The sequence below is a fragment of the Pantoea sp. ACRSB genome, from assembly GCF_022346905.1.
In the GTDB taxonomy this organism is placed as follows: Bacteria; Pseudomonadota; Gammaproteobacteria; order Enterobacterales; family Enterobacteriaceae; genus Pantoea; species Pantoea piersonii.
Genome location: NZ_JAKRNL010000004.1, coordinates 168,142 through 281,755, shown reverse-complemented (window position 1 = coordinate 281,755; position 113,614 = coordinate 168,142). Strand labels below are relative to the sequence as shown.

The window sequence follows — 113,614 nt, the reverse complement described above, 5'->3', positions numbered from 1 at the left end:
AGGCTGATGATCTCGTTAAAGGCGGTGGGAATAATGGCGCGCAGCGCCTGCGGCAAAATAATGCGGAAGGTGCGGCGCGTTGCGGAGAGGCCGAGCGCCGAGGCGGCCTCTGTCTGGCCATGATCGACGCCGAGAAAACCGCCGCGAATGATCTCCGCGCTGTAGGCCGCCTGCACCAGCGTCAGGCCGATCACCGCCGCCGGAAATTGCCCCAGCACGTTAATAGTCTGGAAATGCCCCCAGGCCAGCGCGGTAAAAGGGATGCCGAACGACAGCGTGTCGTAGAGATAGGAAAAGTTATAGAGAATAATCAGCACCACAATCAGCGGCAGCGAGCGGAACAGCCAGATGTAGCCCCAGGCCAGGCTGCTGAGCAGCCATGACGAAGAGAGCCGCGCCAGCGCCAGCACGCCGCCGAAAATCAGGCTGAACAGGGTGCCGAGCAGCGTCAGCAGCAGCGTCTGCCCCAGACCATGCAGGATCACCGGGTCGAAGAACCAGCGGCCGAATACGCCCCACTCCCAGCGAGGGTTAAGCGCTACCGACTCGGTTACGCCAGCCAGAATAAACAGGGCGACAAGCGCCCCCAGGGTGCGGGCCGGATAACGCGCCGGCACCACTTTTAACTGTTGATGATCGCCGTTCATTTTGGCTCCTTAACTCGCCTGGGCGACGCCGTTGACGTCGATAACTTTGGTAAAACGCAGACGGCCGTCGTAGGGCGGTTGCCCGTAGCGCTCCAGATCGCCGCTGGGGTCAAACTGAGGCTGGTAGCCGTGTGCGCGATAGAGACGCACCGCTTCCGGCTGACGAAAGCCGGTGGTGAGATAGAGACGCCGGTAGCCCGCGCGCAGCGCGCGCCGCTCCAGCTCCTGTACCACTTGCAGCGCCAGCCCCTGACGGCGCAGATCGCCGCGCGTCCAGATGCGTTTGAGTTCAGCCGTCTCTGCGTCAAAGGGCTTATAGGCGCCCATGGCGATAATCTCGCCGTTGCGCTCCAGCACAATAAACAGGCCATGCGGCGGCAGATACCACTCGGTTTTTTCCACTTCCTGACTACTGCGGAAAAAGTCGCCGTAGCGCGAGGCGTAAAAGGCGAAAAGTCCGCTTAAAATTGGCTGTAACTCAGGCGCTTCCGGCGACACATCGCGAAAAGTTAGCTGGCTCATATTTCACCTCTCAGTCGCCCAGCCCAGGCGGATTGATTTCTGAACGGTCGATCTTCTCCACACCCTCGCCCCAGCGGTTCAGCACCTTGAGATAGTCGCCGTTCTGGATCACGCCGTTAAGCGCGGTGCTGATCGGCTCGGCCAGGCCGCTGCCTTTTTTCACCGTAACGGCAATATGCGCCACCTTCGGCCAGCCGCCGTCGAAACTGCCTACCAGACGCGTTTTGCCGGTCAGCGCCGCCTTCCATGCGCCGATAACGTTTGGTCCGAAATAAGCGTCAGCGCGGCCCGACTGCAGCGCCAGCGTCTGAGAGGCGTCGTCTTTGGTGTAGATCGGAGTGAAAGGCTGCAGTCCCTTCGCCTGATTGGCTTTATCCCATGCGAGCAGTACCGCCTCCTGATTGGTGCCGGAGCCGACGATAATGCGCAGCCCGGCGATATCTTCTGGCTGACTAATCGCCTTGATTTTGCTGTCGGCCTTAACGTAGAAACCAAGCGTATCGCGGCGATAGGTCGCAAAATCGAACTTTTCTTTGCGCGCTTTAGTCACGGTGACATTAGAGATAGCCGCGTCATATTTGCCGGAAGCGACGCCGAGCGGCCAGTCTTCCCAGGAGGTCGGCACCACGTTGAGCTTCAGGCCAAGGCTGTCGGCCACCAGCCGGGCAATATCCACCTCGCTGCCCAGCAGGGTTTTGTTATCGTCCGAGAAAACCGTCAGCGGCGGCGAGTTCTGCGCCGCGACCGCCACGGTAAAGGAGCCCGGCACCACAAAGTGATGGCCAGCGGGCAACTGCGCCACTGCCTGGTCGTTTTTCACGGTATGAACTGGCGCTTTATTGGCTTCGAGGCTGACGCGCTGGCCGTTGTAGGCGACGCTGGTCCCTGCGGCGTAAGCGGAGCCGGCGGCGGTCAGCAGCAGCAGAGCGGCGATGTAAGTTTTATTATTCTGCATAGCGAAGGTGCTCTTATTGTTGTGAGAACTGATTGACCGGTTCCTTCAGGCCAAAGCTGGCGCGCAGGGTGGTGCCGGGATAGTCGCGTCGCGTCAGACCGCGCGCCTGCAGCACCGGCACCACGCGATCGACGAAGCGTTCAAAGGTATCGGGAGTACCGCCCTGAATGATGTAGCCATCAGCGGCGAAGTGTTCGAACCAGTGCTGTAAGCCATCTGCGACCTGCTCTGGCGTGCCGTGAAACAGCGGGCGCGGCGTCGCCGCTTCCAGCGCCGCCTGGCGCAGCGTATGGTGGTGTTCGCGCGCCTTGCGTTTGATCTCGTCGGTTGTGCTGCGGAAACTGTTCTGGCCGATATCGCCGATATCCGGGAAAGGCGCGTCCAGCGGATACTGTGAAAAGTCATGGTGATCGAAGAAGCGGCCCAGATAGTTCAGCGCATCCTGGACCGAGACCAGCGCGGCGGTGGCCTGATACTGCTGCTCCACATCCTCGGCGCTGTCGCCGACAATAACGCTCACGCCCTGAAAGATATGCAGATCTTCCGGCTGGCGACCATTGTCCGCCAGCTGACGCTTCACGTCGTGATAGAACGCCTGCGCCTCCTCCAGCGTCGGCTGATGGGTGAAAATAGCGTCGGCATGGCGCGCCGCCAGCTTTTTGCCATCTTCGGACGCGCCCGCCTGGAAAACGATGGGACGCCCCTGCGGCGTGCGCTGAATATTCAGCGGTCCGGCCACCTGGAAGAAATCGCCATGATGGTCGATGGCGTGCATCTTGCTGGCGTCAAAGAATTTGCCGCTCGCTTTATCGCGTATGAAGGCGTCCTCTTCCCACGAATCCCATAGCCCTTTCACCACGGTGAGATATTCGTCGGCGATGCGATAGCGCAGCGCATGTTCCGGATGCTGCCTGCGCGAAAAGTTTTTCGCCGAGCCTTCCAGCGGCGAGGTCACCACATTCCAGCCCGCCCGGCCGCCGCTCAGGTGGTCGAGGCTGGCGAACTGGCGCGCGGTAATAAAGGGTTCGCTGTAGGAGGTCGATACCGTCCCCACCAGCCCCAGGTGTTCAGTGACGCCCGCCAGCGCCGACAGCAGCGTCAGCGGCTCAAAGCGGTTCAGAAAATGAGGGATCGACTTTTCATTGATATAGAGGCCGTCGGCGACAAACAGAAAATCGAGTTTGCCCTCTTCCGCTTTGCGCGCGATGCGTTTCGCGTAGTCGAAGCTGATACTGGCATCAGCCTGCGCGGCGGGATGCCGCCAGGCGGACATATTGCCTGATGCGCCATGCAGGATGGTGCCCAGTCGAAGTTCTCTCTTCGTCATGATGTTCTCTCTGTTTTTGTGGCAGCGGTGCATCCCGCGCAACGGATCGGGCCGCGCGAATGCCGTTCAGTTCAGGGGATCAGGTCAGAATGGCGTCGCAACATCGCGCGTTAAGCTGTTGCAGCGCGTGCTGCGCCAGCTGCGCGAAGTAGCGCGCGGCGGGCGCGATCAGCGCCTCGTCGGGATTAAAAGAGGAGTGATGCAGGCCGAACGCGCTGGCACTGCCGATGCTGACGAACGCGCCCGGTACCTGTTGCAGGTAGAAAGCAAAGTCTTCGCCGCCAAGATGAAGATCGGCGGTCTGAACGCGATAGCCCGTCTGTTCGGCGACATCGCTGGCGACGCGCGCCCAGTGTGCATCGTTGATCAACACCGGCGGGCCCGCATGCCAGCTCAGGGTCGCTTCCGCGCCTGCCGCCTCGGCGAAATGGGTCACCAGCGCACGCACGCGCGCTTCCAGCCCGGCGCGCACGTTGAGATCGTGAGTGCGCGCGGTGCCGCCGAACTCCGCGCTGCCGGGCAGCACGTTCCAGGTTTTGCCTGCGTCGATACGCGTAATGCTCAGCACCAGGCTGTCGAGAGTATTGAAACTGCGGCTGGTCAGGCTTTGCAGCCCTTGGATAATCTGGCTGGCGGCGACGATAACGTCTGTGCCCTGTTCGGGATGCGCCGCGTGCGCCCCTTTGCCGCGGACGCGGATAATAAATTTATCGGCGTTAGCGTAGAACGCGCCGCCGCGCGTGGCGAAAACGCCAGTCGGCAGGCCCGGCTCGTTATGCATGCCAAAGATCGCCTGTACCCCTTCCAGCACGCCTGCATGAATAAACTGCCGCGCCCCTGCGGCGATCTCTTCTGCGGGCTGAAACAGGATACGTACCCGGCCGTTGAGCTGCGCTTCATGCTGCTTCAGCAGCAGCGCCGCGCCCAGCATCACTGCACTATGCACGTCATGGCCGCAGGCGTGCATTACGCCGGGATGACGCGAATGAAAAGACATGCCGCTCGCTTCATGCACCGGCAGCGCGTCAATATCGGCGCGCAGCGCGATCAGAGCGTCGCCCTGGCCGATCTCCGCGACCAGCCCGGTTTTCAGCGCGTAATCGGGCAGCCTGATATCCGCCGCCTGCAGCCACGCGCGCAAACGCGCGGTGGTCGCCTCTTCTTTGCCGGAAAGCTCCGGCCAGGTATGCAGCTCGCGACGCCACGCAATCAGCTGTGAATCAAAAGTTGTGCTCATAGCTGTCTCCGCCAGGGTCAGGCCGCGACCAGATGGGTGGCCGCCAGCAACTCCAGCGAACGTATGCGCGCTTTCGGCTCGCCGACTGGCGTATCGATAATGAACTCTTCGACGGCATAGCGCTGATGCAGCGCGTCAAGCTGGGCGCGCACCTGCGCGGCGGTGCCTTTGAGCAGCGAAGGCGTACGCGGCTCGATAACATAATCGGTAAAGCCGCCCTGACGCACGTAGCGTTCCGCCTGCTCCAGGCTGCCGACGTTGACTCCCTGTCCGCCGTTGACCTTGACGTGATAGTGACGCAGGCCGTTTACCAGTAAATCCGCTTCAGCCGGAGAGTCAGCCACCACCGCCTGCACCGCGACGAGGGCGCGCTGACCGCTGAGGCGATAGTAGGTGGCGAGGGTATTCTCCATAAGCTGGCTGTCGCCGTTGAGGTGCGCGGCGAATACCAGTTGCCAGCCCTGCTGCGCGGCCAGCGTCGCGCTCTCTTCGCTGGCGCCCAACAGAAAGCGACTGGCCGGGCGCGACGGCAGCGGCGTGGCGTACAGACTCTCTTCGTCGACCGCCTTTTGCGGCGCCGCATCGAGCCACTGGCTTAGCTGTCGCAGCTGATCGGCAAAGCTCCCTTTCGCCTCTGCGTTTACGCCCGCCTGCAGCGCGCGGGTCGACAGCGGCAGCCCGCCCGGCGCTTTGCCGACGCCCAGGTCGATGCGGCCCGGCGCCAGCGACGCCAGCAGGTTGAAGTTTTCCGCCACCTTATAGGGGCTGTAGTGTTGCAGCATTACGCCGCCAGAGCCGACGCGAATGTGCTGCGTCTGCGCGATAATCCAGGCGATCAGCACCTCCGGCGACGGGCTCGCCAGCTGCGCGATATTGTGGTGTTCAGCCAGCCAGAAACGGTGATAGCCCCAGCGTTCTGCCAGCTGCGCCAGCTGCAATGTGCGCTGCAACGCGCTGCTGGCCGACTCATCCGCCAGCACCGGCGATTTATCCAGCAGACTCAGACGATATGACATTCACCTTTCCTCACTCATATTCAGTTGCGGCTCAGTGTGAGGCGAGGTTAATAATTCGTAAAACATGTTATTGTCACATGCATATTTAATTTTTTCATATCGGGCAGATCGGATGCTGGGTTCCACTACCACCCCTTTATAAAACATGCAATTATGTGCGAGTTCCTTTTATGTGTTTATTTACTTTCCCTGGTGGGACATGGCTAACAAACTAAACGGGAATGTTTTGCTGAAACAGGCATATAGACTGACGGTAAGTGATGGTGACAAAACAGAAGAAGTAACGCTTACCAGTAATTATCGACAGAAACGTTTGGGTGAGCAGAGGAAGCAAAAATCTGGCCTTTTGGTGTTAATTGAACCCCGCTTTAAAACCACATTATATAAACATAACAATCAAAAGCGGTGGACTTGATAAGTAACATCCCTTCCTAAATGGGAAGCAATACTTCCAGGAGATATATTTACTAAACAAGCAAACTAATTAATATAAAATAGTTATCCGTTCTGCACTCTCTCAGACAAGCCTTTCATGCTCTGGCTGGCGGTTAATACTTTTTACTGGTTAAAGGAACAAGTAAATGGCTCTACCGGGAATTTTTATTTTAAAGGACGCCGATTTATGGCGGGCTTCAGATTGCATCCTGATACTTTATCAGAAGGATGCATAACCATTGCCCAGGATACTGGTTCGTGCTGGGTTGAGGTAACATCCAATGGTACGAATACTTGCCCGTAAGTTCGCTAAAACAACATTGTTAATAACAATTTTCATTACCTCAGGAAGAACGCTCCCGAATCCAGATAGCTTCATAAGTCATGATTTTGCATGCAAACTGGCTCTTGTTATAAGCGGAGATATAAACGCTGAATCACTCTATGATGCTTATTTTTATACCGATGTAGCTATAGTAACTTTAATCACTGCACTAATTTACTTAGCTATAATGAAAATCTTTCGTAAAATAAGGAAACATTCATATGCCAATCCCTCCCTATATGTGGTTAAAAGATGACGGCGGTGCCGATATTAAAGGCTCTGTAGACGTTCAGGATCGCGAAGGCAGTATAGAAATACTTGGATTAAGTCATGGTATTAATCTGCCTGTAGACAGCGCAACAGGTAAAATCACTGGCACGCGTCAACATTCAGCAATGATGATCGAAAAAGAGGTTGATAGCTCAACGCCTTATCTTTACAAGGCCGCGGCTACTGGCCAGACACTTAAAAGTGCAGAAATCTGTTTTTATCACATCGACGATGCCGGACAGGAAGTTTGCTATTACAGCGTGCTGATGGAAAGTGTCAAAATTACCGGCGTCAATTGTGGCGTTCCTAATGTAAAATTAGCAGGCAATGAAAAAATGAACCACGTAGAAAGCGTAAGTTTACAATATGAAAAAATCAGCTGGAAAATTGTTGATGGTAATATTCAATTCACAGATTCATGGAATGATCGTCGAACAACATGAATGACATACTCATTTTCAAAATAATTTTAACTTGAAATTCCTTTTCCTTACTTACTTACTTTAAAATATTTACAGGAACTTGGAAATTAATTCTATTTTGATTGTTAAAAAAATAAATAATAGCATTTACATTTGAATTTTTATTGTTTTGATAATGATTGCTGGATTGAAAAGCCCGGCAAAACCCTGCCAGAGGAATGCTCTGGTAAAGAATGAGATTAACTTATCAATTACTGGGGGGGGGGTAGGGTTAATAAATATTTTTTGATAAATCTGAATGAATTCACTTAAAATACCAGGAAGCCATTCTTATGAATCAGGATATATAGCATTCCCACCTCCTATTTTCCATGCTGAATATTAATTTCCTCATCATACGTTAATGTGTTATTTCATTCAACTTAGTATTTGTAAAAGTACAATTAAATCCAGTGACTTTTCTGCCCGGCTCTCTATAGGCAAACTTACACCATAACTTAACCCGACTGTTTCAATATGGCCTTAACAATCTTCAATACCTGCAGCGCCTTTGATATCGGCACCGCCATCCTTTTTGATCCGCATATACTAAGGTGCTGGAATTTTATCATCTTATTTTTTTTATGATTATCATTATAAAAACATAAACTGGAGTTGAAACAAGAATCAAAGTAATTACTGAAATATAAGTATAGAGATCAAAAAAATTATCTGCGCCTATTTCACCGGGTCCATAAACTATTTGAGCGATACGATCCGCCAGCTCATGGTCAAACCATAATTCTGGGTTTCCAGTTAAGCGACCCACAATCAGGCAGATGAAGAAGTAAAGCGCAACTTTAGAAACTCTTCGGGCAAATGTTTTTATAGTCATGGGCTATAACCTCAATCCAGCCTCGAGCCTTAAGGGATTCAATGCGAGGAACCTGCATTGGTGTTGTTCTCAGTAAAGCATTTCTTATCAGCGCGTAATCAGAATTATGCACAATCGTTATGTAACCTTCTGAAATTCTCCCAGGGTGCAATCTAAATAGTCCCCGGCTAACCCCATTAATCCAGGTCGTATCGTCAATGCTTCCATCGTCCCTGTATAAGGCAAACCATTCATCACGACCAAATTCCGCGCCATAGAAAATTTTATTTACTAAATCTAGTGATCTAGCTTTAACCCAAGAGCCAATGCCGCCAGCTCCACGTTCTACTATCCAGTATCTGCCTGGTGGTATGGGGCCGTTATTAGGGATTGTCACACAGGCAACATTATTGCGGTAAAAGCCATTTCCTGAGAAAGCCATAAAAACGCCTACCCCGTATAGGTCAAAGGGGGCGTAATTTGCACCGTTTAATACAAAACTCCCTTGTAGAGCCATTTGCTTAATCCTTTAGCGGGTAAAAGAGTATCAACTGCCTGCCGGGCAAGCCATAAACGACTTTTCCGAAATAGAGCATTGCGGCTAATCGTTTTATGCTAATTATTTTTATCATTAAGTAAACATCTGGTCTGAACGTTTTTCTTCCCATTTGGGACTAGATGTAACTTGAAAAAAATGCCGCTTGCAGTTGCTGAGTTATATACACTTTTCCAGGGGTGCTCAGCATGCCGCGTAAAGACCAAACTGGAGAGACGATGCTGGAAAAATCAGATGGGGTAGTCGTGGACGCTGGATCGCGGCAACGAACGAATTCCGTCTGGAGCTTGTAAAGTACGATCACTTTTGGGCTCTCGAACAATGCAATCATTGTGGTGTGCCTAATGTAAAATTAGCAGGCAATGAAAAAATGAACCACGTAAAATAGCGTAAGCTTACAGTATGAAAAAATCAGCTGGAAAATTGTTGATGGTAATATCCAGTATACAGATTCATGGAATGAGTGTCGCACATCCTGAATTACACCACTAAAAAATTTTTTCATCCATAGCCTCCTCTTTAAGCACAGAGGTTAAGAATATACATGCCTCATCAGGGAGATAGCAGAGGGGGCTTATGATAGTGTCGAATATAATAAACAGTAGCGGTAAGCCCATGCTGAACGATCCAGTTATAGGCTGCCAGATCTGAGCCGAACGGGACCGGCGGAGGCCCTCACCGCTGCACATGACATAACATCAGACTGGCGAACAGAACTGCAACGGGATGTCATTACTGATGAGCACAAAGCCGGCCTGATTAAATTGATGGCATATCCAGGAGAGCTTAAAAGTATTAACCTGATACGCTTGAAAGATGAATCAGCTTATAAGCTCATTCCATGGTCGAGCATGCCAAATTAACAAATTATATAACCAGGCTTCTGCCTAGTTCATAACTGTCACACCAGCGTGCCTTATAATCAAAGGTTGGCCTTCCAAACGAAAAACGCATGGCCTTATTTGTTTTAACACACATCTCACTAGCGTGATTTACATTCACCCAGGTAAGAACAGTCCCCAGACTTAAGTTTTTTAATGCTGTATCCAGCCCTATATTAATGTAATCAAAAAATATTGCTCCTTTACACTCGATTTTGGTGATCAACTGCATGGCGCATGGCTTACCATGCATGAAAAGTATCTTACCCACAAATTTTTCAGGAAAACTTTTTATTAATTCAATATTCAGCGATAAGTTAATGGCATGCTTGCCACGCCTTTTATAGAAAAGATCATCAAAGATGTACATTGTCGTTTTCGCGTCAAAGTTTTCTACATCCAAGATCTCGCCGCCCATCTCCATAAATTTCTTTAACTCTCTCTTTCTGGTTTGTCGTGTTTTCGAGGAAAACTCAAGAGGATTGCGAGCAATACAAATTTTGCGCCTGGCATTAAATCTAAAGGTACTATTTAAAATATTTGCACCATGCAGGGAAGATAAAATCTTTGTTTTGAAAGGTAGAATTATTTTTGCATCCTTGCTTATTGGTAAAACCAATTCGTTTGAGGATATAGGGAGTAATTCTGAGCTGGTCAATTCGCTGGTTCTCGGATCGTTTGCCAAATATTTATCATCCCAAACACATATTGCTGCAAGAATATTTCCTTTGTTGTCTACCTTTATCATATAGCGGTGCTTAATATTATAGATTTGATGCTGAAAGTTAAGGAGATCTGGATCGCTAGAAGCATTACCATTTAACTCATAATGGCATTTTCTGTATACATCCAAACCGGTTTCTTCCCAACCAAAAAGAGAGCTTTTAATTCGCATTAAATAAGCCTGATAATTATATTCATTATAAATGATTGCAAAGGTGAGATTAGTGGGTGTCGTGCTATCATCACTAACCAGGGAGTTCATATTGAATGAGAAAATTATGTGACTTCAAAAAGAAACCCAAGCTAAACAAGACGGAATTAAATGCTAATTATCTAATTTGTTTTATGACTGTTTGGCTTTGTCAGTTAAAAGAGCAATGTGTTGTGAACTGATTTCAACATAGTATTAACTTAGGTTGTTTTTTGCCAATTAAATTTAAAAAATCACTGCTGTTTAAAGATTAATCCTGTCCGATTTGTAATAAATTAAATAAAGATATTTTCGCCTGGATATTGCCAAGGAAGACCGACTTGTCCCTCAACAAATATAACCAAAAAATATATCCACCGCCTTCTGTGATAACCGCTGTTCGCCTGTACGAAACACCATTTGTTATTTTCAGATAAGCTTTGCTCAATTCATTGGTTCATTTGCCTTGCGTCGCGTCCGATGATGAATTCCGCCTCTGAGGCAACTGATAACAAAGGAATTCATATGATGCGATTTCATTTTTCGCCGCTGCCGCGCGCACTGGCATTTGCTCTGCTTGCAGGGAGTTTCACGGTTCACGCGGCGGAGACGCCGGTTAAAGGCGGCACGCTTATCTACCTTGAGCAGCAGGCGCACACCACGCTTTATCCGCCCGCCGGCGGTTTCTACCCCAACGGCGGCATACTTAATCAGATCACCGATAAGCTCACCTGGCAAAATCCTGAGACGCTACAGGTCGAGCCGTGGATTGCGGAGAGCTGGAGCAGCAATGCGGATAACACCGAATACACCTTTAAAATTCGCCCTGGCGTGACCTTTTCTGACGGCACGCCGCTGGATGCCAGTGCAGTAGCGAAAAACTTCGACACCTACGGGCTGGGAAATAAAGCGCAACGCCTGCCGGTATCCGAGGTGATTAATAACTATGACCACAGCGAAGTTATCGATCCGCTGACGGTGAAGTTTTATTTTAAAAAGCCGTCGCCCGGTTTTTTACAGGGCACCGCGACCATTGGCTCCGGTCTTGTCTCGCTCAGTACGCTGGCGCGTAATTTCGACCAGCTTGGCGACGCGCGTCATATTATCGGCTCCGGCCCCTTTGTGGTCAGCGACGAAAAGCTTGGCCGCGAGGTCGATCTGGCCGCGCGTAAGGATTATCAGTGGGGGCCGAAACATGCGCAGCAGCAAGGCCCTGCCAACCTTGACGGCATAAAAATTATCGTCACGCCGGAAGACAGCGTGCGCATCGGCGCCTTGCTGGCAGGCCAGGCAGACGTGATCCGCCAGGTGCAGGCTTATGATGAGAAGCAGGCGAAGGACCAGCAGTTTCCTCTCTACGCGGCACCGACGCGCGGCGTGAACGACAGCATCAGCTTCCGCCCCGACAATCCGCTGGTAAGCGATCTGCGCGTGCGACAGGCGCTGCTGCACGCCACCAATGCGAAACAGGTGGTCGATACCCTTTTCTCCCCCGCCTATCCGCAGGCGAAATCGGTCATTGCCGCGAGCGCGGCGGGCTTCGTTGACCTCAGCGATAAATTAACATTCGACCCGGAACAGGCGAAAAAGCTGCTGGACGACGCGGGCTGGAAAACGGGTGCCGACGGCATTCGCGTAAAAGAGGGCAAGCCGCTGGCGCTGACGGTTTATGAATCGCTGCCGCAGCCGCAAAACAAAGAGGTATTGCAGCTAATCGCCCAGCAGTGGCGTCAGGTTGGCGTCGCGCTGACGGTTAAAGCGGGCGACGCCGGCAGCAAAACCCTCGACAGCCTCGATCCGCTGAAGACGCCGCTTACCGTCTCGGAAGTGGGCCGCGCCGATCCGGATGTAGTGAAAAGTCAGTTCTATCCCGCCAACCGCGACGCGCTGCTGCAAAAAGGCGGCTCCAGCGACAAAGTCAGGAGCTTCCGCGACGACAGGCTGAATAACCTGCTGCTGGCTATCTCCGCCGAGGTCGATCCGGCGAAACGCCTGCAGCTGACTGGCGACGTGCAGCGCTACCTGCTGGATAACGCCTACGTCATCCCGATCTTCGAGGAGCCGCAGGTCTTCGCTGGCGCGCCCTGGCTGAAAGGCCTGCGCTTCGAAGCGGTCGGCCGCCCGGCGTTCTACGGCGCCTGGCTGGAAAAACATTAAGGCGGGGTGAACAATGAGACGCTATCTGCTGCATCGGTTGAGTAGCGGCCTGCTGGTGTTATGGGCGGCCTTTACCCTCTCTTTTTTCCTGCTGCAGGTGTTGCCCGGCGACGCGGTGCTGATCAAATTTCAGAACCCCGACCTTGGGCTAAGCCCGCAGCAGATAGCGGAGATGCGCCTCGCCTACGGCGCGGACAGTCCGCTATGGCGGCAATATCTGCACACGCTCTTTGCCATGCTTCACGGCGATTTCGGCTTTTCAGTGCAGGCGGGCGTGGCAGTCAGCGCGCAGCTTGCCGACAGCCTGCCGGGCACGCTGCGTCTGGCGCTGTGCGGTTTTCTGCTGGCGACGCTGCTCGCCTTCGGGCTGGCGGCGCTCTCCCGTCTGCCCGCGCTGCGCAGAGTGCGGTCGCTGTTACAGTCGGTGCCCGCGCTTTTTATCTCGATACCGACTTTCTGGCTCGGCATTGCGCTGATTCAGATCTTCTCTTTCCAGCTGCGCTGGATCCCGGTAATCAATCCTTCGCCCTGGCAGGGCTTGCTGCTGCCGATCGTGACGGTGGCAGTACCGATCTCCGCGCCGCTGGCGCAGATCCTGCTGCGCAGCATCGACGAGGTCTCTACCCAGCCCTTTGTGGCGGTGGCACGCGCTAAAGGCGCAAGCGAAAGCCGCGTGCTGTGGCGTCACGTGCTGCGCAACGCCATGCTGCCGGTGCTGACCATCGCCGGGCTGCTGCTGGGCGAACTGATCGCTGGCGCGCTAATCACCGAAACCGTATTCGGCCTCGGCGGTCTCGGCCAGCTGACGCAGCAGGCGGTCAATAACCAGGATGTCGCGGTTCTTCAGGCCGTGGTGATGATCTCCGCGCTCGGTTTTGTGGCGATCAACCTGCTGGTCGATCTTCTGATGCCGCTGTTCGATCCGCGCCTGCAACCTGTTTCCGGAGGTGCCCTGTGAGCCTTGTTGATTATGCCTCTGCGCGGCGCGCCACGCCGACCGCCGGACGTCGGGCGCTGCGCATTCAGCCGGGCCTGTGGCTGGCATGGCTGGTTTTACTACTGGCGGCAGGCGCGGCGATCGCGCCGACGCTCTTTACCCACTACAGCGCCACTGAAGGCATCCCCGGCACGCAGCGCCTGGCACCGCAGGCGGGACACTGGCTCGGCACCGACCAGCTGGGACGCGATCTCTGGGCGCGTATGGTTTACGGCGCCTCGGCGTCCCTCTCCGCCGCGACCATCGCAGTGGCAATGGGGCTGACGGCGGGCAGTGCGCTCGGCGTGCTGGCAGGCGCGACCGGCGGTAGAACCGAGGCGCTGATCATGCGCGCCGTCGATGTCCTGCTCTCTATTCCTTCGCTGCTGCTGTCGCTCAGCGTATTGATCCTGCTCGGCTTCGGCACGCTGCACGCCGCGCTGGCGGTGGGCGCAGCGTCGATCGCCAGCTTCGCGCGGCTGACGCGCGGCGAAGTCGTGCGTATCCGCCACAGCGATTATGTTGAAGCGGCCTTCGGCAGCGGCGGCACCTTTTTCGCTGTGCTGCGCCGCCATATTGTCCCCAATGCGCTGACGCCCGCCATTGCCTTCGCCGCGCTGCAGTTCGGCCAGGCAATTCTGGCGCTCTCGACGCTCAGTTTTCTCGGCTATGGCACGCCGCCACCCGCGCCTGAATGGGGACTGCTGATCGCCGAAGGGCGTAATTATCTCTCTACCGCGTGGTGGCTGACCACGTTCCCCGGCCTGCTGGTGATCGCCGTGGTGCTCGCCGCCAGTCGCATCAGCGTTCAGATTGCAGGAGGTCGTCGATGAGCACACCCCTACCGCTGCTGGCGGTTAAACATCTCAGCCTGAGCTATCGCAGCGGGCATCAATGGCGTCAGGTGGTACACGACGTCAGCTTCGAACTTCAGGCCGGTGAAATGGTGGCGCTGGTAGGCGAATCAGGCTCCGGTAAAACCACCACCGCGCAGGCGATTATCGGACTGATGGCGGAAAATGCCCGCCGCGACAGCGGAGAGATCCGCCTGAACGGCGAAGATATTGCCGACTGGTCGCAAAAACGCCTCGACCGGCTGCGCGGCGTGCGCATCAGCCTGGTGCCGCAGGATCCCGGCAACTCTCTTAATCCGGTAAAAACCGTTGGCGCGCAGGTTGAGGAGATCCTGCGCCTGCATACTGCGCTCAACGGTGAAGAGCGCCAGCGTCGCGTGGTGGAGCTGCTGACCCGCGTCGGCCTCAGCCATCCCGAACAGCGGGCGCTTCAGTATCCGCACCAGCTATCGGGCGGCATGAAACAGCGCGTGCTGATTGCTATCGCGCTGGCGCTCAGCCCCGATCTTATTATTGCCGACGAACCCACCAGCGCCCTCGACGTCACGGTGCAGAAGCGCATCCTCGATCTGCTCGACGCGCTGCGCCGCGACTCCGGCACCGCCGTGTTGTTCGTCACCCACGATCTGGCGTTAGCCGCCGAGCGCGCAGACCGCATTATGGTGTTCCGCCATGGCGAGATTCAGGAATCGGCGCCTGCCGCGCAGCTGGTTGGCGCGCCGCAGCACGTCTATACCCGCCAGCTGCTGCGGGATGCCGCGCCGCATCGCATTACGCGCCGCGTCCCGGACCGCCTGGCGACGCCCGCTATCAGCGTCAGCGCTATCGGTAAAGCCTTCACCCTGGGCAAAAACCAGCGGTTACAGGCGTTAAATAACGTCAGTTTCCAGGTGGCGCGCGCCTCGACCCATGCGCTGGTCGGCGAATCGGGTTCCGGTAAAACCACCCTGGCGCGCATTCTTCTCGGCTTTGAACAGGCAGACAGCGGCAGCGTCACGCTGGACGGCACGCTGGTCAGCGGGCTGCGCGGCGAAGCGCTGCGCCAGCTGCGGCGCAAAATTCAGTTCGTCTATCAGAACCCCTTCGCCTCGCTCGATCCGCGCCAGACGCTGCGGGAGATTATTGAGGAGCCGCTACGCAATTTCGAACGGCTCAGTGCCGCTGAACGTCGGCAGCGCGCCGAGGCGGTGGCGGAGCGTGTGGCGCTGCCTGCCGAGCTTCTGACGCGCGGGGCGCGCGAGCTTTCCGGCGGCCAGCGCCAGCGCGTCGCCCTTGCCCGCGCGCTCATCCTCAACCCCGATATTCTGGTGCTCGACGAGGCGACCTCGGCGCTCGACGTCACTGTTCAGGCGCAAATTCTGCTGCTGTTGCAACAGCTACAGAACGAGCTGGGCCTCACCTATTTGTTTATTACCCATGACCTGGCGACGGTGCGCCATATGGCTGACAGCATCACGGTACTGCGTGCAGGCGAAGTGGTAGAGAGCGGTGACGTTGTCACGCTGTTTGCCGCTCCCCGTCATGCCTATACCCGCGAACTGATCGCCGCTATTCCCCGGTTTACTCAGCGAATGAGGGCTTCCGCATGACGCGACGCATTGGCTTTTTTACCCGGCTGCTGGATAAGGCATCTGCGCAGCAGCGCTACCGCCTGGCAACCGAACAGATCCAGCACGCCGAACGGCTCGGCTTTGACAGCGCCTGGATTGCGCAGCACCATTTTCACGAGGCGGAGGGTGGCCTGCCCGCTCCGCTGGTCTTTCTGGCGCACGCGGCGGCGCATACCCGCACCATCCGTCTCGGTACGGCGATTATCACCCTGCCGATGGAAAATGCGCTGCGCGTGGCGGAGGATGCGGCGGTACTGGATCTGCTGGCGGAGGGACGTCTGGAAATCGGCCTGGGCTCCGGCGGCACGCCCGACTCCTTTCTGCCCTTCGGCCTGACCTTTGAACAGCGCGCCGCCGCGTTCGCCGATAACCTGCATCAGTTGCTCAGCGCCTGGCGCGGCGATTCGCTGGGTCATCCTGATAATCATCTTTACCCTGCCGCGCCGCAGCTGGCGCAGCGCGTCTGGATCGCCACCTTTTCCGCCGAGGGGGCGGCGCGCGCCGGGGCGGCTGGCCACGGCCTGATGCTGTCGCGCACTCAGCCGCGTCCGGCAGAAGATCCGGCGCGCGCGCTGGATGCGATACAGAACCCGCTTATCGACGCCTACCTTGCCGCGCTGCCTGCGGGCGTTGCGCCGCGTATTCTCGCCTCGCGCACCGCTTTTGTCGCCGATTCTGACGCCTGGGCGCGCCGCGTTGCCGAGCCGGGCATCCGTCATCAGGCGCAGCAGTACCGCGCCGCCGGACATGCGCTGCGCGGCGAGTCGCTGGACGATATTTTCGCGCAGTTCGACGCCCATATCGGCGATCCCGACAGGGTGCGCGCCTCGCTGGCGCAGGACAGCGTGCTGCCGCGCGTTACCGATATCTCGTTTCAGGTGCACTCCGTCGAGCCGTCGCATGCCGATACCTTGCGCTCTATTGAACTTATCGCCGAACAGATCGCGCCCTGGCTGCGCACGCTGACTTCTCAGGAGAAATCATGACTCAATCCCACGATCTGCTGGCCGAACTGGCCGATATCGATCCCGCCAGTGAACTGGCGCAGGCGCGCGCCACGCGCGATGCCGCCACCCGGCATACGCAGGGCAGCTATGAGGTGCTGTTCAGCCAGCAGGAGACCGATTTCCCGCTGGCTGAACGCGTCGCGCTGGCGGCGCAGGTGGCGGAGTGGCATGGCGCTGAACGGCTGCGCGCGCACTATGCCGCGCATCAGGCGTTCCAGCCGCTCGGCGACGCCGCGCGCCAGACGCAGGCGCTGGCCTTTGCCAGACGCCTTACCTTTGAGCCGGTCGCCGCCGCGCCTGAGCATATCCAGGCGCTGCGCGACGCTGGCTGGAGCGCGCGCGGCGTAGTCACGCTGGCGCAGCTGGTGGCCTTTATCAGCTTCCAGAGTCGGTTGCTTGCCGGTTTGCGGCTGCTACAGGGCGAAGAGACGAGCAGCCCGCCGCGCGCCGCCGTCGCAGGCCGCTGGCATACCGCTGAACGCACCGCCAGCGGGCAAACCGCGCCCACCGCCTTTACCCAGGCGGAACTCGGCTGGGAACCCTGGCTGGCGGCGAAGCCGCTGGCGGAGTTTGACGCCGAAGAGCAGGCGATTCTGGCGCGTTTCGGCCACAGCGACTCCGACTATTTCCGCCTGCTGGCGCGCAACCAGCCGGTGCTGGAGCAGCGCACCCTCACTGACAAGGGCATCTTCTATACCGCCGGCGGATTATCGCGCGCCGAACGCGAACTGGCCGCTACGGTAGCCAGCAAGATCAACGGCTGCATCTACTGCGCCTCGGTGCATGCGCGCAAGGCGGCGCAGCTTTCTAAAGATAAGGATGCAGTGCAGAAACTGCTGAATGTCGCGCCCGGCGCGGCGCTGTCGCATGGTCAGTCGCCGCGCTGGGCCGCCGATATTGATTTCGCTGCCTCGCTCTCGGTTACGCCGCCCGTCGCCAGCCAGGCGCAGCTTCAGGCGCTGCGCCAGCAGGGGCTGGATACGCTGGCGCAGCTCGACCTGGTGCAGTCGACCGCTTTCTTCGCCTGGGCGAACCGCCTGATGCTGACGCTCGGCGAGCCCTTTCTGCCCTCTGACGCACAAGGATAAGTATGTTGTCACCTGACCAACTGATCGCCTGGCGACGCGAGCTGCATCAGCATCCAGAATTGTCGAATCATGAATTTCAGACCACGGAACGCATCACGCGCTGGCTGCGGCAGGCCGATATCCGCCTGCTGCCGCTGGCGCTGAAAACCGGCGTGGTAGCCGAGACAGGCCAGGGCGAACCGCTGATTGCGCTGCGCGCCGATATCGACGCTCTGCCCATCGACGAGGCTGTCGACCGGCCGTGGAGGTCGCAGCAGCCTGGCGTTATGCACGCCTGCGGCCACGATCTGCACACCTCGATAATGCTCGGCGTGGCGCACCGCCTGCGGCAGCAGGAGCAGCAGCTGCCAGGGCGCGTGCGCATTCTGTTCCAGCCGGCGGAAGAGACCTTTAACGGCGCGCAGCAGCTGATTGACGCCGGTGCGCTGGAGGGCGTACAGGCGATTTTCGGCATGCATAACGCGCCGGATCTGCCGCTCGGCACGCTGCGCACGCGCGGCGGCGCCTTTTACGCCAACGTTGACCGCTTCACCATTCATATTCACGGCCGGGGCGCGCACGCCGCGCGGCCGCATGAGGGTATCGACGCCATTGTGATCGGCAGTCATATCGTGACCGCGCTGCAAACCCTGCCGAGCCGCGTCTTCAGTTCGCTGGAGTCGGTGGTGCTCAGCGTGACGCGCTTTACCGCGGGCAATACCTGGAATGTGCTGCCGCAAAGCGTGGAACTGGAAGGCACAGTGCGTACCCATAACGATGCGATTCGCACCGCCATCCCGCACAAGATGCGCCAGCTTATCGGCAGCATCGCCGCCGGCTTCGGCGCGCAGGCGGAACTGGAGTGGGTAGCCGGCCCGCCTGCGCTGGTAAATACGCCCGCCTGGGCCGATTTTATGCTGGCGCAGGCGCAGGCGAGCGGCTTCCGCGCCGAACGCGGCACGCCGCAGATGGGCGGCGAAGATTTCGCCTTCTACCTGCACCATGTGCCGGGCGCGTTTGTCAGCATCGGCAGCGCCAGCGAATGCGGGCTGCATCATCCCGGGTTCGATCCCGATGAAGGCATTATCGAACCGGCGGTGAACTACTTTACTCAGCTTGTGCCGCACGCGCTGGATATCCTGGCCAGCGCATGACGAAAAAGAGGAGAAAAGAGATGGCGATCCCCGTTCCTGTACCTGTGCTGGATCACGCGGTTATCAATGTGGCCGATCGACTGGATGAGGCGAGCGCGCTTTATCGTCGGCTCGGCTTTCAGCTCAGCGAGCGCGGCCACCATACGCTCGGCTCCAGCAACCATCTGGCGATTTTCGGCGAAAACTATCTGGAGCTGCTGGGCTACGAGCCAGGACGCGGCGAACGACGCGCTGACCTGTGGCAGGCACCGCTCGGCCTGAGCGGGCTGGTCTGGAAAACGCAGGATGCGGAGAGCACTTTTCTGCACCTGCAGCATCATGATCTGGATGGTGATGCGCCCGCCTCGTTTCACCGCCCGGTGACGCTGCCGGACGGCGAAGCGAGCGAGGCGCACTTTCGTACCGTTCGGCTACGCCCGGCGCTGATCCCCAACGGCCGCAGCTTCTTCTGCCAGCACGACACGCCGCATGTGGTGTGGCAGGCCGCCTGGCAGACGCACCCAAACGGCGTGCAGGGCATCAGCGAGTTTGTCATTGTGGCGCAGGATCCGGCGCGCGCCGCCCAGGTGTACAGCCATTTGTTCGGCGCGGATCGCATTCTGGCCTGTCAGGATGGCGCGTTCGTACTGAAGGCGGGCGAAGCGAAGGTGCGTTTCGCCTCTGCCGCCTATGCGCAGACGCGCTTCGGCTCGCTGCCGGAGGATTATGACGGCTCGCCGCGTATGTCTGCGCTCAGCTTCCGCAGCGACAGCCTGGAAAAGGTCAAGGCGAGCCTGCTGCTGGGCGATATTCCCTTCCATGAAGCGCAGGGTGCCATTGTGGTGACGGCGGAACAGGGCTTTAACCTGGCGCTGCGCTTTCATCAGTAAGCGCGCGGCGGCCTGGCAGTTGACTTGCGCCGTAATAACCTGAGAATGAGGAACCTCAGATAAAGGAACAGCTAAAAAGGAGTTTATCATCAAGGGTTCCCTCGGTTTTTTCTCTACGGCGCGCAAAAAATCCCTGCTTGCCGCCGCGCTGCTGCTGGTCGGCTGCGCCTCCGAGCCGCCAAAGTCGCTGGTGACGCCCTTTCCCGCCAGGACGCCGTCGCAAAAAACGCAGCCTGCCCCGGCGCAGCAGCCAATGCGCGGCGTCTGGCTGGCGACCGTCTCCCGTCTCGACTGGCCGCCGGTTAATTCGGTCAACGTCAGCAGCGCGGCGCTGCGCATCCGCCTGCAACAGCAGGCGCTGACAGATAAGCTCGACAGGCTGAAAAGTCTCGGCATCAACACCGTCTTCTTTCAGGTGAAGCCGGACGGCACCGCGCTCTGGCGCTCAGATATCTTGCCTTGGTCCGATATGCTGACCGGCGCTATCGGCGAAGATCCCGGCTACGATCCGCTGGCGTTTATGCTGGATGAAGCGCACAAGCGCGGCATGAAAGTACACGCCTGGTTTAACCCCTACCGCGTCGCCGTCAATACCCGACCCTCGACGATCGCCGAACTGAACCGCACATTGACGCTTCATCCCGCCAGCGTGTATGTGCTGCACCGCGACTGGATCCGCACCGCTGGTGACCGTCTGGTGCTCGATCCCGGCATTCCGGACGCGCGTGACTGGATTACCAGCATCGTGGCGGAGGTCGTGGCGCGCTATCCCGTCGACGGCGTGCAGTTCGACGACTATTTCTATGCAGAAACCGCCGCCTCGCCGCTTAACGACAGCCAGACCTACCGCGCTTACGGCCAGGGATTCGCCTCGAAGGCGGACTGGCGGCGTCACAATACGCAGCTGCTGATTGAACAGGTTTCGCGCACCATCAAACAGCTTAAGCCACAGGTGCAATTTGGCGTCAGCCCGGCAGGCGTCTGGCGCAATCTGTCGCACGATGCGGCTGGCTCCGACACGCGCGGCGCGGCGGCCTATGACGAAGCCTTCGCCGATACCCGGCGCTGGGTGCAGCAAGGGCTGCTCGACTATATCGCTCCCCAGCTCTACTGGCCTTTTGCGCGGCAGGCGGCGCGCTACGACGTGCTGGCGCACTGGTGGGCGGATGTGGTGAAGCCGACCCATACGCGTCTCTATATTGGCGTAGCGCTCTATAAAGTGGGCGAACCGTCGCGCACCGAGCCGGACTGGACGGTCGGAAATGGCGTGCCGGAGTTAAAAAAACAGCTCGATCTGAACGAGTCCACGCCGGGCATCGACGGCACTATTCTGTTCCGGGAAAACTACCTCGAACAGCCGCAGACACAGCCGGCGGTGCGCTACTTGCAAAGCCGCTGGGGCCGCTGAATTATCCGCAAGCGCGGATAAGCTTTACTTTATCCTCTGGTGGGTATAATTTCATTTTTATCCGCGGGAGGGGATATATCCCCTCCCCGCCTTACCACAGGAGCAGCGATGATCTACAGCCCACAACAGCTGGCCCATCTGATCAGGCTTGAACGACAGAAGCGCGGCTGGACGCAGAGCGACCTGGCGCGCCGGGTCGGCATCAAGCAGGCCACCGTATCAAACTTCGAAAATAATCCTGACAAGACTACGCTGACCACGCTGTTTAAAATCCTGCAGTCGCTGGAGCAGGAGCTGGTGATTCAGAGCAAATCGACGCAGAACGGCAAGGCGCTGGAGTGGTAATGGATCAGCTTAGCGCCTGGATGAACGGCGAACGCGTCGGCACACTGACGCGCCAGAAAAATGGCGCGCATATCTTTCAGTATGAGCCTGGCTGGCTGAGTAATCCGCTGGCGAGGCCGCTGTCGCTCTCGCTGCCGCTGCAGTACCCCGCTATCGCCTCTGCCAGCGTCATCAACTTTTTCGATAACCTGCTGCCTGATAATCCTCGCGTCAGAGAGCGCATTCTTAACCGTTATCGGGCGAAGTCGATGCAGCCGTTCGATCTGCTGCGGGAAGTAGGCCGTGACAGCGTCGGCGCGGTGATGCTGCTGCCCGCTGAGGCCGCCGCGCCCGATCTCTCTGTGCGTTATGAGCCGCTCGACGCCGCGCGGCTGGAAAAAATACTTTCAGCGTATCAGAGCGATATTCCGCTGGGGATGATCCCGGAAGAGCGCGACTTCCGCATTTCCGTGGCGGGCGCGCAGGAGAAAACCGCGCTGCTGAAAACCCCTCAGGGCTGGGCCGTCCCGCGGGGACCGACACCTACGTCACATATCATTAAGCTGCCGATCGGCGAAATTAAGCAGCCTTTCGCGACGCTCGATATGCGCGACAGCGTGGAAAACGAATATGTCTGTCTGGCGCTGGCGCGCGAGCTGGGCTTTCGCGTGCCTGATGCCGCCATTATTACGGCCGGCAAGCTGCGCGCGCTGGCGGTAGAGCGATTCGACCGGCGCTGGAGCGCTGACGGCGTCCGACTGCTGCGCCTGCCGCAGGAGGATATTTGCCAGAGCCTCGGCCTCGCCTCCGCGACAAAATATGAATCTGACGGCGGGCCGGGCATCGCGGCGATCATGTCGCTGCTGATGGGCTCCAGCAATGCGCTGGAGGATCGCGACGATTTTATGAAGTTTCAGGTGTTCCAGTGGCTGATCGGCGCGACCGACGGGCATGCGAAGAACTTTTCGCTCTATATCGAGCGTGGCGGCAGCTACCGGCTGACGCCGTTCTACGACATTCTTTCCGCTTATCCGGTACTGGGCGGCACCGGCCTCAATATTCGCGAACTGAAGCTGGCGATGGGGCTCACCGCGTCGAAAGGCAAAAAGGTGGAAATCGATAAAATCTTTCCGCGCCATTTCCTCGCCACGGCGGCAAGCGTCCGCTTCTCCACCGAGCGGATGACGCAGATCCTCGCTTTCTTCGCGGAGGCGTTTCCGGCCGCCGTAGCGCGCGTCAGGGAGCAGCTGCCCGCCAATATCCCGCCCGCAATTGCCGAGGCTATTTTCACTAACGCGCTGAAAATGGCGGAGCGGCTCAGCCGATAAAGAATGGAATAGCCGCTTTGCGTCACTTGTGCGGTAACAAATAAGCAGCCGAAGAAAGACGCTTTTCATTACCGGCAGGTATACATAAACCTCAGATTTTGAGCTGCGTATTACGCGGCCGAACAAGAGATGCTTATTGAGCGGGGTTTAGGGCGGAATCGGCGGATTAGATGCGCATGCAACATTGCGCTGCTGATTAATTTGGTCAACAGGTGAGGCAAATATTTGTGCCGGATATACCAGGTCGCGTAACGGCTTTAGTCAACAAACAGCACAGCGGATTATTACAGAGTAAGGCCGCTTAAACAGTCGTTAGCATATGCCAGAATGAAAACGCCGCCGCAGATTACCGGCGGCGGCGTTGCTGTATATACCTAATCTCTTATCAAAAGCGATAGGTCGCCGATACCGAGAAGTTGCGCGGCTCGCCGTAAACGTTATAGGCGCCGACCCAGGTGTCATACTCTTTGTCGAACAGGTTATTCAGGTTGGCCTGTAGCGAAAGGTTTTTCGACACATCATAACGCGCGAAAAGATCCACCAGCGCATAGCTGCCCTGACGCGCGCGCCATGTGCCGTTGCCTTCCGGCGCGCCAACATCCTGCCAGGTATGCGTCTGCCAGTCTACGCCGCCGCCCAGCGTCAGCTGCTCCAGCATCGGCAGGCGATAGCTGGTAAAGAGGTTGAAGCGGGTGCGCGGCAGCTGCAAGTTATAGGCGTTGCCGTCGCGATCTTCCGCCAGATAGGTGGTGCCGCCGAAGGTCATCTGCCAGTTATCGGTCAGCGCGCCGTTCAGCTCAAACTCGATACCGCGGCTGACTACGCCATCTTTCGCTACGTACGCGGTCGACTGCGATCCTGAAATGATCTGACCGGTGTCTTCGCCAACGTTGTCCAGCTCGGTACGGAACACCGAGAGCGTGGTGGTCAGACGGCTGTTAAGCCAGTCAGATTTCACGCCCACCTCGTAGTTTTTCCCGATAACCGGCGACAGGAAAGCGCCACTGCTGTCGCGGTAATCCTGCGGCTGGAATACCGAGGTATAACTGGCGTAGGCAGACCAGTTCTCCGCGAAGTCGTAGATCAACCCGCCGTAAGGGGTGATATTGTTCTTTTCCAGCTCCTCGCCGGTGGTCAGCGTCTGACGATTCCAGTTGGTATAACGCGCCCCCAGGATCAGATGCAGCGGATCGGCCAGCGAGATGCGCGTCGCCAGATAGACTGATTTCTGGCGAACCGTGGTGCTGTCGTCGGTCAGCGCACGCGCGCCCCAGCTGGTTTCCGGGAAGTCGCCGTTAAAGGTATTGTAATCGCCCAGCTCGTCCGCCGAGATATTGGCCCAGGCGCTGTAGTACTTATTCTGCTGACGGCTGTAGTTAACGCCCAGCATCATCTCATGCTGACGGCCCAGCAGCTCATAGGGGCCGCTGGCGAAGGCGTCAACCGCATCGACTTTGCGCTTGCCGGTGTTGTAGCCGGTTCCGCCCTCTACCGGATAGTTTGCGTACTGCGAAACGCCAAGGCCGCTGGTTTTATCAAAGTAGCCGTCAAGATAGAGCTGCTTACTGTCGAGGAACATCTCGTTGTGCGTGCCGTTCAGCGTGAGATTCCAGCCGTTGGCGAAATCCTGCTTGAAATTAACGAAAACTTTCTTGTTCTCTTTATCGTTGTAGGCCCATTCCGGCGCGGTGTTATAGCCGCGACGGGAATGGATTTGCGTGCCGTCGGTGTACCAGCGCGGCGTGCCGCTCCACATCGGCGAATCGGTATTGACCTGCGAGAACTCATAGCCCACGGAAAGGGTCGCGGAATCGGTCAGGTCGGCGTCCACCACGCCATAGACAAACTGCTTCTGCGCGCCATAGCGTTCGATAAAACTGTTCTTGTCATCATAGCCAGCGACCAGACGACCGCGGACGCTGCCGTCGCCGTTGAGCGGGGTAGAGAGATCGGCAACATAGCGCTGTTTACCCCAGCTGCCATAGGTAGCAGAGACGCTGCCGGTGAATGTTTTGCTGTCAGCATGTTTCCGCACCATATTGACGGCGGCGGAAGGATTGCCCGGCCCGGTCAGCAAACCGGTCGCGCCGCGCACCACTTCCACACGTTCGTAAAGCGCCATATCGGACTGGGCATCGCCGAGATTCCAGCGCGAGGCGAAGGTGGTCGGAATGCCGTCGACCATAAAATTGTCGATGGGAAAACCGCGAGCGTAGTAAGTCGTGCGATCCATATCGCTGCTCACGCCGGTAATCGCCGTGGTGGTGTGCAGCACGTCATTCAGCGACTGAAGCTGCTGATCTTCCATGCGCTGCTTGCTGACCACGGTAACCGACTGCGGAATATCGCGTGCGGTGAGCGCCATTTTGGTGCCCGCGCGAGTAATCGGCACGCTGTAATCGCGAGCGTCCTGTTGCCCGGTGCTGCTGGCGCTGGCGTCTACGTTAAGCGTCTGTTCGTCTGGTGCAGACGTATCGGCGGCCTGAGCGCTTTGCGCGACGCTGGCGGCGATCAGCATGGCCAGCAGCGAGCGTTGCAGAGGGTGTTTCATGGCGCTGGCGAAATCGCCCTCGCAGAATTCCCTGACGCGGTGAACATCAAAAGACATCGCTGTTCCTCTTTTTTCTTTATTGGGTGTGGCTGCCACTGGTTGCCGAGGCGCATTACCTGCCCGGCTGTAAGACGCTCTACTAACGCGATCCTGTAATAAAGCAAATGAGAAATATACGCATTGCCATTATCATTGCAAGTAATTGTTAAAAAATGCTGCAAAATATCGATAACAGGCTGTGACATGAAAGCGACTGATAGATAAGGGGTTTATTCAGGAAGCAAGGCTGTCAAAAGCCTGAGAACTGGAAGTTACCGGAAAGGGTAGTGGCAGTGGCAGTGGCCCAGCCTGGCTGCACGCATTAACGGGCCAGGAAGACGGCATTCACCCGAACGCAGAGTTATCTTAAGACGCTCTGCTCTTTTCCTGACGCGCCAGCTATAACAGCGCTATTTCTGCCTTTGTAGCCGGAAATAAGCGCGAGTCGCTCCCTTTAATTCTGTGATGAAAGGCGAGCTAATATAGCGATGCGCATCAGCCTGCCTAAAAAAATTATTTCATAACAACCAATACTGGAACGTTGCACGCTAATTTAGCTGCCGTGATGGTTGCGCACGTCACTACCGCCGCGCCATGATATTTACCACCTGACTTTCCCAGCGTGGAAATATTGCGAACGTCAACGATAACGCTGCGCAATGGCCTGCTCTTTTAACAAGCATATAACTCTCTGTTGCTGATCACTTAGGCACTGTTGAATAAGGGAGGCGTAAAATATCGCCGCCAATATAATAGCCGGGGTTACATAAAAGCCTTTTTTTCAAACAGATAACAGAAACCAGATAAAGAGATCGCCCTGGGTTATGGCATTATGCCGATGGTTTTGCAGGCGCTCGCGCTATTCCACGCATGCAGGCAGAGTAGCTGCTTTATATTTGTTCTTGTTTTTTTATGCTAACGCATTAACCCAGACGGGTTAGCCAATCTTCTTTTCTTTTTACGGCTCTATCTGTGCTTTAGCTTATTTCCTTTATCAATTTTTTACCGTAAACTGCGCGCTTTACATATTTTGATTCGTTAAGGGTTATATCCATGAGTGATGCGCTGAAAGCATTGAATAATCTTCGTACGCTGCGCGTTCAGGCACGAGAAATTGAGCTAGACGTGTTAAACGAAATGCTCGAAAAGTTCTCTGTCGTTGTCGCAGAACGCCGTGAAGAAGTGAATGCTGAACAAGCCGCGCAAAAAGAAAAAGCGGAAAAGCTGGCATTGTATAAAGAGATGCTGATGAAAGACGGCATTGATATTTCCGACCTGGCCGATCTGGCGCAGAGCGAAAGCAAACCAAAAGCGAAACGCGCGCCGCGTCCGGCTAAATATAAGTTCACGGATGAAACCGGCGAAACCAAATTCTGGACCGGTCAGGGCCGCACGCCTTCGCCGATTAAAAAAGTGCTGGATGCAGGCGGCTCGCTGGACGAGTTCCTGATCTGATAAAAAAAGGCGCTGAATATCAGCGCTTTTTTTACCGCTTTTTTCGCCCCAACCGCGCGACGGCGGTAAAGCGTCTCAACCATCAGACCGTCGGCAGGCCGAGGTTTTCACGCAGCGTGGCATAGGCATACTCCGTTGGGAACAGGCCGCGACGACGCAGTTCCGGAATAACCAGCTCGACAAACAGATCCAGCTGCTCCGGCATGATGGCTGGCATAATATTGAAGCCGTCCGCGCCGCCCTGCTCCAGCCAGAGCTGGAAGTCGTCGGCGATATCTTCCGCGGTGCCGACGATAACCCGATGGCCGCGCGATCCCGCCGCGATAGCCGCCAGCTCGCGCAGCGTCAGGTTTTCGCGCTTCGCCATATCGGTCATAAGCTTCACGCGGCTCTGGTTGCCTTCACCCAGCGGCACTTCCGGCACCGGGCCGTCCAGCGGGTAAGTAGAGAGATCCATACCAAAGCGCAGCGAGAGCTGTTTCAGCCCGTTGTCGATATCCACCAGCGTATTCAGCTCTTTCCACAGCGCTTTCGCTTCCTCGAGCGTGCGGCCGACAATTGGCATCACGCCCGGCATAATCACCACATGCTCTGGATTGCGGCCCGCCGCTTCGATCTGCGCTTTCTGCGACTGATAAAACGCCTGCGCCTCTTCCAGACTGGCAGCAGCGGTAAAGACCACTTCAGCGGTTTCCGCGGCGAGCTTCTGCCCGTCGGCGGAGGAGCCTGCCTCGATGATCACCGGACGCCCCTGCGGCGAACGCGTGATATTCAGCGGCCCCTGCACCTGAAAATGCTCGCCGACATGGTTGATCGGGTTAATCTTGTCGTTAACAAAATATTGCCCTGACGCCGGGTCTGGCTGTACGGCGCCCTCTTCCCAGCCTTCCCACAGTTTATTTGTGACCTGCAGAAACTCACGCGCACGCGCATAGCGCTCGGCGTGGTTCGGCATATCGTCGCGGCTGAAGTTTTTCGCTACGTCAGCGGAGAAAGAGGTCACCACGTTCCAGGCGGCACGCCCGCGGCTGATATGATCGAGAGAAGAGAAGGTGCGCGCCATGGTAAAGGGATCGCTGAAGGTGGTCGACGCGGTAGCGGCCAGCCCGATACGACGGGTGTTCACCGCAACCGCCGACAGCATGGTGAGCGGCTCAAGGCGTGCCATGGTAGACGGCAGTCGATACATGCTGGTCGCCAGTGCATCGCCGACGAAAAACAGGTCGAAGCGGCCCGCCTCCGCTTTCTGCGCCAGACGGATAAGCCAGTCGATATCGGTGGGTGCGCCCAGCTCTTCGGTCAGGCGCCAGCCGCTGACGTGATGCCCTACCGGCTGAACGAAAAGACCAAGACGCAGACGATTTTTTGCAGATGAACTGTCCATATTATTTCCCTGATTGCGATAAGCGCCCTCTTTGGGCGGCGATAAAAATGGTCGGTGGCGATAAGCGCTTTACCTGCGCCGCGCCCGGCTCGTCAGCGCCATTAAGGACGAGCCCGCAGGCGCCAGAGTAGCGTGCATAGCATTTGCCCGTCCAGCCAACACCCTGACGATATGCCCGCAATGAGAAAAAGCCGTGGCTGCCATTGTCTGCCGACAGCTCAGGCGGGGGTTAGGCGAGGGCTAACACGACGTATCGAGTTGCTGGCTAAAAAAGCCGCTTTAACAAAAAGTTAGCGAAGTTGCGTTTCACGCATGCCGGGAAGACATAGTACGACAACCGCTTATTCAGGCAACCTTATAACTGGCTCTCCTTATTCACAAATTTGCATAAGCTTAGTGATATTTCAGATATAGCCATCCGCGCCTTTGTTGCTACCCTCTGGGTTCTGCTTATTCCCAAGGAGATAGTGATGCGCTTTTTCCGTTATCCGGCGGCAAGGCTATGAGCCTGACCGGGCAGCTCAGCCAGCTTATTCGTCTGGCGCCAGCCGATGCCTCCGCCCGTCAGCACGCGTGTCAAGGGGTACAGGATTTTCTCGCCGTAAGCTGGCCTGTGCTTAACCGGCAGGTGCCGGACAGCGGTCTGCCGCTGTTGCAGGGGCTTTACCGCGACAGCGGACCGGCATCGCGCGCCCTGCTGCTCGGCTATGCCGGGCACGCGCTCGACTACGACGATTTTCACGCCGACTTCCGCGGTCATCCCAGCGTGGTTATCCTGCCAGCGCTGCTGGCGTGGGCGGCGGAAAGCGATTGCTTTGACGTGGCGCTTTTTCTCGATGCATATATCACCGGCGTGGAGATGGCTGGTCGGCTGGGCCTGGCGATGACGCAACAGCACTATACGCTCGGCTATCACAATACCGCTTCGCTCGGCACCCTGGCCGCTGCCGCCGCGCTGGCGCGTTTTACCGGCGCGGACGCGCGTCAGTGTGCGGTGCTGCTCGGCATCGCTGCTACCGAGGCAAGCGGCCTGCGCGCGCAGTTCGGTTCAGCGGTGAAGCCGTTGCACGCGGGTTTCGCGGCAGAGCGCGCGGTGCGTGCCGCACAGCTGGCGCTGGCGGGGTTCGACGGGCAGGCGGAAGGCGTGCTTGAGGCTTTTATCTCGCTGGGAAGCGGCAACCAGGCCCAAAGAGAAAAGCTCACTGAGGACTGGGGTGCGCCCTGGCGTATCGCGGCGCCAGGCCTGGAGTTCAAGCCCTTCGCCACCTGCGCCGGTACGCACAGCGCAGCGGAGGCGACGCGCGAGATCCGCCAGCGCTGGACTGGCTCTGCGGCTGAACTGCTTAGCGCCATCGATCGCATTACCGTCGCATTTCCGCCAGGCGGCGATATTGCCGCCTCGGTGCGGCAGCCGAAAAATGGCATTGAGGCGCGCTTCAGCCTGGAGTATGTCATTGCCGCCATGCTGATTTACGGCGACCTGCGCATGGCTGACTTTGCCGAAGGCGAGGTCAATCCACAGATTATGGCGCTGGCGGCGAAGGTCATGCGCCAGCCTGATGAGCGCGCGCCGCCGGACGCGATTAATCCCGCGCTGCGCTTCCATGAGGTAACGCTGTTCCTCAACGGCGGCGAAGTGTTGCGCCAGCGACGCACCCGTCAGCAGTCGCTGGCGACGCCGGTAGATGTTGCGGGCAAACTGCGCGCGGCGCTGGTCGATCAGCAACAATTGCTGGCCAGCAGCGAGCTACGCGACGATGAGGATCTTCGCCGTCTGGCGCAGACGCTGATCGCCAGGCTGTAGCGCCGCGTATTCGGCTAACAGAGGCGTAAAGGCGGTGGCGCTGACCGCTGCCTGCACGCCGGACGGGTAAACCCTGTTTTTCACGCCTTTCTTTACCGCCTCGGCGATACGCCTCTTGCCATTAAAGCGACACAGTGACGAGCGCATTGATTAACCGGGTTCAGCCTGCCCGGTAACGGATGCGTTAACTAAACAATTTGTTTGCCGCTCCATCATCCCCCTTCTTCCAACCGGCACATGAGCCAAAATGCGTCTCGTTCTGGCTGGCCATTACTTTTGTTTACTAATTAACCCGCAGTGCAGAAATGAAATGTAAAGATATCAACAGCATCTATACAATGATAATCATTCTCATTATCATGCGCATTTGCTTACATTGATAAACATATCAGGGAGAAAGATTAAGTGAATGTAACCTTCAATGTCAGAAAGCGTCCCGGCGCCCTGCTGATTGCCGGTCTGCTGAGCGCCACGGGCGTCAGCGCCGCAGAAGAGACAGAAGCACTGGCGGATGATGAGACGATGCTGGTCACCGCCGAGCAAAAGCTGAAGCAGCAGCCCGGCGTGTCTACTATTACTGCGGAAGATATTAAAAAAAGCCCGCCGGTTAACGATCTCTCCGACATCATCCGTAAAATGCCCGGCGTCAACCTGACCGGCAACAGCGCCAGCGGCAGCCGCGGCAATAACCGCCAGATCGATATCCGCGGCATGGGGCCGGAAAACACCCTCATCATGATAGATGGCGTGCCGGTCTCGTCGCGTAACTCTATACGCTATAGCTGGCGCGGCGAGCGCGACACGCGCGGCGATACGAACTGGGTGCCAGCAGAGATGGTAGAGCGTATTGAGGTCATCCGCGGCCCGGCGGCGGCGCGCTACGGCTCCGGCGCGGCGGGCGGCGTGGTGAATATCATCACCAAACGCCCCACCAATGACTGGCACGGTTCGTTCTCGCTCTTTACCAACCAGCCGGAAGACAGCAAAGAGGGGGCGACTAAGCGCGCCAACTTCAGCCTGAGCGGGCCGCTGGCGGGCGACGCGCTGACCATGCGCATGTATGGCAATATTAATAAAACAGACGCCGACGCCTGGGATATCAACACCGCGCAAAACGGCTCCTATGCGGCAGGCCGCGAAGGCGTGCGCAATAAAGATATCAACAGCGTGCTCTCCTGGAAAATCAATCCAGAGCAGATCCTTGATTTCTCCTGGGGCTACAGCCGCCAGGGCAATATCTACGCGGGGGATACGCAAAACAGCAACGGCAATATAAGTTCCGACGGCCTGGTGGAATCCCTGGTCGGCAGCGAGACTAACCGTCTTTACCGACAGTCTTACGGCCTGGCGCATAACGGCATCTGGGACTGGGGCCAGTCAAAGCTGACCTTTAACTATGAAAAAACTAACAATACGCGTCTTAAAGAGGGAACCACAGGCAAAGTTGAAGGGATGATCAACAGCAATACCTTCGACACCAGCCGACTGGAGAGCTATCGCGGCAACGCGGAAATTAACTTCCCGCTCGACTGGCTGCGCGAACAGACGGTGACGCTGGGCGCGGAGTGGAATCATGACAAGCTCAACGATCCCGCATCAATGCAGGGCACCAATTCGTCGGGGGTCACTATCGGCAGCGTCAGCGGCAACGCGGCGGATCGCAGCAGCACCAACAGCGCGACTCTCAGCTCGCTCTATTTTGAAGATAATATCGCCGCGACCGACACTACCGAAGTTATCCCCGGCATTCGTTTCGACTATCACAACAGTTTCGGTGCCAACTGGAGTCCGAGCCTGAACCTGTCGCAGGGGCTGGGAGACCACTTCAAGCTTAAAGCAGGTATCGCCCGCGCCTTCAAAGCGCCTAATCTCTATCAGTCTACCGAAGGCTATCTGCTCGCGACGCGGGGCAACGGCTGTCCAAAGAATATAACCTCAGGTAGCTGCTATCTGCTGGGTAACGCCGATCTTGAGCCAGAGGTCAGCGTTAATAAAGAGCTGGGTATTGAGTACACCCAGCAAGGCTATGTAGCGGGCATCACCTGGTTCCGTAACGACTACAAAAACAAAATTGTTGCCGGCAGCGAGATAGTTGGCATGGCGTCTAATGGCTATAACATTCTGCGCTGGGAAAACGGCGGTAAAGCGGTAGTTGAAGGGCTGGAGGGCAACCTGACGGTGCCGCTGATCGAAGATACCCTCGAATGGCGCAGCAATGCCACTTACATGATCAAATCGGAAAATAAAGAGACCGGCAATCCGCTGTCTATTATTCCGAAGTACACCATTAACTCGCAGCTTGAATGGCAGATGACTAGCGATCTCTCCGGCAATATCAACTGGACAATGTATGGCCGCCAGAAGCCGCGCCAGTATACAGAAACGCGTCTGGATACCAAAAGCGCGATGTCGCAGCGTGAAATCGGCGCCTATTCGGTGCTGGGCCTTAATTTCAATTACGATCTGACAAAGAGCCTGCGCGCCAATGCAGGGGTCAGCAACCTGCTGGACAAGCGTATCTACCGTGAAAATTCGGGCGCTTCGACCTATAACGAACCCGGCCGCGCCTACTACGCCGGGCTGACGTATAGCTTCTGACGTCGCCCTTGCCGCCGTTGCCTGCTTTTACTGCGCGACGGCGGCTTTCCCGCTTACGAGTCCGGTATTAACTCTTTCTCGCTTCGCTCATCGCCTGCTCGAATGTTGCCTTTCCCGGTGCGCCCCGGTTGATGTTAATCACTCAAAATGGACGTAGCCTGTCCGATCGCCCTGCCTTATTTTTTTCCTGTTTTCATTCTCTGAGGAAGCAGGAAAATGCGTCACAACACCTTTTATTCTCCGGGCGCCGCCGCGCCTCAGCTGGGCGTCAGCCCCCTGTCATGGGTTAATGAAGTGCTCCACCATCTGGGCGCAGGCACGACCGCAGAGCAGTGTCTGCGCGAAGCGGCGCAGGCCGGTTTTCAGGGCGTAGAGCTGAGCCGCCTGTTTCCGCGCGACGCCGACGCGCTCAACCTGCTGCTGGGCCAGCACGATCTGCGGCTGATTTCCGGTTGGTATGACGGCTTTCTTACCGAGCGCAGCCTGGAGGCGGAGCTTGAAGCGGTGCATCAGCACGCGACCCTGCTCAGCCGCTGCGGCGCGAAGGTGATGGTTTACGGCGAATGCGGATGGATGGCGGAAAATGCGCTCGATATCCCGCTGCGGCAGCGCCGCCTGCTGCCCGCAGACCGTCTCGAAACCTATGCTGAGCGGCTGTCGCGCTTCGCCGAGGCGCTGCTGCGCAACTATGGTTTGCAGCTCGCCTTTCACCATCACCTGATGATGACAACGGAAACCTTCGATGAAATCGCGCTTCTGCTTAACACCTGTTCGCCCGATGTCGGCCTGCTGCTCGATACCGGCCATGCCTGTGCGGCGGGCTTCTCTTACCCGCTGCTGATTGACGCCTTTGCCGATCGGATCTGCCATATCCACCTGAAAGATGTGCGCCTTAATCGGCTGCGGCAGGCGCGCGCCAGCGACTGGACTTTTAACCAGGCGGTGCTGAACGGTCTTTTCTGCGTGCCGGGCGACGGCGACGTCGATTTCGCGCCGCTGTCGCGCTTTATCGCCGAGCGCGGCTACAGCGGCTGGCTGGTGGTTGAAGCCGAGCAGGACCCCGCCATCGCGCCGCCGCTTGAAACGGTCACGCGCGCCCAGCGCTATGTCGCCCGTCATATTCTTGCCCAGGAGAGTCTCGCATGAGTAAAAAGCACCTTAACGTCGGCCTGATTGGTTCAGGATTTATGGGTCAGGCGCACGCCGACGCCTGGCGCCGCGCCGCGCTGCTCTACCGCGATCTGCCGCTACAGCCGCTGCTGCATACCCTTGCAGACGCCACGCCTGCGCTGGCGCAGGAAGCGGCACAGCGATTCGGTTTCCGTCAGGGAACCGCGAACTGGCGGGCAATGGTGGAAGATCCCGAGATCGATATCGTGGATATCACTACGCCGAACAGCATGCATGTCGATATGGCGCTGGCCGCGATTCGTGCCGGAAAGCATGTTTATTGTGAAAAACCGCTTACCGTGTCGCTCGCCGATGCGCAGATGCTGGTGGAGGAAGCGGAACGTGCAGGCGTACAAACCTTTGTGGCATTCAATAATATTAAAACGCCCGCCGCGCAGCTGGCGAAACAGCTTATCGCACGCGGCGATATCGGTACGCCGACGCGCTTTCGCGGCTGGTTCGATCAGGGATTTTTTAACGATCCTGAACTGCCCTGGAGCTGGCGCTGTTCACGCGAACAAGCGGGTTCCGGCTCGCTGGGGGATTTAGGCTCGCACGTTATCAGCGTGGCGCAGTATCTGATGGGCCCGGTTGAGAGCGTTGTGGGTCAGGAACAAATCTTTATCGACAGTCGTCCCGCGCCGGACAGCGGTTCTGGCTATGGCGCGCAGGCCGATCGGCACGCCGCGCGCCTGGCGGTAGAGAATGACGATCAGTTTCAGGCGCTGGTGACCTTTGAGAATCGCGCCGGCGGCGTCATCGAGTCCTCACGCATTGCGGCCGGCAAAGTTTTCGGCATCGTCTGGGAGGTTTCCGGTACGGCAGGCACGCTGATGATGGACGGCGAACGCTTTAACGAGCTGAAGATTGCGCGCTACGGCGACGAAAAGCAGGATCGCGGCTTTAAGACGCTCTATGCCGGTTCACAGGTGGACGCCTTTAGCGGCTTTTTCGGCTTCGATTTTGCAGGTGGCGGACTCGGCTACTTCGACGTTAAGGTGATTGAGATTTTCGATCTGATTGGCGTGCTGAGCGGCGAGCGCGCGCCGGTGGCCGATTTTCGTTTCGGTCTTGAGAACCAACGCATTATTGAAGCGATGGTGCGATCCTCTGCGGCGGGCAGTCGGATAAAGATTGCTGATTTATCCTGATGTAAAGCGAAGCGCGTAAGGTTATGATGCAGGCGCTGCGGGTCATGCGTCGTCAATATCCGCCGCGCCTTGCGGGAAAAAGCAGACAGATGCACAGGCGCGGGTTTCGACGCCAGGCTACGCTGAATAAACCCGTAATTCAGGAGAGAAAAGCCCGTGAAATTTGAAAATCAGGATGCGTTTAAACTGGCGGTGGCTTATATGGAGCGAAAAGAGAATGTCACCGGCATTACCGTTTACTTTAAATCCTTTATCGAAACCTATGTGAAGTTCGACCGCTGGCTGAGCGCGGCCGATCCCGTACAGGCTGTCGAGGAGGAGAAAAAAGTGGCTAAAGCCAATCCGGATTCTCTGCTCTGACGCGCCGCCCGGCGGCGTAAGGCTCTCCTTCAGCCTTAATCTGTCGATATGGCTTCCCTCGCCCGGCTCCGTCTGGGCGTTGTCACCTTACCGCAACAACGCTGTGACGCATTCGTCGCTTATCATCACCCTCTGTTTTGTGCTTAACTTTCGCTCTACCTTTCTCAGTACGTGGTAAAAATGCACTATTTTAATGATCTAATGGGCTTTATTGAGGGAAATGTCGCCTTTTCAACCACCTTCAATATTATTATGCTGATCCTCGCCGGCATGATTGCGCATTTTGTCTGCAAGTTCTTCGTAGTCAAAGTTGTTCGCAAGGTCTTTTTCAGCACCCATAAAAGCGACGTCCCGCTGGATAAGGATGTCAGGATATCGGAGAAGCTCTCCAACTTTATTCCCGTCATCACCGTCTACTATCTGTTGCAGTTTATGCCGGAGCTGCCAGAGCATCTGCAAATTGCCATCAGGACGCTATGCGGCATCCTGTTCTTTGTCTATTTATCGCTGTTCTTTAATGAAGTGCTGGAGATCGTTAATAGCTCCTATTCCAAAAAGTCGAAGCGCAAGAATCACTCGATTAAAGGCTATATCCAGATCGGCAAAATTTTTGTGCATATTCTTTCGGCGATAATGATTGTGGCGATTATGTCGAATAAATCGCCGGTGATTATTATTTCAAGTCTGGGCGCGGCCGCGGCAGTATTAATGCTGGTTTTTCAGCATACGCTGCTGTCCCTGGTGGCGAATATTCAGGTCTCCTCTAACGATGTGCTCCAGCTGGGAGACTGGATTGAGATGCCGGATAAGAATCTCAGCGGCGAAGTAACGGATATTGCGCTGCATACCATTACTATCCGCAACTGGGACAATACTATTTCCCGTATTCCCACTAAGAATTTTTTAACGGAAACCTACACCAACTGGCAGGCGATGTTTTCGTCAGGCGCGCGTCGTATTATGCGCAGCTTCTATCTCGATCTGGATTCCGTCACTTTTGTGAATCAGGAGATGCTTCAGTCGATGGTGCAGCTGCGTGGCGTCAGCGAACCGCTCTCCGCGCTGCTCGACGGCCGTGATATTAGCGCCGTGGGCGATCGCTGGTTTATTGAAAACGGCATGACCAACCTTACCGTGTTTCGCCACTACCTGACGGCCTGGCTGGCGCAGCGCGACGATATTCGCAAAGATATGTATATTGTGGTGCGCGCCCTCAAACCCTCGCCCGATGGACTGCCGATTGAGGTTTACTGCTTTACCTCGTCAACGCTGTGGGCTGATTATGAAAACTCGCAGTCGGCGATTTTTGAGTACATCTATGCCATCGTCGGCCTGTTCTCGCTGCGCATCTATCAGCACCCTTCCGGCTCTGATTTCTGGCGTCTTTCGCGCCATCGCGAACGACCATCTGAAGAAAACCGCGCGCCTTACGCTTGATTAAACTGGCGTTTCAGACAATTGAACCTTTGCCCTCCATTATGCCGCTGCGCGCAGCGGCACGCCTGACAGCTTTGTTAAGTTCCCGAAAAACCGCACCTTTTGCTGTGATGTTCGCTTGCGCGAAAAGCGCGCCGGGCTACGCTTAAGGGGTGACTAGCTAGTCCTTTTATCTAATGGAACATTGATAGGAGTTCTGTCTATGACACAACAGAAGTACAGAGGCGGTGCTGGTAATTTTGCTAACGACCCGGAACGTGCAAAAGAAGCAGGCAGCGCAGGAGGCAAAGCCAGCGGAGGCAATTTCAGGAACAATCCTGACAGAGCCAGGGAAGCGGGCCGGAAAGGTGGCCAAAAAAGCCGTCGTCCGCCAGGTAATTCTGAGTAAGGTACCTTCAGGATGTTGTTCGCCATGGAATGGCGATTTTTCTTGATCCTGTCCGTCCTCGCATAAAAAGGGGAACTGAAGTCAGTGATGCGCCCCACCCGGCGCTTATCTCCGGCACTCGCAATGGCTTAGCTCTTGAAGGGGCTTAAGAATAGTCTCATAAAACCCTCTGCTGGCTTTAACCTTTTTTGCGCATGGTATTATTAGCCTGCTAACTTAACACCACGCACGTTAACACCTCTGCCCTCTTTTTCTGGCGCCTCTCTCTGCTTTTATAGCTACACTAAATCAATCACCGGCTTTTTTGCCGCGCTGCTTTTAATGACGAGGTCAAGCTTATGCCGTCCGGACAGTTTTATATACTCGATAAGCCTGAGCTTTCTTTTAGCTGCCACTATCATCTCGACACCGTAGCCGATCGCGCTTTTGAGTCGCGTATGCTGCTTGAGATCCAGAAAGAGAACCAGCCGGTTGAGGCGTTTGCGCCGCTCAGCATTGGTCAGGATGTGGTTTTTGTTTCGCCCAGCGGCGAAGCGAAAAACCTTTATCTGGTCAGTGAAACAGACACCCATTTTATTTTCTCTTCCCGAGCCTGAGGGCACAAAAAGACGTTTATACCGGCCCAACCAGCGTGGACTCCCACTCTACGCCGGGCATCATCTTTTCCAGGCCGTCAGTCAGCAGCCTAATGCTCTGCGTGCGTTAGCTCAGGCAGACTCTCCTTCTTTACAGATAGCGAAGGCTTCCGTATCGTCATTTGGGCGTGGCAGCCTACGCTCCCGGCCATCCGCAGGAAACCACAGAACTGCTTCATGTCACAGCCGGGACGTTATTGCTAACGGTCAATGGCGAAGCTTTTACGCTGGAGGCGGGCTGCTCGGCTGTTGCTATTACGGACACGCCGCACAGCTACGCCTGCGCGAATGATATTCCGCTCGCTTTTACTATGACAGTGCATGAAAAAGCGCGCTGAACCTTCCACTTAACGAGACCAGGAGCCTGCTATGTTTACCGGCCTGAGCGCTTTTCCCCTGACGCCCGTTACAGCATCGGGCGTTGATGAAAAAGGATTTACCCGCATCCTTGCGCGCCTGACGGCGGCAAAAGTAGACGCCATAGGCGCGCTGGGCTCGACGGGCAGTTACGCCTATCTGACGCGACAGCAAAGAGCGCGCGTCGCCGCCCTGGCCGTCGAACATGCCGATAATATTCCAGTAATGATCTGCGTCGGCGCGGTGAGCACAGCTGAAGTGCTGCACCTGGTCGATGATGCTCAACGCGCAGGTGCCAGCGCGCTGCTGTTGCCGCCGGTAAGTTATCAAAAGCTGAACGACAACGAAGTTTTCGGCTTATTCGAAACGGTATCGCGGCACGCTTCAGTTCCGATCTGCGTTTACGACAACCCCTCTACAACGCACATTGACTTCTCCATCGAGCTTTATCAGCGCATCGCTGCGCTTCCCGGCGTGCGCTCAATCAAAATTCCCGGCGTACCGGTCGATACGGATAAGGCGCATGCCCATATCAGGCAGCTGCGCGCGGTACTGCCGCAGCGAGTCAGCCTTGGCGTAAGCGGCGATGCATTCGCAGGGACAGGTCTCAATGCCGGCTGCGATCTCTGGTATTCCGTCTGCGGCGGTCTCTTTCCTTATACGGCGAAAGCGATCGCCGCTGCCGCCGCGCAGGGCGACAGTGCGCGAGTCACGCAGCTATCCTCGCGCCTGGAACCGCTCTGGGCGTTGTATCGCAAACACGGCGGCAGCATCCGCGTCATGGCCGCTGCGGCGGGGATACTCGGCCTGACCGATCTCGACTCTCTTCCTCGTCCGCTTCAGCCGCTTTCGGCTGCGCACAGGCGCGAAGTCGCTGAGGTCATCCAGGCGCTGGAGCTGACCTGATATTTTCCTTTTCTTTGCAGCAGCCCGCTTTTGCCAACGGAAGGCGGGTTGCGTAATTATCCTAATTAACGCTTCGTTCTATTGGTGTAGGCTGCCTTTCTTTTTACGCTTAAAAAGCGGTGTCTAAACACAGGCAATTCATCTATACTTTTGGGGTTATTTTTAGCAGAGAGCAGTTACATGTATAGTGAATTAGAGAGCTTATTGCAGCAGGAGCTGGATCAAATAAACCGTGAAGAAAATCGCAACGATCGCCCCTATTTCGATGTTTCATTTATTAAGCAATACCCGGGTCTGTATGGCCTGATGTGCTTTTTATTCGTTATTACTATGGGCGTGCTGCTTTACTCCTCTTCATTCGGCACCATTGAATATATTGTCTGCTGCGTAATTTTCGCCATCTGTAATTTCTTTTTCTTTTTTCATATCAACCCCGCCTATAAAGTAAAAGATATTGATAAAGGCGCGCTGAAAAACTGCTATACCGGCGACTGGTATATGGAAGTGCACGTACGCGAGGCCTTTATTCAATCGCTGCTTGCAGGTAATGTTCTTAGCGACGAAGAGAAGACGCGCCTGAAGAGTCAGTACGATAAAAAAGGCTACCTCTACTTCGCAGATATTTACCGCCTCAGGCACTAGCGGTCGTTTAGCGCAGAAATCGCCAGCAGCCAGGCTTTCCTGTGCTAAGCTTTTTGCATATTTCAGGCGAGACGAGGAAATATGGGAAATCATTCACAGGACAAGATGACCAATATCGTTATTGGCGAAGCCGTTATGCAGCTAGTGAGCGCTGGCGCAGACATCTCCTGGCGCACCGTGACGGAAACGCTGCAGCGTCAGTTAAAAACAGAACAGGACAGTGAGCGTCTGATGGCTATGCGCCACGCTATTAATAAAGTACATGATGAACTGCGCGCGCATTACGGATCGCATGAATCGCTGTCGGGTCGCCCAGCGGCAGAAAGATTGCTGCACTAATAACAGCGACACTTATTCGGCGATATCCTCTCCAGCCGTTCTCAGAAAAATCCTTTTATCTTTATAAAGACTTTCGCTGACGCGCTCGCGTGCCAGGCTTAAGACGTTTATTGAGAAGAGAACAGGAGAGAGCCATGAAAATCTGGATTGCCGTTTCCCTTGCCGCCGCATTGAGCTGCTCCGTAATGGCATCTCAGGGCCAGTTTGAAACTGCCGCGCCGACGTCTACAGGCCAGACGGCGCATCGCTGATTAAATGCCTTCGTCGTCCGGCGTGCGCCCCACCACGATTTCCAGACAGTGGCGCAGTACGTCGAGCTGCACAACATCACTGGTGCTCTCCAGCTCGGCGATAAGATAGATAATGATCGCTTTGCTGGTCACGCGCTTTCCGTGAATAACGATATCGCGAATAGCGGTATCCAGCACCCGGGATTCCGCCTCAAGGCGATCGCCCGCCTCGCGAAAATGATGGATAATCTCGGCTTCGGCAGAGATGGCGCGCTGAGAATAGGTATGTGTTTGCATGATTTGTTCTTATCGTATGGCCTGCGAAGTTAACGCGCAGCGCCGCTAACAAGGATGTTAAGGTCAGGCGAATCCGTTGAAGCCTGAGCGTTAACCTGAATAAAAAATATCGTCGCGACTCTGAGCGATTAAAAAAGCATACCGATAAGCAGGTGAAGCTGCCGCTCTTCTTCCGGGCCGGAAGCCTGTTCCAGGCGTTGAATAAGGCGCGAGCAGAGCGCTTTTCGGTTAAGATTTTGACCGGCGCGCAGAATCTCCGTCACAACCTGACCCAGAGTTTCCTGCTGCGACGGTTGCGCGGCGTTGCTGATATAGCGAACTGTGTCTGAAATGGCGACGTTATGGCGCATGGTAAATCCTCTGCGTTAACAATTGATTAAATAGTGCTCATCAGAGCCTGCAGTAAAGTTATACAACTCTGGCAAACTTGTACAGCCATTACGAGGTTGTACAGGTCTTATTTTTGTGCAAAAAGTGCTTAATCTGCTATTTCAGGTGCTTAAGCATGCGCTAAAGCGCCCGGAAGAAGGGGTTATAAAGTTGTACAACTTTACAGGCAGGTGACTAAAAGGCGGAAAAAAGGGTGTCTTCCCTGACAACGATCTCCGGCCGGGACGCGTCAGACGCGCCCGATAATGAGGTTATCTTTCATCGTCGTTTTCCGGCCGGAGCCGTATAACGTCTTCGCTGTGTCTTCCATTATCTTCCCGACTTGCCACCGTCAGCCAGTGCAGTTCGGTTCGATCCCGGCTGTCATGATGCTGATAACGCTTTAGCCAGCGTCTGGCCTCCGTGATTTCAGTAAGCCTTGCGGCCTGCGTTTCGTTTTCCGCCATCAGACTAAGCTCAGCGATGAGTGTTTCAACGCTTATTTCCTTCTCACCGAGAGCCAGGCTGATAACTGCTTCGCCGATAATGGCGTGGCCTATCTCATCGTTGCGAAATAACACGTAACCTCCTCCTTTTCCGAATTTTGCATAACCTCATTTGTCAGTTTAGTGACCTGCAACTTGTACAGGTTTATTATTTTTGTAAAGAAGCGGTTTTTACCTTTAAAAGAGACTGGCCTGACGCGCCTTAAAAACAGCAAAATATGTAACTTCACGTAAAGCGAAGCGGCAAAGCGGAAAAAACCTGATAATAAAAAATTAATACACAGTAAATACATGCAGTTGCATTAAATTCTTAGATTCACTTCAACACTCCATCCCGGTTAAAACCTTATGTTTTTCATTTTTTATTTAGCTTTTATCGGCATGACAGGCCGATTTAATCCCGGTAACGCACAAATTAGTCAGCGTTAATTGGCGTTGCCCTGCCTGTAGCTGTTAAGGTGGCGTCGACAATCACGAAACCGGAGCATTTATGCTTACAACAATAATTTATCGCAGCCATATCGCTGACGAGGTTCCAGTCAAATCCCTGCCGGGTATGGTGGAGAAGGCAAGCCTGCTTAACGCCTCACATCAGGTTACGGGTATTCTGCTGTTCAACGGCACCCACTTTTTCCAGATCCTTGAAGGACCGGAAGCGGGCGTGCTGGATATCTATGGCAGAATCTGCAACGACAAACGCCACCATAACGTAGTGGAACTGATGCGCGACTATTCGCCGTCACGCCGTTTCGGCAACGCGGGTATGGAGCTGTTCGATCTGCGTGAACACGATCGCTCAACCGTACTGCAGGCGGTGCTGGATAAAGGCACGTCACGCTATCGTCTTACCTATGACGATCGCGGCTTACAGTTTTTACGCACCTTTGTCGAATCGCGCGAAAAAGAGAACTATTTTGAGGTGCCGCCGGTTGAAAACTGGGATTTTATTGCCGATCAAACGGGCGCATCGGACTCATGGCCAGCCGATCGCGGCGTGATCTTCAAACCGGTTATCGATCCGCTGGGTCGCCAGGTGACGGCGATCGAAGCTGTCGCGACGCTCGGTGATGACGCTGCGCTTGAGGGACTGCCGAAATATCAGGCGAGCCTGAATGCCGCCAGGCAAGCCTTCGCTCAGGCGGGCAGAGCCTGCCCGGAAGGTATGCCGCTTTACGTCAGCCTGCTGCCAATGACGCTGGTGGCGATCCCCGAAGCGGTGCGCACTATTGTGGATGAAATCCGCAGCGCTGGTCTGGTGCCGGAACAGGTTATTATCGGCGTCAGCGAAACTGAGGTGATTTCTCAGCTCGATGCGTTTTCGGTGGCGGTAAGACAGCTTAAGGAAGCGGGCATCAGTCTGTCGATTGATAACTTCGGCGACGGCTCGGCAGGACTCTCCATGTTAACCCGCATACAGCCTGACCGTATTCGTATTGACGCAGGCATTATTCGCGACGTGCATCGCAGCGGCCCGAAACAGGCGGTGGTGCAGGCTATTATCAAATGCTGTTCGGCGCTGGAAATTACCGTTATCGCCGCCGGTATTGAGCGGCCGGAAGAGTGGATGTGGCTGGAAGCCGCAGGCGTGATTAACTTCCAGGGACGCCTGTTCAGCGATACCGGCGTCGCCGTCGCCTGGCCAGAGTTGCGCGAAGCTATTTAACGGACTGTCTGTTGAGCAGGGATGCTCGCCCACTCTCTTTTTTTCCTCCCCTCACTGCAACAACGCCCCCCTTTTTTATCACCTGCAGACTCAGGTATGCTGCTGACTTACTTTCGTTTGACAGGAGTCGCCGTGACTGAGAAACGCTACTACAGCAGCGATGCGCTTGAAGCAGAGTCCAGAGTGATAAGCTGCACGCCTCAGGGTGATGATCGCTTTTGCGTGATCCTCTCCGCAACGCTGTTCCACCCTCAGGGCGGCGGGCAGCCCTCTGACAAAGGCACCATTAACGGCGTAAACATGCTACAGGCGGTGCAGGATGGCGATGAAGTCATCCATATTACCGATGGCGCGCTGGAGACGGGGCCGGCGCATTTAACGGTGGACGCAGAGCTGCGCGCGCTCCATTCCCGCTACCACTCAGCCGGTCACCTTATTGGCCTGGCGGGAGAAAAATATGGCTGGCTGGGGATAAAGGGCAACCATAAGCCGGGCGAAGGACGCATCGTTTTCGAACCCACTGGAACCTTGCTCCCCGTCACGGTTGATGACCTCGCCGCAGAGGTGGCGGCGCTGGTTCAGCGCGGCGACAAACGCGCCATCAGCGAAACAGCAGGCAAACGTCTGGTAACCTGGGGCGACCTCAAGCCTTACGCCTGCGGCGGCACCCACGTGCTGAATACGGCGGAGATCGGCACCATTCGCATCACTAAGGTTAAAGAGAAAAAAGGCCAGCTCTCCGTTCAGTATGAACTGGATCGCTAACCCCAGGAACCTTAACGCGCCTCAGCTGGAACCGGCTGATGCGCGGATGGGGTGTCGATCTTAACCGGCACGCCTTCCCGCGCGGAGCGATAGATCGCCTCCATCAACAGATGATCCTGCAAGCCCTCCTCGCCCGGCGTGTTCGGCGTGCGGTCATGCAGTACGCAGTCGGCGAAGTGGTCGATCTCCAGCGTGAACTGGTTTTTCGGCGAGAGGCGAATTTCGCTCATCTGCTCCTTGCCATCCTGAAGCTGGGCCACATACAGACGCTGCCCCTGGTAGGCAAACGCATTTTCCAGCTCCAGCGACCCTTTTTCGAGACGAATCTCCATATTTTTGCACTCATGTGCGCCGTAGCTGGTCGCACAGTTAGCGATAGCGCCTGAGGGAAAACGCAGCGTAAAGGAGAGGGTTTCCTCCACCTCTTTGTAGCGCTCATCCTCTACCGGATTCACTATCTGCGCGTACACTTCGGTAGGTTCTTCCCCCAGCATGGTGCGTACGCCGTTAAGACAGTAGAGGCCGATATCAGGCAGCGCGCCGCCGCCTGACAGCGCAGCGCGAATGCGCCACTGGTCGCCCGAGCCGTGTACCTGCGTATTGGTCGCATGTATGATGCGCGGCGCACCAAGCTCGCCGGACTGCGCCAGGCGCGCCGTCTCAAGGTTAAACAGCTCATACTGACAGCGGTAGGCGATCATCAGCCTGACGCCTGCCGCCCGGCAGGCTGCGATCATTTCTTGCGCCTCCGCCGAGTTGTTCGCCATCGGTTTTTCGCACAGCACATGTTTGCCCGCTTTCGCCGCCGCCAGCGCATGATCGCGGTGCAGGCCATTGGGCGTCACAATATAGACCGCCTCGATCTCGCTGTTTTCCGCCATGCGCGCCATCTCGTCGTAGCCATAGATGGCGGCCGGATCGATGCCATATTGCTCCGCGACGGCGCGCGCCTTCTCTGGATGACCGGAGACGAGGGCCACCGGACGCGCAAGCTGACTCTGGCGAAAAGCGGGCAGAATCTGATTGAGCGTCAGGCGTCCCAGCCCGACAATCGCCACGCCCAGACGTTTTTCTGGCGCGCGCAGCGTTTGCGGCTGCGGTTCAGGTCGATCGCCCGCACCCTTCCAGTTTTCAAAGGTAATACTCTGCTGCTCTACGCGGCCGACATCTATTGGCTGCGGCGGGAGCAGTTTGCCCGCAACGGGCAACCGTGGCCCGGTTGCCGTTCCTGGGCCAGCAGATGCGAACTTCGGTGATTTATGCGACATAGTGCCTCCTTTTCAGGCGTCCTGAGTGGCGTAGCATCGCTTAACGGCGCTCAGCAGGCTGAACGCAGCCAGCATCAGCGACCAGATGGCGATAACCAGTAAAGCGAATGGGGGAAAACGGGCATCAAGCAGCGCGCCTGCCCAGGCGGATAACAGCCAGACCAGCCAGCGCAGCGCCAGCGGCGCGGCCCTGACAATTTCCCCTTTGGCCAGAGTGCGGCCCAGCCTGACCAGCGTGCCGGTCATAAAGGTCACGCCAGACTCCTGGCTGCAAACCTGATTAAGCGCGCCCATCGCCAGAGCGATAAGCACCACCAGCGAGTAAGGATAGTCAGATGCGCCAGCTGGCCAGGCGACAAAAAAGAGCAGCGCGATCAACGCCAGCAGAACGGGCGCGCGTCGGCTGGCAAGCCGATTACCAAGCCAGGCGGTGAAAGTGGTGCTGATAAAAAAAGCGCATATAATGCCGAGCAATGGCAGTGCCTTAGCAACATCGCCCTGCTGGAGGGAATGCGCCAGTTTGCTGGTATCGCCAGTAATGTAGACCGCCAGCAGCTCTTTACTGTGCTGATAAAGCAGGGCGTCGGTCAGCCCGGCGATGGTGACCAGTAGCAGGACAAAGGCGTGGTACAGCACCTGCGCAGAGGCAGGTTTATTGTCGCGGAGTGACGGCATAACGCTCCAGATTCTGGCAATAACACATAAGGTTAATATCCAGATATAGGCAAAAACGGAGCGTTAAGCCAAACGGAGCGCAAGAAAACTGATGCCTTCAACGGCGCGAATGCCCGCTCAACCGGCAGCTTCCGCCTGGCTTTTGGAGCAAATAAAGCCTTGTTTAAAAAGGAATCGCACAGGCAGTGCAAATGAGTCAGGATCAAGATAAGCCATGACAACAAAGGATAACGAGTCGAGGATGAATAAGGCTCTCTGGTATCGACATTTCGGTGAGCCTGAACAGGTTCTCTCTCTGGAAGCGGCCCCGAAACCGCCTCTTGCCGCTGGCGCTGTCCGGGTCAAAATGCGCCTGGCGCCGGTTAACGCCTCTGATCTCATTCCAATAACCGGCGCTTATCAGCATCGCATCGCGCTGCCGCAAGTCGCCGGCTATGAAGGCACTGGCGTCGTCATCGAAGCGCCCTCTTCGCACGCCTTTCTCCTTGGCAAACGCGTGCTGGCGCTGCGGGGCGAAGGAACCTGGCAACGCTTTACCGACGTGCCTGCCGACAGGGCGATCAGGGTGCCGGAAAGCATAGACGACACTCTGGCCGCGCGCGCTTATATCAATCCCCTTGCGGCCCGACTGATGCTCGACCACTTTTCGCCTGCGGGCAAACACCTGCTGCTTACGGCGGCCGGTAGTGATTGCGCGCTGCTGGCGGGACAGTGGGCGCTAAAGGCGGGCGCGCTCTCCGTAACGGGCATTCACCGTTCACCGGTTCATGCCGCGCGGCTGGAGGCGTGCGGCATAACGCCAGTGCAGCAGGAGGACAGCGCGGCCCTACGCCACTATGCTGCCCGCGCCGCGCTGGTGTATGACGCGACGGGCGGCGTGCTGGCGGAAGAGATACGGGAAAGGATGCCGACATCCGGCCTCTTTATCTCTTACGGCCTGCTCTCCGGTCAGGCGTTCCGTTTGCGCCAGGCTTTACCGCGCGTCCACTGGTTTCATATCAGAAACTACCTTCCGCTGATGGACGCCCAGGCGTGGCAGGATGCCTTTGCCCGCATCTGGCCAGCGCTGGAGCAAAGCATGACCAGCAGCGCAACCTGCTACGCCTTCGACGACTGGCGTGCAGCCATTGCAGAGTGGCGCTCCGCCGGGAGAACCAGCAAGCCGCTGCTCCGTTTTTAATAAGTCAGCGTTGCCCTTCTCTACGCCGCCGTATCGTCATTCTGCGCTTCCCGCGATCGCTCCTGATAGAGCTTATCGGTGCCCAGTCGTTTAACGGCGCGCTCCCAGTGCGAATGCCGACAGTAGCGGCACGCCTCTTCCGGCGCTGAGCGCTGCTCAATAACATAACCGCAGTTGCCGCAGGCGTATCTGTTATCTACTAGGATACGCTGGTCAAACTCTTTGCTTTGACCCGGCAGGATCCACAGTCCGGCGCGCGGCTGACGATAGCGCAGCAGGCTGACGCGTCCAGATGGCTCCAGCCAGGCGCGCCGCACTTCGCCGAGATGCTGAATATCCAGCGCGCGCAGTTCGGAAAAAATGCGCGCGCGGGAAAGCTCTGCGTGACGCAAATGCTCCTGCGCCAGCCTGCCGTCCTGCACCAGCATCGTGGCGTCGCCCTGACTGAGGATCTCCATCTTATGCGAGCGAGAAGTGAGCCAGGAGAGCAGGCGAAAGCAGCCCACCAGCGTTACCAGCAGCACGACCGTCGGCAGAATGCCCTTTTCCGGGGTTTGCAGCGGCGCGCCGATGGCGGCACCGAGCATCACCATAATCGCCAGCTCTACAATGCTGAGCTGACCGGCAAACCGGCGTCCCATAAGCCGCAGCACAATCAGCAGCGCCAGATAGATAATGACAAAACGCAGCAGCACTTCGAAAGCAAAGCTCCAGGGTGCTTCGCCAATCAGCCACTTATGCAGCATCTCCATAAAAGGTCAGTCCTCCAGCGTAATGGATGCGGGCGCCCACTGCCTGGCTTCGCAGCTGCGACAGTTTTCCTCAAATCCCGCGCGTTCAAGCTGGCCGCAGCGCGTGCAGACGCAGTGTTCGCTGTCACGCATCGCCTCGCGCAGGTCGCTGTCCCTTTCAGGAACAATAGCCAGACCGGCACCCGGCGTATCGCTCCATACCAGCGTCAGGGCGCCCGAAGGCTCAATATAGACCCGGCTTAGCTGACCTAACTGCTGCACGCCGCGTCCGCGCAGCAGCGAAAAAAGTTTTTCACGCGACAGCGCGGTGGACTGCAACGAATCAAGATCGAGCCGGCCTTCGCTCAGCGCCACGCTGGCACGTCCCGTTAAGAGCTGATCCAGGCGACGGTTACGCACGCTGAGCATGCCGAGAAGATGCTGCAACGCGACGATGCCGCCCACGATCAGCAACGGTGGCAGCAGGCCGCGTTTTTCATCCAGCAGCGGAACCCCGATGGTGCCTGCCAGCGCGATCACGGCTGAAAGTTCAATCAGCGTATATTGCGAGGCGACGCGCCTGCCCAGCAGACGCATAGCGAGAATAATCAGCACAAAAAACAGAATGGCGCGGCCAACAACTTCCAGTAAAAAAATGGGCGGCGTCTGCCCTATAAAAATGCGCGTTAAATCGGACAGAAAGATCTCATCTTGCTTCATCAAAACGTCCTCAGCGAACCAGCAGAATGATGAGTATAAACGCTTTTTTTAACCTGCCTCTGTGGTTGCCTTTCAGAGATATCGGCAGAACGTTGCGCCCCTCACAGCGAAAACAGGCCCCGTTACGCTATGCTTAAGCAGTAACACACAGCAACGTGTTGCCTACGAAATCAAGAATCTAAAGACACTCTCTGCTGCCCGCCTTGCGCGGGCTTTTTTGTCTGGCGGATGGCTCGCCGCTTGTTACCGGCCGATACAGGCGAGGTAATCCGCCGCGCTGCTGCAGGCAATATGCGCATTTACGCGCGCCATCATGTCGCTGAAAAATGGGTTAGAAGTAGCTCGCATAAAGGTCTCCGGCCCTACCGTCAGGCTGTCGGTTTCTCCGCGCAGCGAGATAATGCCCAGCGAGATGCCATAGCGGTTCGGCTCGTCGGGCTGTTCGCCATAGAGCGAGTCGCTCAAAGGGAAAGGCACAGCGATATGCGACAAAGAGAACATATCCTGCGGCCATGACAGGCTTAACGGTTCTGCCCGCTCTGCCACCTCACCCGCCGGGAGTGTGCGCGCAACAGCCTCGTAAGTGTCAGGCGTCCGGTTAGTTATCACCACGCTACGCCAGGCGCGCGGCGCGGCAGGCAGCAGACGATTGACCGCCGTAGTGAGAGGCGCGCGGAATAACGCGCTCATGTTAGCGGCCTGGTTGATATCGAAGATCACCAGCGCGCTGCCGTTGCGCGGCAGATAGCGATAGAGCGCATCGACAACCGCGCGGGTGCTGACCGTGGCGTCCATGACCGACTGAAAGGTAAGAACAGGCGCAAGCGCGGCAAGCTGCCCACGCTTTGACGCCTGCGCAATTTGCGTCTGCAACGACTGCGTCAGCAGCCAGGACTGACGCGCGGCGTTGACGGGAAAAGAATTATATTTAAAAGGGTTATACTCAGGGAGAACATTAAGCCAGGCCGCTCTGGCAAAGGCGGGAAACAGCGCGGGCCAGCCTGCAATTCCGGCAAAGCGGGCGTAGCCGGTAACGCCGATCATCGGCGACAGCAAAACGATCTGCTGCGGCGCGCGCAGCTGGCGATCGCTCAGGCTATCCAGGGCATACTTCATCGCCAGCGCGCCGCCGTTTGAGTAGCCCACCAGATGGAGCGGCCGTTGCGCTCCCGCCAGGCGGGTCGCTTCCCGCACAGCCAGCCGGGTCGCCGCCATCCAGCTCTGCCAGCTTACCGCCGTCAGCGATCCCGGCGCGGTACCATGTCCCGGAAGACGCGGCGCAACGGCGACAAACCCACGCTGCCGATAATCTTCTGCGAGGTAGCGCACGCTATAGGGCGAATCGGTAAGGCCATGCAGCAGCACTACCGCGCCGCGAATTTCACCTTTGGGCATCAGAACAAACGAACGATTCCAGTCGGTCTGGAAATGCGCCGGATAGACTGCGCTGCCTGGATAAAAGCGGTTCAGGGCATTTTTATCACTCTCGCCCAGCGCATCGTTAAGGTTAACTTTCATATCCTGAAAGATGCGATCTTCCTGCCGCTGGTAATCGGCAAAGCTGGCGCTGTCCATCTCAGCGGGCGTCATCTCATCAGCAACCCAGCTGTGCCAGAGATGCAGCGGCGGCCCCTGCTCCGACTGATAAATCCGACCGATGAAAAAAACCAGCAGCAGAACGGCTATGCCGATAGCGGCTCGTCTGGCCAGCGTTACGATAGTGTGAGTGCGCGCCATCTGATTGTCCCTTTTTCAACTGACGCCGATTCTGCAGCAGAAGCCGCCGCACAACCAGAGTCGCGCCTCTTTTTTAGCGTTTAATCGCGACGGCCACCATAAGCCCGCCGAATGCCAGGCCAGCCGCAGCCAGCAGCAGCGCAGGATGCAGCGAGTGAAACAGCGTTACGCTTGCCGATGACACCAGCGGGCCGACCAGCTGACCAGTCGCATAGCCTGAGGTCAGCACCGCCACGGTTCGCGCGATGGCGCCCTGAGAGATATCGCGCGCAAGGCGCATGGTGAGCTGCATTATCGAGAGAAAGCCCAGGCCGGTCAGCAAGGTGGCGATAAGCAGTCCTTTCACATCCTGAAATATCACCACGCTGGCGACGCCCATCGCCTGCACGATCATCGCAGCCGCCAGCGCATGCTGGGTATTCAGGCGTGAAGCAAAGGCGATAACCAGTAAAACACCCGCCACCGCAGCGAGGCCGAACAGCGGCCAGAAGAGCGCCGCCTGATTGCCGCTGGTAAAAAAGCTATGTGCCATCTGGGATAGAAAGGTCGCGGGTAAAATATAACCAAAACCCGCCAGACTATAGGCTGCCAGCAGATATCTCAGGTTGCGGCTGAACGGCTCCGCCTTAGTCGGCCGGGCTGAGGTGGGCAGGCTGCGCGGCAGGCGGCTAAAAATAAGCAGCGCGGCGGCGGCGGCCGTCAGCCCGTAGACAAGCCAGGCCTGCGAAGCGTGCATGCCGCACGCGGCAATGCCCCATGCCAGCAGACCGGTTAACGTAATGCCGACGCCGGGGCCGGTAAAAACCGCAGCCGAAAGCCTGGGCGCCTGATGCGTCGCCAGCGTCAGCTGCGTCCACGAGGTGACGATAATCAGCGCCCATGCGCCGCCCACGCCGGAAATAAAGCGAAACAGAGACTGCAAAACAAAATTACCGGTCGTGGCAGAAAGTAGCGTCACCATAACCGTCGTCGCCAGACCCGCCTTTAAATAAGCCGCATGATGTTTTTTTAAACGGCTGACGTGAAGCGCCCCCAGTAAATAGCCGATATAGTTCATCGCCGCCACAATGCCTGCGCTAGAGAGCGTTAACGTCCCTTCTCTTATCATCAGCGGGATCTGCGGCGTTAAAGAAAAGCGGCCAATTCCCATCACGGCAACCAGCGTCAGAATGCCGGTCAGCAGCGTGCCGATGGCGCCCGGTGGTCGAGGGTTAAAATGTTCCTGCTCAGATAAATGCTGGATCGACATATTTTGCTTTTTACTCGCTAAGTCACTTAATCTTGCGGCCATAATAAAACCGCAGGGCTTAGCCAAAAATGGGGCGAATTATCCTATGACCAGAGGTCATACCCAGGAGTACAAATGACGCGCAATGAAAATGTGAAAAACTTTCTGGTTCATCATCGCGCGCGTGTTAATCCGGAAGATTACGGGTTCAGCAACCGTCATCGCCGCGTGCCGGGCCTGCGCAGAGAAGAGGTCGCTCAGCTCGCCGCCGTCAGCGTCAGCTGGTACACCTGGCTGGAACAGGGCCGCGACATTCGCATCTCCTCTGCGGCTCTGCAGCGTATTGGCAAGGTGCTGCAACTTTCCCCCACTGAGCAGGATTATCTCGACGCCCTGATTTTCGGTAAGAAGAACACGCCAGCGATTAATGCGGTTATTCCACGCGAGGTAACGGCTATGGCCGATGCCCTGTCGCCGCATCCCGCTTTTATTCGCCGCGCCAATATGGATATTCTTTACTGGAATGAGGCAGCCCGCACCCAGGTATTTGACTGGTCAACCATTCCTGAAAATGACCGCAATTCTCTGAAGCTGCTTTTTATTAACGATGGGTATAAAGAAAAAATCTATGACTGGGAACAGGCGGCCAGACACAGTATTGCCGCATTCCGCGCCTATTACGCCGCCAGCAATCATAGCGAAGAGTTTGAAAAAGTGATCCGGGATCTTACCGCGCGCAGCGAACTCTTCCGCACAATGTGGCACGTTCAGAACGTCAATAAAGTCGGCGCTGGAAATAAAGCGATCATCGATAACGACGGAAAGATAAATTATTACACCTATACCGCGCTGGAGGTAGAAAGTGCGCCGGGAGTGTTCCTCATTTTCTATCTTGCGCGCGACGCATAACGTCTCGCTTTTTCTACAGAAAAAATACGCTGCTGCACGCGCCCGATGCGGTTAACTGCGTTTTCGGGCCGTCGCTTGAAAATGTGCGCAGCGACACAAATGCTTTTCTGAAATCATCCATAGTTAAAGGTTTAATAAAAAAGAAAGGCATTATTAATAATAGCTCCCGTATCTGGTAAATAACCCACCCTCTCATATACTCATATTATGCCGAGGGGTGTGACAATTAACCTGCTGGCAAAAAATTCGGCCTTTGCATTATTGAGATCTGACGGGGAGCTTTCCGATGCGTAATAATAAGTTACCGCTGTTGATCGCCCTTTTTCTCTTATGCGGCTGCCAGGTAACGCCGCAGGAGACAAGAATGAAATCCGCTGATTTTAATCAGGTTAGCGATAAAAGCGCCGGACAGTTAAGCGAATGCATTTATCGCGGCTGGTCTTCTACCGAGGTGGTGCAGAAAGATAATACTACGCACCTTGAGCATGAGAATGAACGGGTGTCGGTGTATACCTGGGAAGACTCGATGTTCGCAGATATCTATACGCGGCGGGGTGGATCGGAGGTGCGCTTTTATAAAACCTTTAGTATGGGGCCGGAAGTGCTCGCTGACCGGAGCCGAATCGTAAAACGCTGCGCCTGACAGGTGCGCTTATCCCCGGACGCGTTGTTAACATGCGGGTCTGAATAAGATGCGCGCTTATTCAGACTCGCTATTTCAGTACCCTTTCGCCTCAGCCAGATTTACGCAGCCCAGGCTTTTAACGGCCCGTTCGGGGCAGCGCTAGCGACGACCTTTGATGACAGAGGCCTTCCAGCTAAAGTCGCTGACTTCGCTCTCTTTCATCGCTTCAGGTTTCTTTCTGCGCGTCGGCGCTTTTTTAGCTTTATCCGCGCGGGCTTTCTTTTAGCCAGCTTAACGCTCATAATCTGCTGCCTGGCTTCAGCGGTAAACTCTTTCTCTTTCTTTGCGTCAGGCTCTTTACCGGTGCGCTGGCGATACTTCTCTGTTAAACCCTTTAACACGCCTTCAACCGCCAGCCGCTCGTCCGCGTCGAACTGGTCGATGGAGATCATCTTTTTATCGTTCATAACGTACCGTCCTGAGTGAATTCGCAGCGATGAGTGTACTCTGAATAGCCATTGATTGCTGCTGCTTCGGCTTTCTTGTAACCTTCGCGCTCTATATAAAGAGGAGTTTTCATGAGCGATCACCGCGCTAAAGACCCGCTACACGGCGTCACGCTGGAGATGCAGGTAAATGCGTTAGTTACGCGCTTTGGCTGGCCTGAACTGAGCAGGCGGATCAATATCAACTGCTTTAAGAATGATCCAAGCGTTAAATCCAGTCTGAAATTCTTGCGCCGCACGCCCTGGGCGCGCGCCGAAGTTGAAGCGCTTTATCTGGATTCGCTGGATAAGCCCACGGCCGAAAAAAACAGCGAGCCTGCGTTTAATCCCTGGACTGCCGGGCGGGATAAGTAAAAACGTCCCGTCATCAATAAGCCAGACCGCGTCGGGCCGACCCTGTGCGCCTGAAAAAATATGTCAATATTGCTGGCGGGCTGCTGCTTATGGTGATTTCAGTGAAAAGCCTGTTTCACTAAATTCACGCTTATCCGCGTCGCGGGCTATTATTCAGGCTCACTGGCTTCGCGCGGGTGAGACCAATAACAGGGGCCAGCGGCCCCTGCTCTCTGTTAGCGCGTCGGTGCTGGTGAGGCCTTAATCTTCACCCGTAACAGGGCATAGGGTTTCTGTCGCAGATCTTTCCCGCCGTGGAAGCCAGGCTGACGGTTCAGCTGGTTTACGGTGAAGTAGAGATAGCCATCCGGCCCGACCGACAGCGTATCCGGCCAGAGAATTTCCGGGCCATGCGCAAGGGTGGTCCACTGACCGCCGACGCTCAGTTTGCGGATAGCATTGCGCTCATAGTCTCCCGCATAAACCGCGCCGCTGGCATCGCTTTCCAGGCCGTCAGACGCGCCCTTTTCACCTAAATCTTTTACCGCTGCGGAGAGCTGCGCTTCTGTTACCTGCGGATCGCGCAGCAGTGCGGTTGGCACCGCATAAAGATGACGACTGGAAAGCGGGCTGAAGAAGAGGGTTTTACCGTCCGGGGAGAGAGCGATGCCGTCGGAAGCCACGCTGAACGGCGCGGTTGTGCCGTCCGCATGGCGTTGCAGCAGGGTCTCACCCTCTACGACCGGCGAAAAGCCAGGCTCAGGCGAGGTTGAGCGATCGCCCTCCAGCCGACGCACCGCCTTGCCGCTCTCAAGATCGATGACGATAATCGCGCCGGTACCGGAGAGTGATGAGTCGGTAACATAGGCCACGCCTGCTTTACCGATGCGGAAGTCAAAGCGCATATCATTCACATAGGTCGCGGGCCTGATCGCCTCTGCTGGAAAGATAACGGTTTTTTCAATCTGGTTAGTTTTCAGATTCACCGCCACCAGCTTTGCTCCGCCTGCGACAGGCTGCGAGAAACCCGGCGCGGCGGTATCCAGTATCCACACTCTTCCCTGACCATCCGCCACGACGCTCTGCACGCTCAGCAGATGCGAACCAGGCTCGGCGTTATCTGCCCGGTTTACCGCCGCATTCGGGTAGGGAACCAGACGGTTATCCTTCACTTCCGCGACGGTAAAAGGAACGTCATCCCCCCAGCGCGGGAAGTTGACGAAGATACGGCCCTCTCGGGTAACGGTAACGCCGGTAGGCATGGCGCCGTTAAAGGTTGCCACCACCTCTGGCTTACCGATAGCGCGGTCCTGCGCCAGCTGCTCGAACGCCAGCGGGCTGCTGGAGTGCGTCGCTGCGGCGACGTTTCCGACAGCCAGCGCGACAGAGAGCGCCACTGCGGTTTTCAGTATTTTTGTTGTACGCATTTTTCATCCCAGTAGTGAATTGCACCGATCAGCGGGCTGCTGCGGTTTCGTTACCGGAAGACTACGGGAGCTTTATGCGCGGAAAAACGGGGAGGCGACATCAACACTTTCACTCGGCGAGTGAAAATCGCGGCGGACGACTATCGCTCAGGGCAGGAAAAAAGGAAAAGAGAGAAAGCGGCTAAAGGGTGTTTTGGCTGGATGGACGCAGAGATAATTCAGTAACGACGAGACATTTAGTGAGGCGCCTTATACATCGGGAGCAATCAAAGCCTGTAATGAGAAAAGGCCATCTGAAATATGGCCTTTTTCACTCGGTGCCGTTTCTATTTAAATAATTCTGCCGTCATATGTACCTGATTCCCGGCGTAACTTTCGGTGATTTTATATGTGGAATCTGCCTGTTTCGCCTGCTGGGCAATACGCGCTTCAGCCTCATCCAGCGTTGAACCCGTTGCGGTAATAGTTTGCGCAAAGCTGCCGAAGGATGCAGATGACAGCATAGCGACGATCAGGGCGGATTTTACGGTTTTCATGGCTTCGTTTCCTTATAGGAGGGTTTTAAATTTTTCGCTTCGTTTATCAGGGCCGCCTTTCATCCGGCTGCCTTGCGTGAGAGAAAGAATAAGAGAGGAAGCGTTAGCGAAACAGCGGGTTCAGGAACAAAGAGTTTCACTTGAAAAGTGCAGATACGCCGTTGCGTAATAGTCATGAAGAGCGGGAGTAAACCATCCCTGGTTATACGGAGGAGAGAGCAGAGGACATGTAAAACTGGCGTGACGGAAAGTAAACGGCAGGAAAAAAGCGTTAGCTACGCAGCAGCGCCAGCACCATATCCGGCGTCTGATTGGCGATCTTCATCACCGCGTTTTGACCTTGTTGCAAAATCTGCGCCTGGGCCAGGCGGCTCGCTTCCTGAGCGTAATCCGCATCCTGAATGCGGCTGCGCGCCGACTGCGTGTCGATGCTCTGCTGCGCCAGAACCGTTTTATTCGATTCATAACGGTTGATCTTTGCACCGTACTGGGAGCGATAAGCGCTGACTTTATCCAGCGCCGCATCCAGCGCTTTCATCGTGACGGAGATATCGCCGCTGGTTAACAGCGTCGTATTCCTGAGGCCCAGCGTTTTCAAATCAGTCGGCGTTGGCTCAATGGTATCAGTCTGCATCTGCTGACCGAAATCAGCGCTGGTCACCACGTCAAACGGCCGGCTCTGCTTCGGCGGATCCGCTGGCATAGTGGTCGGTTCCGGCAGCACGCCCCAGGTGAGCTGGCTGGTAAAGGAACCATTACCGACCACCACCACAATCAGATCTTCGGTGACGTTATCCAGGCTAATCCGCTCCAGCGGATTACTGAGTATGGTGCCGTTGTTATAGTCGCCGGTGGTTTTGTCTTCGTAACGATCCCCATCGCCGCTGTAGCTGATGTTCATACCGTTATAATTCATTGAGGCGCTGCCGTTCAGCGCCCAGCTCGCCCCGCCCTGAAGCAGCTGCGAATCGTCATAGGTAGCGCCGCTGGCGAAGCCGTTAGCGCTGGTCAACAGCGAGGCGGTCGCGGTCGCGTCATCGGTAATCCCCTTGCTTACCCAGGTGTAGTCGGGATCGCTGCCGTTGATCGGCGTGCCCACCAGATGTTTACCGTCGCGCGTGAACAGCTGAAGGTCGTCATCCTGATTCAGCGAGTCGATGCTGATGGTAATGTGGGTGGAGCCAGCAGGGATATAGGCCAGCGGCACCACGCCGGAGGTAAAGGAGTAACTCTGGCCCGCTACGGGAAACTTGTTTTTGATCGGCTGTACGTTGCCCAACAGCGCCGGAGGCAGATCGGGATCCTCAGTAGCCAGCGGATACTGACCAAAAACCTCCGTTTGCTCGGAAATATCTGTGATGCCTGCCAGGATCTGCTGATACTCAGTATTAACGCTGGCGCGGTCAGCATCAGAGAGCGTGCCGTTGGCGGCCTGGATCGCCAGGCTTTTCGCGCGGATAAGCATATCGCTGACGGTGCCTAAACTGCCTTCTGCGGTTTGCGCATAGCTGATGGCGTCGCTCAGCCCACGCGAAACCGCGCTGTCCGCCTTGACGTTAGCCGTCATGCGGTTAGCGGTCGCCTGTCCCGCTGCGTCATCTTTTGCGCTGTTGATACGTGAACCTGATGAGAGCCTTTCGATAACCTCATCCAGCACTGACGCGCTTTTATTCATTGATTTACTTGCCAGCGCGGCATATTCGTTGTGGTTGATTGTTAACATTGCCGATACATACCTCATGGAAACTGTATGATTTATCGGCGCGGCTGAAGGCGGCTTTAGCCGTGAGCCCTGTAGAAACGCAGCCTGGCGGCCCGTTTGCGTTTAAGTCGCTGATCGAAAATTGGTTTAAGTTGCAAAATAATTACAGCTTTTTTACCGCAGAGTGGCTCTGGGTGATTATTCAGGCGGGAGAGCGGTTTCGGGTTGCAGCAGAAGCGGAGAGCGCCTTGCCTCACTCTCCACCCCTCTGCCGCTCTTACTTCAACAACTTTTGCCGGCGAATCTGTTGACCGACAAGAGCGTTTACTGAACATCTGTAAAAATAACGACTTACCGCTTGCCCGCTGACATTGCATAAAAAATTATCTGGCAACGGGAATAAGCTGCTCGCTGGTTCGTTTTATCTGCTCTTAGCACACAGATGAGCCCATAACATGTTGCACTCCTCACTTTCACTCAGGCATAAACTGGCACGCCTTTTACTGGTTGCTGCCGTTCCGCTGGCATTGATACTTCTGTTTTTATGGGCCGGTGGCTGGCTGGCGCCGCAGCGCCTCTCCGCCGATAAGCTTGTTGGCGCTCTGGAGCAGTCTGGCGGAAAACATCCGGGCTACCGCCGCAATCATGCCAAAGGCGTATGCGTGGTGGGCAATTTTATTTCCAGCGGTAACGCCAGCGGCCTCTCACGCGCAGCGCTCTTTGCGCAGGGGATCAGTACGCCGGTGACGGGGCGATTCGCGATTGCTGGCGGTAACCCGGACGCTCCTGATTATGCCGTTCCTGTTCGCAGTATGGCGCTGCTGTTTCAGCTGGCAGATGGAGAGCAATGGCGCACCGGGATGAATGCTATTCCGTTTTTCCCGGTGTCGACGGTGCAGGGATTTTATGACCAGCAGATAGCCTCGCGACCCGACCCTGCGACAGGAAAACCCAGCCCGGCAAATATAAAAGACCTTATTCATAAGCATCCGGAAATCGCCCCGTTTTTGAGCTGGGCAAAACAGTACGAGCCTTCCTCCAGCTGGGGCAGCGATCGGTTCAATAGCCTTAACGCCTTCTTCTTTGTCGATAAAGGGAATAATAAACATCTGGTTCGGTGGAGTATGGTGCCACGCACGCCGCGTCAGCCAATAACGGCTACCGAGAAGAAGGATAAAAACTTTCTGCAGGCAGATCTGCAACAGCGCCTGGAGAGTGCGCCGCTGGAATGGGATTTAATTATCACTTTAGCCAGCGCAGGCGATCCCGAGGACGATGCATCCAAAGCCTGGCCCGCTGACCGGCAGACAATCAATGCCGGAACGCTCCGCATAGAGCGTGCGGTGCCGCAGCAGCAGGGAGCATGTAATGATATCAATTACGACCCTCTGATTTTGCCAGATGGCATAACCGGCTCCAGCGATCCGCTTCTTAATGGCCGTTCCGCTGCCTATGCCAAATCTTACAATCTTCGCACTCGCGAGCAGTCTGAACAGTCAGGACACGCATTATGAAACAGGTTACGCATTTTCATCCCGCGCTGCGCGTGGTGCACTGGTTAATGGCGATCGCAATTCTGACCATGTTGTTTATTGGCGTTGCTATGGTATCCACTGTTTCTTCGCTGCACGCGCTGATGGTCTCTCTTCATAAGCCGCTGGGTCTGATGATATTGCTGCTGGTGTTAGTACGCTTATGGTTGCGTTTCTTTACCGCAACGCCAGCCTTGCCCCGCTCGATTCCGGGCTGGCAGCGCGCGCTGGCTCACCTTTCACACTGGGCTTTATATGCGATGATGCTGGCTCAGCCCCTGATTGGCTGGGCGATGCTCTCCGCAGCTGGCTACCCGATAACCATTGGCAGCGGCATAGTCTTACCCCCCATACTGCCCATCAATAACGATGCCTATGCTCTGTTACGCTCACTGCATACGCTCGTGGCCTTGTTGCTGTTTGTGACCATTGTGGGACATCTGGCGGCGGCATTGCTGCATGCGCTGATCTTTCGTGACGGTGTGTTTGAGAGTATGACCGGGCATCGCAAACGATGAGGGGCGGCTATGTCATATCTGACTGATGATGAAATTCGGGAATTGATGCCGCATTTGCAGCGCTTTGCACTATGGCTCACCCGCAATCCGCACAGTGCCGATGACCTGGTGCAGAGCTGCCTGATTAAAGCCTTAACCCACAGGCCGGATAACATCCATGCGCAGAGCATGCGTACATGGTTGTTTTCCATTCTTTATCGGCAGTTTATTGATGGGGAGCGGCGGCAAAAACGTTATCGGGCTATTCTGGCCTTTTTTACGGGCGAAGAGTCTCCTGGCCCCTCTGTCGAAGCGATGGCGATTGCTGACGATACGCTGGCGCTGTTCGCTACGCTGCCGACCGACTATCGCGCCGTAATGTTACTGGTGAGCGTGGAGGGACTCAGCTACAAAGAGGCCGCTATAACACTCGATATCCCGCTGGGAACAGTTATGTCCCGTCTTTCACGGGGGCGGAAAATGTTATATGAGAAATCAGAAGGTAAGGTAAGTCCGATGTCATTGAGGAGGCTAAAATGATACCCGATGAAGAGCATCTGCACGCCTGGATGGATGGCGAGCTGGATGAGGCGACTGCGCAGCAGGTAGAACATTATCTGGCGAAAAACCCCCAGGTTGCTGCGCAGATGCGGGAAATGCGTGATGATACGCAGCGTTTACGCCAGGCAATGAACCGGCAGCCACTGAACATGAATAGTGTCAACCCCCACTATTTTCGCCGCCGTGTGCGACAGCAGCGGCAACGAAAAGTGGCGTTGGCCTGCCTGTTTATTCTGTCACTCAGCGTCGGCGGATTCACCGGCTGGCAACTTAAAGATGCACAACTGTCAGCGCCTCTGCCAATGGAAGACGCCGTTCAGGCTTATAAGCTGTTTGGCGATGAGACAGAACTCCCGCTTGACGTTAACGCCAGTCAACACTCAGAGCTGGCAAGCTGGGTCACTCGCTATTTTATTCGCGGTGCCCTGCCGCCCAATCTTGAACACTATGGCTTCAAACCGCTCGGCGCCCGGCTGATGGCGACCGCTCAGGGTCCCGCTGCTTTAGTGATGTATCAGGATCCGCGCGGTATCCGGGTTGCATGGTATATCCGGCCGCTCAGCCAGGTTCAAATATCGCAGGGAGAACGCCAGGCAGAAGATGTCATGGCACAATACTGGAGCGATGCGCACTATAACTATGCCCTGGTGACACCGCTAAAAGCACCTGAAGCGAACAATGTTCGCAAAGCGGTTTTTCCAAAACTGAGTTAGCTTCCAGGCGGAACAGATTGTCACAGTGAAAGGAAAGACTGTGCCGCATAGCTCTGCGAGCGGGCAACAAGATACGATTCCTGATATGAAGCCAAAGATGAGCAACAACTTAAAGCGTGTACTGATAATGGGAAACAGCGGTTCAGGCAAAAGCTGGCTGGCAGCACGCTTAACTGAGCTGACAAACCTGCCTGTTACTGATTTAGACACCCTCAACTGGGAGTCAGCAGGCTATGGCAAAGCCCGGAAAAAAGTCTATGTGCTCAATGATGTTCAGGCGATAGCGAACCAGGATCGCTGGATCATCGAGGGCATATATGGCTGGATTGCTGCCCCTGTCGCTTTGTATGCCACGAAGGTTATATGGCTGACGCCTGATTCAAACGAGTGTGTTGAAAACATCAAAGCAAGGGGGATAAGAAATAACGGTTCACCTGAAGAATTTGCAGCGTTGCTGGAATGGGCGTCTTCATATGAAACAAGAACCGGGTCAAGCAGCTATGAGGGCCATCTAAAGGTTTTTTCTAAAGCACGCCCTGAAAGTCAGGTCAAACTCACCAGCCGCGAAGATATGCACCATTTTCTTCTTCAACGGTGATTTAGTCAGCTTTGTAAACGCCTGCTTTTCGCTTACAGCGGGCCTTGCCCCTGCGTCAGGCTGCCTGGTGCCAGAAGCCATAAATATTATCCCGCAGCGTTAAAGCTGCGGCCGTTTTTTTCATTTGTGTCATGCTGTTCAACGTAAAATATTTACGCTTTTTCTGCTCATGCAAAAGAGGGGTGGCTCTAATGTTCAATGCTGGTTTGGAATAAGGAGAGGCCATCGGCGAATTTCAGGGCGAACCACTTGCTCACGCCAGCCTCTCCTCCCTTGAATACGAATCACTGATGCAAAAATATGGCTTTCATTTAATCGAGCATATCGTTGAAGACAAGCAAGGTAATAGCCGCACAATATGGCTTGCGACGAAATCTGCTCACTGAGCGCCATCCGGCCGGAAAACAGTACGGTAAACAGCGCGCCGCATATTCTTACTGGCCTTATAGCTTACGACTTGCTGATAAAGCTTCGCTATCCCGATAATACCTTTCCCTGCAGAAAAGGTTTCCTTAGTAGATAGTCATCCTGATGGCTGGACAGAAACTATAAAAGTTTATATGGGTGAGCTAATGAGCGTTCGGAAAAGTGTGATAAGTGACTGCCCTTTGTCGCCAAGCTGCATGAAAAACTCCTTATCTGTTGTTTCTACAACCTGGGCTGCTTGTGCAGCAAGAGTATGACCAGCTTCAGACACCATAATAATTTTGGAACGAGTATCTTCTGGGTGTGGGACACGTTGAATATAATCATGTTTTTCGAGTGCCCGAACTACCTGAGAAACCGTCATCGTATCACTGCCCGTTAGCTGCGATAACCAGCCCATTCCATCAGACCAGGGCCTTCAGGCCCAAACCCCGGAGGGATTCGGCGGAGCTTAGCAGCACGGCCAGTTAGCGCACCAGGACTGACGGCCCCGAAGGGAGCCATCAGGCTTCTGATACCAGTGTCCGCCATGTGCCAAAAGCGGACATTTGATAATTTTTATGAACACCTATCCCTGATGCCAGGTGGGCTCCGTAACCAGACGGATATTTTGAGGAACGTCAGCATGCAGAGCCTGCGTCACGCCAGGGACCAGCAATACAGACAGTACGATACCTCTGACTTTCATACCCAGCTCCGGTTACCAGTCATCCTGTTTAAAAGCCCCGCCGGAATGGCGGCGGAGGGTCGCTCCGCCGGTAGGGGTGACCAGGGCGGAGTGTTTTTTACCGGCTTTCTTCCGAAAGCTCCCGGATAAATCGACTGACCAGAGTCAGACCCTGCTTCATAACCTCACTGTTATTAGCAAAACCTATGCGCACATACCCTTCCATATCCATCGCCTCGCCTGGCGTAAACATGACGCCGTAACGCTCCAGCAGGCGGATACAAAAATCCCGGGAGCTGACCGGCAGATCGTACTTCAGCAAGGCCGTCGTGCCGGCGAGGGGCTTAATATAGCTGACCAGAGGTTCATTCCTGACCCACGCATCCAGCGTTTCAAGATTATCACGTAACATTTTCCGGTTACGGGCCAGTATTTTGTCTCGATTCTCAAGCGCCAGTGACGCAAAATAGTCATCCAGAACGCCCACGCTGATCGTGTTGTAATCCCGATGGATTTCAACTTCCTTCAGCAATGCAGCGGGACCGGCGATCCAGCCCAGACGCAAACCGGCCAGTGAGTATGTTTTAGACATGCTGGCCGTACTGATGCCTTTTTCATACAGGTCCGCCATCGCCACAGTGTAATTTTCCCCGTCCTGATTAGTGCCGCGATACACTTCATCGCAGAGCAGCCAGGCTCCTGCAGAGCGCGCTACTTCCACAATTTCATTCAGCAACGCTTCATCTATCAGCGCTCCGGTCGGATTGTTAGGATTGTTAATGGCAATGAGCTTCGTTTTATGGTCAATAAGAGATTTCAGCTCTGCCAGATCCGGCAGAAAGTTATTCTCCTTGCGGAGCGGTAAAATTTTTACATCGGCACCGTAACTCGCCGGAATGGAATAATGCTGCTGGTAAGTCGGCAGAACTGAAATTACTGTGTCGCCCGGTTCAACGAGAGTTTCATAAATGAGGGCATTGGCCCCGATGGCACCATGCGCGATAAGAATGTTTTCGACTGACTGTGAGCTGTACTGCCCAGAGATAAGCTGGCGCAAACGCTCCGAACCTTTAATATGCCCGTAAGTCATTTTTATGCTCAGCATCTCATCCAGAACCTCACGGGTTTTTCCCGACATGTCCAGCAACTGCTGCATGGTCAGGGATTCTACGCAGGTCTCTGCAAGATTATATTTGCAGTGGTTTTCCCACTCATTCATCCACTGCTCTACGCCAAACGGTCTGATTTTCATCTTAACTATCCTGTTTTTTTAAGTAAGAGAGCACGCTGTCTGCAATGGCGACATCTTCCAGTCCCAGCCCCAGGGATCGGAAAAACACATGCCGTTTGTAAAATGGCCTGATAGCGTTTCCTGTAACCAGTTCCGGCAAGTCTCCCCGGATATTCCCGGCGGTCCAGCTGGTTTCACGGGCTGCAATCACCATTTCACCTGCATGAGCAGGGGTGGTCTGGCGATAATCACAGTAAACATCCATTTCCTGCAGTGCCTGAGGGGACACCTCGTGCGCACCCGGCGCGTTCGTGCTGATGGACGTAATCAGGCAGGGGCGGGTCAGCTGCTTCACATCAATCACCGGCGTTGCCGAGGAGGTGCACAGCATCAGAACATCTGTATCTTTTGCCGCTTCTTCTGCACTTCCGCAGAATTTCAGCAGCCCCTCTGGCAATCCGGCCTCACTCCCGATTGACTCTGCTGACTGTGGGCCGCTCCGGCTCCAGACCCGGATTTCTTTCCAGTTGCGCAGCGTCAGAACATGACGGAGATGTGCGCGGGCAACGGGACCCGTGCCGATGATGGTCAGTATCTTTGCATCTTCGGGAGCCAGCAGCTCAACAGCCAGGGCCGTCGTTGCCGCCGTTCGCTCTGTTGTCAGCAGTGAAGCGTCGCACAGCATTAATGGCATACCATCTGCAGTGGACATCAGCAGCGTCCAGGCGGTAATTACTGGCCTCTGCTCTGTCACAAGATAAGGCGATATTTTTGCACCGAGCAGCTGACGGGACATGTCCACACCAAAATAGTTGATGAAGTCTCCCCGGCTATCAGGCAGGAGAACGACCTTCTGCGCTGGCTGTACGGCCTGTCCGTGCGCAAGGCTCATAAAAACGCGGCGCATCGCTTCTCTGACATTAATATGCCTGAGGATGTCCGCGGTCTGCTCCGCGGTAATCACGGGAATACCTGTAGGATGCATATGCTTTCCTGTCGGGCCTGCAAAATAGCTGGCTTGTGATATGATGTGAACTAAAAAGTACATTATGCACTTTTAGTTTACAAGGCAATTTTGTCAGGCAGGCCAGCCATAGCAGATGATGGTCTCTGGCTGCATGGTATGGTTTCGTCATTGCTTCAGCGATACAGTCTCCGGGCCGCAGCCCTGAACACCTGGTGAGGCAGCCTGCTGCAGGCGTAACGTGATAAAATACGCGCCTGTAAAAGCAGCAGGATACAAATGTGCCTGAACGGCACTGAATGAGGATATGAAATGGTAAAGAAGCCCGGTCTGGAGAATGCACAACTGCACTTGCTGAAGTCAGTTGCAGACGGTATTGCCGCGCTTTTCTTTCCCTGCGTGGAAGTCGTCATCCATGATGTTGAAGCCGGCACAGTAGCCTACATTGCTAATAACCTGTCAAAGCGCAAGCCGGGCGATGATGCCGGCCTGGACGATTTACAGCAGGATGCACTGGCACCCGTAACGGGCCCTTATGAAAAGCTAAACTGGGACGGAAAAAAAATGCGCTCCGTTACGATCGCAACGGGGGATGATAAGACACCTGGCTACCTGCTGTGCATCAACCTCAGTACAGCCGTATTTGAAGAGGCCAGAAACGCTCTTGAAATGTTTCTATCAGTCACGCGCCTTCAGCCTCAGCCAGAACAACTTTTTCGGGATGACTGGCAGGAAAATATCAATACCTTTCTTCATGAGTGGATACGGCGGGAAAATACCTCTCTCAGCGCGCTCACGAGAGAGCAGAAAAAAAAGCTGGTCCAGAGCCTGCATCTGGAAGGCGCATTTCGCGCAAAAAATGCAGCTGATTATATTGCCGGCGTGCTGTCACTGGGCCGCACAACTGTCTATAAATATCTTCGAGAAATTAAAGAGTAATAATCATCAAAGACTATTGATAAACATTTATCCTGCATGTGATTTTTTCGGATCATGTGTAATCCTGACGCTTACTTGAACGTCCGCTTTTCGCTCAGAGCGGACATTGGCCTGCGTGTCAGTCCATTGTGTGCCAAAATCGGACGTATATAACATAACGGGGAGTAGGTCGAAACGGTCTTTCAAATGTAAGCAACTCACTATAAATGGAGATCTGAAACAGTCATTTCGTTTCGCTAAACTCAGAATGCAGGTCACCAATGCGCTTACATTTTTCAACACAGGACGTTATGAGTGCATACCATAGACCATCTTCCGGGCCCGTTAGAATCAGGCGTAGTCCCTTTATTTCTGCAGGGCCGCTCACTGTCCATCGTGCCTTGCAATTTTGTTCCGGCAGTGAAATTTCTGCCACCCGAGTTTACATGCATGTTAGCCATACCCAAAATATGATTTCTGCGTAACAGACGTTTGTGATAAACGCTTCAGGATGAAAAAAAACTTGTCATTCTGTTTAAACCAGATAGTAAATAAAAAAGCCGCTTGTTATAGATCAAAAAACTGACTGATGGCCGCTTAAGCCAAACTTGATCTGGATCAATAATAAATATTATTTCTTTATGGTTTGTAATTTGAATAAAAAATCCTGCAGGCATAGTCTGGTGTTAACTTCATGAATTGAGGTTTATTTATGCATCCTTTACCATTTAATGTGAATTTTTATAAGCGTACCAGGTAGCAAAGAGTTAGCATAGATGTTAACAAAGCCGTCACTCACCTGTTTTTATTTATTTACTTTTTACAATAATACAGACTGCTATTTTGTTATAAATTTCTCCTTTATCTATATCGAGGAGATAATATGGAATGGTATTTACTGGAGACACTTATTAGTCCCGAATCCGACACATCCTTTTCATTAATTGTGAACAACAGAAACATTCACCGTATTGTCTGGCATGAGTACGATGCTGACTTACTTCCGGGAAAAGATATCCTTTTAAGTAAGGGTAAATTCATGTTCAAAGGAAAAGAAACGATTAAGTTAATCAGAACGTTAAAGATGCAGTTTTACACTCAGAACGTCTGGAGTTCTCTGAAAGCCTATACAGGCTGCGAGAAGTACTTGAAAGAAGGTTACTGTATCTATGCGCAGCGTTGTGCCATTAAAACCTGCCCAAGACAATTTCACCCAGATAATACAGGTCATTACAACGATAAAAATCCGCCATACCATTAAAGCCGGTTATTGTCGCTGCGACATAAATTCGGTTTTTTATGTGATTATTTTAAGGGTTAAACTTAAATTATACCAAACTCATCGCCGGATTTTTTTCAGCAATTCATGATTTTTAACCGGATAAATGCTCTGCCAGCCCGTCAGTCCCCTCTGGTTTGCCGAAACCTGAGTTTCGCAACCCGGGCTGGTTCCGTCTCTTCAAAAAAGCACCAATTTTTCCACGTCTTGTAGTTCTTTACCTGCTGATATATGCCATTAACCAGCGTCGATTTATGCTCTTGAAAATAAGTTATCTCGATTAGGCCACTGTTATTCAAAAGGCTTTCTTTCACTACCTGTGATGCAACAACGCAATTGCCAGACGGACAGTTCCCGGGCTTAGGCCCGCTTAGTGCCATAAGCGAACCTCAGTACAGAGGTTACGCTTTGTATTAAACATAGCCCTGGACTGAAAAAGGTTACTGGCAGTTTCTGAAGTGTCAGACAGAACGATGATGAATGAGAGGCAGATATGCATTCATCAGCTTCTTTCAAAAGTGTGCCCGGAAAGGTTATGTTGAGGATTCACCTTTAACCATTAAAAGGTCTTCCACATGACGAGGACACAAAAAAATAAAGACTGGGTCAGAGTTGCACACGCACCGGGAAAAATAGAACGCCTGGAAGCCTATTTCAGTGGGTATGGCTATGAACCCCATCGTCATGATACCTACGCGATTGGCAGGACTCTGTCAGGGGTGCAAAGTTTTCGTTATCGCGACGGTAAAAAACATAGTCTGCCAGGCGGCACCATAGTCTTACATCCGGATGAAATCCATGATGGAGAGGCAGGAACGACCGAAGGATTCCAGTATCGGATGTTATATATCGATCCTGCATTGATTCAGAAAATTTTAGGCGGAAAACCGCTACCCTTCATTCACGGCGGGCTTTCAGCTGACCCCCGTCTGTTTGCCGCTACCGAACCACTCTTGAAAGCGCCAGAAGATTCTATTGATACGCTTGAAGAAGAGGATGCACTTTACGATCTTGCCCGGACCCTTGCTGTCGTGGCAGGCCAAGATTTTCGTCGGTGCCTTGTGGATTATCAGTCTGTAGATCGCGCTCGCCAATATATCCAGTCTGAATTCAGCCAGAACATTACGCTGGATACGTTATCCACCGTCAGTGGCAAAGATCGCTGGAGCCTGAGCCGGGATTTTCGAACACTTTTCGGAACCAGTCCTTATCGCTATGTCACCATGCGCCGCCTCGCATACTGTCGACATCTGATTCAGTCGGGTCTGTCACTTGCGGAGTCTGCTCTGGAGGCAGGGTTCTCAGATCAGAGTCATATGACACGCCAGTTTATAAAAGCTTACGGCATTTCACCGGGCCGCTGGCAAACCTTTATTCAACAACACCGTACCTGAGTTGCACGATCGTTCAAGATCGGCAAAGCGACATTATTTATCTTTGACGTTTCTTAGCTATCAAGGAATGTCACCATGTATTCACCAATAAATCTGGAACAAAAATTCTCTCTTTTTGAAGCTCACTGGCAGCCAAAAGTCATCGCGCAGATGAACGACTACCAGTTTAAGATCGTAAAAATAGCGGGTGACTTTATCTGGCACTCGCATCCTGAAACTGATGAAGCCTTTATCGTGGCAGAGGGTGTGTTGCGTATTGATTTTCGCGATGGCCATGTCCTCGTCAGTCCAGGAGAAATTTACATTGTACCGAAAGGCGTTGAACATAAAACCTCATCTGAGACGACGGTAAAAATGATGATGATTGAACCCTGTGGAATCCTGAATACCGGACATGAAGGTGGGGAACGCACCGCAGAAAACGATACCTGGATCTGACCTGAGGTGATTTCAAGCCAGCCTGACAGGCTGGCTTGAAAGAGGAGAACATGAAACTGTATCAGTTTTACTCCATACCCTTTCGGGCTTACAGGTTTTCTTTTCACTCATTGCGGACGCTGACCTGCACCAGTCCGCTTTGTGCCAGTAGCGGACGTTGCGCAGTAGTTCTTTGTGGTAACTTGTTATCTCCTGCATCCTGCTTAAGAGACAGTAAATGCTTACCGGACTGAACCACATAACAATCGCTGTAAACGATATTTCTACAAGTTTTGATTTTTACGTAAAGACGCTAGGTTTTACCCCTAAGGCCAGATGGGCTTCTGGAGCTTACCTTTGTCAGGGTGATTTGTGGCTGTGTCTTTCTGTTGATGAGGTTTCTCCTCGGCAGGATTACACTCATTACGCATTTAGCATCCGAAGCGAGGATTTTGATATTTTTTCTAAGCACCTGAAATCTTTAGGCATTACGGAATGGAAATCAAACAAGAGTGAAGGCAAGTCCATCTATCTTTTGGATCCGGATGGACATAAGCTGGAAATTCATGACGGTGATTTAAACAGTCGCCTTAGTGCATGTCTGAACCACCCTTATAAAGATATGGTGTTTTTTTAAAGGCTTGAATGAAGCTAAAAATAGTGATTGGTAAATCAAAGATCGACAAAGTTAATCCAGTTACTTCATGGCACTACTACTCAGATGCATTTTAAGGCTTGATGTCCGCTGTTCGCTCATAGCAGACCTTGCACCGCGCATGTCTGCTTTATGCCAGAAGCAGACGTTATTATTCTGGGCTCATCAATACAGGTGGTAACCTTCGATTGTTTTGTAAATTTGTTCCCGGGCAGTTGTGTCTGAAACCTGATTGAGCAGAAATGAGAAGGCAAAAACGATGTATAGGTTACGTGGCCATCGTGTTCGACGGCAATGTCTGTGGGAACGATTACTACACCAGCCAACTGAGCTTTACGCTGGCAGAAGACACGCCGCAGCCGGGCAAGCGCTGGGTGGTGGTGACACCGAACCCGGAGATAAGCCCGTCTTGCGCGGGGAATGATTACCCCGCGCTATTCAGAAAAAATTACACAGTAAGATTGATCAGGAGAGTTGCCTGATACGGATATTACTGAGGTTACCACCAGCCCTGGGCTCTCAGGAAAATAACGGATGCAGCATACAGGCCTATCGCAACAATACTGATGCAGGTAGCACAGGTGATGATTTTTGCCGACTCGCCGGTGCCTGAATAGTGCGTCTCCAGGACGATAATATTGGCGGCGGGCGGCAGCAGACAAAACAGATAGAGCGTTGCCGCATTATCGGCTATCAGCCTGTAGTGCAGGAGGCTGGCGAGGCCGACTAACAATGAAATAAGCAGGCCCATGACGCCAGATTTGATGATGAATGACCAAATCTCACGTCGGAGATCGCCGGCTGAGATCGTTGTTCTGGACAGCCAGATACCCAGCACCGCCATTCCCAAAAAACTCATCAAAAATTTTGCAACATCATAAAGGCCATCACACCAGCGCGTAACTTCGTGACTGAAGGGAATTAGCGCCGTACCTGCAATCAATGCCAGCACCGGAGGCGTCCTGAGCAGGCCTGCCAGGTTTAATTTACTCCCTGAGAGCATGCCTGCTCCTAACGAGTTACCTATGATCGAGCTGCCGACATAAGCCGCGATGATAATGGTCGCGGCATCGTTACCAAATAATGCGCTGCCGACAGGCAGTCCCAGCCATCCGATGTTGAGATAGCTGAAACACAGGCTTCTGACGGGATCGCGCATAATTAAACGACAGGCTGCCAGCAGGATAAGCATACATATTGCCGTAGCGATGATGATGGTACTCATGCTGCTGAACCGGGTAGATATGTTGAATACAATGACAACCGGTATCGCAATACGCGTTAATATCCACGATGCCGACCTTTTAAGATCCATCGCGGTTTTGCCAGCAAGCCAGCCTGCCAGGAGGTAGATAAGGGGGAAAAAAATGGTCACAGCGTTTCCTTTGCATTCGATGAGCTGAACGCTACAGCCCAGTGTTTTGCCCAGCTCTCCGCACAGCGCGCATTGAACCAGAAGGCATTGGTAGAGAAGAGGCTGCCTTTACTGAGTGGACCAATATTGAAGAGGCCGGGTATGTTGCGGTTATCGACCCTGCACTGAAAAGTCAGAGGATCGACATTTATGCCGCCGCAGGGGTGTTCCTCAATCAGCGACTGGCTCATCAGGTTCATCAACAGCGGTTGTGTCATTTCTCTGATATTAAGCCTGCCGCCGGTCGCATCCCACATGTGACGAAACGAAAGCGTTCCTGACTGAGTTTTCAGCAAAAATTTATCGTCGCTGTACCCTGGCGCTGCCGTTGCCTGATGAAATCTCACCCTGCCCTGAACTGATGCTTCGATTAGTTCGCTGAAAACTTCCTGCGGCACAGGATGGCGCCATGCTGCCCATACTGCGCCATAATGTTTCATAAAGCGCAGCTTCTGAGCTGTATCAAAGGCGTTCCAGAGTTTATGCATATAGGGTCGGGTAGAAACCAGAACGTCTTGCCAGGGCAGATTGCTTTTCTCAGCGCGCGCCAGCAGCATGCGGAGATAGTCTGTCTGCCGTCCTTTCCGCAGAAGCTCCATCGCAGGTCTGAACTCCTCTCTGTTTCGAAGCAGATTAAATTCCTGACGAAGCAGACGGGAGAACACACGGAGCATATCTTCACTGTCTGCGCTGGCAGACATAATATTTCGCCACGTCAGATGAACCGGCGTATATCTGTTACTTTCTGTCAGACAGGTAGGGATATATCCGTTACGGGAACAGAGATGGATATCCGTATCGCTTTTGTCAAATGCATAACGAAATGCATCAACAGCCGTAAGGCCGCTTCCGGCGATCAGTAGCGGGTCTGCAGTCGACTGATCAAACTGAGCGTAATGCGAAATGAAGCCGGGTTTATCTTCAAAAGCAGGAAATGCTCCGGCAGATACTGAGCCCATACACATGACAACGTTGCGGGCGCAGACAGTGTTGCCACTCTCATCGCACAACGTAAATCCTGTCTCGCATCTGCGAATACTTATCACACTATGGTGATACTCATTAATATGCAGAATTCCGGCCTGCTTTATGTCCCGGTATGTCTGGCGAATGAAATCTGAATATCTGAGACGGGCTGGCCAGCGGTCATTTGAATTAAACCGGGACTGCAGCCACTGACCAAACTGATCCGGCTCGGTGGGCGTAACAGACATCATACCGGGCGGGGTATTGACCTTGTGCATGGCATCCGCATCCCCAAAGGCTTTTCCTCTGGCAAAGCTTGAGGAAGGGTTGAATACGGCAAATTTCGGCCGGACAGCTCCGACCTTATACACTTCATCCTGGGCCTGGCTGAGGAGACTGGTGCAGGTTGCTCCCAACCCCACGACTGCAACGTCATACATGATCAAAACATCCTGTTAATCATACGAGGCGCTTATATAACTATAACTGTGGAGAAAGGTAAACACGCTTCAACTAATGTAAATCAGGTTAAACATATAATGTAACATTATGATATTTTTATTATTTTATTGTGAGCAAAAACTATCACTTATGCAGCCAGAGCATTTCAGCAGTTATCACTCCCCTCCAAATAATAAGTTAATTTATTACATCACTTATGTTTCACCCATATATCGGGCTAAGTGGGCCAGGTCATCCCGCACCATTGATCACACTGTAATAGCCAGAAGTAAGCAGGCTCCCGCTCAGTCAGAGAGAGCATAACGAGCATCAGGTGAACACAGGGAATAAGATGGTAGTCCGCAGAACCCGGAGTCTGCCCCCACGTCTTACTCTTGGGGGTTCCGTTCAGTGCCCGAATTGCGGTCGCAGTCAGGAAACAGAATTCGTCACTGACGAATCCGATGAAAAAGAAGAGATATCAGCGATCAATAGTGCCCGGCGCGCCCCGATACGATTTATTTACTCTATAGCTTTTAATAGGTCTAATTATTCGTGCTGTGATTAGTATCGAATGGTTCTAAGTCTGGTTTTCGCTCACAGTGGCTTAACTGGAACAGGATGCCTGTCGCCGTTACCCTCCCCTGTACTTCTCCGGAATCGCATAGTCTGTATCAGGTATTACGTTAACGTCACGGCGTAGCGTTTTACTCACCTTGCACTTTTATCCCTCCACCAGCCGCTGAGCGAGTTACAGACCCCAGTGTGCTGCAGTTATCCTGAAAAACATGTACCAGTCCGCTTTGTGCCAGAAGCGGACCTTGCGTGTGAACCCACACATCTATGTTGTCCAGCCTTTCAATTTATGAGTTTGCTGTTCATCGCTTGTCCATGACGATGGCTTTGCTAACGCACAAGCATACTTCGGTGCCGACCGAAGCAACATGCCTTCATCATCATTAAACTGTCCGTAAATTAACAACGGAGCGGACCGTGATTGCAGTACTTTTTGAGGCAGATGCCCTGCCAGAGGCTCAGGAAAGATATCTTCAGCTCGCTTTGGAGCTGAAGCCTCTCTTATCCGACACCCCCGGCTTTATTTCAATTGAGCGTTTCCAGAGCCTGACTACGCCCGGAAAGATTCTTTCTTTGTCGTGGTGGGAAGATGAGCAGTCTGTCGCCGGATGGAAGCGAAATGTGATGCATCAGGCTGCTCAGAAAGAAGGTAAGCAGTCGATTTTTTCATTCTACAGAATACGGGTAGCCAGCGTATTCCGTGATTACTCTTCTGATAAGAGAACAAACCAGCATGTATGACATTCACGTTATTCTCAAAAACAGCCCGGGCTCACTTGGTTCACTGGGTAGTGTACTGGGTGAAAACGGAGTAGGACTTGAAGGCGGTGGCGTATTTACAGGACCTGAAGGCGGTCATGCACACTTCCTGGTTGAAGATGGTGATAAAGCCCGCAGGGTACTGACTGAAGCCGGTTTTGAAGTCTGCAATGTGAGTCGTCCTCTGGTAAGAAAATTACCTCAGGAACGACCTGGTGAGCTGGGAGAAATAGCTGACACAATTGCCCTGAACGGCATCAATATTCTGGTACAGTACAGCGACCACAGTAACCGGCTCATTCTCATTACGGATGATGATGCCCGGGCAGCCGAAGTAACCCGAAAATGGGCAATACCTTCTGAATGAACCTTGTTAAAACAAAGCGCGACAGTGAGCCAGATGATGTCCTTGAAACATCAATGGCAATGGTGGCTGCTGCCATGTCTGACCCGTCAAGGGTCAGTATTCTGTGCGCTCTGATGGACGGGCGCGCCTGGACAGCTACCGAACTTAGCGTAGTGGCTGGAATAGCAGCCTCGACAACCAGCGGACATCTGAACCGGCTTCTCGGCAACGGCCTGGTCATTTGTCTGACGCAGGGGCGTCATCGCTATTACAGCCTTGCGGGCCATCATATCGCCGGACTGCTGGAAAACCTGATGGGAGTTTCCATGGGTACTTCCAGGCTCCTCATTTCCAGTACGCCGGTCTGTCTGCGTTATGCACGCACCTGCTATGACCATCTGGCAGGTGAGCTTGCTGTCAATATTTATGGATATATGATGCGGGAAAAATGGCTTGTAGCAGATGGATCTAAACTGACATCAGCCGGCAAAATGCATTTTGAGAAAATGGGTGTTTTGCTTAACTCTCGCACACGACGCAAGCCCTGCTGCGGCTGTCTGGACTGGAGTGAAAGACGTTTCCATCTCGGCGGTGACGCTGGTTCAGCCCTGTTTACACTTTTTCTGCAAAAAGAATGGGTAACGCGTACACAGGGATACCGAGAAGTGAACGTAACCGATTCAGGCCGGGTTGCAATATATCGGCTGTTTGAGCTGAAAATCACCTGATCTTAAGTCATATACCGGTTAATTTGATCGCGTGACTCAAGGTGCCTTCATCCGACTCTTTCATTTTAGGTAAAAGGTCCACTTCTCGCTCATAGTGGACCTGGCAGCGCGTATGTTCGCACTGTGCCAGAAGCGAACGTTTTCACATTAACCCTAGAAGAACGAATTTCACTGCATAGCCATGCAGCTGTGCCGGAATCTATTGCCGGACATTGGCCGCCCGGTGCCGTTTCTGCCGCTGGTATATGATCGGGTTTGGCGACAGAGGCTATGTGATGTTCTACCGCCATGACCAGGAAATGGACAGGATTGTGATCGTTACCGTCAGGCACCAGAAAGAGTCAGGATATCCGGGGCCGGACAGGCAGGCGTAGCTGTCAGGTAATCGGTGACGGGAGCGCAATTCAATGCGTGGCCACCGCCGGCTGGACAAGCGCAGCGCGTCAGAAAACCACTTCCGCCTGAAAAATTCGGCAACATTATGCGTTATAGTGCACTTTCGTTCCACTGAACGGCAGACCCCGATCTCAAGAAGATCCTTTAAGGATGGCAGATCCCATCTGCAGATAGAACACTTTGAATTGTTCATTATTTCAGCGCACCATCCGATAGCAACACTTACTGTAGGGATACATTATGCAAGCATCTGATTACCTAAAAATGAAGTTCCAAAGTGACCGCCAGTTAGCAATATATGGACAACAAGGCGTTGCTGGCACATGGAAAGCACTCAAAGGAATCGGGTCAGACCTTTATTCAGGCGTAGAGCGTGCAAGCTGGTATTCGTCCTGTCTGCTCCCGAAATACCAGGATGTTTGCCAAGGCCTAGTATCCGAAGAAAAGAGAATGTGGATAAATATTTATTCTATTTACCGTTACAAAGACGTTATTAGTGAAATGCTTTACCTTTATTTTGAAATGGTCGCTGGTGATGTTAAAAACGGCAATAAGAAAAACAGTGTTCGCAGTGCAGATACAAAGGCAGCGAAGTTAGCCGCAAACTTCACCGCTGGTAGGGTTACACGCTCCGGCGCAACCTTTGCACTTGCTGAAGCACTGTCTTCCTCTAATCCCATGACGCAAGCAGTTGTTGAGCGCTTATCAGCAAGAGTTCCTAACCTAATCACTGCATTTCAACTGTTTGGTACAGAGCAGCATTGCGCTCTCGCAGCTCGTCGACTAAAGGCATTAGACCCGAAATATTACGGAATACTTTATGCTTACAAATTAGAAATGCTTTATTATTTCGTTGAACCGATTTTAACGGATATAATCAAAAAAGTTCAGATGAAATTCTACAATAGCTTTGATGAAATATATGACATGTTGAAGAGCAAGTATAATGTTTAAAAGCATCTTATCTATTATATTTAATGAAGTGCTTCTCACCGTAAGCATTATTGCTTTCGGTTTTTTCTTTCTTCATTTCTTCCCTACATGTTGGTTTTTATTAACAATAATATCAACAATCGTACTTATTGTCATCTTGCCGATATTCACAGCGAGATTCGATAAATATGACTAACACTTATTAAAAGGAGTTTTTATGTCAAATCCAGCCTATTTATGGTTAACAGATGAAAATGGCTCACCAATGGTTGGCCCATCTCTTGTGTTTGGTCGTGAAGGAGCGATTGAACTAAAATCATTCACTCATAATGTTAACATTCCGGTAGATGGTAATACGGGCAAATTGACTGGTACTCGTATACACATGCCGATCATGTTCCAAAAGGAATTTGACCGTGTAACCCCTCTTCTTTTTCGCGCCCTGAGTACGGGTAAAACACTACAATCCGCCACATTTAAAATGTATCAAATTAATGATGCAGGTATCGAAACGGAATATTTCAACATTATTCTTGAAGGTGTGAAGCTAACATCAATCACACCTGATTTATATCCCGGAGCGAATACAGGAACGCACCTGGAAACAGTGCTTTTACGGTATGAAAAAATTACGTGGAAACATTGCGAGGGGAATATAATTTACACCGACACCTGGAATGAACGGGCAACGTATTAATTCACCATAACATCTGTTAAGCGAACTTTACAAATGATAGCTGAATGTAGGTGTTTGGCCTGGATATGCTTGCTGAGAGAGCAATGCCTTTATGCCCAGCGATTTAAGCCGATATCAGCTGTCGCTCAGAACCAGGTTCAGCAATATACTGCTGTTGCCGGATTCGTATTAGTCGATGATCACATTCCTGCCAGGCTGGAAAGAAAAAGACAGCGAAGGTGATTTCTGAGACATCTTCTCCAGGAAGAAACCGGGAGCATCAGCAGGCGTATCTGGATACCTGAAAGATCGCCCGGAAATGGCCGGACTGCTCAGTGGTGAATCTGCGCCAGCTCGTCTTCTGTCAGGCCGGTCATCTGCATGACGATATTCTGATCAAGGCCATTCTGCAGCATGGTTCGCGCAATTTTCAGGGTTGCTTCGCGCTCGCCCTTTTCAATACCTCGCTGCTCGCCAAGCTGAATTCCCTCCTGGCGCCCTTCCATGCGTCCTTTCTCAATGCCCTTCTGCTCGAGCTGCTGTGCGATGGTCATGAGTGCGTCTCCGTGTTGCGGCACACGCTGTGCCAGTTCGCGAACAAAGGCTTCAGAGTCAGCCGACTCTCCCGCCTGCAGTAAATAGTGTATCAGCACCGTCACCTGAGATGAAGAAAGATAGTCCGCCATCAGCCATCAGCAGCGTGGCCAGACGGTCGGTCAGCGCTGCCATGCTGCGATGATTCATGATGTCATCATCCGGGATAACGGTGATGTCGGTCAGGGGAAAATTCAGCTATTTTGCGTTTTACGTGATTGTGTCAGGGTACCGGGAATTTATGGTGATCTGATCTGACCTGCGAAGCATAGTGATGGGGTGTTATTCCCATCACTTTGCGAAACGCATTGATGAAATGACTCTGATCGTAAAATCCCAGCATTATCGCCGCATCGAGCGGATGCACTTTTCTGCGAAGCAGGTCGCGGGCATGGTGCAGGCGAAGCTGCATATGATACTGAAGAGGCGGCATTCCCGTGTGTCGGGTGAAGAAGCGGACTAGATGATATTTGCTCATCCCCGCCAGCTGCGCGAGCATCTCCAGTTGTGGTTTTACGCTGAGGTGCTCCCGCAAGTATTCGATAACAACATTGATTTTTTGTTCATCACTTCTTTTAAGTAGAGCTGGCGTCTCAAGCAGCTCACCACAAAGTAAAATCAGTTCCTGCTCCTCATCTATGCCCCGCTCCAGCCGGGCTGATGTTGCAAAGCGACACAGAGCGTCAAACAGGCGCGCATTACTGATTATGCCTTCTCGCAGTACAGGCGCTTCGTGGTCGCTATTAAGATTGTCTTCATCTGCAGGCATTTTTATCACTGCCTGGGGTATGTGCACGCTGATAAATTCCACGGATTGAGTATCAAAACGCGAAGCCTGAATGGTTCCCGGATTATATAAGGTAACCTGACCACTTTTAACATACGTGGTTTTCCCGGCCAGCCAGATTTCCTCCACCCCCGTCAGGTTTGCACTGATGACATATTCATCGTGAAGATGTTTCGGAAAGCCCGAATTATGGGCTCTGACCCGTGAACACTCTATACCATTCCGGCTAAACCACTCTACAGATTGTAGTGACAACGTAGCTGACCTTATGCAGTAATAGTGAATAATTATTAATGATTTATAAAAACATTTGCTGGACACTTTTTCAACTACTGGTTTTAGTGCCTCAGCTTATAGATATTTTTCCGGGCGCATCTTCCAGTAAAAGGACATGTACCTGTTGGTCAGTCGCGCCTGCGTGGCCTAGAGGAGCTTGTCGGTTAGCTAACAAAGATTAACGGCCTTGCAATGCGGGAAAGTGGGAGGGACAGGAGAGCGTAGTTTCTTATGTCTGCTTTGTGCCAAAAGCAGACATTGTTGGCATCTGGCTTTCTTAATCAACAAGGAACCGGTCAGAATCTATAATTATTTCTTTTCAACCGTAGCGTGAGATCGATGCCTTATTCAGCCACATCTTTGAAAGTTCTTCGTGCTATGCGCGATGGTAATAAATTTCTGTTAAGAGGTGACAGAAGCCATGCTTGTCAGGTCAGGTATAACCCTGTCACTAAAAAGAGAGAAGATCGAACGGCCCTGAGTGTAATCCCGTTAGAGCGGGCTGGATTGATTGAGTTTGAATTTGAGCCCCTCACCCCGGGCCGATATTACAGCGTAAAAATAACGAAAAAAGGGATAGATTGGTTAGATGAAAATGATCCCGTCGCTCAGAAATAGTCAAATTAGTAACCTACTTCCTGTGAAAAAACATCTCCATCTGAATAAACATCTGCTTTTCGCTCCAATTGGATATTCTGTATAGTGTGTGTCCGAAAACGATCCGGTCTCGCCAGAAAATATTACCCAGGCCTTTTCCCGCGCGCGCGCTGTGGTCTGGACGCCATCGAGAATCCACCGACCTTTCACGAAATAAGAAGTCTGTCCGGACGCCTGTATGAAGCCAGACATGGTGAGGCCTTTGCCCAGCGGCTGCTGGGTCATAAAAATCTTTCAATGACCAAAAAGTACCTTGATCCCCGCAGAGACGAGTACGTGCTGGTCTAAGCCTGTATGTGATTTTCGGACAAATTTCGGACATTTTCGGACCGGCGAAAATTTGACCTTGCAAATCATGCCGTTAGGGATAAACTATATACAAAGCATATACACTCCATATAAGGCAGCTATGGGCATTGTTAAAATTTCCGATCTGATGCATGAGAACCTGCGTATCGCTAGCCAGGCGATGAGCCGCTCCATCAATGCGCAAGCTGAACACTGGCTTAAGCTAGGCATGCTGGCGGAGCTTTATCCGCAATTTACCCAGCAGGAGCTGGCGCAGCTGTTGATCCGCGTTGAACTGGAGCATGGCAGCGACCTGCGTCAGCTAATCTCGACTTCCGAACGCATTCCACAAGGAGACGTGCAGTGAAAAGAAGCGTGAAAATCCATACCTCTGAGCAGATTGAACTGGCGCGCGCGGCGGGTCATGCCGCTGCGCAGGTACTGGCCATGATTACGCCGCATGTACAGCCGGGCGTGACAACTGAAGAGCTGGATGATATTTGCCATGACTTTGTCGTTAACGAGCTGAAGGTTATTCCCGCCAATATCGGCTATCAGGGGTATACGCGCACCACCTGTATTTCAGTTAATCATGTGGTCTGTCACGGTATTCCCTCAGCGAAGAAGCTGAAAAAAGGGGATATCGTCAATATCGATATCGGCATTATTAAAGATGGCTGGTACGGCGATACCAGCCGCATGTACTTTGTCGGCGAACCGTCAGTACGCGCCCGCCGCCTGGTGGAAATCACCTATCAGTCGATGGTTGCAGGCATTCACACCGTAAAACCGGGCGCTACGCTGGGAGATATTGGCGCGGCTATTCAGCGCGTCGCCGAAGATGCAGGATTTTCGGTTGTGCGCGACTATTGTGGCCATGGCGTTGGCCAGATTTATCACGACGAGCCGCAGATTCTGCATTACGGCACGCCAGGGGAAGGACTGGCGCTTCAGCCAGGCATGATCTTTACCATTGAACCGATGATTAACGCCGGTAAAGCCGGTACCAGCGTGCTTTCTGACGGCTGGACGGTGGTCACGAAAGATCGCTCCCTCTCCGCACAGTGGGAGCATACGGTGGCGGTGACGGAAGATGGGTTTGATCTGCTGACGCCCTGGCCTGATGGCACCGGCGACTATCCTGCGGTTTAACCCTTACGCGAGTCGCGCACAAGCATTTGGGGTTATGCAGCCCAAACGGGATGACCGCCGCAGCTAAACTTGCGGCGGTCAGAAGGGACTTTCAACTTGCTCAAATAGACCATGCCAGAGAAAGTATTGGTCACGATCGTAACTTTTACTCGATTAATAGCTTTGGAGAATTTTCTCAGGCCAAAACGCAACTGAGTCAGATGCCAATCATTAAAAAAGTATTCAACCTGAAATCATCACCCTTTAAGTTCTTTGTCAGTGATGTACTACTTCCTGCCAATATTGACGCAACTTTCATCCTGATAAAATAATTTTGCTCTCCTTATCTTATAAAATATCATCCCCCCTTTTTATCGTTAGCGTCAAATCTTTCAATAACTGCGCCTCATAAGTTATTTATTTTAGATTACTTATATGAAAATATAAGCGTAAAAATATTAAAGGGCATTTTAATAACAACCACAAAAATCTTTAACCGACCGATCTTCATAGTGTTAGCTTTATTTAATATATATTCATCGATAAAAATAATTTAGCTAAGGATGATAGTTTTTATCCTTATCCTTTAACATTAGAAAAATAGCTGCAGTTACCACCCCAGAAGCAATAAGTAATATTAAAAGAGTATTACTGAAAGCCAGCTTATAGGTGGCTTTGAGAATGTCGTTTTCGTTAGCTGAAACATAAGAAAAAGCATTCCCTGAGACAACATCAGCGATAAAACTTTTCTCAGCGTAAATAGTATTACTAAATTTTGAAGACATAGCATGATAAATGCCAGAAGACATTAAAGAACCATAAATAGCAACAGCTATCGCTTCACTGCCCAACCGGAAGGTATTCAATATTCCTGCGGCTCTACCTGTTTCAGATGGTTGTACAATACTCAGAGCAATTCCATCAACCAGGCCAGCTGAAAGTCCCATCCCTGTTCCTACCAGGAGTAAACAGACTATTATTTCGCTAAGCGTAATACCTAATGAATTGAAAATGCATAGCAACAGCAAACCACAAATAAATGAAAGCAAGCTTAAAATAAGTAGTTTGTTAGCGGATACGCCTTTTGTAACTAGTTTCCCCGCTATTAATGGCAGCACTAACACTGGAAGAGTAAGTGCAAGCATCATGAACCCGGCATGTAAAGGTGACATTCCTTCTATAGCGATAAGGTAAGTAGGAAAGTACGTTAACAGGGTGACAAAACAGAGACTTGCAACAACTGGAATTAAAATAAGAGAAAGGAAATAATGGTTAGTAAGCAGGGAGAAGTTAATCATGGGGTTTGAGACCTTTTTCTCAATAAGAGTAAATATTAACAAAAGACCTACCCCTGATAAAAGCATACTAATTACACTGGTGTTATACCAACCATTTTCCGCCCCTTGTGTTATTCCAAACATAATAAGGAACAATGAGAAAACAAACAGGATAATTCCTTTAACATCGAGAGAGGTCTCACTCCCCTTACTTATAACGCCAGGTATCAATCTGGATAGAACCAGAACAATAAGTAAAGCAACAGCATGGATGAGAAATATGTCCCTCCACCCAAACATGCTTAAAACCCATCCAGATAATGTAGGGCCGAATGTAATCCCTAAACCTGCAATAGTTCCAAAAAAAGCGAAAGCTTTAGTCCGCTGCGCGCCATTAAATGTCTGAATTAAAATTGAGCTTCCACAGGAAAAAATAGCTGCTCCACCAATACCTGCAAGCGCTCTTGCTCCGTCAAGAATATAGATGTTTTGTGCTAACCATGATGATAGTGATGCAACAAAGTAAAGTATAGCGCCCGCAATAAAGGAGCGTTTACTGCCAAAAACGTCAGCTAAACCACCCCATACTAAAGTAAAGCAAGCAAAGGTAAGGTTAAAACCATTAACAACCCATTGCAGCATTACAGTTTCTGAGCGCAAGTTTTCACTAATAGATGGCAAAGCGATAGCTGTGCCAGATATAGAGGTTGGAACCACAAATACAGCTATAAGTATACACAGTAATATGAGGTTATTATTTAACTTATTTTCGTCTAATTGGCTTTCCATATTATTATCCTGTTTAGTGTAAAATTACCGGCAGTCGAGTGGGTCTTCTAAGGATGATTCCTTCTTCCCATTTGTAATCTGAAAAATTCAAATCTTTCTTTAATCGAACAGTGGGAGCCAAATTTGTAAGAGCTTTTATAGCAGTACAGATTCTACTTTGCCTGGTCATCAGAAATAGTGTTCTGAGCGTTGAACAGAGATCTGATTGGATTCCAGTTGCCTTATGACCCTTGCACTATTGACATATTTTATTCTGTTAACATTCTCGACCTCCCGATCATAGCTTTCCCGCCCGCCAGATAGTAATATGCAATCTTACATACGATGGGCAACATACGAACGTCACCTGGCTAACGTTCGATGAACATCGAACACTAGTAAAATTCAACATATCCATTTTTTTGTCAACTACTTATTCGTTAAGATTATGATAAGGAAGGAAATATGAGTGCCGTTGATCAGGCTGAGGTTTTACCCTTTGATATTAATAGAGTTTTTAAGGCGTTAGCTGAGCCTGTTCGCCTTTCGATAGTTCGTACTTTATTAAATGATGTTAAAAACGCCGAGCGTCATTGCTCAACTTTTGGTCTCACGGTATCCAGAGCAACCCGATCACATCATTTTAGAGTTTTAAAAGAAGCAGGGTTAATTGAAGTTGTAGATAAAGGAAATCTGGCCGTTGCGGTTTTAAGATGGGATGAGATAGAGAGAGAACTGCCTGGGCTAATAACGCTCATCAAAAAATATCCATAAATAAACAGCAATTTATTCCTGTTCTGATTACTTTCAAAGCTCTCCCGGAAAAGATTACCTACCTGGCGAGCTTAAAATCCTTCACTTTACATTACATTTCGCCTGTACATCTTTCCCCTTCCATGAATACTTTATAAACAGTCACTTACATATAATATTCAGATGCCTTATCTCGTTTTTTTAAAATAATCATTCCCATAAAAAGCTTCATAAAACGAACGGAACAAAAAGTGAGATTGTCTCACCGTACCTGGCGTCCTCAGACCTCAATAATGGTTTCCTCGCCTGCCTGACAGGCGAGGATGATCTCAAAGCGTTGGATAAAACTGTCCCTGTCCCGAACACAGTAAGCCTCTTTCGCCATGCCATTTATAATGGTTACCCATTTGCCCGGCTGACGGATGCAAGTTGCCTGCTATAAACGTAATTACTCGCTCTTCGCAGCGTACTTCTGCATATTCTCTTTGGTCACCAGCTCGAATGGGATCCACAGGTGCGAATCCACTTTCTCGCCCTTAATTAGCTTTTGCGCCACATCCACTGACGCTTTGCCTTGACCCACAGCATCCTGGAATACCGTTACCTGCATTTTGTCCTGCGCCATCGCTTTCAGCCCGTCCGGTGTGGCATCAATGCCGCCTACCAAAACCTTCTTATTGCTTTTAGCCAGTGCCATTGCGGCACCAATCGCCATCTCATCGTTATTGGCAGCAACGATATCAATCTCTTCGCCGTTACCGAGCCAGTTCAGCATCAGATCCATGCCTTCGTTACGTGCATAGTTAGCTGGCTGTTTCTGCACTACTTTCATTCCTGGATATTTCGCTACAACCTGCTCTACATCTTTAGTACGTTGAAGCGCGCCGGCATCGGTCAGGTTACCGATCATGATAGCCACATTGCCTTTGTAATTAGCCATTTTAGCCAGCGCTTCCATCTGCAAGGTGCCCGACTCCCGCTCGTCGGAGCCAACAAACACTACGCCGTTCGGCAGCGTTTTATCGCCCGGCGTGCGGTTCACATAGACCAGCGGAATCTTCGCCTGCTGTGCCAGCCGGGTCAGCTGTGGGGTGCTGGCGGAATCTACAGGGTCAACGATGATGGCGTCTACGCCAGCACCGATAAAACTCTGCACCTGATCGGTCTGGCGGCCTACATCGCCACGGGCATCTTCAAACTGCACATCAAGTCCGCGCGCTTTAGCCTCTTTATTAATCGACTGGCGAATAATGGTTAAAAAATTCTGGTCGAAGTAAGCCATCGATACGCCGATTTTTTCTGCCAGCGCTGAGGCAGAACTGGATAGCAGGCCAAGTAACAGTATCGCCTTGAGGATTTTCATTACGGACTCCAGGGTAAGCTTGTAATTAGAATATATGTTTCATTGATCATAAAAATGACTCAATAAAATCGTTTTCAGCCTACGAGGTGGCTTCAACGCTGACAATCGGCATGATGGGATTTTGCTGCTAAGCGCACACTTTACTTGTGGCTGTATTACGGCTTGCAGGCATATAGCTGTGTGACAAACATTTTCTCACGTTGAGCCCGCTATCGCGCATATGGATAAGGTTTTGTGACAGAAACGCCTCAGCCTCTTTCAGACTCTGACTGATGGTGTGTGCCGGGGTCTCCAAGGCCGCTTCGCCGTTATAGGATTCCGCTTTGACAGCGCCCTTTTCCTTTAATGAACCTGTTATGCAAAACTTGTGATTTATTAATGAATGAGAAGCCTGCAGGTTAAACACATCTTTAGCTGAAACGATTTAATCAAATCGCATTTTTCCTTTCTTATTACTCATACACTCACTTGAATCGTGCTTTTTTTGAGCAAAAATATGTGACACGGTTCTTATTTATCTTATTCAATGCGTAGAAAATTCCGCCAGGTGAGCCTCATCACGTTTTCCCGCGACTGCTATTTATACTCTTGGCCGACTTTAGCTAAATCAATTCAGCAACAGGATGCTTAAAAATGAAAACTGCACTTTTAACAGGCATGGTTATGGCGGCAATTAGTGGTCAGGCTACAGCACAGACGTGGGTGCTGACAGATGCTGAAGCGGGAACTGACAAGGGAAACTGGCAGATCGACAGTGGACAGCTGAAGCTATCCGGCGAAGCGTTCAGCTTACAGCAAAAAGTTTTACACGGTGGTAAGCAGGAAGGCTCAAAAGTGCTGACCATCACGAGCAAAAATGGGCTGACCATTGCGCTTAGCCCAACGCGCGGCATGGATCTTCTGCATGTGAATGGCTATGGCGTCCGGTTGGGATGGGATTCGCCGGTAAATGAGGTCGTCAATCCCGCCTATATCAATCTCGAAAGCCGTAATGGATTAGGCTGGCTGGAGGGATTCAATGAAATGATGGTGCGTTGCGGCTACGAATGGACAGGGCATCCGGTAGTGAAAGATGGCATGGTTTATACCTTGCATGGTAAGGCAGGTAATACGCCAGCTTCCAGGGTAGAAGTTACTGTCGACGATAACGCGCCTCATGAGATTCGCGTTCGCGGCCTGCTAAAAGAGCACACCTTCAAGAAAGCCAATCTGGAAACCTGGACCGAGCTACGTTATGTGCCTGGCACTAATTCCTTTACCTTGCATGATGTGCTGACCAACCGTGGTGATTATCCGCATGACTATCAGATCATTTACCACAGTAATTTTGGAACGCCGATTCTGGAAAAAAATGCGCGCTTTATCGCGCCGTTGAAGTCCGTTTCGCCCTTTAACGATTATGCCAAAACGGGCCTGAAAGAGTGGAACGTTTACGGTGCGCCAACTAAAGACTTTGATGAGATGGTCTTTAACCTTGTGCCGAAAGCGGACAACAACGGCAAAACGCTGGCCGCGGTGATCAACAGCAAAGGAGATAAAGGCGCCTCAATTGAATTTGATACTCACCAGCTGCCGCTGTTAACCATGTGGAAAAACACTGACACGCTGAAACAGGGCTACGTTACCGGTATTGAGCCAGGCACTAACTATGCCTATCCGGTCACGATTGAAAAAGAACAGGATCGCGTGAAACAGTTGCAACCCGGACAAAGCACCACATTTGAGCTGACTTATACGCTGCTGAATGACGCCAGCGCGGTCAACAAAACTGAGCAGCGCATCAGGCAGATTCAGGGTGACGAAAAAACCAGGGTGGATGATAAGCCCATCGCGGTTGAATAATCCTGGCAGGCAGGCGCGAGTTCGAGCTGCCCTGCTGTTGATTGTTATCCCCCTGACTGCTAACCAGTCAGGGTTTTATCAAGAGTGGCGGGCCGCTTTATGTCGGAAGCGGTCGCCTGATCTATCGGTTAAGGCTAGCGGTCTGACAGGTCAGACGTGCCCAATGCAGGCTAAAGAATGGTTCTTCCGAATCAAGTAAAAATGGCCTCATCCTCCCGACGGTTTGTCTTCCAGAGCAGCAGCACAGCGTTTAAGCAACTCACAAAGAAGCCGGGTCTCTTCAGCTGACAGGGTTGAGAGCATTTGCCGTTCCACGGTATCTGCTGCCTTCGCTCCGTCGGCAACGACCTTCTGGCCTGCCGCCGTCAGTTCGGTCATGATAACGCGACCATGTTCCGGGTGTGATTTGCGTGTAATCAGGCCACTTCGCTCCAGATTAACCAGGATCGCCTGCATAGTTTGCGGCGTTACAAAGGCCGATCGGGCTAACTCGGCGTTAGAAATACGCGGATTATTAGCCACGGCCAGCAAAACTGCATTTTGGGGAGCGGTAATGCCAAGCTGCTCGAGCTCCGCATTCAGACGCAGCCTCAATCGATGCTGCGTTATTTTCAGGTTATAGCCTACCCACTCCTCCGCTTTTCGAGGCGGCAGTTTCTGCGTTGACATATCAGTGCCCTTATATTAATGTCAGGATCCTTATATTGACTGACGGACATTAACATGGCAACTCTAATCGGCCCTGATTTCATCGCCTTGCAAGTACGCGATCTTGCCGCATCCCGCAAATTTTACACTGAAATTTACGGCTTTGAGGCCTCACCACATTGCCCTCCCGGAGCCGTTATTTTTAAGACCGAGCCGATTCCACTGGCTCTGCGAGAGCCTTTGCGTGAGCTTCCCGAAAAAGGGTCACCTGGAGCAGGCCTGGTGCTGTGGATAGCATGTACCGACGCCGATGCGCTACACGATCGGATTATTAGCCGGGGGGGAACTATACTGAGCCCGCTTGCTGACGGACCATTTGGCCGCTTTTTTGTGACGGCCGATCCCGATGGTTACGAGATTACTTTCCATACGGCACAGCGTTGAGTCTGACAACGCCCACTGACATAAAGCCACTACGTTAGTAGCGGATAATGGCGCTTTGGACTCTTCCGCTGCTCGCAGGGACATAATTTTTAAAGCCCCACTAACACGCCTTTGCTGGGGACAGCTCAGTTCATTAATTTGTAAAGCTGAACGCTGCCCGGCATGTTTAATACCGTTCCGAGGAAGGTATAGATAAAGGGTGGCGGCTGCGCATTTCAAAACTTCCGGTTACTTTGTGATGAATAAATTTTGAACAGGCGAAGAGACGAAACCGTTTAGCAGTGAGCAGCTTCAGTAAATAAGCGTTAAAGCTAAGATGGGAAATGTTATGCTGGAGAACTTATTAAACAATAGTGCATAACAGGCACAGTGTTTTTCACAGGTAGTGATTGTTAGCAATAGGGATTTTCGGCCTTGATTGACTTTATTAGTTTTAATGAGATAAATAAGCAGCTTAGTAACTTATTACCCCTCGCTGAAAAAGTAACTGATTATCAAATAGAAGGATTGTTTATCCGCTTCTATGAACCAAAATGCGCAGTTGAGGATGTGCTTCTTGTCTATCACGGTGGTGGCGTTAATTCAGACGCCGGTTACGATATACTTGCCCGGCAGTTAAGTCAATGCGGAGCTGTTTGTGTCTGTCTTATCGATATACGTGGACACGGGCGCTCCGCGGGTCATAAGGGAACAGTTTTGCATCCGCAGCAGATATGGAGAGATGTCGATACTATTCTGGAACATGTGCGCTCAATTTTTCCTGGGATCAGGATTCATCTGTTTGGCCATTCAAGCGGAGGGGGAATGCTAATAAATTACCTCACCCGCCATAAACCAGCCCAAAGGCTCGAAAGCTTGATTTTACTTACTCCAGAATTTGGGCCGTTTGCGCCAGCAGAGATTCGCAAAAAAGCCTCAGTTTCATTTGCGTCTGTGAATAAGTGGCCTTTCATATTAAATGCGCTCAGTGTGGGATTACTGTGTGGTAATCGCTTTGCGGTGACGCTTAACTTCCCTGATGAAGTGCTGGCGTTAAAGCCTGAATTTGTTAAGAGATACAGCGTAAATATGGCGAATGCGCTGACGCCATCTCAGCCTGCCAGACAACTGGCGGCGCTGTCATTGCCCGTAACAGCTTTTTTTGCCGCGAAAGATGAGTTATTCGATACGCGAGAAACGATAAGATTTGTCGAAGGATGTGGAAACCAGAATATAAGGAGTTTAATTATTAAACACAGCAATCATCTGGATTGCATTTTTAATATTAGTGAAAGGATTAACCAGCATTTAATCAATATTCACCGCAAGAGCCCTTCATGAACCTCCGGTTCCGAAACGAGTAGTTATGATGTGTCGCCTCAATTCTATTTATCGACACATCTCGCTGAATCTTAGCCTGTCTCGTATGCCAGTCTCTTATTCGTAGCGGGTTGGGAATCGCGCTAAGCCCTGTTGCGCCAGGAGTAGACTTTGTCTGTCCTCTAAAAAAGACATTAATCAGTGCTCAGCCAGCCATTTCTCATATCGTTGGGGCCATTCTTCTGTAGGGGTTCCAGGCCTTCCCATGCCAAAACCGTGTCCACCACTCGAATAGCGGTGTAATTCTACGGGCACATGTTCTGCCTCACAGGCCGAAAACATAATAAGAGTATTAGCTGGATCTGAAACAGGATCATCTTTTGCCTGAACAAGAAAAAAGGCAGGCGCAGAAGGCGTAACATAATTCTGAACAGACCATTCAGCTTCTGCTGCTGATGAAGCCTGTGCACCTGCAAATATTTTATGCACAGAAGTGTGCGTATAAGGTTTTTCAAGCGTAATGACGGGGTATATAAGCGCTGCGCTGTCGACTTTTGCAGGAATCTGATCAATCCCGTCTGTGGGTGCATAAGATTCAAACCCTGGACGCAGTGCAAGCATTCCCATCAGGTGCCCACCAGCGGAAAATCCCAGGACGCTGACCTTTTTTTCCCGCTCTCTGACTATGCGTAGTGCTCGTTGCGCATCCTGCAACGCGACCAGATTCCCGTCGCGCCAGCCTTCATCTGGCAGACGATAGCTCAGAATATAACTTGTATATCCCCGCGCGGTTAGCCATGCAGCGGCGGGCAATGACTCTTTACCTGCCTCAATGCGCTTGTAACCACCTCCTCCTGCTATTAACACCGCTCGTCCATTCGGACGGACGGGATTAATAACGGTGAGAGTCGGAACGCTTATATTGCTCTGTGCTCCGGAAGCAGAAATGCGCATCTGCCCCACTGGCCCACCGCCGCCAGGGGGCGTGCTGTTCCAGAGCGGAATAAGGGTATGTTCCCTTAATGACGAGGCAAAGGAGAGGCGGCTTGAAACAAAGGCGGTTGCAGCCAGACCGGTAAGAAATAAACGGCGGTTCAAGGTCACGCTCCTGAAAAGTCAGCCAGTATTCAATACAGGAACTAAAGCACAAAATTGTGCATAAAAAATGGATGCGTATCTTTTCTGGTCAGGTGACACTCGCAAGCTGCCAGCACTCGCGCAACTGACGCAGTGGCGACGGAAGGCCGTTATATCTAAGCGATAAAAGGCCAGGTCTGGCCTACAAACTGGCTGGAGCTACAGGCTCTGTGGTAATAATGCTGGTTTGGCATTGCGGTTCAAAATATCAGCGACCGATGAACGGTTGCTCCTGCCCATGCGCCGTCACCAACCGCCAGAGAAACTGAATGCGGTACGCGGGCCACATCTCCGCAGGCAAACGCGCCGGGGATGGTCGTTTCCTTCATATCATTACTGCGGATCTGGATACCAAACAGAGTTTCTTCCATTTCACAGCCCAGGCTTTTCGCAATGTCCGTAGCGGGCAGGCATCGGGGAGCAGTGAAGATTCCAGCAAAACTTAATATACGCCCGTCGGCAAGCTCAATATCCGCATCATTAACCAGTCGCTTAACTGGAGCGGCTTCAACGATGATACCGCGCTGACGTAAATCCGCCTCTGTTTCCTGGTTCAGTTCAACAACATTGTTAGTGAAGAGAGTAACGCTACCCCATTCTGCAACCATCTGCGCCTGATGTGCGGCCATCTCGCCGGTTGCAATGACCGCCAGGTTTCCCAGGTTTAGCTCATAGCCATGGCAGTAAGGGCAGTGAAATACAGTTTGTCCCCAACGCTGCTGTAGACCATCAATCTCAGGCAGATGGTCTTTGACCCCTGTGGCAAAGAGTATACGGCGGGACTCAAAGCAGTCGCCTGCGAGAGTCTGTACCTGAAATGCCTCTTTTTTACCGGTTACTTTCTCCGCGCGTCCCTCGAACCACTGCAAAGAAGGGTAACGCATGAGTTGCTCACGAGACTTTTCAAAAATCACCTCTGGAGCGATGCCATCCTGACCGAGGAAACCATGCGAGTAGCTGGCAAAACGGTTCCTTCGTTCCCCTGCATCAATGATAAGAACCTGACGTCGCGCCCTTACCAGTTGAAGGGCAGCCGCCATACCTGCATAACTACCGCCAATGATTATTACGTCATATTTCATTCTTACCTCCGTGATTGCGTTTTTCAGCATCAGCCAGCAGATCGGCAAGGGTGATGCGCCCGAAGTGGGCCAGCAATAGCGCTTCAGCCTCAGAGAAAGCATCACCCAGGGCGGCGTTAACAGCCTGCTCAATCAGACATTCGGGGTTTTCATTGCGATTGCCTATAGCAAAAACGGCTGGCTCTCCCAGTACGTCATGTAGCTGGCGCAGAGTAACCCGGTCGAGCTGCGCCGTCAGGCACCAGCCCCCTCCGGGGCCCGCCGTCGATGAAACGAGATTCTGGGTGCGTAAAAGCCCCATCATGCGACGGATGACAACTGAATTAGTCCCAACGCACTGTGCGAGGTACTCCGAAGTCAGTGGTTTAGCATGAAGCTGCATGTGCAGCAGGATATGCAATACGGTAGAAAGTCGGCTGTCTTTTTTCATGTAACTAACGATATTACGATTATCGCTGTTCTGCAACTTCGAAAGCATTTTGATTCGACAGGTGAAGGTTGTTTTTCTGTCCGGCTGGAATCGAGATATCCAGGTTTCGCACACCGGGAACAGGCAGGTTGACAGCGACATTACAGGCAGTACTGCATTACTAAAATGAAAAGCTGAACTCAGCACCGCTTCCGGTTGCCCCCTCATTTAAACAGGAAAAAAGCATTCATATAAATAAAACCTTTGTGCCACATAATAAAAAGTTCGATCTGCTGTACCTGAGCTTTCAAAAATGGAGTGCTCAATGCGCCTGTTTCATTTCAGTGATAACCCCAATATTTCGATTTTCAGGCCGCGCCCGTTGCGGGTACATGTCGACAGGCCAGCAGGACAGGAATGGCTGAACGGTTCATTAATATGGGCAACAGATGAAGCTCATGAATTTCTCTACCTTTTTCCGCGTGAGTGTCCACGCATTGTTTTTTGGCCTCTGCCTGAAACTACCCAAACGGACAAGGAACGATGGATGGGCGAGGCCACCAGCTCAACAGCAATAGCCTGTATAGAACAGGCCTGGCTTTCGCGGTTTAACCTCGGACAGGTTTTCAGATATGAGTTACCCGCAGACAGCTTTGAATACACGGGTGAAGTTGGGATGTGGGTTTGCCGGACTGAGGTTATCCCCTTGGGCCTTACGCATCTTTCCCGCCTTTCCACAGAGCTTGCAAACAGAGGTATTTCGCTGCGCGTTTTAGACAGGCTGACGCCTTTGAAAGGTGTCTGGCAGTCAACGCTGCACGCAAGCGGAATCAGGCTGAGGAATGCTCAGGACTGGGGGAAACCAGGATGGACCCATTCAAAGCCGGGTCGCCAGATAATAATCTGATGCTGAGCAGCAGGTGCAGTCATTCTTCCCATCATTAAGGAGCTAATTTGAGCTACGTTTCAGAAATGCGCAGCATCATCGGCCACCGTATGCTTTTGCTTGCGGGCGCTAATGTCATCATTGTGCGGGATGACGCTCATATATTACTTCAGCAACGTACAGACTCAACCTGGGGACTACCGGGAGGCCTGTTGGAGCCTGGAGAATCCCTGGAACAAACTGCCCTTCGGGAAGTGAAAGAGGAAACCAACCTCGATGTTCACTCGCTTACCTTTCTGAAGATTTTTTCAGGACAAGAGTACAGTTTTATCCTGCAAAATAAGGATGAAATTAACGTCCTTACCGCCCTGTATTTCACAAAAAACTGGTCAGGTGAATTAATCAACGATCCTGCCGAAGGTCTGTCTCTTGAATTTTTTCCTGCTGACCGGTTGCCTTCGCCAATGAACGACGAATATATCACCTACATAAATTACTTTATTAACCACCATACATGACCTCTGGTAGCCGCACAGCTTCTGCTATGTAAAGTCAGTACAGTTACTAAAGGCATTGCTTTCCCAACAGACTCCAGCCGCAGAGCCGGAGGAGTCTGTCAGAATAGTTATTACTGTTCGCCTGAATCAAAAGCAGATCTGACGAACAGATAAAATAATAAGCTATAAAGCGCTCTTTTCAGCTACGGCTAAATACCAGTTTGAGGCCCGCAATCGTGAAGCAGCATGCTAACAGCGCATCAAGCCCGCGACGGATACGACGATAAAATGCGCTCATTACGGCGGTTGAGAAGAGTAGCGCATAGCCGCAGAACACCAGCATGCAAATGGCCGCACAGCCGAAAACAATAGTGGGTAATGTAGAGGCTGCCGCGCCCGGTTTAAGTGCGACGGACATGATCGCCACCCAGGTGAGAATAGCTTTAGGGTTGCCAACGTGCATCAAAATACCCTGGCGGAACAGCTTGCCATACGCAACGCTTTTATCGCTGGTGGTAACCATACTGGAATCAGAGCGGGCCAGCGCGGATTTTCCCGCTTTAAATGCCAGCCATAACAGATACAAACCCCCGCCGATTTTTAACACTATCAGCAGCTGTGCAAAGGTCGCCAGTACGGTTAGCACGCCACAGGCCGCCAGCAATGCCCACATCATCGAACCGCTTATTACACCACCCGCCAGAGCCAGCGCGGCGCCGCGGCCTTTTTTCATTGCCGTCCCCATAATAGCCATATTGCTTGGCCCGGGGCTGGCAGTGGCAACAAAGTAAGTGGTGTAAATCAGGATTAATTCGTGCGAAAGCGTCATGTTTTCCTCGATGATGGCCTTGTCCTTCCTTTGTTATATCGGCCCGCTCAAAAATTTACCATATCTCGTTATTAATTCTGGTGATGCTCTTTATAGAGGGCTGCCTTCTGAGCGGCAGAAATCCGATCCGCGTCCGGCATGGTTCTTTAACGAGCACAGCAGCCTTAAGGAAAAGAGGAGCGCTCATAGCGTTCCTCTTCTGAGGGATTAACGACCAGCGATTAGACCGCCATCGACGTGCAGGATCTCACCGGTCGAAAAGACAGCATCTTCCAGGTAGAGAACAGCCCGCACGATGTCTTCCACTTCGCCCAGTTTGTTCATGGGATGGAAGGCTGCCAGCTGCTCAACAATTTCCGGGTTGTGCATTGGCGTGCGAATAACGCCAGGAGCGACGGCATTCACCCGAATGCCGCGAGTGGCATACTCTATCGCCAGGCTTTTAGTAGCGGCGTTCATGCCGCCTTTGGTCAACATGGCAATAAAAGCGGGTGAACGCGAGCTGGCGAACTCCGCCGTCGAGGCAGTGATCTGAACGACATGGCCGCTGCCTTGTTCAAGCATCACCGGGATAACCGCCTGAGTGGCGAAGAAGAATCCATCGAGATTGGTTTTCAGCTTCAGGCGATAGTCTTCTTCCGTATAGTCTGTGAATGCCTTGCCGATAAAAATGCCGGCATTATTCACCAGCGTGTCGATGCGACCGAACTTTTCCAGCGCCGTCGTTACCAGACGCTTGCTCGTATCAGGATCGCCGATGTCCCCCGCGATAGTGGCAAGAGAGGAATCGCTGGATGGTTGTATTGAGCGCGACGTAGCGACAACGCCATATCCTCTGTTCAGGAACGCCTTCACGATAGCCTCACCCATTCCCTGTGAGGCGCCGGTAACGATTGCAACTTTCTTAATATCTGACATCTTTTTCTTCCTTCATTCTGAGTGGATGAACGAAAGATAAGGCATTGTCAGCTGTTCGAAAATTCTCTATATTCGATCAATGAGTGATAAAAAACGCACAGAACTCGACTGGCAGGATGTCAGGATCTTCCTCGCGCTGGCGCGTTGTGGAAGTCTCTCCGCCGCAGCTCGAATGCTCTCTGTCAACCATGCAACTATTGCGCGTCGCCTTCACTCTCTTGAAGAGAGTCTCGGAGAAAAACTTGTCGAGCGTCGTCCGGACGGATATGTACTGACGCCTGCCGGCACGCATGTGCTGGAGGCTGCAAGCGATATGGAGCAGGCGGCTCAGGTTCTTCGTCGTGGCAGTCAGGATGGTACGCCCTCAGGTCTGATACGGATCAGCTCCTCTCCCGGCCTTACGGGTGGTTTTCTTGTTTCACGCCTTCCGGTGCTGACAGCCCGTTATCCTAAGCTTGATATTGACCTTGCGCCTGTTCTGCGATCCGTTAGCCTTGAACGACATGAGGCGGACATCGCTATCCGTTTCGACAAGCCGAAGGATGGCGATATCATCGCGCGGCCGCTTGCCACTGTCGGATACGGTTTCTACGGGACAGAAGAGGCTTGTCGTACGGCCGAAGCGGGGAGCAATCTGGTTTTAATTGGCTTCAACGAGGCCGACTCATACCTGTCCCAGTCAACATGGGTGACAAAGCACTTCCCCCGCACTCGCATCGCTTTTCGCGCTAAAGACCAGTTTCTCCAGTCTATCGCCGCCCGATCCGGCGTCGGACTCGCTTTGATCCCCCACTATATCGGTCGCGCAGATCCAATGCTGCGGATATGCGATTTAAGTGCGGTGCCCCCCAGCCGGGAAGTTTATCTACTCACTCGCAGCCGCGACCGAAAAGACGCTTCCATACGCATGGTCGCTGACGCGGTAGCTGAAATGTTTGAGCAGGAGCGCGAGCTGTTTGTATAAAGTCTGGGATGCCGCGCGGCAGCTGACGTAAGTGAGAACTTGCGTTGTGCTGAGCCTGTTTATCGGGCATCCCGCACACTCGCGGTCTTCTAACCCTCTCTGCCTGTTCGCTAAAAGCCCCGTTTTCTCACAGCCAGCATTAAAAGGCATATCCCCCTTCATATCCGGCTCTGGAATCAACTTTTTCAGGCGCGAACCGTAGCTCAAATCACAGCGTGACGATGAATACGATGAAATAACATCAGGATCAAAATCCCTGCCATGCCAATCGCGGCAGCTCCGAGAAATATGACAGAGGTATTTCCCGGTATAAATCCCATAAACGAGGATAAAAACTGCCCCGAGAAAATAGCCATAGAAAGATAAGCAAGATTACGCCCTCGGACGCGCGCATGACTTTGCTCCACCGTCATATGGTTTACCAGCGGCACTGACAGCCCAAAACCGCATCCCATCAGAACGCCGCCAACGATAAACAGCAGAAGCCCGGACGCTATTGAGAAAAGCAGGTGTGCTGCGATATAGCATCCAAATGCCATATAAAGCGTGCCGTACTCACGAATACGGGAAACAACTTTCGGCATTATCGCTGCGGCAAAAACGGCGATCAGAGAAATAAAAGAGAGAAAGTAGCCGGTTTTGGCAGCCCCAACACCCATCGCGTGAAAGTGCTGTGGAATAATGATGACGCCCGTAAAGAAGCTGATCATAGAAAACACGGCCGCAAAATAGACTGGCTTAAGCGCGCCGCGTTTTGCAACGGCGCCATCTTGCTGATGGCTTTCAGTCTGGTCAATAAGATCTGGCCGCGGTACAAACATGATTTGCATGGCAAGTAAAAGCCAGGCGGCTAGGTAGAGCACAAACGGCCAGCGCCAGCCGAGCGTCGCCAACAGCCCACCGATAAACAGGAAAACTACTCCGCCCAGCTCAATTGACATGCCCTGAGAGGCAATCATCTTTAGTCGGGCATGGCCACTATAGAAAGCTGAAATAAGTCCGGTACCCGCAGACATCACTACAGCCGTTGCGCCGCCCAGCAGCAGCCGGTCCACCATAACAGGCACCAGACCATGCAGCAGTACGCCGCCACTGCCCAGCAGGCCATACATAAAAAGCCCCCAGGTCAAAGCTCGGTAAGCTCCAGTCCTGTCAATAAGCCGACCCGCCAGCGGTCCAAATATTACTACGCCCAGAGAAGGTATCGTCACCAGCCAGCTCGCTGCTGAAGGTATTCCCATTTGTTCGGCTATCTCAGTCAGACCGGGGACGATAACGCACCCGACCATAATTGTCAGGCAGGCCACCGCAAGCAGGGTGAACGCGGCCAGTTTATTTAGTTTTCCCACAAGATCCTCTCAAAACCTATCCGAATAATGGACACAAAATCCATCTAATGGTCATTAGTTTTGATCGCGAGTAAAATTCAGTCAACGAATGAACTGTAAAACGACCGTAAAGCTCTGGGGGCATAAAATTATTTAAATTTAAAATCAAAAACTTAAAAATAAAGCCTTAAGGGAAGGCTAATTGCTGCCTGGAGATCGCTCTTTTCCTGCTGGGCTTATCAGCATCAGCTTTTGTTATTCAGTCCGCATAGCAGACGGGGCTGTCCCTGTGTTGGATGCGGCATGTTATTCTGTAAGGCGTTTAATGAATGGAGGCTAGTAATGAGTAATGACGTAAATCAGGACGGATCTCAGGTTATTGCCCGAGCGGCAATGATTTTCCGGGCGCTTGAAGCCCAGCCACAGGGAATGACTATTACTCAGCTATCCCGTGAAACCGGGCTGCCGCGTACGACTGTGCACCGCCTGGTCACTTCGCTTGAATCACAACAGCTGCTGGTCTCCAGAGGCACAGGTGTCCAGCTTGGACCTGCGCTGGTGCGCCTTGCCGCCTCGGCTCATACCGATGTGATATCGCTTGCGAGGTCGCCAATGGAGACGCTGGGACGCCGCACGCGTGAAACGGTTGATTTATCTGTTTATCGAGGAACCCATGCGGTTTCAGTCAGCCAGTTCGTTTCGGATCAGGAGCTTCGCGTAGTTTCAGCTGTAGGCACAGCCTTTCCCTGTCACTGCACCGCACACGGAAAGGCCATACTGGCCATGCTGACAGACGAAAAGATTGAAAGTCTGCTGGAAGGTCGACCAGATGTGAGAACAGACAACACGCTTCAAAGCCTGCCCTCTATTATGAAAGAGGTACGTGAAATCCGGCGTCGTCATTACGCCGTTGACCGCGAAGAACATGCGCGAGGCGTATGCGGAATTGGCGTGTTTCTGAACACGGGCCTTCATGATCACTATGCTGTCTCTGTCGCTGTCCCCGCCCTGCGCTTCGACGAAAAATTTGACCACTTACTAAGCTCTTTAATGCAATGTAAAGCAGAGATAGAAGCGCTGGTAAGGGGTTGATGCCTTGCCCCTGAGCCAAAGAAAGCGCATTAACGCGCACAGCATCTATATAGGCTTCGGCACCTCATTCCTGGAACTCTGGAGCACGTAACAAACGCCTGTTTCCCGCCGCAACCATCCATAAACTGATCGCTGAGCAACAGCGAAACCGCGAATGGCCCGCCTCTGCATGGAGATAGTGTCGGCACCAGGATAAAAGCGCCATACATTCTGATAAACGCCTTTATCCGCACCTGATACCGCCCTACCTCTCCTGCTCTGGCAAAATATTGTTGAAGTTCCTGCTAGCTACATACGTGCGATCTGAACTACACTTATGATACGAACCGTATCGTTTTCTATAAATGAATAGCAGGCTTGATATATTTTCAGCCCGTAGAGTGTGAACCTTTTTATGAAAAATGACCTGAAATCCTCGTCCCGGCGCTCAAGCGGTGCAGTACGAAGCGAGCAGTCGCACGTAGCAATCCTTGAAGCAGCTAAGCTCCTGCTGACAGAAAAAGGCTATGCAGGCTTCTCGATAGAAGCTGTGGCAAAGCTTGCAGGCGCAAGCAAACCGACCATTTACCGCTGGTGGCCTAATAAGGCACAGCTGATAGCCGAGGTATATGAAGTTGAAACTAAAAAAGCAATTTCAATTCCAGAGGGTGAGAATGTCTGTCAGAGGCTCGTACTGCTGCTGGAAGCGTTATGGGATCTCTGGCGAAACACAATCTGTGGCGTCGCTTTTCGCAGCTTTATTGCTGAGTGCCAGAATAATTCCGAAAACATGGCCCTGCTCCGCGAAGAGTTTATGGCCAGGCGCTTTGCCCTTCCGGCAGAAATTCTCAAAAGCGCAATTGAGAAAGGTGAACTACCCGCTGGAACAGATGTTGAGTTGATTCTGGTTACGCTGTTCGGTTTTTGCTGGTTTCACCTCCTCACGGACAGCCTGAGCAGCACTCATCTTATTACCCCTTTTATTTACAACCTTCTGGAAAAAGCGCCTGTCAAAAATAAACACCCGCAACGTTAGAAAATCATTACTGACCGTTTAGGAGGAACAGATGAAAATAAATACTTATGCCAGCTGGGATCTGGACAGAGTCGAAATGCTATTAAATCCTGCCCCGCTTCGCCTTGAAATGGGCATTTCACGAACAGAAGATAACCGTCTGGTTGTTGCCGCCCGAACAGATATGCCCGGATGTAGCGGGAAAATGCTGGAATGGTGGTTTACTTATTTTCATACCACTGAGCATCTGAAATGGTGGCATCCTGCCGACCACAAAGCGCACTACGGCTGGGATGATGCCTGGGTACCGGGTAAGAGCTTTATTGGTGCGACCGTACATGCCGAAGAAGCGCTGGCAGCCGTTTCACCTGTGTCGGCAAAAATTAAATTTCATCATCCTGAAGATTTCTTCCCCGCCGAGAGGATTCAGGAAGCACGTAGTAAAGGCTGGCTGTCGGGCGCTGTATGTGGGTGCATTGGATTTGGGTCAGATATTACACTAGACGACGGCGGTGATCCGCTGGGCGGACGCATGCTTCACCTGGTACGTGACGCCTCCTGGGGATGCGTTCTCAGAAGCCGGTTTATTCTGGGTGAGAACCTGGCGGAAGGAACAGAAAACATCAGGGATGAAATTGGTTTCGGCCTGTTGCAGCACTGCCATTGTGAGTTCACTTCACTGGGAAAAATATTACCATCACTTTACTATGCCGAATATTCTGGCAAGAACGTACAACCTCCGGAGTGGTGGTGAGCGCCTTTATCTTCTTTCGCCCCCAACTTTCAGCCCTATTACCCCTGGCGATAATTTTTAACAGAAAGCCTAATAGAGGCTTGTGCTAATAGCGAGCACAAGCCTGTATAACAAGATTAACAAAACCTGGTTTACCGCTAACCATTCCCGTAAAAAAATTTCATTAAAATACGACTAAATATTGATAATAACCAAGATTGCAATGCAAAAAGAGGCCACCCGAAGGTGGCCATAATCTAACGCATAATAACGATGGTTTGTGAACACTCTTTCCCTGAGCATTTCACCTTTTCATTTTAAAGAAAACAAAATTAATTTTCCGCTTCATCAGGATAAATAATCCGTAAAGATTTTGACTGGTATTATTTTCATTATCGCATCACCATGTTTTACCGATATTAAACTGAAACTGCTCAGATTTATCGCCGTCATACTTCTTGATCGGCAGCGCATAAGAAAAAACCAGCGGCCTAAGGGGTGACTGCCATTGCAATGCCATACCGGTTGAAACGCGGATTTGCGACGGATCGCCGTAGTCCGGAATGCCCGCAGCCTGCGTTTCTGCTGTGTTTTGCCAGCCCGTATCCCAGACCGTACCGGCATCAACAAACAGCGAGGTTCTCAAGGAGGTCTCGTAACGTTCACTGGCAAACGGAGTGGGAACAATAAGCTCTGCGCTGGTTACCGCCATTGCATTCCCCCCGACTGCATCATCAGATTTTTCCACCGGGCAGGTACTGGTGCTGCTCTCAGTGCCGTTGCAGCGATAGTAGGCAGCTTTTGGCCCGATAGTATTAGAGGAAAAACCCCGTACTGAACTGGAGCCACCGGCATAAAAATTATCGTAGAAGGGGACTTCTTTGTTACCCAGACCATCGGCATATCCCGCTTTTGCGCGTCCCATCAATATCCAGCGGTGATCATCACTGAGGGGCAGATAGGCATTGGCGGTCAGCGTGCTTTTAAAATAGCTGTTGGTTGAACCGGGCAAGGTAATTTTTGTATTAAAACCGGCCGTCACGCCGGAGGTTGGGAAGAAGCCGCGATCGAGCGAGTTATAGCTCCAGCCCGTACTGAAAAAGAAATCGTTGGCGCTGAATGTTTCGTCGCTACTGCCATCATCACTGACCGTCCGGGTCGTCACGCCAGGATTGATCCCCTGCGAATGGAGGTAGCGCCAGACGCCTACCTGCGGAGACATGTCGCTCAGGTGGTTATAAACATAATCAAGGCCGAAATTGAGGCTGTTGTTTTCGCTGACTGGGAAGCCCAGCGTGCCGCCCAGATCCAGGCTTTTCAGGTTATATTCCGCTAAATCGTTATCTTCTGCGCTGTAGTCGTTATAGGAAAGTTTCCCGCCAAGACTGACGCCGTCTACCGTGAAATAAGGATTTGTCGCTGAAAGCTCTACGTAAGTCTGATAATCATTTTTGGTTCCGCTGAAACCTACGCTGTTACCGGTGCCCAGCCAGTTATCCTGGGTTACGCCGACCTGGAAGCTGACGCCGCTGTCGGTGCCGTAGCCGATGCCGAAGTTAAAGGTGCCGGTGTTGCGCTCTTTCACCTTGTAAACCACGTCTACCTGATCCGGCACGCCCGGCACGCGCTGCGTATCGACATCAACAGACTCAAAGTAGCCGGTGCGGTTCAGACGCTCTTTGCCCTGCTCAACCAGATCGCCGCCCAGCCAGGCGCCTTCCATCTGGCGCATTTCACGACGCAGCACCGCATCTTTTGAGGTGTCATTGCCCTCAAAACGCACCTTACGCACGTAGTAACGGTTGCCGGCGTCCACGCTGATATGCAGCTTCACCGTTTTATCGGCGTCGTTGATCTCAGGCTGCGTCATCACCTGCGGATAGGCGTAGCCATAACGGCCCAGCAGCTTCTTGATCTCATCTTCTATCCGGGTGACTTTGGTGCCGTTATACAGCTCGCCCGCTGGGATCTGCGTCAGTTGCTCGATCTCTGCCGAGTAGCCTGCCATGTTGCCGTTGACGATCACGCCGGCGATTTTGTACTGATCGCCCTCGGTGATGTTAACGGTGATGTAGATGCCTTTTTTATCCGGCGTCAGGCTCACCTGGGTCGAATCGATATTGAAGCGCGCATAGCCGCGATCGAGATAGAAGCTGCGCAGCGTCTCAAGATCGCCCGCCAGTTTTTGCTTCTGATATTTGCGATCGCTCACCACGTTCCACCACGGCACCTCGTCGCGCAGCTGGAAACGGGAGACCAGCTCCTCAGCGCTGAAGGCCTTATTGCCAACGATGTTGATCTGCTGAATTTTGGCGGAGACGCCTTCGGTGAAGACCAGTTTCAGATCGACGCGGTTGCGCGGCAGCGGCGTAACCACGGCCTTCACGTTAGCGGTGTATTTACCGACGCTGTAGTAGAAGTCCTCCAGCCCTTTCTCAATGGAAGAGAGGGTGGTGCGGTCCAGAGCTTCGCCTACGCGTACGCCAGAGGCCTCAAGGTTTTGCTTGAGCTGATCCTCTTTCACCGCTTTGTTGCCGGTAAAGTTAATGCTGGCAATGGTAGGACGTTCTTTCACCTGAACAACCAGCGTAGTTCCGTCGCGCAGGACCTGAACATCCTCAAAGTTGCTGGTCGCAAAGAGTGAACGAATGGTATTTTTGACATCTTCGTCATTAACCGTATCGCCAACCCGTACCGGCATGCTCAGCAGAGCCGCGCCGACGGCGACTCGCTGCAGCCCTTCGAAATGAATATCCTTCACCACAAAATCGTCTGCGCACCAGGCGGCTGAGCTGTTCAGCATAATTAAGGCAACAATGGTTTTTTTCATTAATATCTTAAAGCCTGTTTTATTTTTCAAATAACGTAAAAGTTTTCTCAGGCGATAAGTAATAAATTATATTTACTAATCGCTGACGCGGCCCCGATTACTCACGCTAACAGACAGGTTTTACATACTAAGATTCAATGAAAGAAGAGGCATTTTCTGTTCTTTTACACAAAAATAGAAAATGATAACGAATTAATTAAATATGGCTTACATAAGCCTGATTCTTGTTTCCCCAGAGATGATGAAGCACTTTTAATTTTATAAAAAAACGAGTTTTCGATGCGCCTCCGAGGCGCTGCCTTCCTTTTAAAAAAGCAGCGCAGGACAGAGGTAAGATGATTTATTCAGAGCAGTAGAAAAGCCTTGAAAATTAAAGGGCCTGATTTATAGCAGGCGCGCTTTTCTGGCTTAATTTTTTTAGGGCATCTTGAGTCAGGTAGGACTGGCAGAAGCACCTGACATACCCCATTACCAGGCCGATAGCTCTATTTAACCTTCGTTATAGAAATTGTCTCTTGCGTTATAGCCTTCGTCCTTACCGTACAATCCGATGCCCTCTATAGCAGCAGAGAATAGCCCCGATTACCAATCACTGGGGCGGCGTGTTCCTGTAACTGAAGAAAAGGTCTATGCGCAAAAATCTGGATGCATCTGTATTTATTATTATGTTTTTTGTGTGCGCCGTATGGGGCTCTCAACAGGTCGCAATAAAGATGGTTGAACAATATGTTTCACCCATGTTGCAGCTATCTATTCGATCGGGTCTCTCTGCGCTGATTATTTTTATTCTGTTTAACCGTCGGGATGGGATCGCCACGCGCCTGAAAATCCCTGGCGTCGCTTTATCCGGATTATGCATTGGGCTGCTGTTTGCCCTGGAATTTTTAATGGTTGCGCTGGGAATACCTAAAACCTCTACCGGGCATATTACGCTGTTTCTCTACACTGCCCCGCTGTTCACCGCCGTTGGCCTGCATTTCCTGGTTCGCGATGAGAGAATGACGCGGCTGCAATGGTCAGGAACACTCGTTGCCTTTACAGGTATTGCCGTGGCCGTTCAGTTCTCCTTTGCCAATCGCTCTGCGATCGCTGGCGATCTCTTCGCACTGGCCGCCGGTCTCGCCTGGGGCATTGCCAGCATTGTTATTCGCGCCTCCCGGCTGTCTACCCTGCCCCCTTCATGCACGCTTTTTTATCAGCTGATCACCACCAGCCTTATGCTGGCCCTTGCTGCGTTTTTTACTCATGAAACGCGCTTTATTCTGAACGCGGCAGCGCTGCTTAGCCTGACGTACCAGACCATTGTCGTGTCCGTAGTGAGCTATCTGTGCTGGTTCACGTTATTACGCTATTATCACGTCTCATCGCTGGGCACGCTGATCCTCCTGACGCCGGTCATGGGCATCGCAGCCGGAACGGTATCCCTCGGAGAGACGCTGCAATCCAGTTTTATAGCAGGCTCGGTACTTATTCTAGCCGGTCTGATGCTAACGCGCCTTGGGCGAAACTCTCCCCGCCAGAGAGAGCACTCGGCGGCATACACAGGCAAATGAGCATGAGCAACATCCCGGCAAAAAAGAACCGCCAGCGCTCTCTATGCAGTGAGAAGCAGCCAGGGGTTTCTTATGATTTTATTTCAGATATAGACAATATTGCCGGTAAGAAAACTGCTGCGCAGCCTGAAATCAGCGTAGGGATCCTCCTCTGGCCGGAGTTTCCACTATTGGCGCTGGCAGGCCTTATCGATTCACTGCGTCATGCTGCGGATTTTGGCGATAATAGCCAGAAAACGCGATGCGCATGGTATGTGATGAGTCATAATCCAGCCGAACCGGTTCTGGCAAGCTCGGGGACCTCTGTTCAGCCTGATGGCCCTTTCCGGCCTCCCGCGGAGTTTACCTATATCGCAGTCATTGGCGGCCTGCTAAGAAGTCTTAAAAGCGGCAATTCTGCCGGTCGGGACTATTTACATCACGCCAGAGCGGAAGATGTTCCTGTCATTGGCATCTGCACCGGCAGCTTTATTCTTGCTGAGGAAGGATGGCTTGATTACCGCAGGGCTGCCGTTCACCCCTACCATATAGAAGATTTTCGTAGATTGTATCCGGCGGTTTATGCTGAAACCGGCCATGATTTCATAGATGAAGGTGACATTCTGACCTGCTCCGGCGGGATTTCAACAATCAGCCTCGCTACTGAACTTATCCGCCGACATTGCGGCCCGGACCGCGCGACAAAAGCTATTCATCAGATATCGATACCAAACAAAATTGATGACACGGCGATATCCGTAGCCAGAGCGATCGGCTTTACCAGAGTGAGTGACCCTCGCCTGCGCAGCGCGGTTTTTCTAATTGAAAAGTCGCTGGTTAAACAGATATCGACGGCATGGCTGGCCGCGGAAGTTCATATTAGCCCTCGTCATTTGACTCGCCTGTTTCATGAAGAATTTGATAAATCGCCGCAGGAGTTTATTCGCGCCACGCGTCTCAAATATGCCAGCTGGCTGTTGAAGAACTCGACTGAAACTATTACTAAAATTGCTCTCAGAACCGGGTTCAGTGACTGCGCGCATTTTATACGGAATTTTCAGAAAGAGTATGGTTGTACGCCTGGCCGCTATCGCGCTCTTTAAAATGACCTTTACGCTGGGAAGTAGAAAAGTTGCAACGCGGGAGGCTATTAAGCACCCCCTGAGCCTAAACAGGGAAATCCAGCCCGGCAGGCTTTCTGCCGGACCTTTTACGCAGGAATAAACAGGATTAGTGGCCTTCTTACTGTGCGGCTCGCTAGCAGTTGAATAACCCGTTCCGTCTGGCGTTTTACCACACCGCCAGTCACTTTAAGAAGTCACACCCTCAGACGGCTGCCAGAGATGGACGCCGTTGCGTCCGCCGCGCTTGACCTGGTAAAGCGCCTCATCGGCGTGACGCAGCCAGTTGTGGATCGAATCCGCCTTGCTGGCGGGCGCGATGCCAATACTGACAGTGCAGGAGAAATCAGCCGAGGCGGGCAGACGAAGCTGGGAGATGCGCGTCTGTAGAGTTTTTGCCAGCGCCAGGATCCCCGTCTCCTGCGCATCGCGCACGATAACGCACAGCTCATCACCGCCGAAGCGCGCCGGAATATCCTCAATGCCTACTCCGTCGCGCAGCAGTGCGGAGATCTCCGCCAGTAAAAAATCCCCCGCCTCATGGCCAAAGCTGTCATTTACCGCCTTGAAATGATCCACGTCGATCAGCATCAGCCAGGCGGCGCTTTCCCCGCGGCGGGTACGCAGGAACTCGCTCTCCAGGCGACGTTCAAACAGCCGTCGGTTAGGGATCTTCAGTCCGGGATCCATCAGCGCGATGCGCTCCAGCTCGCGATTTTTCAGGCGCAGGCTCAGCGTCAGGTTATAAGAAACCACGCTCAGCGCCAGCAGGTAGAAAGTGGCGAGCGGCAACGTCAGCCAGACCGTTCGCGTACTGAAAGTCATATTGACCGGCGCGCCTTGCAGCGCCCACACCAGCACAAAGGCGACCAGAAACGCCTGTAGCGCGGCGATCAGCTGCGCCCAGCCGCCCGCCGCATAGCGGTCCGCTACCAGAATCGCCATGATCACGAACGACGGCAGTGGACTAAGCGCCATGATCGCCACCCAGACGCCGCCAAAAGCAGCGTCGAGCGTCAGGTTAATGCGCTCGCGTCCGGTCGGATCGTCCGAGGCGAGCGCCAGCCGCCAGGCCATCCAGGGCCAGAAAAAGGCGTTGACGAATAGCAGCGCGCAGATACTAAGGCTCTTTCCCGACTCCATTAGCACCGAGAGGATGGGATAAAAGCAGAGAATGGTGCCCAACTGTCGCATAGCAAACATACGCCTGACGAAACGGGTCGAGCGTAACTTCAAATGCCTGTCATCAGGAGAGTAATAATTCATTAAATCAGTAAGAAGAGACGGGATGGATAGCGCAGTTTATCGGTAATTCATTTAAAGCGGTGAATTTTTTTAGGAATTTTCGTCTTGCACTTTATTTGAGATTAAAAGTTACTTTTGCAACTAATAATTACCCTTGTCGCTGGTTAAAGCCCAGCAGAGGCTGCCAGCTTATCAAGGATTTACATTAAAAAATTTCAGCGAAGCTGGTTTCGAGGGTGTTTTTGACCCTGCTGGTTTAGCGCCCCAGAAAAGCAAAGTGATTTTGCTATCATTTTCGCAAAAATGCCGGTTGTCGGTTCGGATTCATGACGCTGAAAACGGCGCCCCTTCGTCTTGCCAGGAATAACACCGCTGACGTTTCATTTCATTCGCAAAGCGTCCACGACCAGGGAAAATACCGCTGATGGCTGCTTTCTGCTGGGATAGTAAAGAAAATAACCGGGGAAAGGCGGACACCACTTATCCAGAACGCGAACCAGTTTTCCTTCCTCGATACTGTTGCCAAACTCCTCTTCAGGAAGAAAGGCTATTCCGTGTCCGGCGAGCGCAGCGTCCACCATATGGGCTGACGTGTTAAAGATAAGCTGGCCATCGACGCGCACGTTCAGCGCCTTATGGGCTTTTTCAAATTCCCAGACGTAAATGCCGCCGGATGTGGTCATACGCATATTGATGCAGCGGTGGCCGACAAGTTCTTTTGGCGACTCCGGCTTCCCCATTTCTGCAAAATACGCAGGTGAAGCGACGGCTGCCATGCGTAACGCCGGGCTAATTGGCATGGCTATCATGTCCTTGTCGATGGTATCGCCCAGCCTGACTCCGGCATCAAACCTGTCGTTTACGATGTTACGAAAGCCATGATTTGCATCGAACTCAATATTTAAATCCGGATAGGCGTGCAGCAGTGGAGACAGCTTTGGCAGCAGGATGGTATGCAGGACGTGCGGTCCGCATGTAATACGCACTGTGCCTGCAGGTTTATCCCTCAGCTCGGTTATCAGGTCCAGTTCAGCTTCTATTTCATCAAACCGGTGCCCGATGGCTTTTAACAGGCGCTCCCCCGCCGACGTGAGAGAAACGTTCCGGGTTGTGCGCGTCAGCAGCCTTATCTGCATTCGGGATTCAAGTCCGGTAATAGCCTGGCTGAGCGCAGGCTGCGTGACGCCCATCTGAGCGGCCGCCCGGGTAAAACTTCCTTCGCGGGCAACGACAACAAACGAAAGAAGATCATTAAGGTTTCTCTTCATGTACTGCTCCGAACTTACTGCTGCATAATCATGCTGACTGAACAGGGACGCATAACACGTCTGCCATAAATGACAGGCCGGCATCCTTTGGTCACCTGTGAAACCGGCGTGAGGAAGTATAGTGTCAGTCTATAACCACTCTGTGCTCAAACAGGGCAAAACAGCTTACCAGTAGTTACCACGAGATCAGACAGCCCGTTATTTAAGGCCGCCCTGTTATTTTATTTAAGATTAGCGTTAAAGAAATCCACCAGCCGGTTAAAAGGGATCTTGTTAAACTGGTCATAAAGGTCAACGTGATCAGCATCCGGCACGATAACCAGCTCTTTTGGATTATCAGCCGCTTTATAAACATCTTCAGAATAGTATCGCGAATGCGCTTTATCTCCGGCAACCAGCATAATGGGGCGCGGAGAAATCATTTTTATGTTTTCCATCAGCGGAAAGGCAAAAAACGTCATCGGAGTGGTAGCGTTCCACGCGGCTGCCGAGTTCACTGAGCGGGGATGATACCCTCGCCTGGTGCGGTAATAGTCGAAGAAGATACGGGTAACCGGGTCTGCGTTTGCGGGCAGCGTGTCAGGAAGTACGCGGGTACCTTTCACGATATTCCCCTCTGAATCAAATGGAACCTCATGGTATCCCGGAGCAAAAGTTCCGTTCTCCGCATCGACCCAGCGCTGCTGACTTAAATAATTGATCACCTTATGACGCTGCTCGAGCGTGTAACTGTCTTTGTAGCCACGGCTCATGCTCCGCGACATGTCATACATAGAAGCGGTAGCTACGGCCTTGATGCGTGAGTCACTGGAGGCCGCCGTGAGTGCCATGCCGCTCATGCCGCAGATAGCCATAAGGCCGATACGATTGCGATCGACGGAGGGCAGCAGGCCGATATAATCCACGCTGGCGCTAAAATCTTCGGTAAAAATATCGGGAGAGGCGGTATTGTGGACAGCGCCGCCGCTTTCACCGGTAAAGGAGGGGTCGAAAGCCAGCGTTACAAAGCCTCTTTCAGCAAAATGCTGAGCATACAGACCGGCACTTTGCTCTTTAACCGCACCGAAAGGCCCGCTGACAACAAGGGCGGGCAGTTTCCTGGTTCCCCGATCCTTAGGCTGATAAAGATCAGCAGAGAGCATGATGCCGTAGCGGTTTTTGTAAGAAACCTTCTGATGATCAACTTTACTGCTCCGCGGGAAGGTTTTGTCCCAGACCTGCGATGTCCGGCTTATATTTTCAGGCGTCTGTGCCGTTAAGCCTGCGGCCTTAGCCACCATCGTCTGCGATCCGATGACGGATGCCGCTCCAGCCGCCACCGCACCCTGAATAAATGTCCTGCGAGAACTTTTCATTTTAGACTCCTCGATATAACACCCAGATGTAACAGCGAATTTTGACTAACTGATATTTTGTGATCTGAATTTGGAGGTTAAGAGGGTAAACAGGGCTGAGGCGATAAGCAGAAACGCGCTGACGGTAAAGGTGGCGCGGTAACCACTGTGGTCAAAGGCGAGTCCCCCCACCACCGAGCCGAGCGCAATGCACATCTGAACCACGGCAACCATCAATCCGCCACCCGCTTCAGCATCGTCCGGCATGGTTCTGGCGACCCATGTCCACCAGCCCACCGGTGCAGCGGTGGCAACCAGCCCCCATAAAGCCAGCAGGATCGCAACGACCGATGCACTCTGTCCGTAAAGCATCAGTGCGCCCGCAACAGCCGCCATAAAAACGGGGATTGAATACAGCGTCTGGTAGAAGCCTTTTTTCAGGACGGTGCCGATAATTAATGTGCCCACAAAGCCGGCGACGCCTGTGGCCAGAAGAATAAGAGACAATGTGGATATCTGGACGCGGGTTACGCCTTCAAGGAAGGGTCTGACGTAGGTGAATAACGTAAACTGTCCCATAAAGAACAGGCCGCACCCCGTAATCCCGACAGCAACCAGCGGGCGTTTAAGAAGATACAGAACGTTTCCTGAGCGTGACTGCATATTTTTTTCCTGCATGGCAGGAAGGCTCAGGCTCTGCCAGAGAAATGCAACGGCCGCCAGAGGAGCCAGACTCAGGAAGGCACCCCGCCAGCCAATCACCGAACCAAGGTAACTTCCGAGCGGGGCGGCAACGACAGTCGCCAGCGCGTTACCGCCATTAAAGATAGCCAGCGCACGTGCAACCTGCTTTTCCGGTACCAGCCTGATAGCCGTAGCCGCTGACAGCGACCAGAAGCCACCGATGGCGACACCGATTAGGGCCCGTCCGAGCATATAGGTGAAATAACTCGATGAGAGTCCAATAATGAGCCCCGACAAAGCCATCAGTGCCGTCATGCCCAGTAAAACATGTTTGCGATTAAACTTTCCTGCCACGGTTAATATGAAAAGGCTTGTGAAAACCGCAAGAGCGCCAGAAATTGTAATTCCCTGACCAGCCATGCCTTCGCTGATACCCAAATCTTTTGATACAGGCGTCAGTAAACTGACTGGCATAAATTCAGACGCTATCAGTGCAAAAACACACAGCGTCATCGCCAGAACTCCGCTCCAGTGCGCATCAGCCTGGACGGTGCTGTCATTATTCTCATGCAGATCGGCTGACATATACCTTATCCTCGTGTCTCAATCTTTAAAATTTGTTGACAAGAAAACGCAATAATCAGAATGGCCATCCATTCTGACTGAATAAAAAACAAACCAGGCAGTTATAATGCTCAGGGGAATGGTTACATGTTTAACTGGCGAGAACCAGAAGCGAAAAATTAATACCTTTATAAGCTACACTTATTAATCATAATTCATTGTTATCATATGCTAACTTTCTAAACGTTAAAAAGCCTGAAGCCAGCTTCCGATGGCAAGTTTTTTAAAGAAAACTATGAGCGAGGCGCAGGGTAAAAAGATTGTATGGATGGAAAAGTCACTGTTTCCCAGCATAAAGCGTAAGGCAAGGCAATGCTAAATCTTACTCTGCTACCCATTACTTCAGTATTGCTGATTACAAGTAGTCACCAAAAAACCGGGTCGGAAAGAAACTATTCGCTTATACCAGAAAATATGGATGCCTCCACTTACCGCCATGTAAAAAACAAAAAGCCATATGATAATGGCTTTTTGTAACCTTGTAGATTCATTATTTATACAGTCTGGCGGTCATATGAACTTCATTGTTAGAAGAACTTTCAATGATTCTGTATTGATCGCCAGCCTGTTTCGCCTGCTGCGCAATTTGTGATTCCGCATCATCCAGCGTCAGCGCGGTGGCGCTAACGGTGCGGGCAAAAGCACCAAACGAAATAACTGACAGAGCGATAATAACAACAGCGGATTTCATGGCTTTCATTTTAACACCTCAGTAGTTAAGTTTATTTAAGCAGGGCTACTTCATTTATCATTACGACATGCCTGCAGTTTTTGAGAAAATAAGCCGCCTGCCCCGTTTATAAAAGGGTACCAAAACGTTTTTATTTTATTCTCTTGCAGCCACGTCAGATGCGAATACATCAGGACATCAACAAATATGCTTGCTACATCGTCAGGACAATTTTGCCGGCATTCAGCCCCTCTTCCATTCGCTGATGGGCAGCAGCGGCTTCAGACAGAGGGTAAACGCTGTCGATAACCGGCTTTAGCACGCCTTTTTCAAAGCTATCAAGCCAGTGTTCACGAAACCGGCGGGACATGGCATGCTTAACGTCCTGAGAGCGCGACTTCATTACCGTACCTGTGATTTGCAGATGCCGGTACAGTAACCGGTCGAGAGGTATTTTTGCGTTTTCAATTCCTCCCATAATGCCAATCTGAATAAGGCGCCCACCAAAATCGAGTGAGTTAATATTTCGTTCGAAATAAGGCGCACCGATAAAATCCAGGACAAGGTTGACGCCTTTACCGTTTGTTAATTTATTTACCACCGCTGAGAAATCTTCATTCTCATAGTCTATCAACCAGTCTGCGCCGAGCTGACGAGCCTGCGCCTGATTTTGCGCCTTTACCGTGGTAAAAACGGTGGCGCCGGTCGCCCTGGCCAGCTGCACTGCTGCGCCGCCAACGCCGCCAGCTCCTGCATGGATCAGCACGCTCTCTCCGGCTTTAAGCCTGCCCAGGTGGATTAACGCCTCATGTGCGGTGACAAACACCTCCGTTATCGCAGCAGCCTGGACGTAATCAAGACCGACCGGAACCGGCATTGCCATGCGGTAATCGATGCGCGATACCTCAGCATAGGCGCCTCCGCCCACGATACCCATGACGCGATCGCCTGGCTTAAAACCCTCCGTTGCCTCACCCACCGCGATGACTTCGCCAGCGATTTCCAGCCCCATCAAGCTAGAGTCCCCAAAATCAGGGCGGCCATACCCCCCTTTACGGTGCGTGAGGTCTGCGCGATTCACTCCGGCTGCGCGCGTGCGGACCAGCAGGTCATAGGGGCGAAGTTGAGGTTCAGCCACCTCGGCAAGTTTCAGCACGTCCGGGGCGCCAAATTCTTCAAATGCGATTGCTTTCATAATCATCTGTTCCATTAATTCAGAAAGTTTCGGCTGCCAGCCTGAACTGGCCGGCGGCGCGCCATTACTCAGAGTCTGCAAAGGTGGCATTCGCGTAAGCGGAGGCGGTAATCGCCGCCGGGAAACCGGCATAAAAGGCCAGGTGCGTAATGACCTCGCTCAGCTCCGCTTCGGTCAGGCCATTTTCAACCCCGCGACGCAGATGCGCGGGCAGCTCGTTCGCATGATTCAGCGCAATCAGACAGGCGATAGTAATCAGGCTGCGATCCCGCGGGGCCAGCGCCGTATCGGCCCAGACCTCGGAATAGAGCGGATACTCAACAAAATCCGCCAGCTTCGGGGTAAACGCACGCGCGGCGGCGCGCGGGCTGGTAAAGTCGATGGGTTTCATAATAGGGTCTCCGGTTAAGTGTTCAGATCTGGCTGATGAATTTATTGGTCAGGTAGGGGGCAATGCCCTCACGTCCGCCTTCAGAGCCGTGTCCGCTCTCTTTCATGCCGCCAAACGGCAGTTCGGTTGCGATGATGCGGTACTGGTTAATGCCGATCATGCCGGCCTCCAGCCCGTCGCCCACGTCCAGCGCGGTGCGCGCACTGGTGGTAAAGGCATAGGCAGACAGGGCATAGGGCAGCCGGTTTGCCTCAGCAAGGCCGTCCTCCAGCGTATCGAACGGACGCATGATGGCGATCGGGCCGAACGGCTCTTCATGCATGATACGGGCGCTCATCGGCACATTCGCCAGAACGGTGGGTTCGAAGAAGAAGCCAGGGCGATCAATACGTTTCCCGCCGGTCAACACGACTGCGCCCTGTGCCACCGCGTCTTCCACCAGCGCAGCCATTTTTTCCAGCTGCCTTTCGTTGGCCAGCGGCCCCACCTGGGTACCGGGCTGCATACCGTCACCAATAACCAAATTTCTGGTGGCCGCCACGAAGCGCTCAACAAAGCGATCGTAGGCCCCGCGCTGGATCAGGAAACGCGTCGAGGAGATACAGATCTGGCCGGTGCCGCGGAAGCGGTTCGCCGCTCCGTTATCGGCGGCGGCGTCAATATCCGCATCCTCAAACACCAGTACCGGGCCATGCCCGCCAAGCTCAAGTGAAATTGGCTTGACGCCCGCTGCTGCGCGTTCAGACAGTAAGCGGCCCACAGGCACCGAGCCGGTAAAGGCAACCTTGCGAATAACAGGTGAGGCGATGAGTTTGGCGGAAACCTTATCCGGCACGCCGAACACAATTTGCAGTACGCCTTTCGGCAGTCCCGCATCGTCAAGGCAGCGCGCCAGCGCCAG

At 53.0% G+C, this 113,614-nt stretch carries 111 protein-coding genes and 4 pseudogenes (2 of these 115 running past the window's edge); 65 read left to right on the top strand and 50 right to left on the bottom strand.

Annotated features, from left to right (window positions below; translation table 11 throughout):
- The 6 genes from MHZ89_RS14585 to MHZ89_RS14560 all read right to left on the bottom strand — a co-directional run.
- A protein-coding gene (locus tag MHZ89_RS14585; RefSeq protein ID WP_311783595.1) for an amino acid ABC transporter permease crosses the window boundary here: on the bottom strand, positions 1–647 show its 5' portion. The gene continues 283 nt to the left of window position 1, outside the view; only the first 647 of its 930 coding nucleotides appear in the window; it begins with the start codon at positions 645–647; its stop codon lies beyond the left edge, outside the window.
- A 9-nt stretch (positions 648–656) separates the two neighbouring features.
- Positions 657–1,169, bottom strand: coding sequence for a GNAT family N-acetyltransferase (locus tag MHZ89_RS14580; RefSeq protein WP_311783594.1), 513 nt, complete (start codon positions 1,167–1,169; stop codon positions 657–659).
- 10 nt (positions 1,170–1,179) lie between these two features.
- Entirely contained in the window at positions 1,180–2,124 is a 945-nt protein-coding gene (locus MHZ89_RS14575) for an ABC transporter substrate-binding protein (RefSeq protein WP_311783593.1), read from the bottom strand.
- 13 nt (positions 2,125–2,137) lie between these two features.
- Complete coding sequence (locus MHZ89_RS14570; protein ID WP_311783592.1) at positions 2,138–3,451, bottom strand: LLM class flavin-dependent oxidoreductase; 1,314 nt, start codon at positions 3,449–3,451, stop codon at positions 2,138–2,140.
- A gap of 79 nt (positions 3,452–3,530) precedes the next feature.
- On the bottom strand, positions 3,531–4,688 hold the full coding sequence (locus tag MHZ89_RS14565) for an amidohydrolase (protein ID WP_311783591.1): 1,158 nt from the start codon (positions 4,686–4,688) through the stop codon (positions 3,531–3,533).
- Between the two features lie 17 nt (positions 4,689–4,705).
- Positions 4,706–5,704 (bottom strand): MsnO8 family LLM class oxidoreductase, encoded by a 999-nt coding sequence (locus MHZ89_RS14560; RefSeq protein WP_311783590.1) that lies wholly within the window; start codon positions 5,702–5,704, stop codon positions 4,706–4,708.
- Between the two features lie 199 nt (positions 5,705–5,903).
- Between MHZ89_RS14560 and MHZ89_RS14555 the strand changes: the two genes are divergently transcribed.
- Together MHZ89_RS14555 and MHZ89_RS14550 are read left to right on the top strand one after the other, a co-directional pair.
- Positions 5,904–6,119, top strand: a complete 216-nt coding sequence (locus MHZ89_RS14555) for a hypothetical protein (RefSeq protein WP_311783589.1) — start codon at positions 5,904–5,906, stop codon at positions 6,117–6,119.
- Between the two features lie 566 nt (positions 6,120–6,685).
- A complete protein-coding gene (locus MHZ89_RS14550) occupies positions 6,686–7,177 on the top strand; it encodes a type VI secretion system tube protein TssD (RefSeq protein WP_311783588.1) in 492 nt (163 codons plus the stop codon).
- A 586-nt stretch (positions 7,178–7,763) separates the two neighbouring features.
- On the opposite strand, the gene MHZ89_RS14545 is transcribed toward MHZ89_RS14550, so the two are convergent.
- Positions 7,764–8,030: a hypothetical protein gene (locus tag MHZ89_RS14545; protein WP_311783587.1), complete on the bottom strand. Its 267-nt coding sequence runs from the start codon at positions 8,028–8,030 to the stop codon at positions 7,764–7,766.
- Positions 7,996–8,526, bottom strand: a complete 531-nt coding sequence (locus MHZ89_RS14540; protein ID WP_311783586.1) for a DUF2778 domain-containing protein — start codon at positions 8,524–8,526, stop codon at positions 7,996–7,998. The genes MHZ89_RS14545 and MHZ89_RS14540 overlap by 35 nt, the downstream gene beginning before the upstream one ends.
- A 367-nt stretch (positions 8,527–8,893) precedes the next feature.
- Between MHZ89_RS14540 and MHZ89_RS14535 the strand changes: the two are divergent.
- Positions 8,894–9,044: pseudogene (locus tag MHZ89_RS14535) on the top strand (type VI secretion system tube protein Hcp); the annotation flags it as partial.
- Positions 9,045–9,432: 388 nt separating this feature from the next.
- Here the strand turns inward: MHZ89_RS14535 and MHZ89_RS14530 are convergent.
- Entirely contained in the window at positions 9,433–10,341 is a 909-nt protein-coding gene (locus tag MHZ89_RS14530) for a hypothetical protein (RefSeq protein ID WP_311783585.1), read from the bottom strand.
- 543 nt (positions 10,342–10,884) lie between these two features.
- Between MHZ89_RS14530 and MHZ89_RS14525 the strand changes: the two genes are divergently transcribed.
- The 11 genes from MHZ89_RS14525 (at position 10,885) to MHZ89_RS14475 (ending at position 23,113) form a co-directional block, all read left to right on the top strand.
- Positions 10,885–12,516 (top strand): TIGR04028 family ABC transporter substrate-binding protein, encoded by a 1,632-nt coding sequence (locus MHZ89_RS14525; protein ID WP_409373282.1) that lies wholly within the window; start codon positions 10,885–10,887, stop codon positions 12,514–12,516.
- Between the two features lie 13 nt (positions 12,517–12,529).
- Positions 12,530–13,474, top strand: a complete 945-nt coding sequence (locus MHZ89_RS14520) for an ABC transporter permease (RefSeq protein WP_311783584.1) — start codon at positions 12,530–12,532, stop codon at positions 13,472–13,474.
- On the top strand, positions 13,471–14,325 hold the full coding sequence (locus tag MHZ89_RS14515; RefSeq protein ID WP_311783583.1) for an ABC transporter permease: 855 nt from the start codon (positions 13,471–13,473) through the stop codon (positions 14,323–14,325). Before MHZ89_RS14520 ends, MHZ89_RS14515 begins: the two co-directional genes overlap by 4 nt.
- Positions 14,322–15,935: an ABC transporter ATP-binding protein gene (locus MHZ89_RS14510; RefSeq protein WP_311783582.1), complete on the top strand. Its 1,614-nt coding sequence runs from the start codon at positions 14,322–14,324 to the stop codon at positions 15,933–15,935. The genes MHZ89_RS14515 and MHZ89_RS14510 overlap by 4 nt, the downstream gene beginning before the upstream one ends.
- Complete coding sequence (locus MHZ89_RS14505) at positions 15,932–16,942, top strand: putative FMN-dependent luciferase-like monooxygenase (RefSeq protein WP_311783581.1); 1,011 nt, start codon at positions 15,932–15,934, stop codon at positions 16,940–16,942. Before MHZ89_RS14510 ends, MHZ89_RS14505 begins: the two co-directional genes overlap by 4 nt.
- Positions 16,939–18,051, top strand: coding sequence for an alkylhydroperoxidase domain protein (locus MHZ89_RS14500; protein ID WP_311783580.1), 1,113 nt, complete (start codon positions 16,939–16,941; stop codon positions 18,049–18,051). Before MHZ89_RS14505 ends, MHZ89_RS14500 begins: the two co-directional genes overlap by 4 nt.
- Positions 18,052–18,053: 2 nt before the next feature.
- Positions 18,054–19,184, top strand: a complete 1,131-nt coding sequence (locus MHZ89_RS14495) for an amidohydrolase (RefSeq protein WP_409373281.1) — start codon at positions 18,054–18,056, stop codon at positions 19,182–19,184.
- A gap of 20 nt (positions 19,185–19,204) precedes the next feature.
- Positions 19,205–20,053, top strand: coding sequence for a VOC family protein (locus MHZ89_RS14490; protein WP_311783579.1), 849 nt, complete (start codon positions 19,205–19,207; stop codon positions 20,051–20,053).
- An 85-nt stretch (positions 20,054–20,138) separates the two neighbouring features.
- On the top strand, positions 20,139–21,461 hold the full coding sequence (locus MHZ89_RS14485; RefSeq protein ID WP_311783717.1) for a glycoside hydrolase family 10 protein: 1,323 nt from the start codon (positions 20,139–20,141) through the stop codon (positions 21,459–21,461).
- Positions 21,462–21,569: 108 nt separating this feature from the next.
- Positions 21,570–21,806 (top strand): type II toxin-antitoxin system antitoxin HipB, encoded by a 237-nt coding sequence (gene hipB, locus MHZ89_RS14480; protein WP_311783578.1) that lies wholly within the window; start codon positions 21,570–21,572, stop codon positions 21,804–21,806.
- Positions 21,806–23,113: a type II toxin-antitoxin system HipA family toxin gene (locus tag MHZ89_RS14475; protein ID WP_311783577.1), complete on the top strand. Its 1,308-nt coding sequence runs from the start codon at positions 21,806–21,808 to the stop codon at positions 23,111–23,113. The genes hipB and MHZ89_RS14475 overlap by 1 nt, the downstream gene beginning before the upstream one ends.
- 385 nt (positions 23,114–23,498) lie before the next feature.
- Here the strand turns inward: MHZ89_RS14475 and fhuE are convergent, their stop codons facing one another.
- A complete protein-coding gene (gene fhuE, locus MHZ89_RS14470; protein WP_311783716.1) occupies positions 23,499–25,664 on the bottom strand; it encodes a ferric-rhodotorulic acid/ferric-coprogen receptor FhuE in 2,166 nt (721 codons plus the stop codon).
- Between the two features lie 1,092 nt (positions 25,665–26,756).
- On the opposite strand from fhuE, the gene MHZ89_RS14465 reads away from it, so the two are divergent.
- A complete protein-coding gene (locus MHZ89_RS14465) occupies positions 26,757–27,158 on the top strand; it encodes an H-NS family nucleoid-associated regulatory protein (RefSeq protein ID WP_120456486.1) in 402 nt (133 codons plus the stop codon).
- An 82-nt stretch (positions 27,159–27,240) separates the two neighbouring features.
- Here MHZ89_RS14465 and MHZ89_RS14460 read toward each other — a convergent pair whose 3' ends face one another.
- Complete coding sequence (locus MHZ89_RS14460) at positions 27,241–28,542, bottom strand: LLM class flavin-dependent oxidoreductase (protein ID WP_311783576.1); 1,302 nt, start codon at positions 28,540–28,542, stop codon at positions 27,241–27,243.
- A 502-nt stretch (positions 28,543–29,044) separates the two neighbouring features.
- On the opposite strand from MHZ89_RS14460, the gene MHZ89_RS14455 reads away from it, so the two are divergent.
- Positions 29,045–30,346 carry an MmgE/PrpD family protein gene (locus tag MHZ89_RS14455; protein ID WP_311783575.1) on the top strand — a complete coding sequence of 434 codons (1,302 nt, stop codon included), beginning with the start codon at positions 29,045–29,047 and terminating at the stop codon, positions 30,344–30,346.
- On the opposite strand, the gene MHZ89_RS14450 is transcribed toward MHZ89_RS14455, so the two are convergent.
- Positions 30,290–30,493 carry a hypothetical protein gene (locus tag MHZ89_RS14450; RefSeq protein WP_311783574.1) on the bottom strand — a complete coding sequence of 68 codons (204 nt, stop codon included), beginning with the start codon at positions 30,491–30,493 and terminating at the stop codon, positions 30,290–30,292. The genes MHZ89_RS14455 and MHZ89_RS14450 overlap by 57 nt on opposite strands.
- A 258-nt stretch (positions 30,494–30,751) precedes the next feature.
- Between MHZ89_RS14450 and MHZ89_RS14445 the strand changes: the two genes are divergently transcribed.
- The 11 genes from MHZ89_RS14445 (at position 30,752) to MHZ89_RS14395 (ending at position 40,329) form a co-directional block, all read left to right on the top strand.
- Complete coding sequence (locus tag MHZ89_RS14445) at positions 30,752–32,944, top strand: TonB-dependent siderophore receptor (protein ID WP_311783573.1); 2,193 nt, start codon at positions 30,752–30,754, stop codon at positions 32,942–32,944.
- A 216-nt stretch (positions 32,945–33,160) separates the two neighbouring features.
- Positions 33,161–34,090: a myo-inosose-2 dehydratase gene (gene iolE / locus MHZ89_RS14440; protein ID WP_311783572.1), complete on the top strand. Its 930-nt coding sequence runs from the start codon at positions 33,161–33,163 to the stop codon at positions 34,088–34,090.
- Positions 34,087–35,265 (top strand): Gfo/Idh/MocA family oxidoreductase, encoded by a 1,179-nt coding sequence (locus MHZ89_RS14435; RefSeq protein WP_311783571.1) that lies wholly within the window; start codon positions 34,087–34,089, stop codon positions 35,263–35,265. The genes iolE and MHZ89_RS14435 overlap by 4 nt, the downstream gene beginning before the upstream one ends.
- A 156-nt stretch (positions 35,266–35,421) precedes the next feature.
- Positions 35,422–35,625: a hypothetical protein gene (locus tag MHZ89_RS14430; protein WP_311783570.1), complete on the top strand. Its 204-nt coding sequence runs from the start codon at positions 35,422–35,424 to the stop codon at positions 35,623–35,625.
- A gap of 180 nt (positions 35,626–35,805) precedes the next feature.
- Complete coding sequence (locus MHZ89_RS14425) at positions 35,806–37,062, top strand: mechanosensitive ion channel domain-containing protein (RefSeq protein WP_311783569.1); 1,257 nt, start codon at positions 35,806–35,808, stop codon at positions 37,060–37,062.
- A 202-nt stretch (positions 37,063–37,264) separates the two neighbouring features.
- Positions 37,265–37,450, top strand: coding sequence for a general stress protein (locus MHZ89_RS14420; RefSeq protein ID WP_120456501.1), 186 nt, complete (start codon positions 37,265–37,267; stop codon positions 37,448–37,450).
- A gap of 338 nt (positions 37,451–37,788) precedes the next feature.
- On the top strand, positions 37,789–38,046 hold the full coding sequence (locus MHZ89_RS14415; protein WP_311783568.1) for a hypothetical protein: 258 nt from the start codon (positions 37,789–37,791) through the stop codon (positions 38,044–38,046).
- Between the two features lie 167 nt (positions 38,047–38,213).
- Positions 38,214–38,423: a cupin domain-containing protein gene (locus MHZ89_RS14410; protein WP_311783715.1), complete on the top strand. Its 210-nt coding sequence runs from the start codon at positions 38,214–38,216 to the stop codon at positions 38,421–38,423.
- A gap of 31 nt (positions 38,424–38,454) precedes the next feature.
- Positions 38,455–39,348 (top strand): dihydrodipicolinate synthase family protein, encoded by an 894-nt coding sequence (locus MHZ89_RS14405; RefSeq protein ID WP_311783567.1) that lies wholly within the window; start codon positions 38,455–38,457, stop codon positions 39,346–39,348.
- Between the two features lie 180 nt (positions 39,349–39,528).
- Entirely contained in the window at positions 39,529–39,990 is a 462-nt protein-coding gene (locus tag MHZ89_RS14400) for a YlaC family protein (protein WP_311783566.1), read from the top strand.
- Between the two features lie 81 nt (positions 39,991–40,071).
- Entirely contained in the window at positions 40,072–40,329 is a 258-nt protein-coding gene (locus MHZ89_RS14395; RefSeq protein WP_311783565.1) for a hypothetical protein, read from the top strand.
- Between the two features lie 251 nt (positions 40,330–40,580).
- Here the strand turns inward: MHZ89_RS14395 and MHZ89_RS14390 are convergent, their stop codons facing one another.
- The 3 genes from MHZ89_RS14390 to MHZ89_RS14380 all read right to left on the bottom strand — a co-directional run bounded on the left by MHZ89_RS14390 (position 40,581) and on the right by MHZ89_RS14380 (position 41,806).
- Entirely contained in the window at positions 40,581–40,856 is a 276-nt protein-coding gene (locus MHZ89_RS14390; RefSeq protein ID WP_311783564.1) for a biofilm/acid-resistance regulator YmgB/AriR, read from the bottom strand.
- Positions 40,857–40,984: 128 nt separating this feature from the next.
- Complete coding sequence (gene ycgZ / locus MHZ89_RS14385; RefSeq protein WP_311783563.1) at positions 40,985–41,206, bottom strand: regulatory protein YcgZ; 222 nt, start codon at positions 41,204–41,206, stop codon at positions 40,985–40,987.
- Positions 41,207–41,497: 291 nt separating this feature from the next.
- Positions 41,498–41,806, bottom strand: a complete 309-nt coding sequence (locus tag MHZ89_RS14380) for a hypothetical protein (protein ID WP_311783562.1) — start codon at positions 41,804–41,806, stop codon at positions 41,498–41,500.
- Positions 41,807–42,221: 415 nt separating this feature from the next.
- On the opposite strand from MHZ89_RS14380, the gene MHZ89_RS14375 reads away from it, so the two are divergent.
- Positions 42,222–43,394 carry a diguanylate phosphodiesterase gene (locus tag MHZ89_RS14375; RefSeq protein WP_311783561.1) on the top strand — a complete coding sequence of 391 codons (1,173 nt, stop codon included), beginning with the start codon at positions 42,222–42,224 and terminating at the stop codon, positions 43,392–43,394.
- Between the two features lie 132 nt (positions 43,395–43,526).
- A complete protein-coding gene (locus tag MHZ89_RS14370; protein ID WP_311783560.1) occupies positions 43,527–44,159 on the top strand; it encodes an alanyl-tRNA editing protein in 633 nt (210 codons plus the stop codon).
- An 11-nt stretch (positions 44,160–44,170) separates the two neighbouring features.
- Here MHZ89_RS14370 and MHZ89_RS14365 read toward each other — a convergent pair whose 3' ends face one another.
- Both MHZ89_RS14365 and MHZ89_RS14360 read right to left on the bottom strand, forming a co-directional pair.
- Entirely contained in the window at positions 44,171–45,427 is a 1,257-nt protein-coding gene (locus tag MHZ89_RS14365) for a Gfo/Idh/MocA family oxidoreductase (protein ID WP_311783559.1), read from the bottom strand.
- 12 nt (positions 45,428–45,439) lie between these two features.
- The gene (locus MHZ89_RS14360) at positions 45,440–46,102 is read right to left on the bottom strand and encodes a YoaK family protein (protein ID WP_311783558.1); all 663 of its coding nucleotides are present in this window, start codon (positions 46,100–46,102) and stop codon (positions 45,440–45,442) included.
- A gap of 241 nt (positions 46,103–46,343) precedes the next feature.
- On the opposite strand from MHZ89_RS14360, the gene MHZ89_RS14355 reads away from it, so the two are divergent.
- The gene (locus MHZ89_RS14355; RefSeq protein ID WP_311783557.1) at positions 46,344–47,282 is read left to right on the top strand and encodes a zinc-dependent alcohol dehydrogenase family protein; all 939 of its coding nucleotides are present in this window, start codon (positions 46,344–46,346) and stop codon (positions 47,280–47,282) included.
- A gap of 20 nt (positions 47,283–47,302) precedes the next feature.
- On the opposite strand, the gene MHZ89_RS14350 is transcribed toward MHZ89_RS14355, so the two are convergent.
- From MHZ89_RS14350 to MHZ89_RS14335, 4 genes are all read right to left on the bottom strand, one after another.
- The gene (locus MHZ89_RS14350) at positions 47,303–48,034 is read right to left on the bottom strand and encodes a YetF domain-containing protein (RefSeq protein ID WP_311783556.1); all 732 of its coding nucleotides are present in this window, start codon (positions 48,032–48,034) and stop codon (positions 47,303–47,305) included.
- Between the two features lie 6 nt (positions 48,035–48,040).
- Positions 48,041–48,733, bottom strand: a complete 693-nt coding sequence (locus tag MHZ89_RS14345) for a YetF domain-containing protein (RefSeq protein WP_311783555.1) — start codon at positions 48,731–48,733, stop codon at positions 48,041–48,043.
- 243 nt (positions 48,734–48,976) lie between these two features.
- Positions 48,977–50,470 carry an alpha/beta hydrolase gene (locus tag MHZ89_RS14340; RefSeq protein WP_311783554.1) on the bottom strand — a complete coding sequence of 498 codons (1,494 nt, stop codon included), beginning with the start codon at positions 50,468–50,470 and terminating at the stop codon, positions 48,977–48,979.
- A 73-nt stretch (positions 50,471–50,543) separates the two neighbouring features.
- Positions 50,544–51,719 carry a YbfB/YjiJ family MFS transporter gene (locus MHZ89_RS14335; RefSeq protein WP_311783553.1) on the bottom strand — a complete coding sequence of 392 codons (1,176 nt, stop codon included), beginning with the start codon at positions 51,717–51,719 and terminating at the stop codon, positions 50,544–50,546.
- Between the two features lie 114 nt (positions 51,720–51,833).
- Between MHZ89_RS14335 and MHZ89_RS14330 the strand changes: the two genes are divergently transcribed.
- Positions 51,834–52,607, top strand: a complete 774-nt coding sequence (locus MHZ89_RS14330) for a helix-turn-helix transcriptional regulator (RefSeq protein ID WP_311783552.1) — start codon at positions 51,834–51,836, stop codon at positions 52,605–52,607.
- 364 nt (positions 52,608–52,971) lie between these two features.
- A complete protein-coding gene (locus MHZ89_RS14325) occupies positions 52,972–53,250 on the top strand; it encodes a hypothetical protein (protein WP_311783551.1) in 279 nt (92 codons plus the stop codon).
- 141 nt (positions 53,251–53,391) lie between these two features.
- Here MHZ89_RS14325 and MHZ89_RS14320 read toward each other — a convergent pair.
- Positions 53,392–53,699: pseudogene (locus MHZ89_RS14320) on the bottom strand (hypothetical protein).
- Between the two features lie 111 nt (positions 53,700–53,810).
- Here MHZ89_RS14320 and MHZ89_RS14315 point away from each other — a divergent pair.
- On the top strand, positions 53,811–54,092 hold the full coding sequence (locus tag MHZ89_RS14315; protein WP_311783550.1) for a VF530 family protein: 282 nt from the start codon (positions 53,811–53,813) through the stop codon (positions 54,090–54,092).
- A gap of 215 nt (positions 54,093–54,307) precedes the next feature.
- Here the strand turns inward: MHZ89_RS14315 and MHZ89_RS14310 are convergent, their stop codons facing one another.
- The 3 genes from MHZ89_RS14310 to MHZ89_RS14300 all read right to left on the bottom strand — a co-directional run bounded on the left by MHZ89_RS14310 (position 54,308) and on the right by MHZ89_RS14300 (position 57,757).
- Positions 54,308–55,498: an L-dopachrome tautomerase-related protein gene (locus MHZ89_RS14310; RefSeq protein WP_311783549.1), complete on the bottom strand. Its 1,191-nt coding sequence runs from the start codon at positions 55,496–55,498 to the stop codon at positions 54,308–54,310.
- 326 nt (positions 55,499–55,824) lie between these two features.
- A complete protein-coding gene (locus tag MHZ89_RS14305; RefSeq protein ID WP_311783548.1) occupies positions 55,825–56,034 on the bottom strand; it encodes a YdgH/BhsA/McbA-like domain containing protein in 210 nt (69 codons plus the stop codon).
- Between the two features lie 271 nt (positions 56,035–56,305).
- Positions 56,306–57,757, bottom strand: coding sequence for a flagellin (locus MHZ89_RS14300; RefSeq protein WP_311783547.1), 1,452 nt, complete (start codon positions 57,755–57,757; stop codon positions 56,306–56,308).
- 434 nt (positions 57,758–58,191) lie between these two features.
- On the opposite strand from MHZ89_RS14300, the gene MHZ89_RS14295 reads away from it, so the two are divergent.
- From MHZ89_RS14295 to MHZ89_RS14275, 5 genes are read left to right on the top strand one after another with little or no spacing between them, the layout of a single operon-like run.
- Positions 58,192–59,250, top strand: coding sequence for a catalase family peroxidase (locus tag MHZ89_RS14295; protein WP_311783546.1), 1,059 nt, complete (start codon positions 58,192–58,194; stop codon positions 59,248–59,250).
- Positions 59,247–59,786, top strand: a complete 540-nt coding sequence (locus MHZ89_RS14290) for a cytochrome b/b6 domain-containing protein (protein ID WP_311783545.1) — start codon at positions 59,247–59,249, stop codon at positions 59,784–59,786. Before MHZ89_RS14295 ends, MHZ89_RS14290 begins: the two co-directional genes overlap by 4 nt.
- A 9-nt stretch (positions 59,787–59,795) precedes the next feature.
- Positions 59,796–60,305, top strand: a complete 510-nt coding sequence (locus MHZ89_RS14285) for an RNA polymerase sigma factor (RefSeq protein ID WP_311783544.1) — start codon at positions 59,796–59,798, stop codon at positions 60,303–60,305.
- On the top strand, positions 60,302–61,039 hold the full coding sequence (locus MHZ89_RS14280) for an anti-sigma factor (protein WP_311783543.1): 738 nt from the start codon (positions 60,302–60,304) through the stop codon (positions 61,037–61,039). Before MHZ89_RS14285 ends, MHZ89_RS14280 begins: the two co-directional genes overlap by 4 nt.
- Positions 61,040–61,079: 40 nt before the next feature.
- Positions 61,080–61,637, top strand: coding sequence for a hypothetical protein (locus MHZ89_RS14275; protein WP_311783542.1), 558 nt, complete (start codon positions 61,080–61,082; stop codon positions 61,635–61,637).
- 556 nt (positions 61,638–62,193) lie between these two features.
- Here the strand turns inward: MHZ89_RS14275 and MHZ89_RS14270 are convergent.
- The 3 genes from MHZ89_RS14270 to MHZ89_RS14260 form a co-directional block, all read right to left on the bottom strand.
- Positions 62,194–62,463, bottom strand: a complete 270-nt coding sequence (locus MHZ89_RS14270; RefSeq protein ID WP_311783541.1) for a MarR family transcriptional regulator — start codon at positions 62,461–62,463, stop codon at positions 62,194–62,196.
- A 385-nt stretch (positions 62,464–62,848) separates the two neighbouring features.
- Positions 62,849–63,982 (bottom strand): aminotransferase, encoded by a 1,134-nt coding sequence (locus MHZ89_RS14265; RefSeq protein ID WP_311783540.1) that lies wholly within the window; start codon positions 63,980–63,982, stop codon positions 62,849–62,851.
- A 1-nt stretch (position 63,983) separates the two neighbouring features.
- Complete coding sequence (locus MHZ89_RS14260) at positions 63,984–65,009, bottom strand: NAD(P)-binding domain-containing protein (RefSeq protein WP_311783539.1); 1,026 nt, start codon at positions 65,007–65,009, stop codon at positions 63,984–63,986.
- Positions 65,010–65,237: 228 nt separating this feature from the next.
- Here MHZ89_RS14260 and MHZ89_RS14255 point away from each other — a divergent pair, with 228 nt between their 5' ends.
- From MHZ89_RS14255 to MHZ89_RS14230, 6 genes and pseudogenes are all read left to right on the top strand, one after another.
- Positions 65,238–65,864: a PAS domain-containing protein gene (locus tag MHZ89_RS14255; RefSeq protein ID WP_311783538.1), complete on the top strand. Its 627-nt coding sequence runs from the start codon at positions 65,238–65,240 to the stop codon at positions 65,862–65,864.
- An 862-nt stretch (positions 65,865–66,726) separates the two neighbouring features.
- Positions 66,727–67,104 (top strand): hypothetical protein, encoded by a 378-nt coding sequence (locus MHZ89_RS14250; RefSeq protein ID WP_311783537.1) that lies wholly within the window; start codon positions 66,727–66,729, stop codon positions 67,102–67,104.
- 593 nt (positions 67,105–67,697) lie between these two features.
- Complete coding sequence (locus tag MHZ89_RS14245) at positions 67,698–68,516, top strand: AraC family transcriptional regulator (protein WP_311783536.1); 819 nt, start codon at positions 67,698–67,700, stop codon at positions 68,514–68,516.
- A 75-nt stretch (positions 68,517–68,591) separates the two neighbouring features.
- Entirely contained in the window at positions 68,592–68,954 is a 363-nt protein-coding gene (locus tag MHZ89_RS14240) for a cupin domain-containing protein (RefSeq protein ID WP_311783535.1), read from the top strand.
- A gap of 217 nt (positions 68,955–69,171) precedes the next feature.
- Positions 69,172–69,570: a fosfomycin resistance glutathione transferase gene (gene fos / locus MHZ89_RS14235; protein ID WP_311783534.1), complete on the top strand. Its 399-nt coding sequence runs from the start codon at positions 69,172–69,174 to the stop codon at positions 69,568–69,570.
- A gap of 260 nt (positions 69,571–69,830) precedes the next feature.
- A pseudogene (locus MHZ89_RS14230) lies at positions 69,831–69,986 on the top strand (VOC family protein); the annotation flags it as partial.
- Positions 69,987–70,087: 101 nt separating this feature from the next.
- Here MHZ89_RS14230 and MHZ89_RS14225 read toward each other — a convergent pair.
- Entirely contained in the window at positions 70,088–70,963 is an 876-nt protein-coding gene (locus MHZ89_RS14225; RefSeq protein WP_311783533.1) for a permease, read from the bottom strand.
- The gene (locus MHZ89_RS14220; protein WP_311783532.1) at positions 70,960–72,408 is read right to left on the bottom strand and encodes an FAD/NAD(P)-binding protein; all 1,449 of its coding nucleotides are present in this window, start codon (positions 72,406–72,408) and stop codon (positions 70,960–70,962) included. Before MHZ89_RS14220 ends, MHZ89_RS14225 begins: the two co-directional genes overlap by 4 nt.
- 994 nt (positions 72,409–73,402) lie before the next feature.
- Here MHZ89_RS14220 and MHZ89_RS14215 point away from each other — a divergent pair.
- From MHZ89_RS14215 to MHZ89_RS14190, 5 genes are all read left to right on the top strand, one after another.
- Complete coding sequence (locus MHZ89_RS14215; RefSeq protein ID WP_311783531.1) at positions 73,403–73,726, top strand: antibiotic biosynthesis monooxygenase; 324 nt, start codon at positions 73,403–73,405, stop codon at positions 73,724–73,726.
- Positions 73,719–74,111, top strand: coding sequence for an amino acid-binding protein (locus tag MHZ89_RS14210; protein ID WP_311783530.1), 393 nt, complete (start codon positions 73,719–73,721; stop codon positions 74,109–74,111). Before MHZ89_RS14215 ends, MHZ89_RS14210 begins: the two co-directional genes overlap by 8 nt.
- Positions 74,108–74,818, top strand: a complete 711-nt coding sequence (locus MHZ89_RS14205; RefSeq protein WP_311783529.1) for a winged helix-turn-helix domain-containing protein — start codon at positions 74,108–74,110, stop codon at positions 74,816–74,818. The genes MHZ89_RS14210 and MHZ89_RS14205 overlap by 4 nt, the downstream gene beginning before the upstream one ends.
- 636 nt (positions 74,819–75,454) lie before the next feature.
- A complete protein-coding gene (locus tag MHZ89_RS14195) occupies positions 75,455–76,168 on the top strand; it encodes a hypothetical protein (RefSeq protein WP_311783527.1) in 714 nt (237 codons plus the stop codon).
- 196 nt (positions 76,169–76,364) lie between these two features.
- Positions 76,365–76,844, top strand: coding sequence for a type VI secretion system tube protein TssD (locus tag MHZ89_RS14190; protein WP_311783526.1), 480 nt, complete (start codon positions 76,365–76,367; stop codon positions 76,842–76,844).
- A gap of 311 nt (positions 76,845–77,155) precedes the next feature.
- Here MHZ89_RS14190 and MHZ89_RS14185 read toward each other — a convergent pair.
- Positions 77,156–77,609 (bottom strand): annotated as a pseudogene (locus MHZ89_RS14185) (Rpn family recombination-promoting nuclease/putative transposase); the annotation flags it as partial.
- A gap of 31 nt (positions 77,610–77,640) precedes the next feature.
- Positions 77,641–78,459 (bottom strand): AraC family transcriptional regulator, encoded by an 819-nt coding sequence (locus MHZ89_RS14180; protein WP_311783525.1) that lies wholly within the window; start codon positions 78,457–78,459, stop codon positions 77,641–77,643.
- A gap of 723 nt (positions 78,460–79,182) precedes the next feature.
- Here MHZ89_RS14180 and MHZ89_RS14175 point away from each other — a divergent pair.
- The 4 genes from MHZ89_RS14175 (at position 79,183) to MHZ89_RS14160 (ending at position 80,888) form a co-directional block, all read left to right on the top strand.
- Positions 79,183–79,425, top strand: coding sequence for a tyrosine-type recombinase/integrase (locus tag MHZ89_RS14175; protein ID WP_311783524.1), 243 nt, complete (start codon positions 79,183–79,185; stop codon positions 79,423–79,425).
- Between the two features lie 121 nt (positions 79,426–79,546).
- The gene (locus MHZ89_RS14170; RefSeq protein WP_120458402.1) at positions 79,547–79,792 is read left to right on the top strand and encodes a ParD-like family protein; all 246 of its coding nucleotides are present in this window, start codon (positions 79,547–79,549) and stop codon (positions 79,790–79,792) included.
- Positions 79,789–80,577, top strand: coding sequence for a type I methionyl aminopeptidase (map, locus tag MHZ89_RS14165; RefSeq protein WP_311783523.1), 789 nt, complete (start codon positions 79,789–79,791; stop codon positions 80,575–80,577). The genes MHZ89_RS14170 and map overlap by 4 nt, the downstream gene beginning before the upstream one ends.
- A gap of 50 nt (positions 80,578–80,627) precedes the next feature.
- On the top strand, positions 80,628–80,888 hold the full coding sequence (locus MHZ89_RS14160; RefSeq protein WP_311783522.1) for a hypothetical protein: 261 nt from the start codon (positions 80,628–80,630) through the stop codon (positions 80,886–80,888).
- Positions 80,889–81,113: 225 nt separating this feature from the next.
- Here the strand turns inward: MHZ89_RS14160 and MHZ89_RS14155 are convergent, their stop codons facing one another.
- Positions 81,114–82,622, bottom strand: a complete 1,509-nt coding sequence (locus MHZ89_RS14155; protein WP_311783521.1) for an MFS transporter — start codon at positions 82,620–82,622, stop codon at positions 81,114–81,116.
- A 444-nt stretch (positions 82,623–83,066) separates the two neighbouring features.
- On the opposite strand from MHZ89_RS14155, the gene MHZ89_RS14150 reads away from it, so the two are divergent.
- The gene (locus MHZ89_RS14150) at positions 83,067–83,375 is read left to right on the top strand and encodes a helix-turn-helix domain-containing protein (protein WP_311783520.1); all 309 of its coding nucleotides are present in this window, start codon (positions 83,067–83,069) and stop codon (positions 83,373–83,375) included.
- Between the two features lie 427 nt (positions 83,376–83,802).
- On the opposite strand, the gene MHZ89_RS14145 is transcribed toward MHZ89_RS14150, so the two are convergent.
- The gene (locus MHZ89_RS14145; RefSeq protein ID WP_311783519.1) at positions 83,803–84,717 is read right to left on the bottom strand and encodes a sugar ABC transporter substrate-binding protein; all 915 of its coding nucleotides are present in this window, start codon (positions 84,715–84,717) and stop codon (positions 83,803–83,805) included.
- 633 nt (positions 84,718–85,350) lie between these two features.
- Here MHZ89_RS14145 and MHZ89_RS14140 point away from each other — a divergent pair.
- Positions 85,351–86,559 carry an aldose 1-epimerase family protein gene (locus MHZ89_RS14140; protein ID WP_311783518.1) on the top strand — a complete coding sequence of 403 codons (1,209 nt, stop codon included), beginning with the start codon at positions 85,351–85,353 and terminating at the stop codon, positions 86,557–86,559.
- Between the two features lie 207 nt (positions 86,560–86,766).
- Here MHZ89_RS14140 and MHZ89_RS14135 read toward each other — a convergent pair whose 3' ends face one another.
- Positions 86,767–87,228 (bottom strand): MarR family transcriptional regulator, encoded by a 462-nt coding sequence (locus MHZ89_RS14135; RefSeq protein ID WP_311783517.1) that lies wholly within the window; start codon positions 87,226–87,228, stop codon positions 86,767–86,769.
- Between the two features lie 54 nt (positions 87,229–87,282).
- Between MHZ89_RS14135 and MHZ89_RS14130 the strand changes: the two genes are divergently transcribed.
- Positions 87,283–87,651: a VOC family protein gene (locus tag MHZ89_RS14130; protein WP_311783516.1), complete on the top strand. Its 369-nt coding sequence runs from the start codon at positions 87,283–87,285 to the stop codon at positions 87,649–87,651.
- A gap of 414 nt (positions 87,652–88,065) precedes the next feature.
- Positions 88,066–88,971 carry an alpha/beta fold hydrolase gene (locus MHZ89_RS14125; RefSeq protein WP_311783515.1) on the top strand — a complete coding sequence of 302 codons (906 nt, stop codon included), beginning with the start codon at positions 88,066–88,068 and terminating at the stop codon, positions 88,969–88,971.
- A 177-nt stretch (positions 88,972–89,148) separates the two neighbouring features.
- On the opposite strand, the gene MHZ89_RS14120 is transcribed toward MHZ89_RS14125, so the two are convergent.
- The 3 genes from MHZ89_RS14120 to MHZ89_RS14110 form a co-directional block, all read right to left on the bottom strand.
- The gene (locus tag MHZ89_RS14120) at positions 89,149–90,048 is read right to left on the bottom strand and encodes an alpha/beta hydrolase (protein WP_311783514.1); all 900 of its coding nucleotides are present in this window, start codon (positions 90,046–90,048) and stop codon (positions 89,149–89,151) included.
- Between the two features lie 239 nt (positions 90,049–90,287).
- Positions 90,288–91,169, bottom strand: coding sequence for an NAD(P)/FAD-dependent oxidoreductase (locus tag MHZ89_RS14115; RefSeq protein ID WP_311783513.1), 882 nt, complete (start codon positions 91,167–91,169; stop codon positions 90,288–90,290).
- Complete coding sequence (locus MHZ89_RS14110; protein ID WP_311783512.1) at positions 91,159–91,740, bottom strand: Rrf2 family transcriptional regulator; 582 nt, start codon at positions 91,738–91,740, stop codon at positions 91,159–91,161. The genes MHZ89_RS14115 and MHZ89_RS14110 overlap by 11 nt, the downstream gene beginning before the upstream one ends.
- Positions 91,741–91,903: 163 nt before the next feature.
- Here MHZ89_RS14110 and MHZ89_RS14105 point away from each other — a divergent pair, with 163 nt between their 5' ends.
- Both MHZ89_RS14105 and MHZ89_RS14100 read left to right on the top strand, forming a co-directional pair.
- Positions 91,904–92,485 carry a DUF6886 family protein gene (locus MHZ89_RS14105; RefSeq protein ID WP_311783511.1) on the top strand — a complete coding sequence of 194 codons (582 nt, stop codon included), beginning with the start codon at positions 91,904–91,906 and terminating at the stop codon, positions 92,483–92,485.
- A 47-nt stretch (positions 92,486–92,532) separates the two neighbouring features.
- Positions 92,533–92,982, top strand: a complete 450-nt coding sequence (locus MHZ89_RS14100) for an NUDIX domain-containing protein (RefSeq protein ID WP_311783510.1) — start codon at positions 92,533–92,535, stop codon at positions 92,980–92,982.
- Between the two features lie 178 nt (positions 92,983–93,160).
- Here the strand turns inward: MHZ89_RS14100 and MHZ89_RS14095 are convergent, their stop codons facing one another.
- Positions 93,161–93,790 (bottom strand): LysE family translocator, encoded by a 630-nt coding sequence (locus MHZ89_RS14095; protein ID WP_311783509.1) that lies wholly within the window; start codon positions 93,788–93,790, stop codon positions 93,161–93,163.
- A 207-nt stretch (positions 93,791–93,997) separates the two neighbouring features.
- Positions 93,998–94,708, bottom strand: coding sequence for an SDR family oxidoreductase (locus MHZ89_RS14090; protein WP_311783508.1), 711 nt, complete (start codon positions 94,706–94,708; stop codon positions 93,998–94,000).
- A gap of 79 nt (positions 94,709–94,787) precedes the next feature.
- Here MHZ89_RS14090 and MHZ89_RS14085 point away from each other — a divergent pair, with 79 nt between their 5' ends.
- Positions 94,788–95,672 (top strand): LysR family transcriptional regulator, encoded by an 885-nt coding sequence (locus MHZ89_RS14085; protein ID WP_311783507.1) that lies wholly within the window; start codon positions 94,788–94,790, stop codon positions 95,670–95,672.
- Between the two features lie 203 nt (positions 95,673–95,875).
- Here MHZ89_RS14085 and MHZ89_RS14080 read toward each other — a convergent pair whose 3' ends face one another.
- Positions 95,876–97,003, bottom strand: coding sequence for an MFS transporter (locus MHZ89_RS14080; RefSeq protein ID WP_409373289.1), 1,128 nt, complete (start codon positions 97,001–97,003; stop codon positions 95,876–95,878).
- Between the two features lie 339 nt (positions 97,004–97,342).
- Between MHZ89_RS14080 and MHZ89_RS14075 the strand changes: the two genes are divergently transcribed.
- From MHZ89_RS14075 to MHZ89_RS14065, 3 genes are all read left to right on the top strand, one after another.
- The gene (locus tag MHZ89_RS14075) at positions 97,343–98,092 is read left to right on the top strand and encodes an IclR family transcriptional regulator (protein WP_311783505.1); all 750 of its coding nucleotides are present in this window, start codon (positions 97,343–97,345) and stop codon (positions 98,090–98,092) included.
- 394 nt (positions 98,093–98,486) lie between these two features.
- Positions 98,487–99,107 carry a TetR/AcrR family transcriptional regulator gene (locus MHZ89_RS14070; protein WP_311783504.1) on the top strand — a complete coding sequence of 207 codons (621 nt, stop codon included), beginning with the start codon at positions 98,487–98,489 and terminating at the stop codon, positions 99,105–99,107.
- 31 nt (positions 99,108–99,138) lie between these two features.
- The gene (locus MHZ89_RS14065) at positions 99,139–99,840 is read left to right on the top strand and encodes a DAPG hydrolase family protein (protein ID WP_311783503.1); all 702 of its coding nucleotides are present in this window, start codon (positions 99,139–99,141) and stop codon (positions 99,838–99,840) included.
- Between the two features lie 379 nt (positions 99,841–100,219).
- Here MHZ89_RS14065 and bamA read toward each other — a convergent pair whose 3' ends face one another.
- A complete protein-coding gene (gene bamA / locus MHZ89_RS14060; RefSeq protein WP_311783714.1) occupies positions 100,220–102,655 on the bottom strand; it encodes an outer membrane protein assembly factor BamA in 2,436 nt (811 codons plus the stop codon).
- A 623-nt stretch (positions 102,656–103,278) separates the two neighbouring features.
- Between bamA and MHZ89_RS14055 the strand changes: the two genes are divergently transcribed.
- Positions 103,279–104,202, top strand: a complete 924-nt coding sequence (locus MHZ89_RS14055; protein WP_311783502.1) for a DMT family transporter — start codon at positions 103,279–103,281, stop codon at positions 104,200–104,202.
- 2 nt (positions 104,203–104,204) lie between these two features.
- On the top strand, positions 104,205–105,284 hold the full coding sequence (locus MHZ89_RS14050) for a helix-turn-helix domain-containing protein (protein ID WP_311783501.1): 1,080 nt from the start codon (positions 104,205–104,207) through the stop codon (positions 105,282–105,284).
- A 207-nt stretch (positions 105,285–105,491) separates the two neighbouring features.
- Here MHZ89_RS14050 and MHZ89_RS14045 read toward each other — a convergent pair whose 3' ends face one another.
- The 8 genes from MHZ89_RS14045 to MHZ89_RS14010 form a co-directional block, all read right to left on the bottom strand.
- Entirely contained in the window at positions 105,492–106,568 is a 1,077-nt protein-coding gene (locus MHZ89_RS14045; RefSeq protein WP_311783500.1) for a diguanylate cyclase, read from the bottom strand.
- A 359-nt stretch (positions 106,569–106,927) separates the two neighbouring features.
- Positions 106,928–107,815: a LysR family transcriptional regulator gene (locus MHZ89_RS14040; protein ID WP_311783499.1), complete on the bottom strand. Its 888-nt coding sequence runs from the start codon at positions 107,813–107,815 to the stop codon at positions 106,928–106,930.
- A 221-nt stretch (positions 107,816–108,036) separates the two neighbouring features.
- A complete protein-coding gene (locus tag MHZ89_RS14035) occupies positions 108,037–109,170 on the bottom strand; it encodes an alpha/beta hydrolase (protein WP_409373277.1) in 1,134 nt (377 codons plus the stop codon).
- Between the two features lie 45 nt (positions 109,171–109,215).
- Positions 109,216–110,418, bottom strand: coding sequence for an MFS transporter (locus MHZ89_RS14030; protein ID WP_311783498.1), 1,203 nt, complete (start codon positions 110,416–110,418; stop codon positions 109,216–109,218).
- A gap of 529 nt (positions 110,419–110,947) precedes the next feature.
- On the bottom strand, positions 110,948–111,157 hold the full coding sequence (locus tag MHZ89_RS14025) for a YdgH/BhsA/McbA-like domain containing protein (protein ID WP_311783497.1): 210 nt from the start codon (positions 111,155–111,157) through the stop codon (positions 110,948–110,950).
- 184 nt (positions 111,158–111,341) lie between these two features.
- Entirely contained in the window at positions 111,342–112,322 is a 981-nt protein-coding gene (locus MHZ89_RS14020) for an NAD(P)H-quinone oxidoreductase (protein WP_311783496.1), read from the bottom strand.
- 64 nt (positions 112,323–112,386) lie between these two features.
- Positions 112,387–112,713: a carboxymuconolactone decarboxylase family protein gene (locus tag MHZ89_RS14015; protein ID WP_311783495.1), complete on the bottom strand. Its 327-nt coding sequence runs from the start codon at positions 112,711–112,713 to the stop codon at positions 112,387–112,389.
- Between the two features lie 22 nt (positions 112,714–112,735).
- Positions 112,736–113,614: the 3' portion of an NAD-dependent succinate-semialdehyde dehydrogenase gene (locus MHZ89_RS14010; RefSeq protein ID WP_311783494.1), read on the bottom strand. 561 nt of this gene lie beyond the right edge of the window; only the last 879 of its 1,440 coding nucleotides appear in the window; its start codon lies off the right edge, out of view; the stop codon is at positions 112,736–112,738.

What these genes read in the sequence shown, in the direction of transcription:
- MHZ89_RS14450 (WP_311783574.1), bottom strand. Translation starts at nt 30,493, where the DNA reads ATGCGCTCGTCACTGTGTCGCTTTAATGGCAAGAGGCGTATCGCCGAG.
- MHZ89_RS14555 (WP_311783589.1), top strand. Translation starts at nt 5,904, where the DNA reads ATGGCTAACAAACTAAACGGGAATGTTTTGCTGAAACAGGCATATAGA.
- MHZ89_RS14340 (WP_311783554.1), bottom strand. Translation starts at nt 50,470, where the DNA reads ATGGCGCGCACTCACACTATCGTAACGCTGGCCAGACGAGCCGCTATC.
- MHZ89_RS14525 (WP_409373282.1), top strand. Translation starts at nt 10,885, where the DNA reads ATGATGCGATTTCATTTTTCGCCGCTGCCGCGCGCACTGGCATTTGCT.
- MHZ89_RS14460 (WP_311783576.1), bottom strand. Translation starts at nt 28,542, where the DNA reads ATGGACAGTTCATCTGCAAAAAATCGTCTGCGTCTTGGTCTTTTCGTT.
- MHZ89_RS14290 (WP_311783545.1), top strand. Translation starts at nt 59,247, where the DNA reads ATGAAACAGGTTACGCATTTTCATCCCGCGCTGCGCGTGGTGCACTGG.
- MHZ89_RS14495 (WP_409373281.1), top strand. Translation starts at nt 18,054, where the DNA reads ATGTTGTCACCTGACCAACTGATCGCCTGGCGACGCGAGCTGCATCAG.
- MHZ89_RS14390 (WP_311783564.1), bottom strand. Translation starts at nt 40,856, where the DNA reads ATGCAAACACATACCTATTCTCAGCGCGCCATCTCTGCCGAAGCCGAG.
- MHZ89_RS14130 (WP_311783516.1), top strand. Translation starts at nt 87,283, where the DNA reads ATGGCAACTCTAATCGGCCCTGATTTCATCGCCTTGCAAGTACGCGAT.
- MHZ89_RS14025 (WP_311783497.1), bottom strand. Translation starts at nt 111,157, where the DNA reads ATGAAAGCCATGAAATCCGCTGTTGTTATTATCGCTCTGTCAGTTATT.
- MHZ89_RS14075 (WP_311783505.1), top strand. Translation starts at nt 97,343, where the DNA reads ATGAGTAATGACGTAAATCAGGACGGATCTCAGGTTATTGCCCGAGCG.
- MHZ89_RS14345 (WP_311783555.1), bottom strand. Translation starts at nt 48,733, where the DNA reads ATGAAGCAAGATGAGATCTTTCTGTCCGATTTAACGCGCATTTTTATA.
- MHZ89_RS14160 (WP_311783522.1), top strand. Translation starts at nt 80,628, where the DNA reads ATGACCGCCGCAGCTAAACTTGCGGCGGTCAGAAGGGACTTTCAACTT.
- MHZ89_RS14500 (WP_311783580.1), top strand. Translation starts at nt 16,939, where the DNA reads ATGACTCAATCCCACGATCTGCTGGCCGAACTGGCCGATATCGATCCC.
- MHZ89_RS14395 (WP_311783565.1), top strand. Translation starts at nt 40,072, where the DNA reads ATGGGAAATCATTCACAGGACAAGATGACCAATATCGTTATTGGCGAA.
- MHZ89_RS14400 (WP_311783566.1), top strand. Translation starts at nt 39,529, where the DNA reads ATGTATAGTGAATTAGAGAGCTTATTGCAGCAGGAGCTGGATCAAATA.
- MHZ89_RS14220 (WP_311783532.1), bottom strand. Translation starts at nt 72,408, where the DNA reads ATGTATGACGTTGCAGTCGTGGGGTTGGGAGCAACCTGCACCAGTCTC.
- MHZ89_RS14375 (WP_311783561.1), top strand. Translation starts at nt 42,222, where the DNA reads ATGCTTACAACAATAATTTATCGCAGCCATATCGCTGACGAGGTTCCA.
- MHZ89_RS14015 (WP_311783495.1), bottom strand. Translation starts at nt 112,713, where the DNA reads ATGAAACCCATCGACTTTACCAGCCCGCGCGCCGCCGCGCGTGCGTTT.
- MHZ89_RS14560 (WP_311783590.1), bottom strand. Translation starts at nt 5,704, where the DNA reads ATGTCATATCGTCTGAGTCTGCTGGATAAATCGCCGGTGCTGGCGGAT.
- MHZ89_RS14530 (WP_311783585.1), bottom strand. Translation starts at nt 10,341, where the DNA reads ATGCGAATTAAAAGCTCTCTTTTTGGTTGGGAAGAAACCGGTTTGGAT.
- MHZ89_RS14085 (WP_311783507.1), top strand. Translation starts at nt 94,788, where the DNA reads ATGAGTGATAAAAAACGCACAGAACTCGACTGGCAGGATGTCAGGATC.
- ycgZ (WP_311783563.1), bottom strand. Translation starts at nt 41,206, where the DNA reads ATGCGCCATAACGTCGCCATTTCAGACACAGTTCGCTATATCAGCAAC.
- MHZ89_RS14195 (WP_311783527.1), top strand. Translation starts at nt 75,455, where the DNA reads ATGCAAGCATCTGATTACCTAAAAATGAAGTTCCAAAGTGACCGCCAG.
- MHZ89_RS14135 (WP_311783517.1), bottom strand. Translation starts at nt 87,228, where the DNA reads ATGTCAACGCAGAAACTGCCGCCTCGAAAAGCGGAGGAGTGGGTAGGC.
- MHZ89_RS14335 (WP_311783553.1), bottom strand. Translation starts at nt 51,719, where the DNA reads ATGTCGATCCAGCATTTATCTGAGCAGGAACATTTTAACCCTCGACCA.
- MHZ89_RS14030 (WP_311783498.1), bottom strand. Translation starts at nt 110,418, where the DNA reads ATGTCAGCCGATCTGCATGAGAATAATGACAGCACCGTCCAGGCTGAT.
- MHZ89_RS14035 (WP_409373277.1), bottom strand. Translation starts at nt 109,170, where the DNA reads ATGAAAAGTTCTCGCAGGACATTTATTCAGGGTGCGGTGGCGGCTGGA.
- MHZ89_RS14420 (WP_120456501.1), top strand. Translation starts at nt 37,265, where the DNA reads ATGACACAACAGAAGTACAGAGGCGGTGCTGGTAATTTTGCTAACGAC.
- MHZ89_RS14305 (WP_311783548.1), bottom strand. Translation starts at nt 56,034, where the DNA reads ATGAAAACCGTAAAATCCGCCCTGATCGTCGCTATGCTGTCATCTGCA.
- MHZ89_RS14095 (WP_311783509.1), bottom strand. Translation starts at nt 93,790, where the DNA reads ATGACGCTTTCGCACGAATTAATCCTGATTTACACCACTTACTTTGTT.
- MHZ89_RS14310 (WP_311783549.1), bottom strand. Translation starts at nt 55,498, where the DNA reads ATGCGTACAACAAAAATACTGAAAACCGCAGTGGCGCTCTCTGTCGCG.
- MHZ89_RS14055 (WP_311783502.1), top strand. Translation starts at nt 103,279, where the DNA reads ATGCGCAAAAATCTGGATGCATCTGTATTTATTATTATGTTTTTTGTG.
- MHZ89_RS14255 (WP_311783538.1), top strand. Translation starts at nt 65,238, where the DNA reads ATGGTAAAGAAGCCCGGTCTGGAGAATGCACAACTGCACTTGCTGAAG.
- MHZ89_RS14520 (WP_311783584.1), top strand. Translation starts at nt 12,530, where the DNA reads ATGAGACGCTATCTGCTGCATCGGTTGAGTAGCGGCCTGCTGGTGTTA.
- iolE (WP_311783572.1), top strand. Translation starts at nt 33,161, where the DNA reads ATGCGTCACAACACCTTTTATTCTCCGGGCGCCGCCGCGCCTCAGCTG.
- MHZ89_RS14110 (WP_311783512.1), bottom strand. Translation starts at nt 91,740, where the DNA reads ATGTCGCTGTCAACCTGCCTGTTCCCGGTGTGCGAAACCTGGATATCT.
- MHZ89_RS14510 (WP_311783582.1), top strand. Translation starts at nt 14,322, where the DNA reads ATGAGCACACCCCTACCGCTGCTGGCGGTTAAACATCTCAGCCTGAGC.
- MHZ89_RS14115 (WP_311783513.1), bottom strand. Translation starts at nt 91,169, where the DNA reads ATGAAATATGACGTAATAATCATTGGCGGTAGTTATGCAGGTATGGCG.
- MHZ89_RS14240 (WP_311783535.1), top strand. Translation starts at nt 68,592, where the DNA reads ATGTATTCACCAATAAATCTGGAACAAAAATTCTCTCTTTTTGAAGCT.
- MHZ89_RS14050 (WP_311783501.1), top strand. Translation starts at nt 104,205, where the DNA reads ATGAGCAACATCCCGGCAAAAAAGAACCGCCAGCGCTCTCTATGCAGT.
- MHZ89_RS14355 (WP_311783557.1), top strand. Translation starts at nt 46,344, where the DNA reads ATGAATAAGGCTCTCTGGTATCGACATTTCGGTGAGCCTGAACAGGTT.
- hipB (WP_311783578.1), top strand. Translation starts at nt 21,570, where the DNA reads ATGATCTACAGCCCACAACAGCTGGCCCATCTGATCAGGCTTGAACGA.
- fos (WP_311783534.1), top strand. Translation starts at nt 69,172, where the DNA reads ATGCTTACCGGACTGAACCACATAACAATCGCTGTAAACGATATTTCT.
- MHZ89_RS14265 (WP_311783540.1), bottom strand. Translation starts at nt 63,982, where the DNA reads ATGAAAATCAGACCGTTTGGCGTAGAGCAGTGGATGAATGAGTGGGAA.
- MHZ89_RS14045 (WP_311783500.1), bottom strand. Translation starts at nt 106,568, where the DNA reads ATGAATTATTACTCTCCTGATGACAGGCATTTGAAGTTACGCTCGACC.
- MHZ89_RS14360 (WP_311783558.1), bottom strand. Translation starts at nt 46,102, where the DNA reads ATGCCGTCACTCCGCGACAATAAACCTGCCTCTGCGCAGGTGCTGTAC.
- MHZ89_RS14020 (WP_311783496.1), bottom strand. Translation starts at nt 112,322, where the DNA reads ATGAAAGCAATCGCATTTGAAGAATTTGGCGCCCCGGACGTGCTGAAA.
- MHZ89_RS14280 (WP_311783543.1), top strand. Translation starts at nt 60,302, where the DNA reads ATGATACCCGATGAAGAGCATCTGCACGCCTGGATGGATGGCGAGCTG.
- MHZ89_RS14545 (WP_311783587.1), bottom strand. Translation starts at nt 8,030, where the DNA reads ATGACTATAAAAACATTTGCCCGAAGAGTTTCTAAAGTTGCGCTTTAC.
- MHZ89_RS14295 (WP_311783546.1), top strand. Translation starts at nt 58,192, where the DNA reads ATGTTGCACTCCTCACTTTCACTCAGGCATAAACTGGCACGCCTTTTA.
- MHZ89_RS14455 (WP_311783575.1), top strand. Translation starts at nt 29,045, where the DNA reads ATGAGCCTGACCGGGCAGCTCAGCCAGCTTATTCGTCTGGCGCCAGCC.
- MHZ89_RS14070 (WP_311783504.1), top strand. Translation starts at nt 98,487, where the DNA reads ATGAAAAATGACCTGAAATCCTCGTCCCGGCGCTCAAGCGGTGCAGTA.
- MHZ89_RS14250 (WP_311783537.1), top strand. Translation starts at nt 66,727, where the DNA reads ATGGAATGGTATTTACTGGAGACACTTATTAGTCCCGAATCCGACACA.
- MHZ89_RS14315 (WP_311783550.1), top strand. Translation starts at nt 53,811, where the DNA reads ATGAGCGATCACCGCGCTAAAGACCCGCTACACGGCGTCACGCTGGAG.
- MHZ89_RS14145 (WP_311783519.1), bottom strand. Translation starts at nt 84,717, where the DNA reads ATGAAAATCCTCAAGGCGATACTGTTACTTGGCCTGCTATCCAGTTCT.
- MHZ89_RS14365 (WP_311783559.1), bottom strand. Translation starts at nt 45,427, where the DNA reads ATGTCGCATAAATCACCGAAGTTCGCATCTGCTGGCCCAGGAACGGCA.
- MHZ89_RS14405 (WP_311783567.1), top strand. Translation starts at nt 38,455, where the DNA reads ATGTTTACCGGCCTGAGCGCTTTTCCCCTGACGCCCGTTACAGCATCG.
- MHZ89_RS14105 (WP_311783511.1), top strand. Translation starts at nt 91,904, where the DNA reads ATGCGCCTGTTTCATTTCAGTGATAACCCCAATATTTCGATTTTCAGG.
- MHZ89_RS14575 (WP_311783593.1), bottom strand. Translation starts at nt 2,124, where the DNA reads ATGCAGAATAATAAAACTTACATCGCCGCTCTGCTGCTGCTGACCGCC.
- MHZ89_RS14150 (WP_311783520.1), top strand. Translation starts at nt 83,067, where the DNA reads ATGAGTGCCGTTGATCAGGCTGAGGTTTTACCCTTTGATATTAATAGA.
- MHZ89_RS14565 (WP_311783591.1), bottom strand. Translation starts at nt 4,688, where the DNA reads ATGAGCACAACTTTTGATTCACAGCTGATTGCGTGGCGTCGCGAGCTG.
- MHZ89_RS14040 (WP_311783499.1), bottom strand. Translation starts at nt 107,815, where the DNA reads ATGAAGAGAAACCTTAATGATCTTCTTTCGTTTGTTGTCGTTGCCCGC.
- MHZ89_RS14350 (WP_311783556.1), bottom strand. Translation starts at nt 48,034, where the DNA reads ATGGAGATGCTGCATAAGTGGCTGATTGGCGAAGCACCCTGGAGCTTT.
- MHZ89_RS14155 (WP_311783521.1), bottom strand. Translation starts at nt 82,622, where the DNA reads ATGGAAAGCCAATTAGACGAAAATAAGTTAAATAATAACCTCATATTA.
- MHZ89_RS14330 (WP_311783552.1), top strand. Translation starts at nt 51,834, where the DNA reads ATGACGCGCAATGAAAATGTGAAAAACTTTCTGGTTCATCATCGCGCG.
- MHZ89_RS14425 (WP_311783569.1), top strand. Translation starts at nt 35,806, where the DNA reads ATGCACTATTTTAATGATCTAATGGGCTTTATTGAGGGAAATGTCGCC.
- MHZ89_RS14245 (WP_311783536.1), top strand. Translation starts at nt 67,698, where the DNA reads ATGACGAGGACACAAAAAAATAAAGACTGGGTCAGAGTTGCACACGCA.
- MHZ89_RS14435 (WP_311783571.1), top strand. Translation starts at nt 34,087, where the DNA reads ATGAGTAAAAAGCACCTTAACGTCGGCCTGATTGGTTCAGGATTTATG.
- MHZ89_RS14065 (WP_311783503.1), top strand. Translation starts at nt 99,139, where the DNA reads ATGAAAATAAATACTTATGCCAGCTGGGATCTGGACAGAGTCGAAATG.
- MHZ89_RS14210 (WP_311783530.1), top strand. Translation starts at nt 73,719, where the DNA reads ATGTATGACATTCACGTTATTCTCAAAAACAGCCCGGGCTCACTTGGT.
- MHZ89_RS14540 (WP_311783586.1), bottom strand. Translation starts at nt 8,526, where the DNA reads ATGGCTCTACAAGGGAGTTTTGTATTAAACGGTGCAAATTACGCCCCC.
- fhuE (WP_311783716.1), bottom strand. Translation starts at nt 25,664, where the DNA reads ATGAAACACCCTCTGCAACGCTCGCTGCTGGCCATGCTGATCGCCGCC.
- MHZ89_RS14170 (WP_120458402.1), top strand. Translation starts at nt 79,547, where the DNA reads ATGGGCATTGTTAAAATTTCCGATCTGATGCATGAGAACCTGCGTATC.
- MHZ89_RS14580 (WP_311783594.1), bottom strand. Translation starts at nt 1,169, where the DNA reads ATGAGCCAGCTAACTTTTCGCGATGTGTCGCCGGAAGCGCCTGAGTTA.
- MHZ89_RS14285 (WP_311783544.1), top strand. Translation starts at nt 59,796, where the DNA reads ATGTCATATCTGACTGATGATGAAATTCGGGAATTGATGCCGCATTTG.
- MHZ89_RS14475 (WP_311783577.1), top strand. Translation starts at nt 21,806, where the DNA reads ATGGATCAGCTTAGCGCCTGGATGAACGGCGAACGCGTCGGCACACTG.
- MHZ89_RS14090 (WP_311783508.1), bottom strand. Translation starts at nt 94,708, where the DNA reads ATGTCAGATATTAAGAAAGTTGCAATCGTTACCGGCGCCTCACAGGGA.
- MHZ89_RS14190 (WP_311783526.1), top strand. Translation starts at nt 76,365, where the DNA reads ATGTCAAATCCAGCCTATTTATGGTTAACAGATGAAAATGGCTCACCA.
- MHZ89_RS14505 (WP_311783581.1), top strand. Translation starts at nt 15,932, where the DNA reads ATGACGCGACGCATTGGCTTTTTTACCCGGCTGCTGGATAAGGCATCT.
- MHZ89_RS14550 (WP_311783588.1), top strand. Translation starts at nt 6,686, where the DNA reads ATGCCAATCCCTCCCTATATGTGGTTAAAAGATGACGGCGGTGCCGAT.
- MHZ89_RS14205 (WP_311783529.1), top strand. Translation starts at nt 74,108, where the DNA reads ATGAACCTTGTTAAAACAAAGCGCGACAGTGAGCCAGATGATGTCCTT.
- MHZ89_RS14415 (WP_311783568.1), top strand. Translation starts at nt 37,789, where the DNA reads ATGCCGTCCGGACAGTTTTATATACTCGATAAGCCTGAGCTTTCTTTT.
- MHZ89_RS14490 (WP_311783579.1), top strand. Translation starts at nt 19,205, where the DNA reads ATGGCGATCCCCGTTCCTGTACCTGTGCTGGATCACGCGGTTATCAAT.
- MHZ89_RS14140 (WP_311783518.1), top strand. Translation starts at nt 85,351, where the DNA reads ATGAAAACTGCACTTTTAACAGGCATGGTTATGGCGGCAATTAGTGGT.
- MHZ89_RS14465 (WP_120456486.1), top strand. Translation starts at nt 26,757, where the DNA reads ATGAGTGATGCGCTGAAAGCATTGAATAATCTTCGTACGCTGCGCGTT.
- MHZ89_RS14260 (WP_311783539.1), bottom strand. Translation starts at nt 65,009, where the DNA reads ATGTACTTTTTAGTTCACATCATATCACAAGCCAGCTATTTTGCAGGC.
- MHZ89_RS14570 (WP_311783592.1), bottom strand. Translation starts at nt 3,451, where the DNA reads ATGACGAAGAGAGAACTTCGACTGGGCACCATCCTGCATGGCGCATCA.
- MHZ89_RS14300 (WP_311783547.1), bottom strand. Translation starts at nt 57,757, where the DNA reads ATGTTAACAATCAACCACAACGAATATGCCGCGCTGGCAAGTAAATCA.
- MHZ89_RS14325 (WP_311783551.1), top strand. Translation starts at nt 52,972, where the DNA reads ATGAAATCCGCTGATTTTAATCAGGTTAGCGATAAAAGCGCCGGACAG.
- MHZ89_RS14270 (WP_311783541.1), bottom strand. Translation starts at nt 62,463, where the DNA reads ATGGGCTGGTTATCGCAGCTAACGGGCAGTGATACGATGACGGTTTCT.